Below are 113227 nucleotides of genomic sequence, written 5' to 3'. Positions count from 1 at the left end.
GATATGGTGCTAGCGTCGATAGCACCATGTTGCTGAGGCTGAACATCGCGGACGACCGGCCGCTGCACGAGCAGGTGGCCGGGGCCGTGCGGCGGGCCGTTTCCGAGGGGGAGTGCGCCCCCGGGGACCGGTTGCCGCCCGCGCGGGATCTCGCGCAGGCGCTCGGGGTGAACGCGAACACCGTCCTGCGCGGGCTGCGCGCCCTGCGCGACGAGGGGGTGCTGGAGTTCCGGCGGGGGCGCGGGGTGACCGTGGCCGGCGGGGCCGACACGCGCTCCGCCCTGCTGGAACGGGTACGCGAGCTGGTGGCCGACGGGGCCCGCCTGGGCTACGGCAAGGCCGATCTCGTCGCCATGATCGAGGGGGCGTCGTGAGCGAGGGCGGGGTGCGGGGGGCGGTCGGCTGGGTGGCCGGGGTCGCGGCGGTGCTGGTGGCGCTGCCGCTGGCGGCGAGCGGGCGGCTGCCGGATCGGATGGCCACCCACTGGGGCGGCGGTTCCGGCGCGGCGCCCGACGGGGCCATGCCGTTCTGGGGCGCGATGGCCTTCCCGCTCGCGATGTGGGCCGTATGGGTGCTGGGGGTCGCGGTGTTCGCCGTGACGCGGGCCCGGGCCGCGGCCGTACTGCTGCCCAGCGGTGTGTTCCTGGCCGGTGCGCAGGCCGCGATCGTACGGGCCAACCTGGACCACGAGGACTGGCGGCAGGCCGATCCGGTGGACGGCCGGGTGGTGGCGGCGGTGCTCGCCGCGGCGGTACTGGCGGCTCTGGTCGGCGCGATGATCAGCCGTCAGGGGTCGCTCGGGGCCGTGGCCTCGGCAGCCGGCGGCCCCCGTATGGACATCCCCGCAGGTGAGCGGCTCGTATGGCTCGCTCGGACCTCGAACCCGTGGCTCCGGCTGACCGCCGGCGTGCTGGGAGCCCTCGCGGCCGTCGCCGCGGTCGCCGGGGCGGGCGGGCTGCTCGGGCCGGCGTGGCGGCTGGTCGTGCCGCTCGGCTTCGCCGCTCTCGCGGTGCTCGTCCTCTCCTCCGTACGGGCACGGGTCACCGGGCAGGGGCTGGAGGTCGGCTTCGGGCCTCTCGGGTGGCCCGTACGGCGCTGGGCCGCCGCGGACATCGAGTCGGCCCGCGCCGAACACCGCACGCCCGCCCAGGTCGGCGGCTGGGGCTACCGGTTCAGCGGGCTCGGCACGACGGTGATGCTGCGCGCCGGAGAATGCCTGGTCGTCCGCTCCCGCGGCAAGGACTTCGCGGTGAGCGTCGACGACGCCGCCCGCGGTGCGTCCCTCCTCGACTCCTTCACGAAGATGAGCCGCTCGACGCCTCCGGGATCCTAGGAGGCGCTGCGGACCGAGCCGGCGGCCGCGCGGTGGTGGCTCGGGCGGGTGCCGTACACCCGCTGGAAGGCCACGCTCAGGCCGAAGGCGCTGCGGTAGCCGACCTGCCGGGCGATCGACTCCACCGTGGCCTCGGAGCGCACCAGCAGATCGGCCGCCAAGGCCAGCCGCCAGCCCGTCAGGTACGCCATGGGCGGCTGGCCGACCAGCTCGCCGAAGCGGCGGGCGAGCGTCGCCCGCGATACGCCGGCCTCCTCGGCGAGCGCCGCCACCGTCCACGGCCGCGCGGGCCGGTCGTGGATCAGGCGCAGCGCCGGGCCCGCCACCGGATCGCCGAGCGCCCGGTACCAGCCGGGCGGGTCGGACTCGGGGCAGGTGAACCATTCCCGCAGCGTGGACAGCAGCAGCAGGTCCAGCAGCCGGTCCAGGACCGCCTGCTGGCCGGGGTCGTCCCGGCTGATCTCCAGGGCCGTCAGGTCGAGGATCGGGCCGGGTTCGCCGCCGTAGCGCACCACGAGCACCCGGGGGAGCGCGCTCAGCAGCCGCTCCGAGACCCGGCCGCCGACGTGGTAGCTGCCGGTGAGCAGCACGTTCGGGGCATCGGCGTCCAGGCTGTTCCCGCAGGTGCGCACGCCCAGTACGAGCTCCTCGCTGATCTCCGCGCCGTCGGCCGTCGTGCAGTGGTCGGGGCCGTGCACCACGTACAGCGGCGGCGCCACCGGGCCGTCGTCGGCGGGGCCGGCGGTGTCGGCGATGGTGAACGGCCGGCCCCCCACCACGATGGCCACGTCTCCGCGGTCGAGTGCGACGGGCTCGGCGTCGCCCGAGGACCCCTTCTACCGCGGGCAGCTGCTCGACGGCGAGTTCGTGATGTCGACCGGGGACGGCACCGAGCCGTTCGTCGACGCCGAGGACATCGCCGACGTCGCCGTGGCCGCCCTCACCGAGGAGAGGCACGGCGGGCAGGCCTACGAGCTGACCGGACCGCGGCTGCTGAGCCTGGGCGACGTGGTCGAGGAGATCGCCCGGGCCACCGGCCGGGACATCGCCTACCGCCCCGTCCCGGCGCAGGAGTACGCGGCCTACGCCCTCGGGAAGGGCCTGCCCGAGGACTACGTCGCCCTGCTGAACCTGCTCGACGGCTGGATCGAGGAGCGCCGCTTCGCCACCCTCGCCGACGGCGTGCAGCGGGCACTCGGCCGTGAGCCCCGCGATTTCGCCGACTACGTCCGCCGCACCGCCACGACCGGGGTGTGGCGCTGATGTGGCACTGATGTGGCACTGATCCACAAGGGTGAGGCGCTGGTCTCCACGCGTGCGGCACACATCGGTGTCCGTGGCACCGATCGGTGTCAGTGGGGTGGAGCGTCCGTGAAGAAGGGCTCCAGGGGCTGGTCAGGCCGAGTTACCGCTACGTAAATTACCCGCGGTAACGCTCGTGCCGAGCCAAGGAGAGTGCGCCATGGGAGCCGAGCTGAAGCCGGTCAGGCCCGTCAGGCCCACCGGTCCCGTCAGCCCCGTCCGTTCCGTCGAACCCGTCAAAACCGTGGTCGACGGGGTGGTGCGCGAGGTACGGGTTCCCGCGCTGGTGGGACCGCCGCAGCGGGGATCCCTCGGGGACCTCCCCTTCGACAACGCCCGGGAGGCCCCCGGCGAAGCGGTGCTCGCCCGCAAGGAGCGGGACGGGTCCTGGCGCGACGTCACCGCCGCCGAGTTCGCGGCCGAGGTGCTCGCCGTCGCCAAGGGCCTGATCGCCGAGGGGCTGCGCGAGGGCGACCGGCTGGCGATCATGGCCCGTACGACCTACGAGTGGACCCTGCTCGACTTCGCCGGATGGGCGGCCGGGCTGGTCACCGTACCGATCTACCCCACCTCCTCCGCCCTCCAGGCCCGCTGGATCATCCAGGACTCCGGAGCCGTGGCCTGCGCCGTCGAGGACACGGCGCAGGCCCGGCTCATCAGCAACGAGCGGGCCCACCTGCCCTGGCTGGCGCACCTGTGGGAATTCGACACCGGCGCCGTGGCCCGGCTGATCAAGGCCGGGGAGCGCATCCCCGACGCGCTGGTGCACGCCCGCCGGGACGCCCGCACGCCGGACACCGTCGCCACCCTCATCTACACCTCCGGCACCACCGGGCAGCCCAAGGGATGCGTGATCACCCACGCCAACTTCTTCGCCCAGGTGGACAACGCGGTGGAGCTGCTGCACCCCGTCTTCAAGTCCGTCAGCAAGGACCCGGCCTCCACCCTCCTCTTCCTCCCGCTCAGCCACGTCTTCGGACGGATGGTGGCCATCGGCTGCATGCGGGCCCGCGTCAAGCTCGGACACGCGCCCAGCATCAGCACCGAGGAACTCCTCGCCGACCTCGCCGGCTTCCGGCCGACCTTCCTCCTGGCCATCCCGTACGTACTGGAGAAGGTCTACAACACCGCCCGGGCCACCGCCGAGAGCATGGGCCGGGCCTCCTCCTTCGACCGGGCCGCCCGCATCGCGCAGCGCCTCGGCGAACTGGCGAAGGGCAAGGCCCCCGGGCTCGTGCTGCGCGCCGGCCGTGCCCTGTACGACCCGCTCGTCTACCGGCGGATCCGGGCCGCACTCGGCGGCCGCGTCCGCTACATCCTGAGCGGCGGATCCCCGCTGGGCCGGCGGCTCGCCGCCTTCTACACCGGCGCCGGCATCGAGGTCTTCGAGGGCTACGGACTGACGGAGACCACCGGCGCGAGCACCGTGACCCCGCCGCAGCACCCCCGGCTCGGCACGGTGGGCTGGCCGCTTCCGGGCACGGCCGTACGGATCGCGGACGACGGCGAGGTGCTGCTGGGCGGCGGGCACGTCTTCGCCGGCTACTGGAACAGCGGGCACGCCCTCCCGTACGGGAGCTGGCTGGCCACCGGCGACATCGGGGAGCTCGACGCCGACGGGTACCTCACGATCACCGGCCGCAAGAAGGACCTGATCATCACCTCGGGCGGCAAGAACGTGGCCCCCGCACCCCTGGAGGACTGGCTGCGGGCCCACCCGCTGGTCGGCCAGTGCATGGTGGTCGGCGACAACCGGCCGTACATCACCGCGCTGATCACCCTGGAGCCCGACGGGCTGCAGCACTGGCGCCAGATGCACAAGAAGCAGGGCGTGCCGATGCGCGAGCTGATACGGGACGAGGAACTGCTGGCGGACCTCCAGCGGGCGGTCGACGACGCGAACCGGCTGGTGTCGCGGGCCGAGTCGATCCGCCGCTTCGCCGTCCTGCCCGGCGATTTCACCGAGGCGCGCGGCCACCTGACCCCGTCGATGAAACTCAAGCGCGGCGCGGTCGCCCGCGACTACGCGGACCGCATCGAGGAGCTGTACCGGGCGCCTGGCGGCGGGCCGAGCAGGCGTGGGCCGAGCGCCCCCAGCTAGCCGACGCCCGCGCCGTCCCCCGCCTGGCGCCGGGGTCCGGACCCCGCCCGGCGCCCGTACCGGCCCTCGGGCCGGAGACCCCGCCCGGCGTCGGTGCCGGCGCCCGCCCGGTGCCTGCCCGGCGCCCGGGCAGGACCCCGCCTGGCGTCCGCCACGGCGTCCGTGCCGGTGCGCGCCTGGCGCCCGCGCCGGACCTCGTGACGGGCCCCGCCCGGCGTCCGTGCTGGCGCCCGCCCGGCGCCCGTGCCAGACCTCGTGACGGGCCCCGCCCGGCGTCCGTGCTGGCGCCCGCCCGGTGCCTGCCTGGCGTCCGTGCCGGTTTCCGCGCGGCGCCTGCCCGGCGTCCGTGGCCGGACCTTGCGCTGCGTCCGCCCGGCGGCCGTCGGGCGGGGTGGGGGGAGGCGGTCTAGGGTGGCGGAGGGGCCCGGGGGATCGTCCGAGGAGGGTGCTGTGCGTCGTTCCGCCGCCCCTGCCGTCGTGGGCGCCTGCGCCCTGCTCCTCGCCTCGCTGGTGGCCGCCCCGGCCCCCGGGCCGAAGCCTGCGCCCGCGTCCGCCGGTGACCTCCACGGCCGGCGCATCCGGTGGGGCGAGTGCCCCGAACAGCCCGTCCCCGCCCGGATGCGGTGCGGGACCGTGGACGTACCGCTCGACCACGCCGCCCCGGCCAAAGGCACGGTCGCGGTGGCCCTGGCCCGGATCCCCGCCACCGACCGCGCGCGGCGCCTCGGCTCGCTCCTGCTGAACCTCGGCGGCCCCGGCAGCCCCGGCATCGCGAGTCTGGCCGCCGGCCACGCCGGGATCCTCGCCCGCCTCGGCGAGCGCTACGACCTCATCGCCTTCGACCCCCGCGGGGTCGGCCACAGCGAGCCCGTCTCCTGCGGCGGCTCCCAGCAGACCGGCGAGGAGGCCGCCGCCGACACCGCCGGTCTGCTGGCCGCCCTGCGCGCCGTGGCCGGGCGGTGCGCACTCGCCTCCGGCCCGGTCCTCCCGTACATGGGCACCGTCAACGTCTCCCGCGACATGGACGTGGTGCGCCGGGCCCTCGGGGACCAGAAGCTCAACTTCCTCGGCTTCTCCTACGGGTCCCGGCTCGGAGCCGTGTACGCCGCGCAGTTCCCCCGGAGCACCGGCCGGATGGTCCTCGACGGCGTCGGCACCCTCACCCAACCGCTGGCCGCGCGTGCGCTCGTGGCGGCGCGGGCCCAGCAGCGGGCCCTCGACGGCTTCCTCGCCTGGTGCGCCACCCAGCGGGACTGCGTGCACGGGACGGACCCCCGCACCGCCGAGGAGAAGGTCGCCGCCCTGGTGGCGCGGCTCGACGCGCAGCCTCTGCTCCGCCCCGACGGCTCGTACGGCACCGGGCAGGACGCCGTGGCCGCGATCGCCGCAGCCGTGGACGCGCGGAGCCGGTGGCCCGCGCTCGCCCGGGCGCTGTCCAGGGCAGAGCGGGGCGGGGACCCGGCCGCGCTGCTGCAGCTCGGCGGCCCGACGGGCCCGACGGGCCCGACGGACCCTCGGGACGAGGCCGGGCCGGACGCCGCCGCAGCCCCGGTGCCCGCCGACAACGGCGCGGCCGCCCGGGTCGCCGTGAACTGCGCCGACGACCCCGACCGGTCGGGCGACCGGGCCACCGCGGCCGGCGTCGAGCGGGAACTGGCCGACCTGGAGGGCGAGTTCCGGAGCGCCTCGGAGATCTTCGGGCCGCCGCAGCTGTCGGCCGTGCTCTCCTGCCACGGGCGGCCCGCCGGCACCGACTTCATCCGCCGGATCCGCCACCCGGGCGCCGCGCGGATGCTGCTGGTCGCCGCCCGAGGCGACCCGGCTTCCCCGTACGCGTGGACGCGGGATACCGCCGAGCGGCTGGGCTCGGCGGTGGTCGTGGACCACGGGGGCGACGGGCACACCGGCTACCCGGCCTCGCCCTGCGTACGGGAGTACGTGGACCGCTTCCTGCTCGACGGGCGGCTGCCGCCCGCGACGCGCTCCTGCCCCGCCGGGGAGTGATCCCCCCGACGGGGGCGCGCGGGATCAGCAGTTGGCGTGCGTGGAGCGGCCCGCGAAGCGGTCCGCCAGCCAGTTCCCGGCCGCCAGGGAGTGCGTGATCACGCCGCTGACGTGCTCACCGACCCAGACGGTGTCGAATTCGAGGTTCGCGCCCCGCGCGCACCAGTCGGCGCGCAGCCGGCGGCCCACCCCGTACGGGATCAGCTCGTCGGCGAGCGCGTGGTACTGGTACACCGGCGCGGCCGGCGCGGTCCGCCCGAGCCTGCTCTGGTTCAGCCGGGCCCGCCAGTCCGGCTGGGCCAGCGGGTCGCGCGTGGTCAGGTCGGAGATCCGCTTGAAGGAGCCGGCGATCGCGTCGATCGCCACGCAGTGGTCCTTCATCCCGGCGACCAGCAGCCGGCCCGCCGGGTTGAGGTAGGAGTCCAGCTTCAGCTCGGGGAAGGCCGCGTCCTGTCCGGCGGCCGCCATGAAGATCAGCCCGGCGCCGTAGGAACCGTTGTTGAAGTCGGCCACCTCCAGCAGGTCGCCGGGGACCCCGCCGGTCGCCGTGCCCTTCACCTGGAGCTCCGGGGCGTACGAGCCCTGCAGCTCGGCGGCCCAGCTGCTGGCCTGGCCGCCCTGGGAGTAGCCCATGATGCCGACCGGGCCGTCCGCCGACAGACCCGTCCCGGGCAGCCGCTGGGCGGCGCGCGCCGCGTCGAGGACGGCGTGCCCGGCGGAGGGGCCGACCGTGTAGGTGTGGACGCCCGGCGTGCCGAGGCCCTCGTAGTCGGTGACGACCACGGCCCAGCCGCGGAGGGTGAGCTGCTGGATGAGGTTGGCTTCCATGGCGGTGCCGTGGGGGAGGTTGTTGCTCGGCGCACAGGAGTCGCCGAGGCCGACCGTGCCGACGGCGTACGTGATCAGGGGGCGCGGGCCGGTGCGGCCGTCCTGCGGGACGATGACGGTGCCGGAGACGATGTTCGGGGCGCCGTCGGCGGTGGTCGAGCGGTAGTGGATCTTCCAGGCCTTGGTGTGGGTGGGCTGGCCGGGCAGCGGATGGAAGGCGGACGGGGCGCTGCCGACGATGTCGCCGGGGGCGCCGGGGGCGCCGGTGGCGGAGGCGGTGGCGGCGCCGGCGGTGGGGATCGCGGCCGGGACGGCCGAGACGGCCAGGGCGGTCACGGCGGCGAGGGCGGTGCTGCGGAAACGCATGGGGGGCTCCCAGAGGCTCGTTCCGTGCGGGGATCGGTGAGGTGAAGGTAGTGACCGACCGGTAGGAAGGTCGCTGACCGCGCAGCTCACCTTTCCTGGCCCGGAAACGCACAGGGCCGAGGCCGCCCCGGGAACACCGTGAGGGGTGTTCCCGGGGCGGCCTCGGCCGTTCCCCGCCTGGGGTGCCGTATCAGGCGGCGCGCGCCCCGCGGATGGCGTGCGGCGTCCGCCCGGCGGACTCGGGCCCGCTGCGGGCGGGCCTCATGGGGATGAGGGTGTCGGTGGAGGGGGTCGAGGGGGTGACGGGGGAGGCGCCGATGGCGCTGGGGGCCACTCGTATCGCGCCCACAGCGATGGCGGCCCTGAGGAGAGTGAGGCGGTGGATGGTGGTCATGGGGTTCTCCTTCACGCTGTGGGGAGCGGGGCCCGGCCGGCCGGGATGCGGAGGCCGAGCCTCGTGCCTCCATTGGGCCCCGGTGGCAGCGACCCCGTCACGCCACTCGATCTCGGGACTTGACAGCGGGCCGGGGCCGGGCTGAGAGGCCCGCTGACCCACCTTCCCAGCGTTTGCTAACGTCAATATCGATCGGTTCTTGACGGCATGCTCGGGGGGAGACATCGTGAACGCTGGGCCCGGTATGGGAAGTTCGGCAGGGGCAGGCGGCGCCGCGGCAGATCTCACGGTGGACGGCGGCAAACTCAAAACGCTTGCCGCCGATCTCGACACGATGCAGGAAGTGCTGAAGAAGCAGCTCCTGCGGATGGACGAGATCGTCGACCGCATCGAAGCGCGATGGCGCGGGCCGGCCTCGGAGGTGTACCGGGCCAGGCACCGTGCGGCGGCGGAGGACGCCGTGCACATCAGGGACACCATGAAGCTGCTGGCCAGGGCGGTCCGCCTCAGCAAGGACGGATTCACGGCGCAGGAGCTCGAAACGCTGGACGCGTTCCGGCGGGTCCGGTCCGCCGCGGACGTCCAGGCGGAGACCGACGCCCTGTCCACGCCGAACACGGTGCCCGCGCCGCCGCCCGCGCCGCGCAGCCGCATCGCCGACCTGTGACCGGATCGAACGAGGGGGATTCATGCCGTCCGGCGACGACCACATAACAGCGGACTTCGCGACGCTCCAGGGCATGGCCGGGGATCTCGAGGAGATCCTCAAGACGCTCAACGAGCAGCTGGAACTGCTCTACGGGCGCGTCGAGAAGGTCGTCCTGACCTGGGACGGCGAGGCCCGCCAGACCTTCGTCGACCAGCTCGACAAATGGGACCGGTCCGCACAGGACCTGGAGGCCACCCAGGCCTGGCTGCACGACATCGTCGTGAACGGCCACGTCACCTACGCCGCCGCGCACCGGGCCGTGCTGCGCGGCTGGGGGGCCGCCTGATGGCCGGCACGCCCCCGCCCTCCCCGGCGGCGAACGGTGGATTCGACGTCCAGCCGGTGCACGTCCACCACGCGGCCGACCTGGTGAAGGAAGCCCAGTTCGCGCACGCCGAACGGGCGTTCGTCCTCGTGGACGTCCTGAACAAGTACAACCAGTCCGCCGGCGCCGGCCGGGGCGCGGACGCGTTCGCGGACGCCTACCAGGAAGTGACCGCGAAGTTCCTCGAAGCGTGGGGCCGCAGCGTGGTCAGCGCCGGCGGAGCCGCCGTCGGCCTGAACCACACCGCCAACAGCTACGTCCTGGCGGACTGGGAGGCGAGCGGCCGCAAGGGCGCGCAGCCGGCCCGGCAGCCGGAGCCGGTGGTCATCAACAAGCCTCCGCGCTACGGACCCGTCAACCCCGTCAAGTGGACGGGCACCGGCGAGGACGTCGACTCGTGGTGGATCTCCGGCGTCATCGGCGAGTTCCCGGACTTCCTCGCGGACGTCATCCGGCCCGCCATCGAGGACGGCCTCCGCCTCGGCAAGGTCCACGAGATCACCCCGGGCATCAAGGACGACGAGGTCCGGGACATGGCCAAGGCGTGGAAGAAGCTCGGCTCGGAGGCCGTGAAGGCCTCGGACGAATTCAACACCGCCATCGCCGGGATCACCGACCCGAAGGACAAGGGCGAGTGGCAGGCCGCCATGCGGACCTTCGGCCAGACGATCTGGGGCACCACGGCGTGGGGCCGGCAGATGGACGCGCAGGGGGCCCGAAGCCAGACGGGCCGCCAGTGGCGGACCACCAAGGACCAGCCGCCGTCCGGGCGGCGCCCCATCGTCGACGTCCTGAAGGAGACGGCGGAGAAGGTCGCCGAGATCCTGGAACACGTCTCCGACATCGGTGAGAAGACCAGGAAGTTCACCAGCCAGGCCGGCATCAACGCGGCCAAGGCCACGGCCTCGGACCTCACCGACCTGAGCCTGATGAACCTGACCAGGCTCGCCGTCGGCATGGTCGTCGGCCGGATCGTGCTCCTGTTCCGCAGCCACATGGACAAGGAGGGATGCGACGCGGTCGTCGAGACCTACCACAAGGAGTTCACCGAGGCGGCGGGCAAGCTCAAGGCCCTCGTCCACGAGCTCGACTTCTCGATCAAGAGCGCCCCGACCTACCAGGCGGAGATCGCCCGCGCCCACAGCTTCGGCGGCCGCGCGCTCAACGAGTTCAAGAAGGAACACAGCTGGCAGCTCGCCGGGGAGAGCCAGATCCCGTACATGTACTCGCTGGACCTGGCGACGAACGAGGGGCTGAACGGCGCCCACACCATCGACAAGCACGTCGGCAAGACGGACGAACAGCTCTTGCAGCGGATCAAGGACGAGCAGCGCGCGAACGGAAAGTACGACATCCTCACCTCCTCGTCCTTCCCGGATCTGGAGTCGGCGCAGAAATACACTCAGTACAACGTCCGACAGAACACTTCGGTGATCCAGGACTGGCTCAAGAACCCACCGCCCGCGAAGGACCTGCACATCGGCGTCCCCTCGGTCCCGCTTGAGGGCCCGCTCAACGGGTCTGCCTCGACCGGTCGGACCGTCGTGGCGGACAAGGACACCGGCACGATCGCGCCCGCCCGGGACACCCTCGGCGTGACGTCTCACCTCAAGTACGACCCGAACCTGAATCCGCCGTTCGTCGTCTATACCTCGGCGCCTGAGTAGTGGAACGGATGATGGAACCCCTGACCTCGGAAACCTGGGCGGATGTGATCATGTCCCGCTTCCCGGGCGACACGCGCTTCCATTCGAACCTCGGCTGGAAGGGCGACCACCCGGACTCCTACGAACAGCCCGTGACCGGGATGGACCCGTTCAGCCGGTTCGGCTGGGACGCCGGGCTCATCGCCGTGAACGACGCCGAGGTCGGCGTGTTCTGGGCCTTCGAACCCATCTGACGACAGGAAACTGATGCGGCAAGATCTGAATGCGGAAGCATGGGCCGACGCGCTCAAGCTGTACACGTGGGTCTGCACGTTCGTCGGCGTCGCTCCGCGCGAGCACGACGAGTGGTGGCTCGACGTCGGGGCGGTCATGCGTCTGGAAACACGGGACCCGCGGGGCTGGGAATCCATCGACCCCTACGAGGGCGAGGACGAGCGTCTGGACGATCCGCTGTTCCCGTGGCTGGAGACGCCCTCCACACCTGTGGATGCGGAACGCTACCGGGGGCGGGTGGACGAAATCCCGCGGTCCTCGGTGCGGTCGCTGATCATCCTGCTCGGAGCCGGAACGAGCCGCCTGGACCTCTCCACGTCACCGGGCTGGGAGGAACGCAAGCCGGAGACGGAACGCCGGGCCGATGCGATCCTGTCCCGCTTCCCCGACGGCACCCGCTTCTACACCAACCTCGGCTGGAAGAGCGACCACCCGGACTTCTGCGAACAGCCCTTCCGGACCCATGACCCCTTCAGCCAGTACGACTGGGACGCCGGACTGATCGCCGTGAACGACGACGAAGTCGCCGTGTTCTGGAACTTCCTGTCCACCTGACCACACCGCCGAACCGGGAAGACCACGTGCTCACCAGATCCGCCACATACCCCGACCGGGAAACCGCCCAGTGGGCCGCCCAGCAGGTCGTCACCCGCAACGAGCAGGCCATCCACCGCTGGCTCGCCCAGGGCACCCGCCCCCGGCTCACCATCGAGGCCGCCTGGCCCTCGCGCGAGGAGCCGGTCGGCCGCGTCCTGATCCAGGCCATGGCGTTCGCCGGGCGCGGGGCCGTGGACGTGCGGGCCGCGCGGGTCGTACTGCGGCGCGAGCCGACGAGCCCCCTCGGCTTCGTCGTGCACGGCAACTTCCCGATCTACCTGTAGAGGCACAGGCCCATGTCGATGAAGCCCCTGGAGTTCGACCGCCACTACGGCGAGCTCGACCAGGTGATCAGCGCGTACGCCGGCCTCACCGCCGACGACACCCCCGACCGGCCCGGCCAGGCCCTCACCGCCTACCTGCGCCACACCTGGCACACCCGCCCCTGGGCCCTGGCGGTCGCCGAGCAGCAGCTGCGCACCTACGCCCGGAACCCGCCCGGCCGGCTGCGGCTGCGCCTCGGAGAGTTCTACCCGGTCCCGGACATCGGGCTGCCCGAGGCCGAGATCCAGCAGTGGCTGCTGGTGCTCGCCGACCACATCAGGCAGAGCATCGAGGAAGGCCGGGTCCCGCCCCCGGCGGCGCTGCCCGAGACGCACTGGGAGTGGCACGCCCGCTTCCCGGAACTCGGCCAGTTCCTCGGCGGCTGGTTCTCGCAGGACATGCCCGCGGAGTTCGAAGACCACGAAACAGCCGTCGGCGACTACGCGGACTCGGCCGACCCGACCCTGGTGGCGCGCCTCGTGAGTGAGGTGCGCGAACTGCTCGCCCTCGGCCTGGAGGAGATCGACTACGCGGTCGGCATCGCCGAGCTGGGCATGGAGGTCGACCTGCCGGCCCCCTACGCGCCGAGCGCCTGGCTGGCCGTCGTGGCCGATCAGCTGGCCCGGTTCCGCCCCGAGTACGGCCAGAGGCGGCCCGATCCGGACTCGTCGAACCCATAGACGCCGATGGTCACTGTGCCTTCCTCCCGCATGGGTTCACTGGTCGACGTGCTCGGCCGCGGCCTTCGGGAGCGCGAGCATCACGAGTCCCGCCACGAGGTAGAGCACCGCGGTGACGACGAGGACGATGCTGAGCGCGTGAGCGTAGTCGGCCGGTCCTGGCGCATCAGTCGTCGATCCGGTGACGGCGGCGAAGAAGACCGTTCCGAGAACGGCGATGCCGATGGATCCGCCGATCTGGTTGACGGTGGAGAGGACGCCGCCCGCCGCGCCCGCATTGCGTCCGGGGATACCGGCGAGCACGACGTTGACGAGAATGGGTGCGGCGAGGCCGAGTCCGAGGCCGCCGATGAACAGGCCGAGCGCGAGGAGCCAGAATCCGGGGTCGCTGCCGTCCCTGATGACGGCCAAGAGCACGAGCTGAGATGCCGCGATGGTGAGCGAGCCGGTGATCAGCAGGGCTCTGCCCGCCTTGGCGGCGAGAGCGACGCCGAGTCCTGAGGTGACGATCGAGCCGAGGGCATAGGGCAGGATCACCAAGCCGGTCTCCCACGCGGTCCGGCCGGTGCCGAGCTGGAGGTAGACCGACAGGGTGAGGAAGAACGATCCGATACCGCCAAAGAAGAGCACGGATGCGCTCAGGCCGATGGCGAAAGCGCGGATTCTGAGCAGGGCCGGGTCGAAGACGGGTTCGCCCCCACGGCCGGCGAGGCTGCGCTCGTATGCGAGGAAGATCGCGAGCAGGATGATTCCGGCCGCCAGGAGGGCGTAGCTGCCCGCGGTCCATCCCCATGTCCCGGTCTGGATGATCGGCAGCAGGAGGAGCAGGATGCCCGAGGCCGCCAGTAGGGCACCCGCGAGGTCCAGCCTCGCGGTAGAGGCGGAACGGGACTCCGGCAAGACCCTCGCCCCGACGACGAGGGCGAGGATCGAGATGGGGACGTTGATCCAGAAGATGGTGCGCCACCCCAGATCGAACAGGTCGGCCTCGACGAGGAATCCGCCCAGCAGTGGGCCTGCGACCGAGGCGAGCCCCTGGACGGCCCCGTAGGCGCCGAACGCCTTGGCGCGCTCGGCCGGGGCGAACGATGCTCGGATTACGCCGAACACCTGCGGGACCATGATCCCCGCGGTCAGTCCTTGCGCGGCGCGCATGCCGATGAGCATTCCCGGAGTGACGGCGAGCGCGCAGAGCGCGGAGGTGACCATGAAGCCGACCAGCCCGATCATGAACAGGCGCTTGCGGCCGAACTGGTCACCGAGCCGTCCGCCAGTGATCAGTCCCGCGCCCATGGCGAGGGTGTAGGCGGCGATCGTCCATTGGATCTGAGCGTCGCCGGCTCCCATGTCACGGGCAATCGCAGGGGCCGCGACGGTGACGATCGTCGCGTCGACGAGGTCCATGAAGGAGCTGAACAGCACGACCAGGAGCGCCACGTTCGCGCCTGCGCCGGAGATGGGTGCTGGGGGAGCGTCGGGGGCACGTGTGCCCTCTCGGGATGTCTGTGGAGCGGTCATGCCGGCCAGCGTCACAGTTATAGTTGCCATCGAATGACCGCTTTCCCGGGGGGCGGGATCATGGCTGTGACCTCCGCGCGGACGCTCAGGCTGCTGTCGATCCTCGGTATCGGCGCCACCCTGACCGCCGAGGAGCTCGCCGAAAGGCTCGGAGTCTCCCTTCGGACCGTGCGACGCGACATCGACACGCTCAGAGATCTCGGGTACGAGATCGAGGCCGTGCGCGGGGTGGGCGGAGGCTACCGGCTCGGCCGCGCCACCCGCTTGCCGCCGGTCGTCTTCGACGAGGACCAAGCAGTCGCCGCGGCCGTCGCGCTCCAGACCGTCCCCACGATCCTCTCCGGCATCCGCGAGAACTCGGCACGCGCCCTCGCCACGCTGCAGCAAGCGATGCCCGCCCGCAGCCGCATCCGCACCGAGTCGTTCAGCGTCTCCGCAGCGCGCAACTACTGGGAATTCCCCGCAGCACCCATCGATGCCGAGATCATCCGCGTCATCGGCGGCGCGATCAACCGACAGCACGTCGTTTGCGTGGACTACACCGGCGAGGACGAACCGGCGACGCTCACGCTGGAACCGCACGACCTCGTCGTGTGGGCGGCACGGTGGTACCTCGTCGCGTTCGAACCGGACGCGGACCGATGGCGCGCGATGCGCATCGACCGCCTCGAACCACGCATGCCCACGGGGAGAACCTTCGACCGCCGCGACGTCCCGCACGGCGATCCGGTCGCATTCGTCATGAGCACGCCCGACCGCGGCGACACCCTGGCGGAATGGCCATGTTGCGGGTCGGCGCTCGTCGCACTACCCGCGCCCATTGTCGCCCGGTTCGCCCCCGGCGGGTCGACGGTCGAGCACGACACCGACTCCAGCTGCCGACTCACGCTCGGTGCGTGGTCATGGGCAGGGCTGGCAGGACTGCTCCTGACTTTCGACGCTGACGTCACAGACATCGAACCGGCAGAGCTCAGGCGGGCGCTGCGCTCCCTGCGCACCCGCATCGACGAAGGACTCAGGTGAGCTACGTGAGTTCACGGGGATGCGTCGAGGCTGGGGACTGTTACACGCGTAGGTGACAACACCACGGGTCAAACGACAAGGTCAGTGCGCGCACGGAAGTAGATCTGACGGACGAGCAGTGGGCGGTACTGGAAGCGCTGTTGCCGAGGGGGAAGAAGGCGGGACGGCCGCCGACCTGGAGTCGGCGGCAGCTGATCGACGGCATACGATTCCGCACTCCCTACCCGCCCGACGCGATCCGGTAGGCCCCCGGGGTCGTGCCCGTCCAGCGGCGGAAGGCCCGGTGGAAGGCCGTGTCCTCCGAGAAGCCCAGCCGGGCCGCCAGCTCCGCGATCGGCTCCCCGCTCTCCGCAAGCCCCGCGATCGCCGCGTCCCGCCGCACGTGGTCCTTCAGCTGCTGGAAGGAGGTCCCCTCCTGCTGGAGCCGGCGCCGCAGCGTCGCCGGGGACACCGCGAGCCGCGCCGCCACCTCGCCGAGCGCGGGCAGCCGCGGCGACGCGCGCAGCCGCTGCGTCAGGGTCCGGCGTACCTGCTCGGCGACCGTGGTCCCGTACTCCGGGCGCGACAGCAGGTCGAAGGGGGCACGCCGGAGCATCGCGTCGAGGGCGGCCTCGTCCCGTACGAGCGGCGCCGTCAGCCAGTGCGCGTCGAAGGCGGCGCCCGTACGGTCCGCCCCGAAGCGGACCGGGCAGTCGAAGAGGATCTCGTACTCCTCCTCGTGCGGCGGCGGGGGATAGGCGAAGGCGGTGTACGCGAGCGGGATGCGGCGCCCCACCAGCCAGCTGCTCAGCCGGTGCCAGATCGCGAGCACGCACTCGGTGAGGAAGCGGTCCTCGTCGCGGGCGAAGTCGTTGCGCACGGTGAACCGGGCCTCGCCGTCCACCACTTCGAGCGTGAGCTCCGGCCCGCCGGGGAACAGCCCGTAGAAGGCGGCCGCCCGCTCCGTCGCCGCGCCCAGGTCACGGCAGCCGAGCGAGGCGTGACACATCATCGCGAAGGTGCCGGGACGGCTGGGGACCGGGCTCAGCGCGAGGAACTCGTCCTGCGTGGTCCGGTACAGCGCCCGGAACAGCCGGGCGAACTGCGCGGGCGTGATCCGCGCCCGGTCGTCGCCCAGCAGCAGTGGTGGGATCTGCGCCTCCTGGAGCAGCGGCACGGTGTCGATGCCGCTGCCGCGCGCCCCCGCGAGCAGGGCGCGCACATGGTGCACGGTGATCGTCCGCCTCCCCATGCCTTCGACGGTAGCCCGCCGTGGCGCGGGGCGATACGGACGTGCGCGGACCGGTGAGCGCTCGGGTCAGCAGGGGTGACGCTTCCGGTCATGCCGCGGCGGCCGTGCGGCTGCCTAGCGTCGGGGGTCACCAATTTCCCGGGAGGGCATGCGATGGACGGTCGGCCGAGCACGCTGGCGGTGTTCACCCAGTGGACCGGGGAGCGGTACGGGCCGGAGCCGGCCCTGCGGTTCCGCTCGCCCGACGGCGGGTGGCAGACCCGTACGTACGGGGAACTGGGCGCGGAGGTACGGGCCGTCGGGTGCGCGCTGCTCGGCCTGGGCGTGGCGGCCGGGGAACGGGTCGCCGTACTGGCGGAGACCCGGCCGCAGTGGACGTACACGCACTTCGGGGTGCTGGCGGCGGGCGCGGTCCTCGTACCGGTCTACCCGACGGCGGGCGAGGAGGAGCTCGCCTGGGTCCTGTCGGACTCGGAGGCGGTGGCCGTGGTCTGCGACGACGGGAGGCAGGCGGAACGCGTCGAGGCGCTCCGGGCGAAACTGCCCGCGCTGCGGTCGGTGGTGCTGATGGACGAACTGCCCGCGCTGGAGGGGAGTCCGGAGGCGGACCTGGCCCGCCGGGCGGCGGCGGTGACCCCCGCCGCGGACGCGGCGATCGTCTACACCTCGGGCACGACGGGCCTGCCCAAGGGCTGCCGCCTCACCCACGGGAACCTGGGCGCCATCCAGGACGCCACCGTCCCCCTGATCAAGGGCGGGCCCGGGGACTCGACGTACCTGTACCTGCCCCTCGCGCACATGCTGGCTCAGCTGATCCAGTACACGACCCTGCTGGAGGGCGGGGAGCTGTGCTACTTCGGCGGCAGGATCGAGGACGTGCTCGCGGAGATCGCGGAGGTCGCACCGACCCATCTCCCCTCCGTCCCGCGGCTGTTCGAGAAGCTGCACTCGGTGGTGCTCTCGCTGGCCGAGTCCCGGGAGGGCGGCCGCGCACGCTTCGAGGAGGCGGTGCGGCTGGGCGTACTCGCGGCGGACGGCCGGCTGCAGGAGGAACGGCGGGCGGAGTACGAGGCCGCGGAGAAGTCCCTCTACTCCCTGGTCCGGGGTGCCTTCGGCGGCCGGCTGAAGTGGGCGCTCACCGGCGGCGCCCCCATCGCCCCGGCGACCCTGGACTTCCTGCGGGCCTGCGGGATCACCCTGTTCGAGGGGTACGGGATGACGGAGTCGGGCGGAGTCATCTCCCTCAACCACCCGGAGGCGGTGCGCCACGGAACGGTCGGCCGGCCGATCGCGGGCTGCGAGGTGCGGATCGCGGAGGACGGGGAGGTGCTGGCGCGCGGGGCGATGGTGTTCCCGGGCTACCACGCGAACGAGGCCGCGACGGCGCAGGCGCTGGACGGGGAGGGCTGGCTGCACACCGGCGACCTGGGGGAACTGGACGCCGACGGCTACCTGCGCATCACGGGCCGCAAGAAGGAGCTGATCATCACCTCCGCCGGGAAGAACCTCACCCCGACGGAGGTCGAGTTCGCCGTCCAGCGCTCGCGCTACGTCTCCCGCGCGGTCCTCATCGGCGACCGCCGCCCCTACCCGGTCGCCCTGATCACCCTCGACGCGGACGAGATCACGGCCTGGGCGGCACGCGAGGGCCTCGACCCGGGCCCGGCCCCGTCCACGCACCCGGCGGTCCACGCCCTGATCGAAGCGGCGGTGACCGAAGCCAACGCCACGCTCTCCCGCCCGGCCCGCATCCGCGCCTTCCACATCCTCCCGGAGGACTTCACGACAGCCACGGGCACCCTCACCCCGACCCTGAAACTCCGCCGCGCGGCGGTGGCGGAGCGGTACGCGGAGGTGATCGCGGGCTTGTACGGGGGGTGAGGTGGGCTGCGGTCGGTGCGGTCGGTGCGGTCGGTGCGGTCGGCTGCGGTCGGTGCGGCGGGGGCTTCGGGGGCGGAAGCCAGTGGGGCGGGATCAGAGGGGGTTCGGGGGTTTCCCGTCGGTCTCATCGTCTTCCGTGGCGGGCCGGTCCCTCAAGGGCGCTCCTTCGTCGCGTCGCTGCGCGATGGCCTGCGGCCACCCTTGACCGACCGTCCCGCCACGGAAAATCGAAGACAGCCGGGAAACCCCCGAAAGAACGGGCCGGGCGATCAAGACAGGGACGGGTGTGTCGGTGGCCGGCGGCCCGGTCGGGGGGCGCATCAGATCGCTACGCGGTTTCGCACGTCTCAGCGGCTGCCAGCCGCCTGTGGCCGGACCTACGCCGCCACCCTGAGTACGTGCTTCGGCATGACGGCCCTTCTCATAGCATCGCCCTACATGACCACCGTAGTTGTGACGATCGCTCTGGCCTTTTGCGGATACGCAGCCACCTACCTCAACAGCATGCGTCTGTCACAGCGCCAAGAGCGCCTAGCCCGCTTGAATCGCCAGCTCAGCGACTTCTACGGGCCACTCTTTGCGCTCACCGAGGCGAACAGCCGCATTTTCGTTGCGTTCATGGAACGCAATGCCCGTCCTGACGGCAAGTCGCCCTTCGCGCATGAGATGCCACCGTCCGAGGAGGAGCTCGCCGAGTGGCGCTTGTGGGTCAGGACCGTCTTCCTCCCGAATATCCGGGCCATGCGTGACCTCGTCATCAGACACGCTGACCTCCTGAGCGAGCCAGAGATGCCGCCCATTCTGCTTCAGCTGTGCGCTCACGTGTCCGGCTACGAGATCACAGCCGCCCGTTGGGACCAGGGGAGCTACGACGAGCACCTCTCCATCGTGGCCTTCCCCAGTGAAGAGATGGCCGCATACGCACGGCGCGGGTTCGCTGACCTGAAACAGGAGCAGGGCCGCCTGCTCGGGCGACGACGGACTCGCTGACCATCGCCTTGGGTTCGGGGAACCGGCACTGGTAGGGGTGGCGTCCATCGATACGCAAGATCGACAGCGGATCCGAAGGAGTTCGGCGTGACGGGCACGGCCACGCGGTACCTCTATCTCGTCCGGCACGGCGAAGCGTTGCCGGACGAGAGCGGGCTGACGGAGGACGGCCACCGGCAGGCCACGCTGCTCGGACGCCGGCTCCAGGGCATCCCCCTCACCGCTGTCCATCACGGCCCGCTGGCCCGGGCCGAGCAGACCGCACGCTTGATCGGCGACCAGCTGAAGAACGTTCCTCTGCACTGCTCGGAAGCTGCCGGTGACTACGTCCCCTACATGCCGCAGAGGGAGGAACTCCCCGCAGAATCCGCAGACTTCTACCTCCGCTTCCTCGAAGGCGCCTCCGCCGAGGAGCGGGAGCACGGACCCACGCTGGTCCGCCGGGCGATGGACCTGTTCACCGGTCCGGTGGACGGCGAAGAGGACCGGCACGAACTGGTCGTCACCCACAACTTCCTGGTCGCCTGGCTCGTCCGGGATGCCATGTACGCACCGAAGTGGCGCTGGCTCGGCCTCAACCACGGCAATGCCGCGCTGACGGTCATCCGATACGCACCCGGTCGGCCCGCCTCCGTCCTCTGCTCCAACGACATGCGCCACCTGCCCGCCGAACTGCGCTGGACCGGCTTCCCGCCCGAGTTGCACGTCTGAGTCCACCCGCAACGCCCGTGCCGAAGCGTGCTCGGGTCTGCGGGTGCGAGCTCCAGACAGCGGTCAGTCGCCCTCCTCGAGAAGCACGAGACGGTCGATGGCGGCTTATGTCCGGCCCCGGACGGCCGGCAGCCGCTGAGACGCACGAAACCGCGTAGCGATCTGATGCGCCCCCCGACCGGGCCGCCGGCCACCGACACACCCGTCCCTGTCTTGATCGCCCGGCCCGTTCTTTGGGGGGTTTCCCGGCTGTCTTCGATTTTCCGTGGCGGGACGGTCGGTCAAGGGTGGCCGCAGGCCATCGCGCAGCGACGCGACGAAGGAGCGCCCTTGAGGGACCGTCCCGCCACGGAAGACGATGAGACCGACGGGAAACCCCCGAACCCCCTCTGATCCCGCCCCACTGGCTTCCGCCCCCGAAGCCCCCGCCGCACCGACCGCAGCCGACCCGCGTTACGCCCCGCCCCCTGCGGGTATTGGCCTCCGCGGGAGAGGGGAGGGAGTGCGGTGCGCGCTGCTGCCGTGCGGAGGTTGGGGCAGGGGGCGGCCGGGGCCGGCGTGGTCGTGACGCTCGCGGTGGCCGGGTGGTTGGTGTGGCTGCTACCCGGGCCGCAGATGGCGGCGGTGTTCGGCTTCGGGCCCGTGGACGGGGTCGTCTCGATCCACAAGTGCTACGAGGCCACCGACGCCGAGGGCTATGCGACCGGTACCGACTGCACGGGTTGGTACACCCCCCGGCGGTCCGGGGAGCCGGGGCGCGAGATCGTGCTGGACACGGCCGGCGACGAGTACCGCTTCGGTACCGACGTGGAGGTCAGGACGGCGCGGGGAAAGGCCTACGAGCTCTCGGGGAGCGCCGTATTCAACTTCAGTACCGCCACCGGCCTGCTCCTCGTGCCGTTCCTGACACTGGCGTCCTGGCTGTTCTCCTGCGCGCGCCACGGCAGGGTCGAGGACGGCGAGCTCTACTTCCTCGCGGCCATGGCCGGTCTGCTGGCCGCCATCGTGCTGGGGGCGGTGGCCGGCATGGTGGTCGGGATCGGCACGTTCGTCTTCTGACGGTCGCGGCCCCTCGGCTCGCTCGGGGGCTCGTACGCCGAGCCGTCGGCGATCAACGAGCGCGGCACCGTGATCGGCCGGGCGACGGACGCGAACGGGACGTGGAAGGCCGTCCGCGCCCCGCACGGGAAGAAGCTCAAGGCCCTGCCGTCCCAGGACCTGGGCGCGCGAGCGGTGAGCGTCAACAACTCCGACGTCGTGGTCGCGAACGTCAAGGACCGCTCCCTGCGCTGGAGCGGAACAGGCACCGCCATCACCGAACTCGAACTGCTGCGGGGCAGCGGCCACACCTTCGTCCGGGGCATCAACGACGCGGGAACCAGCATCGGCAACTCCGACGAGCGCGCCGTGACGTGGGACGCGCAGGGGAAGGTCACCGCGCTGCCGACTCCTGGCGGCCTCGACAAGGCCGATCCGGTCGCGATCAACGCGGCCGGAAGCATCGCGGGCAACCTGGCCGACGCGAGGGGCTGGCCGGTCCAGTGGCGGGCGGTCGTCTGGCGGTAGCGGTTGTCGATCCCGCCTGCCGGACCGACCTACTCCGGCAGGCGGGCCGCGGTGATCCCGTCCAGGAACGCGGTCCAGCCGGCGGGGGCCACCGAGAGGTGGGGTCCGGCCGTCACCTTGGAGTCGCGGACGTGGACGGTGCTGGGGCAGGCGGCGACCTCGACGCACTGGCCACCCTCGCCGCCGCTGTGGCTCGACTTCCGCCAGGCGAGCGCCACCTCGACGCACTCGCCTCCCTCGCCGCCGCTGTAGCTGCTCTTGAACCACGCCAAGTCGGTGGTGTTCATCCTGCATCTCCCAGCATCTTCTCGATCAAGGCGAAGGATTCGTCGGGCGCGAGCGCCTGTGCCCGGATGATCCCATAGCGCTCGGCCATGACGCGTACCTGGTCAGGGTCGGTGATCAAGTGCGGTTTGCCGTAGGCCTCGTGGTAGGCGATCTGCTGGCGGCCCTTGGGGTGGAGCAGGGTGAACGAGCCTTCCATCGCCGTGTGCGCACCGCGCCTGTACGGCATGACCTGGAGTTCCACCGTACGCAACTGGCCGATTTGTAGAAAGCGTTGGAGCTGTTCGCGGTGGACTTCCGGGCCACCCACTGTTCGTTCCAGCAAGTTGTGGTCGAGGACGAAGCTGAAGGTGGGGGAGGGCCAGCGTTCGAAGACCTGCTGGCGGTCCAGCCGGTCCCGTACCCGCTTCTCGATCGTCTCCTCGTCCAGGAGCGGGCGGCGCTGGGTGAAGACCTCACGGGCGTGGCGCTCCGTCTGGAGCAAGCCCGGAACGCCCTGGTGTCCGTACGCGTGGAGGGCCTGCGTGACGGCCTCCGCCTCCGCATAACTCCGGAACCAATCCGGATGCCGCGTCCGGGCCCGCTTCAGCGCCTCCTTGACCTCCGGGATCGCCACCAGCAGGACCCCTCGCGCCTGGAGGATCCGGTCCGCGCGTTCCAGGAGGTCCGGCTGCGGGGTGCGGACGCCGCGCTCGATCGCGCCGATGAGGTCCTCGCCGACGTTCAGGCGGGTGGCGAGTTCCTTCTGGAGGAGGCCGGCCGCCTCGCGGAGGGTTTTGATCTGTTTGCCCAGGGCGCGGAACAGGTGGGCCGTGCCGTCCGCCTCCACCGGGCGTTCGGGGCGTTCTTCGCGGTCTGACAGGTCGTTCATCGGCTGAACCGCCCTCATCCGTACGGGCCGTACACGAACAGGCCGACGTCCCTACGGATCACCGTCGTAGCGCCGCCGTCACTGGAAAGCGTAAGGCGCGGTCGCCACGCTCGGTGAGGTGACGACCGAATTGAGTGACATGGCACTGGCCTTCCGGCAGCGGTTCAGTTCGACGCGCCGCGGGGCCCGGCTCGCCCGGCGGCTCGCGCAGGCGCAGCTGGCCTTCTGGGGCGTGCCCTACGGCTGCGCGCTCTCCGACGACGTGGGGCTCGTCGTCGGGGAGCTCGCCGCCAATGCCGTACTGCACGGGCGGGTGCCGGGGCGGGACTTCGAGCTGCTGATGGGGTACGACGGAGGACAGAACGTGAGGGTGGCGGTCAGTGACACCCGGGACGACACGAGGCCGCCGGGGGAGCCGCCGGTGGTCGATCCGTGGTCGGCGGAGGGCGGGCGGGGGCTGCTGGTGGTGCAGGCGCTGGCGCGGGAGTGGGGCGTGGCGCCGAGGGAGCCGGGGAAGACCGTGTGGGCGGACCTGACGGGCACGGGCACGGGTGCCCGGTGACCCGCCTCGGCGCGATGCGACCTACAGGGCGGGAGCGGGGTCGGGGGCGGGGAGGGTGGCGGGGTCGGGGGCCGTGGTGATCGGAGGCCGGGTGGGCGCGGGCTGCGGACGGTGTCTGCCGGGCGGGCGTTCGATCGCGAAGGCCTCGGCTGTTCCCGCGGTCACGTTGCTGTCGACGTAGCCGGAGACGGCGTACACGCAGCTGCTCTTCGTCCGCTTGGGGCACGGTGCCGTGGCCGCCGCCGCGTTGGTGCCGTCCTCCGTCAGGGGCGTCAGGGACAGCCAGGCGTTGGTCTCCGTGCCGTACGCCTCGGCGACCCACCCTGCTGGTGGCGGGGAAGCGCTACGACTCCGTGCTGTTCGGCATGGTGCGTGAGGAATGGCCGGGCGCTGAGGGCCCGGCCTGATCGGCGGGGCGCCGGCCCGGGGCTGGCTCCATGGCCTTCACAACGCCGCCGCCCCGGCCCCCGAACGTCGTGTGCGGGGGCCGGGGCGGCGGTGTGTCCTGCGTGGGCCGGTTGGTCCTACGGGTTGGTGAAGTAGCCGAGGAGGTCGGTGACGACGTGGTTGCCGCCGCCCCAGCTGTTGAAGACGCTGACCTTGCCCGATCCGACCGGGGTGGTCACGTGGTTGGGGACCGTGACGCCGGGGAGCGTGTTGAGGCTGCTGGCGCCCGGGAGCGTGCCGCCGAAGGCGTACGCCGTCAGGAAGCCCGGGCCGGTGGTGTCGGTCGCGGTGACGTTCAGGACCGCGCCCACCGCGTTCGCCGGCAGACCGGAGACCGTCGTCGTGGCACCCGGGGCGAGCTTGCCCGTGGTGCGGGTGTCGGCGAGACGCTTCGGGGCGACCGGCTTGAACAGCGCCTTGCCGTCCTTTCCGTAGTAGCCCACCGCATCCAGCACCAGGTGGGTGGAGCCGGAGTTGGTGAAGAGGGTGATCGTGCCGTCCGGGCCGACCGGCACGATGGCCTGGTTCGACTTGTCCTTGCCCGGCTCCAGGTTCAGGTTGGAGGTGGCGGTCCGCTTCGCCGGGTTGGGGTAGGCGATCACGTGCGCCGCCTCCGTGGAGCCGGTGCCGGTCAGGTTGAAGGCGACGGCGGTGGCGTCGGCGGGGATGCCGCCCACGCCGGCGACCTTGACCGTGCGGGTCTTGCCGCCGGTGAGCGCGCCGCCGCTGGTGCGGGTGTCGAGCAGCCGGGTCGGGGCGAGCGGGCTGAACCGCTGTCCGATGTTGGGCTGGTAGTAGCCCACGAAGTCCACGATGATCGACGCCCGGCCGGAGTTGAGCTGCATCAAGGCCCCGTTGTAGCCGCTTACGGGGACCGTGACCGTGTTGGACGTGGTGGCGCCGGCCCGGACGTTGACGTTCGAGGTCGCGGGACGGTCCTGTCCTTCGGGCCAGACAGTGAGGTGGGTGTCCTCCAGGGCGCCGGTCACGGTCACGTTGACGACGACCGCGGACATGCTGCCCGAGAGCGGGAACTCGGGCCGGTCGAGCCCGATGGGCAACTGCATCGACAGGGGTTCGCCGCCCGGCATCGAGGGGGTGTCGTCGCGGCTGTCGTAGAACCGGAACGGCTCGACCGCGACGTAGCCGGACGCCGCGTAGTCGGCCTTGACCGTGCGGCTGGAGGCGGACGTGGCACCCTGGGAGTCCTGGGCGGTGACGGTCACCGTGTAGTCGCCGGGGGTCCGGTAGGTGTGCGTGAGCCTGGACAGGTCGGAGACGCGCTCGGTGGTGCCGTCGCCGAAGTCCACGTCGACGCGGCTCAGCGGCCACGGCGCCGTGGTGGCCGACGGGTCGACCCGGAAGGTCAGCGGGGAGATGCGCTCGATCGGGTTGTCCGAGGTCGGCAGGACCGACTCGGCGGTGAAGGACGTGGTCAGCGCGCCGGCCGCGGTCACCTTGAGCTGCTGCTCGGCGAAGGCCTTCCTCCCGGCGGCGTTGGATGCGGTCACCTTGACCACGCACGCGCACGGAGAGGCGTAGACGTGCGAGGCGACGGCCTGGGCGGCCTCGCCCTGCCGGGTGACGACCGGGGTGCTCCCGTCGCCGAAGTCCACGCTGTACGACATGCCGGTGGGCCATTGGCTGTTCGACGAGGCCTTCACCTCCACCGTGGTGCCGACCGGGGCCCAGGCCTGGTCGACCGACATGGTGACCGTGCTCAGGTAGTCGTGTGTCTCGCCGGCTCCGCGGTCGAGGAACCCGCCGTCCTTGCCGGTGTTGGCCACGCGGGGGTCGTCGATCGGGCCGAAACCGGCGATGTCCAGGGAGGTCAGCGCGCCCGGCGCCGTCGCGTCGGCGGAGTCGACGAGGGCGGCGTTGACGTCCGCCGGGTTCAGGAGGTCCTGTCCGCCCTGGCCGGTCGCCGCCCGGAACTCCGAGGGGGTCTTGTAGCCGGTGCCCGCCCAGTGGTACGGAGCATCCGTGATCTCGGGCTGGCGGTTGAGGACGTTGTAGTCGGCCCGGGTGCCGGCCGCCGCGCTCTGCGCCACCAGGAGACCGTGGCGCGGTGGGCCGGGCGTCGGGCAGGAGAGCTGGGAGCCCTGGGCGATGATCAGGTTGTTGAACACCGAGGTTCCGGTGGAACCGCCGCTGACCGAGATGCCCGTACCGCAGTAGCTGGTGACGTTGTTGTTGGCGATGGCCGTGCCGGGGGCGTCCACCACGGAGATCGCGGGCCGGGAAAGGCTGTGGCCGACCCTGTTGCGGCTGAGGACCGTGCGCTGGGCGCCGGCTCCGATCTGCGCAGAGATGACGGTGCTCCGGCTGACGCGTACGTCCGCGCTTCCGGCACCGATCACGAGCTCGCGCAGAATCTCGGACGTCTCCACGGTGATGTCGCTGGAACGCTCGACCTTGGCGCCGCTCCGCGTACTGATCCCACGGAACACGAGGTGGGAGGCGCCGTCGATGGTCAAGGCGCCGCCCAGATCCGCCTTCCGGACGCTGCCGGTCTCGGTGGTGAAGGTGATCGGCTTGCCCGGCTGTCCGGAGCGGTCGATCGTGAGGGCTCCGGGGTAGGAGCCCGCCGTGATCCGCACGGTCTGGCCCGGTTCGGCCGCCTTGGCCGCCGACTGGATAGAGCAGAACGGGGTGTTCTGCGTTCCGGTGCCGGTGTCGGAGCAGTTGGCGTTCTCGCCGTTGTTCACGAATAGTTCGGTCGGTGCCTCGGCGGCGGAGACCGCCGGTATGCCGAGGATGGTGACGAGGCCCGCGGTGAGCAGGACCGCCGCACGAGTAGGACGTACCAACAGTTTTCCTTCGAGGACGGCCCGTTCCCCCCGAAGGGCACCAGGCGCATGAGACACAGAGATGCCGCTCATGATCCCTTGTCGGGCAGCCGTTTGTCACCAGGGAATTGAACGTGCTCAACGCTGGTTTCACTCAGGGCTAGCCGGCCCGGGAACACCCGCAACCCCCGCAGCACACCGGAGCCCCGGCCCCCGCACACCGCGGAGGCCGGGGCTCCGGCCGTTCGGCACTCCGATCCGAAATGGCGCCCATCGGGGCAATACGGGCAAGGAGTTGGGGTCTCTGTGCGTTCGGTCATGAGACCGTGGTGAAGCCGAGACGAATGGTGCGTCACATCTGGCGGACGGACGGCGAGTCGGGTTCGAATACCTGATAGACAGTGGATATTCACGGCTAGACCGGCCGTAGACCTTTGACGGCTCCTGGGGGGATCGCCGCACTGTGAAGCCGCTTCACCGTCACCTCGTCAACACCTCGCGCAAGGTCCTGTGCACGGCCGCCCTCGCGGCCAGCCTGACCACCGCCGCGGTCGTGACCAATCCGTCGACCGCCGACGCGGGCGAGTCCGAGCCGACTCCGGACAGCCCGCAGGCCGCCGACCGCGGTGACGCCCGGCTGGACCTGCCCGACATCGTCGCAGACCCGCCGCCCGCCGGCGCGGGCGCGCAGGAGGGGGCCAGCGGGATACCCGCGACCGCCCTCGACGCCTATCACCGTGCCGAGCTCTCGGTGGCGGCCGCACTCCCCGGCTGCAAGCTGCCCTGGCAGCTGCTCGCGGGCATCGGCCGGGTCGAGTCCGTCCACGCCTCCGGCTACGGGCTCAAGGCCGACGGCTACACCGAGAAGCCGATCCGCGGCCCCCGCCTCGACGGCAACGGCTTCGCCGAGATCCGGGACACCGACAAGGGCGAGTGGGACGCGGACACGGTGTACGACCGTGCCGTCGGCCCGCTCCAGTTCATCCCCTCCACCTGGACCACCTGGGGCGCCGACGGCAACGGCGACGCCAAGCGCGACCCGAACAACATCTACGACGCGGCGCTCGGCGCCGGCCTGTACCTGTGCGCGGGTGACCGGGACCTCTCGAACCAGGCCAAGCTCGACGAGGCGATCCTCAGCTACAACCGGTCGCGCGAGTACGTGAACACCGTGCTCGGCTACATGCGGCAGTACCAGAACGGCGGCGCCGCCGAGGTTCCGAACCCGCCGGCCGGGAACTACCCGCCCCAGCAGCCGGGCACCACTCTGCCGACCCCGCGGCAGAATCCGGTCACGCCGACCCCGACGCCCAAGCCGACGCCGACGCCGACGCCGACCCCCACCCCGACGCCCACGCCCACGCCGACCCCGACTCCGACCCCGGAGAAGCCGGCCCCGCACCTGCAGGATCTGACGCCGCTCGACGGGCCCGGCCTGACGGCCGAGGCCGGCGCGGCCTTCACCGTGATCCCGAAGGTCAAGCTGGTCCTGAGCGACGGCAAGCCCGCCGCCGACCGCGAGGTGATCTTCGCGGTCGAGGAGGACACCACCGGCGGCACGCTCTTCGGGGCGGAGAAGTCCCTGGTGATCAAGACGGGCGCCGACGGCATCGCCGCCGCGCCCGGCCTGAAGGCGGGCACCAAGGCGGGCACCTTCAAGCTGCGCGCCTCCGCCTACGACACCACGACCAGGCTCACGGCGAACTTCGAGGGCCGCGTCACGGTGACGGTCGCCGACAAGCTGGCCCGCCCGGAGGGCTCGAAGCCCCTGGAGACGGTCGCCGGTACGAGCCTCACGGGCGTGCAGGTCCTCGCCACGGCCGCCGGGAAGGCCGTCGCGGGTACGGAGGCCGTCGCCGACCTGGTCGTGAAGGACGCGGACGGCAAGTGGGTCCCGGTGGACCCGGCGGCCGCGAAGGGTCCGTACTTCAAGGACGAGGACGGCAAGAAGGTCTTCGGCCGGGTGCTGCCCAAGACGGGCGCCGACGGCAAGATCGTCCTGCCGGAGCTGTTCACCACGGACGTGCCCCCGGGCACGTACTCCCTGCGTCTGACCACCAAGGAGAACGTGACCCTGATCCTGGACATCAAGATCACGGCCCCCACCCCGACCCAGCCCCCGGCCTAGAGCCGAACCGGCCCGCCGCCCCTGGCGGCCCCGGGCCCCGGCCCGTACGGCAGTGGCCCCCGGCACCGTCCCACGGTGCCGGGGGCCCCTGCCGTACCCCGCCCACCGCGCCCCGGGAGGGAAAAGGCAGGAGCCCTGCCGCTCTGCTCGCGCAGAGGGGACAGGGCTCCTTGGGTACTGCATTTCCAACCCGCGATGAGGTTGGCCCAGGCGACTAGGCCGGGGTGACGTTCTCCGCCTGCGGGCCCTTCGGACCCTGCGTGACGTCGAAGTTCACCTGCTGGTTCTCCTCGAGGGAGCGGAAGCCAGCAGCGTTGATCGCGGAGTAGTGGACGAAGACATCCGGGCCGCCGCCGTCCTGGGCGATGAAGCCGAAGCCCTTTTCAGCGTTGAACCACTTCACGGTTCCGGTAGCCATGAGCCCTCCTATGGGCCAAAGGGTCGCCCTGCTCCAGAACCTGCTAAGAAGTCTGAAAACTACAAAAGCCTGCGGGTCACATTCTCCGCAGGCCTCGTACTGCAAGGGAAACCAAACTGCAACTTGCGGTGAGCCTAGCACGCACCCTGCGGCGGAGACCAGAGGGAAAGATCACGTCACCCGGACGTTTGAGACCCGCCCGAAGGCTGACGCGGACACGGGGGCTAGTCTCGCGATGTGGACGTCTACCGCAGCCGGCCCCGCGTCGGCCACATTCAGTTCCTGAACTGCCTTCCCCTCTACTGGGGCCTGGCCAGAACCGGCACGCTGCTGGACCTGGAGCTGACCAAGGACTCCCCCGAGAAGCTCAGTGAGCGCCTCGTCCAGGGGGACCTGGACATGGGCCCGATCACCCTCGTGGAGTTCCTCCGCAACGCCGACCAGCTCGTCGCCTTCCCCGACATCGCGGTCGGCTGCGACGGTCCCGTGATGTCCTGCGTGATCGTCTCGCAGGTCCCGCTGGAGCAGCTCGACGGCGCCCGCGTCGCCCTCGGCTCCACCTCTCGTACGTCCGTACGGCTCGCTCAGCTGCTGCTTTCCGAGCAGTACGGGGTACGGCCCGACTACTACACCTGCCCGCCCGACCTCAGCGTGATGATGCAGGAGGCGGACGCGGCCGTGCTGATCGGCGACGCCGCGCTGCGCGCCTCCCTCCACGACGCACCCCGGCTCGGGCTGACCGTGCACGACCTGGGGCACATGTGGAAGGAGTGGACCGGACTGCCGTTCGTCTTCGCCGTCTGGGCCGCCCGCAAGGACTACCTCGCCCGTGAGCCCGGTGTCGTGCGCGAGGTCCACGAGGCCTTCCTCGCCTCCCGGGACGTCTCCCTGGAGGAGGTCGCCAAGGTCGCCGAGCAGGCGGCCCGCTGGGAGGCCTTCGACGCGGACCTGCTGGAGCGGTACTTCACGACGCTCGACTTCCGTTTCGGCCCCGATCAGCTGGCCGGCGTACGGGAATTCGCACGCCGTACGGGACCCACGACGGGGTATGCCGCGGATGTCGCCGTGGAGCTGCTGAGCTCCGTGGTCCAGGAGTGCTGACCGGGTTAACCGGACGGCAGCCCATTGGGTCGCTCGGACGATTGCGAAGTTTCCCGGGAATTCACGCCTTTTTGCATTTCTCATCGCGGAAGGGAAATGCAAAAGGGTGACCGGGCCCTTCCCCCGCGCCCGCACGGCCTAGGCTGCTGCTCGAACGGGTGGCACAAGGTGCCCGGGACCACGGGGAATTGGGGGACGCGATGCAGCCGCTCGAAGCCGGTGAGCCGCGGACCATCGGCGCGTACCGGCTGCTCGGCCGGCTCGGCGCGGGTGGCATGGGCCGGGTCTACCTGGGGCGCAGCGCGGGCGGCCGGACCGTCGCCGTCAAGATCGTGCACCCGCATTTCGCCGCCGACGAGGAGTTCCGGGCCCGGTTCCGCCGCGAGGTGGAGGCGGCCCGGCGGGTGGGCGGCGAGTGGACCGCTCCGGTGCTGGACGCGGATCCGGAGGCTCCGGTGCCGTGGGTGGCCACGGGGTACGTGGCCGGGCCCTCCCTGGACCGCGCGCTGGCCGCGCACGGGCCGCTCCCCGAGAACTCCGTACGGGCCATCGGCGCGGGTCTGGCCCGCGCCCTGGTGGCCGTGCACGGGCTGGGCCTCGTCCACCGGGACGTGAAGCCGTCGAACGTGATGCTCACCCTCGACGGGCCGCGACTGATCGACTTCGGGATCGCGCGGGCCACGGACGGCACCGCCTCGCTCACCTCCACCGGGGTTTCCGTCGGCTCGCCCGGCTACATGTCGCCCGAGCAGATCCTCGGCAAGGGCATCACCGGGGCGGCCGACGTGTTCTCGCTCGGCGCGGTCCTGGCCTTCGCGGCGACCGGGCAGCCGCCCTTCACCGGGGACAACTCGGCCACCCTCCTCTACAAGGTGGTGCACGAGCCGCCCGAGCTCGGCGCGCTGCCGGCCGGCGAGCTGCGCGAGCTGATCGCGGCCTGCCTGGCCAAGACGGCCGCCGACCGGCCGTCCCCGGAGGCGGTCGCCGCGGCCCTCGCCGGGGCGCTGGGCGCCCCCGGCTGGCTTCCCGCGCCCTTGGTGGAGCAGGCCAGCCGGGCCGCGGTGGCGCTGCTGGACCTCGACGCGGACACCTCCGGGGGCGGGTCCGACGCGTCGGCGGGCCGGGGCTTCGGGGCTCCGTACTCGCCGTACGCGGACGACCCGTCCGGGCCGGTGCCGTTCACGGCCGCCTCGTACGGAGGCCCCGCGGGGGCGGGGAGCTTCGGGCCGCCCGGCCCCGCGTACGGGGGAGCGGGCGCCGGCTCGCCGTACGGCGCCGCGTACGGCGGCTCCGGCTCCGCCGGTACGGGCGGCGGGGTGGCCGGGGCGCCGACCGCGACCACGGACGCCCCCGGTGGATCCGGCCCGTACGCAACCCCCGGCCCGGGAACCGGCGGCGGGGGGCTGCCCGGGCAGCGGACCGGCGCGGAGGGTCCGGGGCGGCAGGTCACCGTCAGGGCGGCCGGCCGCCGGTTCAGCTGCACCCTGGTCCTGGCCGCGGCGGCCGCGCTGGCGGTGCTGTCCGGCGGTCTGTACTGGCTGGACGTCCTGCCGGGCCGGGGCGGCGGACAGCGGGACCTGGCCGGGGACACCCGGCCCTCCACCCCGGCTCCGGCCGCGTCGAGCGTCGCCCCGGGCGCCACCCCCAACGGCACCCCGACCCCGGGCGGGAGCGCCGCCGCCCCCAAGGGGACCCGCCAGGACGTCCCCAAGGAGCTCGTCGGCACCTGGAAGGGCACGGTCACCACCGCCCGCCTCGGCCTCCCCTCGGAGTTCGAGATCACCATCAAGGCCGGCCGCGTCGGTGAGGTCGTCGGCCGGGACAAGTCGGTCCTCGCCGGCCTCGGCACCGACTGCAGCGGTGACTGGAAGCTCTCCTCCGCCACCGACCGCTCGCTCGTCCTGGACACCTCGGGCGGCACCAACCCGGCTCCCGGGGTCTGTTCCAACGGCTCCGCCGACGAACGCTTCACCCTCAACGCCAACGGGACCCTCCACTACAAGTCGGGCGACGTCCCGGCCGGGAACCCCGAGGGCGACCTGACCCGAAGCCCGTGACGGGGCGCGGGAACCCCTGGCGTAGGCTGGATCGGTCCGGACCTTGACACAGACACACCGCCGAAAGGTGACTCACCGGTGACCGACCAGGCCGTTCTCCAGTCTGTCCTCGACCGCGCCGCCGCGGGGGGCCGGATCACCAAGGAAGAGGCGCTCGACCTCTACCGCCACGCGCCGCTGCACGCGCTCGGCCAGGCGGCCGACGCGGTGCGCCGCCGCCGCTACGCCGGTACCGAGCACATCGCGACGTACATCATCGAGCGCAACATCAACTACACGAACGTGTGTGTCACGGCGTGCAAGTTCTGTGCCTTCTACGCGGCCCCCAAGGACGCGAAGAAGGGCTGGTCCCGCGACCTCGACGACATCCTGCGCCGCTGCGCGGAGACCGTCGAGCTCGGCGGCACGCAGATCATGTTCCAGGGCGGGCACCACCCGGACTACGGCGTCGAGTACTACGAGCACCACTTCTCCGCCATCAAGAAGGACTTCCCGCAGCTGGTCATCCACTCCCTCGGCGCGTCCGAGGTCGAGCACATGGCCCGCATCTCGGGCGTCTCGGCGGAGGAGGCCATCCAGCGCATCCACGCGGCCGGCCTCGACTCCTTCGCGGGCGCCGGCGCCGAACTGCTGCCGGAGCGGCCGCGCAAGGCGATCGCCCCGCTCAAGGAGTCCGGCGAGCGCTGGCTGGAGATCATGGAGATCGCCCACAAGCTGGGCGTGGAGTCCACCTCCACCATGCTGATGGGCACCGGCGAGACCAACGCCGAGCGCATCGAGCACATCGCGATGATCCGGGACACGCAGGACCGTACGGGCGGCTTCCGTGCCTTCATCCCGTACACCTACCAGCCCGAGAACAACCACCTCAAGGGCCGCACCCAGGCGACGATCTTCGAGTACCTGCGCATGATCGCGATCGCGCGCCTCTTCCTCGACAACATCGCCCACGTCCAGGGCTCCTGGCTGACCGTCGGCAAGGAAGCGGGCCAGCTCTCGCTGCACTACGGCGCCGACGACCTCGGCTCGATCATGCTGGAGGAGAACGTCGTCTCCTCGGCCGGTGCCAAGCACCGCTCCAACCGCCAGGAGATCATCGACCTGATCCGCAAGGCGGGCCGCACCCCGGCGCAGCGCGCGACGACCTACGAGCACCTGCTGGTGCACGACGACCCGGCGAACGACCCGGTCGACGACCGCGTCGTCTCGCACATCTCCTCCACCGCCATCGAAGGCGGCACGGCGCACCCCGAACTGAAGCTCATCTCCACGAACTGACGCGTCCGAGACGATGCTGACGCTTCACACCGCCGAACTCCTCGTCCCCGGCCCGGGTTCCGCACCGCTGCCCGGCGGTGCGGTCCTCGTCGAGGGCGACCGGATCGCCCGCGTGGGACCGTACGAGGAGCTCGCCGCGGCCCTTCCGCACGCGCGCACCCGCCGCTGGCCCGGGGTGCTCACCCCGGGGCTGCAGGTGCGCGGGGCGGACGAGCTGCTGGAGCGGACGTACTACCCGGACGACCCGTACGAGGTCCCCGAGCTCGGCGCCGACCCGATCAGCGGCGAGGCCGGGCTGGACGCCCTGAAGATGACCGAGGCGCGGTGGGGCAACAGTGCCCGGCGCGGCACGCAGAAGCTCCTCGCGCGAGGGGTGGTCGCGGTGTGCGGCCGCTTCACGATCGCGTCGGTGCGCACGGCGGTGACCCGTTCGGGGCTCCTGATCCTGCCGCCGGCCGCCTACGAGGGGCGGCCCGCCCTGGATCCCCTCGCCGGCCGGGACACCGCCGGTGAGGCCTTCCACGGGCTCCTGGAGCCGGGCGCCGCGGCCCGCTTCGCGGTCTTCGCGGTGGCGGACGAGGCCGAACTGCTGGACCGGGGCGCCACCACCTGCGTGGCCACGGTCATCGGTGGGCGACTGCTGCACCGCCGTCGCTGAGGGAGCCGTCCCCGGCGCGCCGGGTGGCCTCGCGGGCGAGGGCCGCCAGCAGACAGGCCTGCAGGCGGCTGATCCCGCCGAGCTTGGCCCGTATGTTCACGACGTGGAACTTGACCGTGCTGACGGACAGTTGCAGCTCCACGGCGAGTTCCCGGTTGGAGGCCCCGGTGGCCAGGCACAGGAACACGGCCGACTCCTGCTCGGTCAGCTGTGCCTCGGCGGACTGCGCGTCGGCGGGCAGGGCCTCGCCCGTCGTCTGCGGCCCGGCCGGTTCCCCGTACGACTCGTACGAGGGGAACCACGAGGGGACGCTGAAGCTGACGACGCGCACGAATTCCACTCCCCCCGAACCGCCCTCCTGCGGGCGGCTCTCCCCCTTAAGGGACGCGTGGACCAGACAGGTAGGTTCCATTGGCGTCGTACGGCCACGCGTTGGCCTTGCAGCCGTTCAGGCCCTTGATCTGCTGCATCATCGCGGGCGCGGGCTTCCCGGGGGCCGGGCAGCTCTCGTGCTCGCGGCCTATCTCGTGCCCGACCTCGTGGTTGACGATCAGCGCCCGGTACTCCTCCACGGGCCCGTTGAACTGCGGCGAACCCTCCTGCCAGCGCTTGAGGTTGACCACGACGGTGTGGCCGGCACGGCAGTTGGTCTCGCCGATGAGCTCGGGGGTGACCACGTCGCACAGCCGGTCGGTGGTCGTGGGCGTCGCGATCTTGACGGTGAAGTCCACCGGCTGGCCCGCTCCGACGAGCTGGAAGCCGTACGCCGGGTCCCGGGTCCAGCCGCGCGGATCCGAGAGGATCGCCTCGACCGAGCGGGCGGCCGACTCCGGATCGACCCCGCTGCCCTCCTCGACCTCGATCCGCCAGCGCAGCGCGGGACCCTTGCCCTTCGCCGCGCCGCCGGTGGTGGAGCCGGTGAAGACGCCCGGACGGGCGGGCGTCGCGGCGCCCGAAGGCGTGCCCGACGGCTTCTGGGAGGGCGCGGCGGAGGACGGGGACGGCGAGGGGGACTGCTGGCCGCCGTTGGGGACCGGGTTCCCCGCGCCGTCGGCGGACTCCCCGTCCTGCGGCTCGGGCTGGACCGCGGCCCGCCCCCCGGCTGCCGCGGCGCTCTCGTCCTGGGGGACCAGCGCGTACGCGGTCGCCGAGACCGCGACGAGCGCGGCCGAGCCGAGGAGGAGGGTGCGCCGCAGCCGCTTGCGCCGCTCGGCCCGGCGCCTGGCGCGCGGGCCGTTGCGGCGGGAGCGACCGGTGGAATGGCCTGCCGGCATCGTGAAGCCCTTTGCTCGTGGCGGCCGCCACGGATCCGGCCGCTGATCAGCCCCATGATCCATTGGGTGACCGTCACCGGGCCGCACCGCCCCCCAGTCAACGTGCCCCGGACCCCGGGCGGAACTGTCCTTCGGACCAGTTTCCCCCACCCGGCCGGGGGCCCGGCCCGTGCAGGCCGGGGCGGCCGCCGGGGGAGGCGGCACCGGCGGGGGCGTCGCGGCCTGAGAGGATGGGGCCGTACCCGCCGATCCGCATCGCACACCGAGGGGCGAACGCCAGTGACAAGGGCCTCCCTGGACAAGCAGCCGCACGAAGTCGCCTCCATGTTCGACAGGGTCGCGGCGAACTACGACCTGACCAACGACGTGCTCTCCCTCGGCCAGGACAGGGTGTGGCGCAAGGAGGTCGCGAAGGCGGTCGGCGCGCGTCCCGGGCAGAAGGTCCTCGACCTGGCCGCCGGCACCGCGACCTCCTCGCTGCCCTTCGCCGCGACCGGCGCGTACGTGGTCCCCTGCGACTTCTCGCTGGGCATGCTCCAGGAGGGCAAGAAGAAGCACGCCTGGCTGCCGCTGACCGCCGGCGACGCGACGAAGCTGCCGTTCAAGGACGGCGTCTTCGACACCGTGACGATCTCCTTCGGCCTGCGCAACGTCCAGGACACCGACGCCGCCCTGCGCGAGCTGTACCGGGTCACCAAGCCCGGCGGCCAGGTCGTGATCTGCGAGTTCTCGCAGCCCACGTGGGCCCCGTTCCGGACCGTCTACACCGAGTACCTGATGCGCGCGCTGCCGCCGGTGGCCCGCGCCGTGTCGTCCAACCCCGACGCGTACGTCTACCTCGCCGAGTCCATCCGCGAATGGCCCGACCAGCCCGCGCTCGCCGCGCTGCTGCAGAAGGCCGGCTGGTCCAAGGTCGCCTGGCGCAACCTCAGCGGCGGCATCGTCGCGCTGCACCGGGGCACCAAGGACTGACCGCCGTGCCCGACGCCGCCCCCACCGACTACGGGCCCCTGCTGGAGCGGATCGCGGCCGACATCGCCCCGCTGCTGGGCAGTGGCACGCCCGCCGAGTACATCCCGGCCCTCGCCGAGGTGGACCCGCGGCACTTCGGGATGGCCGTCGCCGACCTCGACGGCAACGTCTTCGGGGTGGGCGACTGGCAGGTCCCCTTCTCCGCGCAGTCCATCACCAAGGTCTTCGCGCTCGCCCTGGCCCTGGCCGAGGGCGGCGACAGCCTGTGGGAGCGGGTCGGCCGGGAGCCCTCCGGCAACCCGTTCAACTCGCTCGTACAGCTGGAGTACGAGAACGGCATTCCGCGCAACCCGTTCATCAACGCGGGCGCCCTCGTGGTCACCGACCGGCTCCAGACCCTCACGGGCGACGCGAGCAGCGAACTGCTGGAGTTCCTGCGGCAGGAGAGCCAGAACCCCGCCATAGGCTTCGACGCCGAGGTCGCGGCCTCCGAGCAGGAGCACGGCGACCGCAACGCGGCCGTCGCCCACTTCATGGCCTCGTACGGGAACATCGACAACCCGGTGCCCGCACTGCTGGAGCACTACTTCTGGCAGTGCTCCATCGAGATGACCTGCGCCGACCTGGCCCGCGCCGGACGCTTCCTGGCCCGCCACGGGCTCCGGGCGGACGGCTCGCGGCTGCTGACGCGCAGCGAGGCCAAGCAGATCAACGCGGTGATGCTGACCTGCGGGACGTACGACGCGGCCGGCGAGTTCGCGTACCGCGTCGGCCTGCCGGGCAAGAGCGGCGTCGGCGGCGGCATCGTCGCGGTCGTCCCGGGCCAGTGCGTCCTGGCGGTGTGGAGCCCGGGCCTCGACGCCCGCGGCAACTCGGTCGCGGGCGTGGCCGCCCTCGACCGCTTCACGACCCTGACGGGCCTGTCCGTCTTCTGAAGCGCGGCTTCCCACACGGAGCTCCCCGCCGGCGGGCTGGAATGGCGCAGCCCCGGCTGCACATCCAGCCCCTCCGGCGTTTGAGGAGCGGGGGCTGGGGCGGAGCCCCAGGGCCGGGCGGAGCCCGGTCACTCGCCCCGCAGGGACAGGGCGTAGCGCCGGCCCGGGTTGCCACCCGGCGTGGTGAACTCCTCGGCCAGCTCCATCCCGAGCCGCTCCGCCACCGCCACGGACCGCGCGTTGCGGGCGTCGATCATCGCCACCACGTGCGGGACCCCGGCCACCCGGACCCGGTCCAGCGTGGCCAGCGCAGCGGCGTACGCGTAACCCCGGCCCCACGCCGAGCGGCCCAGCCGCCAGCCGATCTCGATCTCCCCGACCGGCCCCCACTCCTTCTCCCGGGGCCACGGCTGGGCGCCGGTGAAGCCGATCACCGTGCCCTCCCCGTCCAGCAGGGTCCACAGGCAGTAGCCGAGCTGGGCGTCGTGCATGCGCTGGCGCGCGGTGAACTCCTCGTACGCGGACAGTTCCGCGGGACCCCCGAGGAACTCCATGACGTCGGGGTCGGCGAAGACCGCGTGCCAGGCGTGCGCGTCCTCGTCCGTGGGCACGCGGAGCTGTACGGCGGGAAGCGGCCGGGTCGGCGAGGTGGTCATCGGAGGCACCCTTCGGATCGTGATCTCTCTCGCTGCATAGACTGCACATGTCCGGTGCCGTTGGGCACCCTTTATCGAGCCTTCGGGAGACCCCGCAGTGACCGAGCTCCTCTCCGAACACTCCGCGGACGTGATCGTCGTCGGGGCCGGGCCCGCCGGCTCGACCACCGCCTACTACCTCGCCAAGGCCGGATTGGACGTCCTGCTGCTGGAGAAGACGGCGTTCCCGCGCGAGAAGGTCTGCGGTGACGGCCTCACCCCGCGCGCCACCAAGCAGCTGGTGGCCATGGGCATCGACATCTCGGAAGAGGCCGGCTGGCTGCGGAACAAGGGCCTGCGCATCATCGGCGGCGGCCAGCGGCTGCAGCTGGACTGGCCGGAACTCGCCTCTTACCCGGACTACGGACTCGTCCGCAAGCGCGACGACTTCGACGAGACCCTCGCCCGCCAGGCGCAGAAGGCCGGCGCCCGGCTGTACGAGCGCTGCAACGTCGGCGAGCCCGTACGCGACCCGCGCACCGGCCACATCACCGGCGTGCAGGCGAAGCTGGGCGAGGAGAAGACCCCGGTCACCTTCCACGCCCCGCTCGTCGTGGCGGCCGACGGCAACTCCTCCCGGATCTCCCTGGCGATGGGCCTGCACCGGCGCGAGGACCGCCCGATGGGCGTCGCCGTCCGCACGTACTTCACCTCCCCGCGGCACGACGACGACTACCTGGAGTCCTGGCTGGAGCTGTGGGACCGGCGCGGTGCCCAGGACCGGCTGCTGCCCGGCTACGGCTGGATCTTCGGCATGGGCGACGGCACGTCCAACGTCGGCCTCGGCATCCTCAACTCCTCCTCCGCCTTCAAGGAGCTGGACTGGCGCGAGGTCCTCAAGGCGTGGTGCGCCTCGATGCCCGCGGACTGGGGCTACACCCCCGAGAACATGACGCAGCCGATCCGCGGCGCGGCCCTGCCGATGGCCTTCAACCGGCAGCCGCACTACACCAAGGGCCTGCTGCTGGTCGGTGACGCGGGCGGGCTCGTCAACCCGTTCAACGGCGAGGGCATCGCGTACGCCATGGAGTCGGGCCAGATCGCGGCCGACGTCATCGTGCAGGCGCACGCCCGGGCCACCCCGGCCCAGCGCGAGCTGGCGCTGCACAACTACCCGAAGGTGCTCAAGGAGACCTACGGCGGCTACTACACGCTGGGCCGCGCCTTCGTGAAGCTCATCGGCAACCCGAAGGTCATGAAGGTCGCCGCGCAGCGCGGCCTGACCCACCCGGTCCTGATGCGGTTCACGCTGAAGATGCTGGCCAACCTGACCGACCCGACGGGCGGCGACGCGATGGACCGCATCATCAACGGCCTGTCGAAGGTGGCCCCGAAGGCCTGAACCGGGCGGCGGCGCCCGCGCGGGCGCCGCTCGTTCAGTCCTCCGCGGTCGTGGCTTCGGCCGCGGACGCGTACGGGTCCCGGTCGGGGCCGGTGTCCGGGCGGCCGTGGACCGTACGGACGCACCTCGCCAGCAGCACCAGCCCGCACAGCAGCAGCACGCCCGAGGCGATCCAGCCGAGCCCCAGCGTGAGCGGGTGCCCCGGCTTCTGCCAGGGGCGGGCGGTCGTCAGCAGCCAGCCCCCCACGGCGAGCAGGCCGAGCCCGAGCGCGGCCGGGACGGCGGTGGGGTCGCCGGCGCCGTGGGACTCGTACGGCTTCGGGTTCACGGGACCAGCACCTCCGGTGACGGGTCGGCTCTGACGGTCAGGGTGCCGCCGCTATCTTCTCAGGGCCTCGGCCGGTTCCACACGGGCCGCCCGCCAGGCCGGATAGAGCCCGGCCAGCAGCCCGGTGACCAGGCCGACGAGCGGGGCCGCGGCGACGGTGACCGGGTGGATCACCGGGGTCCAGTCCCGGGCGAGGGACACGGCGACCACGGTCAGCTCGCCCAGCGAGGTCCCGACCAGCCCGCCGAGCGCCCCCAGGGCCGCGGACTCGGTGAGGAACTGCGCCGAGACGTGCCGGCCGCGGGCGCCGAGCGCACGGCGCAGCCCGATCTCGCCGGTCCGTTCCAGCACGGCGACGAGCGTGGTGTTGGCGATCCCGACGGCCCCGATGACCAGGCAGATCCCCGCGAGCAGCAGGAAGAGCGCGCTCAGGTCGGACGTGACGCCGGAGCGCAGCGTGCGCGGGTCCGGCGGCGGGACGGCCTTGAGGTACTCGGGATGGTCGGGGCGCAGCGCGAGCGGGGCCAGGTCGGCGACCTGCCGGGCGGCCCCGAGCTCGGTGGCGATCAGCATGCTCGCGGAGCCGGGCGACGGGGGACCCCACAGCTGCTCCGCGGTGGTGCGCGGGACGAGGACCGACATCAGGTGCTCGGGCCGGCGCTCCAGGTCGGCGACGATGCCGCCCACGGTGAAGGGCTCCTGGCCGATGTAGAGGGCGGGCCGGGTGGCCAGGGTGGTGATCCCGAGGCGGGCGGCGAGCCCGCTGCCGATGACCACGACGCGTTCGTGGCCGCGCTCGGCGAAGTCGTCGTAGAGCCGCCCCTGCTGGAGGGTCGGCACGAGGGCGGCGACGGCCCCGGGGGAGGCGGCGACGACGGCCGCGCCGGTGGTGGCCTCGCCGGCGCCGGACGGCAGGGGGCCGACGGAGGTCCGCGAGTCGAGCCGTACCGTCCACATCACCCCGGCGTGCTCGATGCCCGCGACCGCGCGCAGCCGGCGTTCGGCATCGGCGGGGAAGCCGGGACCGGCGAACTCGTCCTGCCGGCTGGCGACGTCCTCGATGCTCACCTCGGTGGCGGTCAGGACGTTGAACCGGCCGTCGATCTGCGAGGAGATGGTGGCGGTGAGGCCGAGCACGGCCACGAAGCTGCCGACGCCGAGGACGGTGCCGAGGGCGGTGAGCGCCGCCCGGCCGGGGCGGCGCAGCATGCCGGCGACGGCCTCGGACAGGGCGTCGCGGACGGACAGCCGGGTCGGTTCGACGGTGCTCACAGGTGCAGCCGCCCGTCGCGGATGGTGACGGTCCGGCGGCCGCGCCGGGCCACTTCGAGGTCGTGCGTGATGACGAGAACGGTCATTCCGGAGCCGTGGAGTTCGTCCAGCAGCCCGAGGACGGAGGCGGCGTTGGCGGAGTCGAGGTTGCCGGTCGGCTCGTCGCACAGCAGCAGCGAGGGCCGCCCGACGAGGGCGCGGGCGATGGCCACGCGCTGCCGCTCACCGCCCGACAGCCGCCCGGGCACGGCGCCGGCCCGGTGCCCGAGACCGACCTGGTCCAAGGCCTCGCGGGCCCGTACGAGGCGCTGGGCGCGCGGAATTCCGGTGTAGAGCATGGCGAGGGTGACGTTCTCCAGGGCGGACCGGTGGGGCAGCAGGTGGAAGGACTGGAAGACGAAGCCGATGCGGCGGCCGCGCAGGGCGGTGCGCTCCCGGTCGGGGAGGGCCGCGGTGTCGATCCCGTCGAGGAGGTACCGGCCGGTGGTGGGGGAGTCGAGCAGCCCGGCGACGTTGAGGAAGGTGGACTTCCCGGAGCCGGAGGGGCCGACGACGGTGATGAACTCGCCGCGCCGGACGAGCAGCTCGCAGGGGTGCAGCGCCTCGACGGGCGGCGGCCCGGGGTAGGTGAGCCCGACCCCACGAAACTCGATCACGGGGACGGCCTCGACGGCGCGCGCCCCGGCCCCGGCCCGGGCATCGGGCGCTTCGGCCCCGACCGCGACCCCGCCCCCGGCTTCGGCCCCGGCCCGGGCCTCGGATGCCTCGGCTCCGGCTCTGGCCTCGGCTCCGGCCCGGGGCCCGGGCGCCTCCGCCCCGACGCCGACCCCGGCCTCGCAAGCTCCGGCTCCGGCTCCGGCCTCGACGGCGGGCGCCCCGGCCCCGGCCTGGGACCCGGGCGTTCGGGCCCCGGCCCCGGCCCCGGGCGTTTCGGCCGGGTCCCCGACCCCGGACTGGGCCCGGCACTGGGCCTCGGCCCCGAACTGGCCTTCGGCCCCGAACTGGACCTCGGATGCCTCGGCTCCGGGCCGGGGCTCGGCCGCCTCGGCGGCGCGGGAGCGTCGGGGCAGGAGCCTCATTCGGTCGTCCCGCGGGTCTCGCGGGTGCCGCGGGGTGCGACCCCGATCACGACTCGGGTGCCGGCCGCGAGGGAGCCCGCCTGGGCCGGGGTGACGGCCACGAAGCCGTCGCCGCTGGTGCCGGTGCGCACCTCGATGCGCCGCTGGGTGCCCTCGGCGGAGACGGCGGTGACGACCGTACGCCCGTCCGCGCCGGCCGACACGGCGGTGACCGGGACCACGAGCGCCTCGCCGTCGGTGGAGGCGGACTCGATGGTCAGCCGGACGTCCTGCCCGGCGAAGCCGGCGGGCAGCGGCTGGTCGGCGCGGACCACCATCCGGTACCCGAGGTCGCCGCCGCCGCCGCTGCCGCCGCCCGTGCCGTCCCCGCCGCCGCCCTTGGAGTTCTGGCCCTGGGCCTGCTGCTGGGGCGGGCCGGCCGGCTGCGCGGCGGACCGCTCGGCGGCGACCGCCGCCACCTTCCCGTGGATGTCGGTGCCGGAGACCTCGGAGGAGACCACCACCGCCATGCCGGGGCGCAGCAGCTGCTTCTTGTCGTCCTTGAGGTAGGCCTCGACGACGAGTTCCCCGGCGGAGAGCGTGAGGACCGGGCCCGAGACGGGGGAGCCCACGCGGGCGCCGACGGAGCTGACGCGGGCCGGGAAGGAGCCCAGGAAGACGGTCTCGGCGGCGGGCAGCATCGGACCGTCGGCGGCCTCGGCGGCCGCCAGCGCGGCCTGCGCCTCCTTGAGGGCCTGTCGCGCCCGCACCAACTCCCGTCCGGAGCCGGAACCCGAGGTCGCCGCGGTGCCGCCCTTGCCGGATCCGGCGCCCGTGGGGCCCGGTCCGGTGGTGGGTCCGCCGCTCGGACCCGCGGAACCGGCGGAGCCATCCGGCCCGGCGGTGGAGCCGGCGCCCTGACCCGCGGAACCGGCGGAGCCCACCGCGTCCTCGACGGCCCACGTCGCCGACCGGACCGCCTCGCGCGCCGACTTGAGCGCGGCGCCGCCGTCGGCGACCGCGGGCAGCGGCTCGTACCCGATGGCCCGGTAGCGGGCGGCGAGCGCGGCCTTCGTACCGGCCCCGAAGACGCCCTTCGGGTCGGAGCCGGTGCCGTGCCCGAGCTCGCGCAGCGCCTGCTGCACCTGTGCGACGTCGTCCCCGGTGGCCCCCGGCTTGAGGTCCCGGTACATCGGCTGGGTGCCGTGCAGGGTGAACACCGGCCGGCCGGAGACCTCGGCGAGCAGCTGCCCCGCCGTGACCGGGTCCCCGGCCTTCGGCGGCAGCTTGGTCACCACGGCCGCCCCCGACCCCGAGCCGTCACCGGAGCGCACCCCCTGCGGGGACACCTCGACGCTCTGGTCGGCGACGACGGAGCCGCGCATCACCAGGGTCTGCGCGAGCACCCGCCGCTCGACCTCCGCGGTCAGGGCCCCCTGCGCGGGCGGCCCGGTCTCCGCGGCCACCTGCGCGGGGGACTTCACCAGGGTGGTGGCCAGCAGCCCCCCGATCGCCATCAGCGCGGCTCCGCCGACGACTCCGAGCACCACGCGCCGCCCCCGCGCGAGCCCGCTGCGGTCGTCCTCCGGGACCTGGGTGTGCTCCACGACGTGATCGAACTCGCTCATCTCGGCGTCCGGCACTTCTTCAACGCGTCCAGGTGGTCGCGCTTGAGCGCGGTCCACTGCTCGGGAGTGCCCTTGGTCTGGTCGATCTCCCCGGTGACCGGGTCCGGGTCCGGGTACCAGGACACGCCCTCGGCCCGCAGGCACGCGGCCTCCTTCTGCGCGGCGGCGAGCGCCTCCGGCTCGGCCGGCCGGGGCTTCGCCGCGGCCGGCAGCATCGACTCGCAGGCCTTGTGCGCCTCCTCGTTCCAGGGCTTCGACTTGTCCTCGCGCGGCGCGCCGTAGTCGGTGTAAACGATGGCCACACCCTGCTTCTTCAAGCAGTCGTGGTAAGCGATTTCCTCGGCCGTGGGCGGCGGACTGTCACTCGCCTTGGGCTCGTCGTCCCCGCCGCCGCATCCCGTCAGCGAAATGCATATGAGGAGCAGTGGAGCGAAATAGCGTGCGTGCACGACGGGAGTTCCCTTGCGGCGGTAGAAGTGGGATCGGCGCGCCCGTGCGAGAAGTGCGAGGAGTGCGCGCCGGGCGATAGTAGGTAGCAGAAAGTGCGCGCACAAGTTCCTGGTCAGTAACCAGACATGACTGTCCATCAGGTGAGAAGGACTTGGTTTTCGGACGCCTTGACCTGTTGAATCCCGGCCGGACGGTGAGTCGTGATCATGGTTGCGGCTCTGCGTCACCATTTCACCTGCAGAGGAGCAGATCATGAACAAGGCATTCCGCGCGCTGACCACGGGCGGCGTCGCCGCCGTATCGATGGGCGCGATTCTCCTGGGTGCGGCCGGACCGGCGGCGGCCATGGGCAAGGACGGAAATCTGGAAGTCCACGAGTTCGGTCTTTTCTACTACCAGAATCAGTCTGGTTGTGTCTTCGACCTGTACGGCGAGGACCTGAACTTCAACGACAACTACTTCAAGAGCGGCTGCACGGGTGCCGGGGCCCTCGTGAACGACAACACCGAGTCCTACAAGAACCGCGACGTCTATGCCTGGAAGGTCGCCACGGACGCGAACATCGACGGCAATGTCGGCGAGATCCCCTCGAACTACTCCGGCAATGCCTCGGCCACGTTCAAGAACAAGATCAGCTCGGCCACCTACACCCTCCACCCCTGATCCGGACGAAGGAGTTCCACGCTATGCGCACCGCCCGGCGCCTCCGTCTCGTCGCCCCGGTCGCTCTGCTGGCCACGATGCTGGCCGGATGTTCCGGCGCCGGCGGTGCGGAGGGCGGCGAACCGGAGCTCGGCCCCGTCGAGTCCAATCCGGCGACGGCCGCGCTGTCCTTCCCGATGGACGCCTACACGGACACCGAAGCCGAGCGGATCCGCATGGGCCAGGTCCAGCAGATGCTGGTCTCCCGGTGCATGGCCCGGTACGGGTTCACGTACGAGGGGGTGAAGGCGGCCGCGCCGTCCGGCGGCGGGGCGGCCGAGGACCGGCACCGGTACCTCTTCGGCCCGGCCGATCCGGCGTACGCGGCGGCCCACGGGTACGACAAGTCCGCGGGGGAGGGAATGCCGGCCAAGCCCCCGGCGCCGCAGCTGAGCGACAGCGCCTACGTCGTGATGAACGGCGAACAGCCGGGCGCCCAGGGCGGCACGGCTCCCGACGCGAACACCGAGGAGGAGGCCGCGCAGCTGGACAGCGGCCTCACCGCGGGCGGGCAGAGGGTACCGGCGGGCGGGTGCGCCCGGGAGGGGTACCGGAAGCTCTACGCCCCGACGAAGGACAGCGTGGACCTGCTCTTCACCTTCGGGCTGGCCTCCGAGGCGCACGAACGGTCCCGGCAGGACTCCCGGGTCGTCGGCATGCTGAAGAACTGGGCGGCATGCATGGACAAATCAGGATACGGCGGGGTCGCCACGCCGTACGAGGTCGTCGAGAAGCTGGGCCTGCAGGACGACAAGGGCGGCGCGAAGGCCGTCACGGCTGCCAAGGCCGATGTCGCGTGCAAGCGCGAGGTGAACCTGGTCGGGATCTGGGCGGCGGTCGAGAAGGCCTACCAGGAGCGTCTCGTCGAGGAGCACGCCGAGACGCTGGCCCTCTACAAGAAGCAGCGCGACGCCCGCTTCAAGCTGGCGGCGAGCCTCGTCTGAGGCGCACGGAAGGGCCGGTGCTCCACCCCCGAGCGGGGGAGCACCGGCCCTTCTGTGCGTTCGTGACGATCCGGAGGATCAGAGGACGCGGACGGCGCCCGTCGGCTTGTCGTAGCTCAGGTTGCGCTCGACGATGCCCGTGCTGGGGTTCTGCGCGCCGACGAACTTGCCGCCGCCGACGTAGATGGCGACGTGGTACGCGCTGCCCTTGGAGCCCCAGTACAGGATGTCGCCCGGCTGAAGGGCGTTCAGGGACACCGAGGTGCCGGCCGAGGACTGCGCCTGGGACATGCGCGGCAGGGAGATGCCGGCCTGGCGGTAGGCGGCCTGGACGAGGCCGGAGCAGTCGAACGAGGACGGGCCGGTGCCGCCCATGACGTACGCCTTGCCGACCTGAGCGCGGGCGAAGTTGACGATCGCGGCGGCGGAGCCGGTGGCCGGGGCGGTGACGGTACCGGTGCCCTGGGAGCTGCCGGAGCCGGATCCGGAGCCGGAGGCCGAGGTGCTGTTGAGGGAAGTACGGGCGGTGGAGCGGGTGGCGCGCTCGGCAGCGGCCTTGCGGTCCGCCTCCTCCTTCTCCTTCTTCTCCTCGTCGGCCTTCTTCTGGGCCTCTTCCTTGGCCTGCTTCGCCTCGGCGGCGGCGCCGGTGCGGGCGCTCTCCTCCTGGGCGGTCAGTTCGCCCTCGACGGCGGCCAGGCGGGTGTTCTCGGCTGCCTTGGTGACGGCGGAGGAGACCTCGGCGGCCAGATCCAGGTTGAGGACCGGCATTTCGAGCGTCGTCTCGGCCACGGGCTCGGACGGGGACGCGCTCGCGGTGCCGGCCATGGCCAGGGTGCTGAGGACGCCACCGGCAACTCCGGCGCGGACCGCGAGCTTCGAGGCGCTACGACGGGGCTTCCGGTGGCTGGGTATGTGAGCGGTGTGGGACATGAGGACAACCGCTATCAGGGCGCCCGGGGTCCCTTCAAGAAACGTGGGTTGCGCCACAGTTGCCCGCGAACGGCGCTAACCGGGCGCGTCCGGCTCCTTATTGACGCCGTAACGGGCGAAACGGACAGGCCTTCACAAGGCTGTGATCATGGGGTTTCCGTAATAAGTCCGAATTGATCCACGACCTACCATCCCGCCGCACAGATGGCCAAGCCCTCTTTCGGAAGCGCAGATTCAGAGTGGCGCAGGTCACAGGAGCGTCACGCCATGCGGACGCTGTGCCCCGTCCGTGACCTTCCTGTGAAGAGGCCGGGGGGTTCGTGAACGGATGCACGCGCTCGGCGCGCTCCTCGACCCCTCGTCTGCCCCCGCGTCCACCTCCGTACACACCGGCTCCCCCGACCGGGCGACGCCGATCCCTTTATCACCCAGACGCCCTTGGTGCCAATTTGCCTGCACGGGCCACCATTTGATAGTGCCGTGCGCCTTCTACCTGCGGTAACGAGGTCGGATGTCACCTTTGGTGATCATGTGGATGCTTCACGTATGAAGATCACCACTCATTGGGCTTCATGATCGTTCGTCAGGTGGTGGAGATCACAAACTCGGTGTTGCAACCCGTGTCGCAGATCACAGACGGGCGGGCATAAGATGCGCACCAGTCCGGCTTGTGAACTGCCTCACATGCAAGCGCTCGATCAAAGCGCGATCTTCGCGAGGCGGTGCACGCGGTGCCGGCGGCGGTCCAACGGTCAAGGACGACTGGAAGGAGCGAGGAGCGTGAATGCGTACGCGCCCATCCTCGTGCTCGGCGCCCTCGGCGCAGGGTTTGCGATCTTCTCCGTGGTCATGGCCACGCTGATCGGCCCAAAACGGTACAACCGGGCGAAGCTCGAAGCCTACGAGTGCGGCATCGAGCCGACACCGATGCCGGCCGGCGGCGGCCGCTTCCCCATCAAGTACTACCTGACGGCGATGCTCTTCATCGTCTTCGACATCGAGGTTGTCTTCCTCTACCCCTGGGCCGTCACCTTCGACTCCCTGGGGATCTTCGGGCTCGTCGAGATGCTGCTCTTCGTGCTCACCGTCTTCGTCGCCTACGCCTACGTGTGGCGCCGCGGCGGCCTGGAATGGGACTGAGGGGCTGAATTTTCCATGGGACTGGAAGAGAAGCTGCCGAGCGGCTTCCTGCTGACCACCGTCGAACAGGCCGCGGGCTGGGTGCGCAAGTCGTCCGTCTTCCCGGCGACCTTCGGCCTGGCCTGCTGCGCCATCGAGATGATGACCACCGGAGCGGGCCGGTACGACCTGGCCCGCTTCGGCATGGAGGTCTTCCGCGGCTCCCCGCGCCAGGCCGACCTGATGATCGTGGCCGGCCGGGTCAGCCAGAAGATGGCGCCGGTGCTGCGGCAGGTGTACGACCAGATGCCCGCTCCCAAGTGGGTGATCTCCATGGGGGTCTGCGCCTCTTCGGGCGGCATGTTCAACAACTACGCGATCGTCCAGGGCGTCGACCACATCGTCCCGGTGGACATCTACCTGCCCGGCTGCCCGCCCCGCCCCGAGATGCTGATGGACGCGATCCTCAAGCTCCACCAGAAGATCCAGGGCGGAAAGCTCGGCGTGAACCGGGAACAGGCGGCACGTGAGGCGGAGGAGGCGGCCCTCAAGGCCCTCCCCACCATCGAGATGAAGGGGCTGCTCCGGTGAGCGAGACCCAAGAGCCGGAGAACGGCACCACGGGCGAGAACGGCGGCAACGGCAGCAACGTGCCTGCGCCGCGCGACCAGGGCCCCGAGGTCATCGGCGTCCGCAAGGGCATGTTCGGCGCCAGGAACGGCGGCGACACCAGCGGCTACGGCGGCCTGGTGCGGACGATCGCCCTCCCGGGCCCGTCCGCCCGGCCCTACGGCTCGTATTTCGACGAGGTCGTGGACGAGCTGGAGGGCGCCTTGGAGGAGCAGGACCTGCTCCCCGCGAACGCGATCGAGAAGGTGGTCGTGGATCGGGGAGAGCTCACTCTCCACATCGCCCGCGAGCACCTCGTCCGGGTCGCGCGCACCCTGCGCGACGACCCCGCCCTGCGCTTCGAACTCTGCACCGGCGTCTCCGGGGTCCACTTCCCCGACACTGCGCCGATCCATGACGTGGGCCGCGAGCTGCACGCCGTCTACCACCTGCGCTCGCTCACCCACGGCCGGATCGTGCGGCTGGAGGTGTCCGTCCCGGACAGCGACCCGCACGTCCCGTCGCTCGTCTCCGTCTACCCGACCAACGACTGGCACGAGCGCGAGACGTACGACTTCTTCGGCCTGGTCTTCGACGGGCACCCGGCCCTCACCCGGATCATGATGCCGGACGACTGGCAGGGCTTCCCGCAGCGCAAGGACTACCCGCTCGGCGGCATCCCCATCGAGTACAAGGGCGCCCAGATCCCGGCTCCCGACCAGCGGAGGTCGTACAGCTGATGTCCACTTCGAATCACGCCGCCGACCACGCTTCCGCGCGCGAGACGACCGAAGGCACCGTCTACACCGTCACCGGCGGCGACTGGGACGAGATCGTCCAGTCCGCGGCCAGGGCCGACGACGAGCGGATCGTCGTCAACATGGGCCCCCAGCACCCGTCCACCCACGGGGTGCTCCGCCTGATCCTGGAGATCGACGGCGAGACGGTCACCGAGGCCCGCTGCGGCATCGGCTACCTGCACACCGGCATCGAGAAGAACCTCGAATACCGGAACTGGACGCAGGGCACGACCTTCGTGACGCGCATGGACTACCTCACGCCGTTCTTCAACGAGACGGCGTACTGCCTCGGCGTCGAGAAGCTGCTCGGCATCACCGACCAGATCCCGGACCGCGCCACCGTCATCCGCGTCCTGCTGATGGAGCTCAACCGGCTCTCCTCCCACCTGGTGTGCATCGCCACCGGCGGCATGGAGCTGGGCGCGACCACGATCATGATCTACGGCTTCCGCGACCGCGAGCTGATCCTCGACATCTTCGAGCTGATCACCGGACTGCGCATGAACCACGCGTTCGTCCGCCCCGGCGGCCTCGCGCAGGACCTGCCCCCGGGCGCCGTCGACCAGCTGCGCGAGTTCGTCAAGACGATGAAGAAGAACCTGCCGGAGTACGACAAGCTCGCCACCGGCAACCCCATCTTCAAGGCCCGCATGCAGGACGTCGGCTACCTCGACCTCACCGGCTGCATGGCGCTCGGCGCCACCGGCCCGATCCTGCGCTCCGCCGGCCTGCCGCACGACCTGCGCAAGTCCGAGCCGTACTGCGGGTACGAGAACTACGAGTTCGACGTGCCGACCACCGAGAGCTGCGACTCCTACGGGCGGTTCCTGATCCGCCTGGAGGAGATGCGCCAGTCGCTGCGGATCGTCGAGCAGTGCCTGGAGCGCCTGGAGCCGGGCCCGGTGATGGTCGCCGACAAGAAGATCGCGTGGCCGGCGCAGCTGGCGATGGGCCCGGACGGCCTCGGCAACTCCCTCGACCACATCAGGAACATCATGGGCACCTCCATGGAGGCCCTCATCCACCACTTCAAGCTGGTGACCGAGGGCTTCCGGGTCCCGGCCGGGCAGGCGTACGCGGCCGTCGAATCGCCCAAGGGCGAGCTCGGCGTGCACGTCGTCTCCGACGGCGGCACCCGCCCCTACCGGGTCCACTTCCGCGACCCGTCCTTCACCAACCTGCAGGCCATGGCCGCGATGTGCGAGGGCGGCCAGGTCGCCGACGTCATCGTCGCCGTCGCCTCCATCGACCCCGTGATGGGAGGCGTCGACCGATGACCGCCAGTCCTCAGAACCAAGGGGTCTCGCTGGGCATGCCCCAGCTGCCGGCCCCCGACTTTCCGGCGGAGGTACGCGAGCGCCTCGAAGCGGACGCGAAGGAGGTCATCGCCCGCTACCCCGACAGCCGGTCCGCGCTGCTGCCGCTGCTGCACCTGTGCCAGGCCCAGGAGGGCCACGTCTCGCGCACCGGAGTCCGCTTCTGCGCCGAGGTGCTGGGCCTGACCACCGCCGAGGTCACGGCCGTCGCGACCTTCTACACGATGTACCGGCGGAGGCCCTCCGGCGACTACCAGGTCGGCGTGTGCACGAACACGCTGTGCGCGGTGATGGGCGGCGACGCCATCTTCGAGGAACTCAAGGAGCACCTCGGGGTCGGCAACAACGAGACCACCCCCGACGGCAAGGTCACCCTCGAACACATCGAGTGCAACGCGGCCTGCGACTTCGCCCCCGTGGTGATGGTCAACTGGGAGTTCTTCGACAACCAGACCCCCCAATCGGCCAAGGCCCTGGTGGACGACCTGCTGGCCGGCCGCGAGGTCTCGCCGACCCGGGGCGCGCCGCTGTGCACGTACAAGGAGACCGCCCGGATCCTGGCCGGGTTCCCGGACGAGCGCGAGGGCGCGGTCGAGGCGACCGGCGGCGCCGGTCCCGCCTCCCTGATCGGGCTGCGCATCGCCCGCGGCGAGTCCCCGCACGCCTCGATCGTTCACCCGCGCACCGAGGCGCGCGGCGAGACCCGTGGCGACACCACCACCGAGGGAGGGGAGGGATGACCGTGTCCTCCGAACTGAGCAATGGGGGCAGCACCTCCCGGCCGGAGGCCGGCGGAGGCACGAGCCCGGAGAAGCTCCTCGCGCCCGTGCTGTCGGCCTTCTGGGACGAGCCGCAGTCGTGGACGCTGGAGACCTACCGGCGCCACGAGGGCTACGAGGGCCTGCGCAAGGCACTCGCGATGACCCCGGACGACCTCATCGCCTACGTGAAGGACTCGGGTCTGCGCGGACGCGGCGGCGCGGGCTTCCCCACCGGAATGAAGTGGCAGTTCATCCCGCAGGGCGACGGAAAGCCGCACTACCTCGTCGTGAACGCGGACGAGTCGGAGCCGGGAACCTGCAAGGACATCCCCCTCCTCTTCGCCAACCCGCACTCCCTCATCGAGGGAATGATCATCGCGTGCTACGCGATCCGCTCGCAGCACGCCTTCATCTACCTGCGCGGCGAGGTGGTGCCGGTCCTGCGGCGCCTGCACGAGGCGGTGCGCGAGGCGTACGAGGCCGGTTACCTCGGGAAGGCTGCAGATAGGGAGAAGAGCGGCCTGGGGAGCGGGCTCGACCTCGACATCACGGTGCACGCGGGAGCGGGCGCGTACATCTGCGGCGAGGAGACGGCGCTGCTCGACTCCCTCGAAGGCCGGCGCGGTCAGCCCCGGCTGCGTCCCCCCTTCCCTGCCGTCGAGGGGCTCTACGCGTGCCCCACCGTCGTGAACAACGTCGAGTCCATCGCCTCGGTTCCCGCGATCCTGAACAAGGGCAAGGACTGGTTCAAGTCGATGGGGACCGAGAAGTCCCCCGGCTTCACGCTGTATTCGCTCTCCGGGCACGTCGCCGGCCCCGGCCAGTACGAGGCCCCGCTCGGCATCACCCTGCGCCAGCTGCTCGACATGAGCGGCGGCATGCGGCCCGGGCACCGGCTGAAATTCTGGACCCCGGGCGGCTCCTCCACCCCGATGTTCACCGACGAGCACCTCGACGTCCCGCTCGACTACGAGGGCGTCGGCGCGGCCGGCTCGATGCTCGGCACCAAGGCGCTCCAGTGCTTCGACGAGACGACCTGCGTGGTGCGGGCCGTGACCCGGTGGACGGAGTTCTACGCCCACGAGTCCTGCGGCAAGTGCACCCCGTGCCGCGAAGGCACGTACTGGCTGGTCCAGCTGTTGCGCGACATCGAGGCCGGCAAGGGCGTCATGTCCGACCTCGACAAGCTGAACGACATCGCCGACAACATCAACGGCAAGTCCTTCTGCGCGCTCGGTGACGGCGCGGCCAGCCCGATCTTCTCCTCGCTCAAGTACTTCCGCGAGGAGTACGAGCAGCACATCACGGGCAAGGGCTGCCCCTTCGACCCCAGGAAGTCGACCCTCTGGGCCGACACGGAGGTGAACGCATGACCGTCACCACTACGGCCGCCTCCGGAGGGGACGCGGCCGTTCCGCCCGAGGATCTGGTGTCGCTGACCATCGACGGGGCCGAACTGTCCGTGCCCAAGGGCACCCTCGTCATCCGGGCCGCCGAACAGCTCGGCATCGAGATCCCCCGGTTCTGCGACCACCCCCTCCTCTCCCCGGCCGGCGCCTGCCGCCAGTGCATCGTCGAGGTCGAGGGCCAGCGCAAGCCGATGGCCTCCTGCACCATCACCTGCACCGACGGCATGGTCGTCAAGACCCAGCTGACCTCCGAGGTCGCCGACAAGGCCCAGCGCGGGGTGATGGAGCTGCTGCTCATCAACCACCCGCTGGACTGCCCGGTCTGCGACAAGGGCGGCGAGTGCCCGCTGCAGAACCAGGCGATGTCGCACGGCAACGCCGATTCGCGGTTCGAGGGCAGGAAGCGCACCTACGAGAAGCCGGTCCCGATCTCCACGCAGGTGCTGCTGGACCGCGAGCGCTGCGTGCTGTGCGCCCGCTGCACCCGCTTCTCCAACGAGATCGCCGGCGACCCGATGATCGAGCTGCTGGAGCGCGGCGCGCTGCAGCAGGTCGGCACCGGCGAGGGCGACCCCTTCGAGTCGTACTTCTCCGGCAACACCATCCAGATCTGCCCGGTCGGCGCCCTCACCTCGGCCGCGTACCGGTTCCGCTCCCGCCCCTTCGACCTCGTCTCCTCCCCGAGCGTGTGCGAGCACTGCGCGGGCGGCTGCGCGACCCGTACCGACCACCGCCGCGGCAAGGTGCTGCGCCGCCTCGCCGCGGAGGACCCCGAGGTCAACGAGGAGTGGATCTGCGACAAGGGCCGCTTCGGGTTCCGCTACGCGCAGCGCCCGGACCGGCTCACCACCCCGCTGGTGCGCGGCGCCGACGGGGTCCTCGCCCCCGCGAGCTGGCCCGAGGCCCTGGAGGCCGCGGCCAACGGGCTCGCCGCCGCGCGCGGCCGGGCCGGCGTCCTCACCGGCGGCCGGCTCACCGTCGAGGACGCCTACGCGTACGCCAAGTTCGCCCGGGTGGTGCTCGACACCAACGACATCGACTTCCGGGCCCGCGTGCACAGCGCGGAGGAGGCCGAGTTCCTGGCCGCCACCGTCGCCGGCACCGGCAAGGACCTCGACGGCAAGGGCGTCACCTACGCCTCGCTGGAGGCGGCGCCCGCGGTGCTGCTCGTCGGCATCGAGGCGGAGGAGGAGGCCCCCGGCGTCTTCCTGCGGCTGCGCAAGGCCCACCGCAAGCACAAGCAGCGGACCTTCGCCCTCGCCCCCTTCGCCACCCGCGGCCTGGAGAAGACGGGCGGCACCCTGCTGGCCGCCGCCCCCGGCACCGAGCCCGAGTGGCTCGACGCGCTGGCCTCCCGGACCGGCCTGGAGGCCGGCGGGGCCGTCGCCGCCGACGCGCTGCGCGAGCCCGGCGCCGTCATCGTGGTCGGTGAGCGGCTCGCCGGGGTGCCCGGCGCGCTGACCGCCGCCGTACGGGCCGCCGCGGCGACCGGGGCGAAGCTGGTGTGGATCCCGCGCCGGGCCGGTGAGCGGGCCGCCGTCGAGGCGGGCGCGCTGCCGTCCCTGCTGCCGGGCGGCCGTCCGGCCACCGACCCGCGGGCCCGCGACGAGGTCGCCACCGCCTGGGGCCTGGACGAACTCCCGCACCGCTACGGCCGCGACACCGGCCAGATCGTCGAAGCCGCGGCCTCCCGCGAGCTCTCGGCCCTGCTGGTCGCGGGGGTCGAGGTGAGCGACCTGCCGGATCCGGTCCGCGCGCGGATCGCCCTCCAGGAGGCCTTCGTGGTCTCCCTGGAACTGCGGCCCAGCGAGGTCACCGCCCACGCGGACGTGGTCCTTCCGGTCGCCGCGGTGGCCGAGAAGGCGGGCGCGTTCATCAACTGGGAGGGCAGGGTCCGCCCGTTCGAGGCGGCGCTCAAGCCCGACCAGATGACCCGCCGGCTCGCCCCGGCCGACGCCCGCGTGCTCCACATGCTGGCCGACGCCGCCGACCGGCCGATCGCGCTGCCCGACGTGCACGCCGTACGCCGGGAGCTCGATGCGCTCGGCCCGTGGGCCGGGGAGCGCGCCGCCGAACAGTCCGCCGACACCGCGGCGCTGCCCCGCCCGGGCATCGGCGAGGCGGTCCTCGCGGGCCACCGGCTCCTCCTCGACCTGGGCCGCCTCCAGGAGGGCGACGAGGCCCTGGCCGGCACCCGCCACGAGGCGAGCGCCCGGCTGTCGGCCGCCACGGCCGCCGAGACGGGCGTCAAGGACGGCGACGCCCTCGCGGTCACCGGACCGGCCGGCTCCGTGGAACTCCCGCTCCGGATCACCGAGATGCCCGACCGCGTGGTCTGGCTCCCGCTGAACTCCACCGGCTCCGGCGTCCTCGCCGACGCCGGCGCCCGCCCGGGCAGCCTCGTACGCATCGGCCCGGCGACCCCGGCCGGCACCGGCGACACCACTGCGGAGGTGGACGCGTGAACGCGGTACACGGTGACTTCGTACAACTGGCCGCCGAGGACCTGTCCCTGTTCGGCCGCGACGTCTGGTGGCTGGTCGTCATCAAGGCGGTGTTCTGCTTCGCCTTCCTGATGGTGACCGTGCTCTTCTCCATCGTGTGGGAGCGCAAGGTCGTCGCCTGGATGCAGCTGCGCATCGGCCCCAACCGGCACGGGCCCTGGGGCATGCTCCAGTCGCTCGCCGACGGCGTGAAGCTGATGCTCAAGGAAGACCTGATCGTCAAGCGCGCCGACAAGGTGGTCTACGTCCTGGCCCCGATCATCGCGGCGATCCCGGCCTTCATGGCCATCGCGGTGATCCCCTTCGGGCCCGCGGACGACCAGATCTCCATCTTCGGCCAGCGCACCACGATGCAGCTGACCGACCTGCCCATCGCGATGCTCTACATCCTCGCGGTTGCCTCGGTCGGCATCTACGGCATCGTGCTGGCGGGCTGGTCCTCCGGCTCCACGTACCCGCTGCTCGGCGGACTGCGCTCCTGCGCGCAGATGATCTCCTACGAGATCGCGATGGGCGCGGCCTTCGCCTCGGTCTTCCTCTACTCCGGGTCGATGTCGACCTCGGCGATCGTCGACGCGCAGGAGGACCGCTGGTTCATCGTCCTGCTGCCGGTGTCCTTCATCATCTACGTCATCACGATGGTCGGCGAGACGAACCGCGCCCCCTTCGACATGCCGGAGTCCGAGGGCGACCTGGTCGGCGGCTTCAACACCGAGTACTCGTCCATCAAGTTCGCGCTGTTCATGCTGGCCGAGTACGTCAACATGGTCACCGTCTCGGCGGTTTCGGTCACCCTCTTCCTGGGCGGCTGGCGGGCCCCGTACCCGATCAGCGCCTTCTGGGAGGGCGCGAACCACGGCTGGTGGCCGATGCTCTGGTTCGTCCTCAAGGTGCAGCTGCTGCTGTTCTTCTTCATCTGGCTGCGCGGCACGCTGCCGCGCGTGCGCTACGACCAGCTGATGAAGCTCGGCTGGAAGGTGCTCATCCCGGTCTCCGTGGTCTGGCTGATGCTGGTCGCGACCGTCCGGGCGCTGCGCAACGAGGCGTACGACTTCAGCGAGATCGTCCTCTACGTCGGCGGTGGAGTCGTGGCGATCCTGCTGCTCTCCTTCGTCGCGGACATCTTCCGCGACAAGCGCGAGAAGGCGCAGGCCGCCGAGGCCGTCGACGACGCCGTGCCCTTCGACCCGCTGGCGGGCGGATTCCCCGTACCGCCCAAGCCCGGCCAGCACTTGGCACCCGTACCGCGCAGGCGGCCTCGCAGCGAGCGGGAGCTGATTGTCAGTGGCGGGGCGAATACTGAGAGTGACCGAGAGGAGGCTTGAGAGATGTCCGACGACGACAAGTGGCAGAACCCGGTGGCGGGCTTCGGCGTGACCTTCAAGGCCATGTTCAAGAAGCGCCTCACCGAGCAGTACCCGGAGCAGCAGAAGACGACCGCCCCGCGCTTCCACGGACGGCATCAGCTCAACCGGCACCCCGACGGTCTGGAGAAGTGCATCGGGTGCGAGCTGTGCGCCTGGGCCTGTCCCGCCGACGCCATCTACGTGGAGGGCGCGGACAACACCGAGGAGGAGCGCTACTCCCCGGGCGAGCGGTACGGCGCCGTCTACCAGATCAACTACGCCCGCTGCATCCTGTGCGGGCTGTGCGTCGAGGCGTGCCCGACGAGGGCGCTCACCATGACGAACGAGTTCGAACTGGCCGATGCCAGCCGTGAGTCGCTCATCTACACCAAGGAGCAGCTGCTCGCCGGCCTCACCGAGGGCATGGTCGAGGCTCCGCACGCGATGTACCCCGGCACGGAGGACACCGACTACTACCGCGGGCAGGTGACGGGGGCCGCCCCGGGCACGGTCCGGCAGGTCGCGGTCACCAAGGGCGAGAAGCCCGAGGACGAGTCGGTGGACGCCCAGCGGGCCGAGGAGGTGCAGGCGTGAGCACCATCGCGGCAAGCCTCACCTCCACCGGCGAGGCCGTGCAGTTCTGGATCCTCGGCACGGTCGCCGTCATCGGCGCCCTGGCCACGATCCTGATGAAGAAGGCCGTGCACAGCGCCCTCAGCCTGGCCGGGACGATGATCATCCTGGCGGTCTTCTACCTCGCCAACGGGGCGTACTTCCTGGGCGTCGTCCAGGTCATCGTCTACACCGGCGCGATCATGATGCTCTTCCTCTTCGTGGTCATGCTCGTCGGCGTCACCGCCGCCGACTCCCTGAAGGAGACCATCAAGGGGCAGCGCTGGCTGGCCGCCCTGTGCGGGCTCGGCTTCGGCATCCTGCTGATCGCCGGCATCGGCAACGCCAAGCTCACCCACTTCAACGGGCTCGGCAGGATCAACTCCGGCGGACACGTCGAGGGCCTGGCGCAGCTGATCTTCACCAAGTACGTCTTCGCCTTCGAGATCACCGGCGCGCTGCTGATCACCGCGGCCGTCGGCGCGATGGTGCTCACCCACCGCGAGCGCACCGAACGGGCCGCCACCCAGCGCGAGCTCGCCGAGAAGCGCGTCCGCGCGGGCGTGCAGCTCCCGCCGCTGCCCGCGCCCGGCGTCTACGCCCGGCACAACGCGGTGGACGTCGCCGGCCTCCTGCCGGACGGCACCCCGTCCGAGCTGACGGTCAACAAGACGCTGCGCGGCCGCGGCCAGATCCGCGACGTGTCGAGCGAGGCGCTGAACGACCTGAAGGCACTGGAGCAGGCGTCGGCGGAGCGCCTCGGCCGCGAGGAGGCGTCCAAGTGAATCCGGTCAACTACCTGTACCTGGCGGCCCTGCTGTTCACCATCGGCGCGACCGGCGTGCTGATCCGCAAGAACGCGATCGTGCTGTTCATGTGCGTCGAGCTGATGCTCAACGCCTGCAACCTCGCCTTCGTCGCCTTCTCCCGGATGCACGGCAACCTCGACGGCCAGATCATCGCGTTCTTCACGATGGTCGTCGCCGCTGCGGAGGTCGTGGTCGGCCTGGCGATCATCGTGTCGCTGTTCCGTACCCGCCACTCGGCCTCGGTCGACGACGCCAGCCTGATGAAGCTGTAAGGGGTCGCTGTGGAGAACCTGATTGCGCTGCTGATCGCGGCGCCCCTGCTCGGAGCGGTGGTGCTGCTGTGCGGCGGCCGGCGCCTCGACAAGACCGGTCACTGGATCGGCACCGTGCTGGCGGCCGTCTCCTTCGGGATCGGCGCCGTGCTGTTCGCCGACATGCTGTCGCGCAGTGCCGATGACCGGACCCTGTCCCAGCGCCTTTACACCTGGATCCCCGTCGAGGGCTTCCAGGCGGACATGGCCTTCCAGCTGGACCAGCTGTCGATGACCTTCGTCCTGCTGATCTCCGGGGTGGGCACGCTCATCCACGTGTACTCGATCGGGTACATGGAGCACGACGAGCGCCGCCGCCGCTTCTTCGGCTACCTCAACCTGTTCGTCGCGGCCATGCTGCTGCTGGTCCTCGCCGACAACTACCTGCTGCTGTACTTCGGCTGGGAGGGCGTGGGCCTCGCCTCGTACCTCCTGATCGGCTTCTGGCAGCACAAGCCCAGCGCGGCCACCGCCGCGAAGAAGGCCTTCCTCGTCAACCGCGTCGGCGACATGGGCCTGTCGATCGCGATCATGCTGATGTTCACCACCTTCGGGACCTTCGCCTTCGCGCCGGTGTTCGGCGCGGTGGGGGAGACTTCCGAGGGCACGCTCACGGCGATCGGCCTGATGCTGCTGCTGGCCGCCTGCGGCAAGTCGGCGCAGGTCCCGCTGCAGTCCTGGCTCGGTGACGCGATGGAGGGCCCGACCCCGGTCTCGGCCCTGATCCACGCCGCCACCATGGTGACCGCCGGCGTGTACCTGATCGTCCGCTCGGCCGCCGTCTTCAACGGGGCGCCGGACGCGCAGCTCGTGGTCACCGTCGTGGGCGCGGTCACGCTGCTCTTCGGTGCGATCGTCGGTTGCGCGAAGGACGACATCAAGAAGGCCCTGGCGGGCTCGACGATGTCGCAGATCGGCTACATGATCCTCGCCGCGGGCCTCGGCCCGATCGGCTACGTCTTCGCGATCATGCACCTGGTGACGCACGGCTTCTTCAAGGCAGGGCTCTTCCTCGGCGCGGGTTCCGTGATGCACGGGATGAACGACGAGGTGGACATGCGCAAGTACGGGGCCCTGCGGAAGTACATGCCGGTCACCTTCGTGACCTTCGGACTCGGGTACCTGGCCATCATCGGCTTCCCGGGCCTGTCGGGCTTCTTCTCCAAGGACATGATCATCGAGGCGGCCTTCGCGAAGGGCGGCACCGAGGGCTGGATCCTCGGCGGAGTCACCCTGCTGGGCGCGGGCATCACCGCCTTCTACATGACCCGCGTCATGCTCCTCACCTTCTTCGGCGAGAAGCGCTGGCAGCCCGACGCCGAAGGACATCCGCCGCACCCGCACGAGTCGCCGAAGTCGATGACGATCCCGATGGTCATCCTGGCGTTCGGCTCGGTCTTCGCCGGCGGCTTCTTCGAGATCGGCGACCGGTTCCTGAACTGGCTGGAGCCCGTCACCGGTTACGCGCACGGCCACCCGCCGGTCAGCGCCACGACGGTGACCGCGGCCACCGTGGTCGTCCTGGTCGTCGGCGTCGCCATCGCCTGGGGGATGTACGGCCGCAGGCCCGTCCCGGTCCTCGCCCCGCGCGGCTCGCTCCTCACCCGGGCGGCCCGGCGGGACCTGTACCAGGACGACTTCAACCACGTCGTGCTGGTGCGCGGCGGGGAGCACCTGACCCGCTCGCTCGTGTACGTCGACCACAGCCTCGTCGACGGGGTGGTCAACGGGACGGCCGCCTCGGTCGGCGGGCTCTCGGGCCGCCTGCGCAAGCTGCAGAACGGCTACGCCCGCAGCTACGCGGTCTCGATGTTCGGGGGAACGGTGGTCCTGATCGCCGCGACCCTGCTGATGAGGGCGGTGTGAAATGAGTTTCCCGCTTCTGACGGTGACGGCCGCGGTCCCCGCGGTCGGCGCGATCCTGACGGCGGCCGTCCCGGCCGCCCGCAGGACCGCCGCCAAGTGGCTCGCGCTGCTCTTCTCGCTGGCGACCCTGGTCCTGGCCGTGCTCGTCGCGGTCCGCTTCGACCCCGGTGGAGACCGCTACCAGCTCACCGAATCCCGCCCGTGGATCGCCGACTTCGGCGTCCGGTACGAGCTGGGCGTGGACGGGATCGGGGTGGTGCTCATCGGGCTCACCGCGCTGCTGATCCCCTTCGTGATCGCGGCCGGCTGGCACGACGCCGACCCGCTGGAGACCAAGAGCTCCCGGTGGCGGCCGACCCAGGGCTTCTTCGCCCTGATCCTGCTGGTCGAGGCGATGGTGATCATCTCCTTCGAGGCCACCGACATCTTCCTCTTCTACATCTTCTTCGAAGCCATGCTCATCCCGATGTACTTCCTCATCGGCGGCTTCGGGGACCGGGCGCACTCCGGTTCCGACGAGAATGCGGCCGCGCAGCGCTCGTACGCGGCGGTCAAGTTCCTCCTCTACAACCTGGTCGGCGGCCTGATCATGCTGGCCGCCGTCATCGGGCTGTACGTGGTCGCCGGGAACTTCTCGCTCCAGGAGATCACCGCCGCCCGCGCCGCGGGCACGCTCGACATGGCGACCAACACCGAGCGGCTCCTCTTCCTCGGCTTCTTCTTCGCCTTCGCGGTGAAGGCCCCGCTGTGGCCGCTGCACACCTGGCTGCCGAACGCGATGGGCGAGTCCACCGCCCCGGTCGCCGTCCTGATCACCGCGGTCGTCGACAAGGTCGGCACCTTCGCGATGCTCCGCTTCTGCCTCGGGCTCTTCCCGGACGCCAGCAAGTGGGCCACACCGGTGATCCTGGTCCTGGCCCTGATCAGCATCGTCTACGGCGCGCTGGTCGCGGTCGGCCAGCGGGACATCAAGCGGCTGGTCGCCTACGCCTCGATCTCGCACTTCGGCTTCATCATCCTGGGCATCTTCGCGATGACCTCCCAGGGCCAGTCCGGCGCCACCCTCTACATGGTCAACCACGGCCTGTCGACGGCGGCGCTGATGCTGGTGGCCGGCTTCCTGATCTCGCGCCGCGGCTCGCGGCTCATCGCCGACTACGGCGGCGTCCAGAAGGTGGCCCCGGTCCTCGCCGGAACCTTCCTGATCGGCGGCCTGGCCACCCTCTCGCTGCCGGGCCTCGCGCCCTTCGTCAGTGAATTCCTGGTCCTGGTCGGCACGTTCGCCCGGTACCCGGTCGTCGGCATCATCGCCACCATCGGCATCGTGCTCGCCGCGCTCTACACGCTGGTGCTCTACCAGCGCACGATGACCGGCCCCGTGAAGGAGGAGGTCCGCACGATGCCGGACCTGCGCCTGCGGGAGCTGCTGGTGGTCGCCCCGCTGATCGCGCTGCTGATCGGGCTGGGCGTCTACCCGAAGGTGCTCACCGACATCGTCAACCCGGCGGTGGAGCACACCATGTCGGACGTGAAGCAGACGGACCCGAAGCCCGAAGTGGCCGTCGAAGCCAAGAACGGGGAGGCGGCGAAGTGAGCACAGTGACTTCCGCCCACAGCCTGTGGACGCTTGCGGCCGAGGCGCCGGTCGACCGGATCCCGGCACCGACCATCGAGTACGCACAGCTCGCGCCCACGCTGATCGTGGTGGGCGCGGCGGTCCTCGGGATCCTCGTGGAGGCCTTCGTGCCCCGCAAGTCCCGGTACTACGTGCAGGTGTTCCTCGCCGTCGCGGCGCTGGCCTCGGCCTTCGCGGCGGTCGTCGGCCTCGCGGCCGGCGGGTACGGCTCGACGAAGGCGCACATCGCCGCGATGGGCGCCATCGCCGTGGACGGCCCGGCGCTGTTCCTGCAGGGCACCATCCTGCTGGCCTCGGTCGTCGCGATCTTCACCTTCGCCGAGCGGCGCCTCGACCCGGCCGCGCACGGCAACCGGGTGGACTCCTTCGCCGCCCAGGCGGCGTCCGTACCGGGCAGCGAGAGCGAGAAGGCCGCCGTCAAGGCGGGCTTCACCACCACCGAGGTCTTCCCGCTGGCCCTGTTCGCGATCGCCGGAATGCTGATCTTCCCGGCGGCCAACGACCTGCTGACGCTCTTCATCGCGCTGGAGGTCTTCTCCCTCCCGCTGTACCTGCTCTGCGCCGTCGCCCGCCGCCAGCGGCTGATGTCGCAGGAGGCCGCGGTGAAGTACTTCCTGCTGGGCGCCTTCTCCTCCGCCTTCCTCCTCTTCGGCATCGCGCTGCTCTACGGCTACGCGGGCTCGGTCTCGTACGCGGTGATCGCCGACGTGGTCGACGGCACGGTCACGAAGATCGACCCGGCGCTGGCCTCCACCATGGGCAACGACGCGCTGCTGCTGACCGGCGGCGCGCTGATCCTGATGGGCCTGCTCTTCAAGGTCGGCGCGGTCCCCTTCCACATGTGGACCCCGGACGTTTACCAGGGCGCCCCGACCCCGGTCACCGGCTTCATGGCGGCGGCGACGAAGGTGGCCGCCTTCGGCGCGCTGCTGCGCCTGCTCTACGTGGTCCTCCCGGGCCTGCGGTGGGACTGGCGGCCGGTGATGTGGGGGGTGGCCATCGTCACGATGCTGGCGGGCGCGGTGGTCGCCGTGACGCAGACGGACGTCAAGCGGCTGCTGGCGTACTCCTCGATCGCGCACGCGGGCTTCATCCTGGCCGGCGTGATCGCGACCTCGGCGGAGGGCGTCCAGGCGGTCCTCTTCTACCTGGGCGCGTACTCCTTCGTGACGATCGGCGCCTTCGCCGTGGTCACGCTGGTGCGCGACGCGGGCGGCGAGGCGACGCACCTGTCCAAGTGGGCGGGGCTGGGCCGACGTTCGCCACTGACGGCGGCCGTCTTCGCGGTGTTCCTGCTGGCCTTCGCCGGCATCCCGCTGACGTCGGGCTTCACGGGCAAGTTCGCCGTGTTCACGGCGGCGGCCGAGGGCGGCGCGGGAGCGCTGGTCGTGGTCGGCGTCATCTCGTCCGCGATCGCCGCGTTCTTCTACATCCGGGTGATCGTCCTGATGTTCTTCAGCGAGCCGAAGGCCGACGGCCCGACGGTGGCGGTGCCCTCGCCGCTGACGATGACCACCATCGCGGTGGGCGTCGCGGTCACCGTGGTCCTGGGCGTGGCCCCGCAGTACTTCCTGGACCTGGCGGGGCAGGCGAGCACCTTCGTCCGCTGACCGGTTCGCCGTACGGCACAGGGCCCGGCCCCCTCGGGGAGCCGGGCCCTTAGTCGTGTGCGGGTCTACTCCGGTAGCCCCTTCGGCTTGATGGTGGTGAGGTCCAGGTCGATGGGGAAGGGGACCACGACCTTCAGCCGGTCGTGGAAGATGCCGGTTGCGACGTAGACACGCGTGGCCGGTTCGAGTTCGAACACATAGACGACTGCACGGTCGTTCTTGTTCTCGACCCGCCAGTAGTGGGGGATCCCTGCCCGGGCGTACTTGGCCGGCTTGGTCTCGCGGTCCCGGCCGATCGATTCAGGAGAGACGACCTCGATGGCCAGCCGGACGGACGCGGCGGGGATCCGTGTCTGTTGCTCGGGGCCCCGGGCCAGTTCCTCATCGACGACGAGGACGTCCGGCTCGGGCCGGTTCAGTCGGTCGATGTCGATGGTGAACTCTCTCATCACTTCGAGTCCGTCCGGAACCAGTGATTCGAGTTGCCATTCGAAGAATCGCAGGGCTCGCATGTGGAAACGGGTTTGCGGACTCACGAAGATCAGGCTCCCGTCGATCAGCTCCGTGTGCGGAGGCAGGTTGGGAAGCCGGTCAAGGTCGTCGGCCGTCCACCCGCCCGCGGGCGGGACGGGCCAGCGCGGGGCGGGCTCCTGCTCGGGGGTCTCGGGATCGACGCTCATCGGTAGTGCTCCCATGCCACGGAGTCTCGCGAGTCCGACCAGCGTATCCCCCGGGATTCCCGGAGAAGCCGCTCTTATGGGTAAGTCATATGCCCATGGCACTTGACCGTATCGGCGGGTGCGGCTAGTGGCCGTGCGTGTGGGCGGCGGGCTTGCCCGGGGTGGGGGCCTTCTTCGGGCAGGTCAGGGCCGGGTTCCAGTTGTGGAAGCGGCCCGCCGGGTTCTTTTTGTACGCCCACATGTGCAGGTCGTAGTGCTTGGGCATGCCCGCCCAGTGGCCCGGCATCGGCCCGTCGAAGGGCAGCCCGAACATGCTCGGACGGTCGTCGGCGGTCTTCAGGTCCTGGTCGCGGTCGGTGGACATCCACTCCACGGTCTCGAGCCTGCGGCGGCCGTTGCGGTCCTTCTCCCTGCTGTAGAGGAGCGCGGTCGGCCTGGCGGGGTCCTTCGAACCCCAGTTGGCCTGCTTGACGTAGTGGTAGTTCATGGCGCCCACCCCGAACGGGTTGGTCATGCACTCCTCGCCGTGGGGGACGTACCCGTCCTTGAGGGCCTCCCGCTCGTCCGCGTACCTGGCCGTCGCCGCGATCGCGGTCGCCATGTCCCGCATGGCCTTGGCGTTGCGCGGGTCGGGGGCGGGCCCCTCGACCGCCTGGGCCGGAGCCACCGCGGCCAGGCCGAGCGACACGGCGGCCGCACAGGCGAGGACGGTCTGCAGACTGCGTACGTACATGGCGGGGGGCTCCTCGCGGTGGGGGTACGGGGTACGGGTTCCCGCTTCCATTCGTCCGTCCACCATCCCGGCCCGTCCCGCCCGCCGCACGCGGCGCGCCTCCGAACGGGGCCCCGCCGCCCCTCAGGCGCGGGCCGCGTACGCGCGGACGTCCGCGTCCGGGTCCGTGACCGCCGTGGCGAGCGCGGTCCGGGCCTCCGCGGTGTCCCGGTGGGCCAGCAGGGACAGCACCACCGCCTTGCGGACGTCCGCATTGGCATCGGCCAAGGCCTTGGTCAGAGCCGGCACCGCCGTTTCCGGGGCGGCCGCCGACAGCCCGGCCGCCGCCCCGGCCCGGACCTGCCAGGCCGCGTCGCCCAGGGCCGCCACCGCGGTCCGGGCGTACCCGGCAGGGCAGCCGACCGAGGCCAGCGCGCCCAGCGCCGCACCCCGCACCAGCGGGTCGGCGTCCGCGAGCAGCGGGTCCAGCGGAGCCGGCGCCGGATCGCGCACCGCGGCCAGCCCCTTGGCCACCGCCACCCGGACCTCGCGGGCCGGATCCGCCGCGGCCGTGGCCAGCGCAGGGACCGCGTCCACCGAGACCAGCGCCCGCACCGCGTGGATGCGCACCTCCGTGTCGGCATCGGCCAGCGAGGCGGCGTACAGCTCCGCATCGCCCAGCCGCAGCGCCCGCAGGGCTTCGAGCGCGGCCGAGCGCACCACCGCGTCGGGCACGGCCAGCGCGGCGCGCAGCCCGGCCGCCAGCTCCGGCCCGCCCGGCAGCACCTCCACGAGCTCGCGCAGCGCGGCCGCGGCGGTCGCCCGTACGGCGGGAGCGGCGTCGGCCAGGCGTGCGGCCAGCGCGGGCCCGGCGCCGGCCGGCACGGTCTCGCCGAGCGCGGCCACGGCGGCGGCCCGTACCGCCGGATCGGGGTCGGCCAGGTAGGGCGTGAGCGCGGCCAGGTCGGGCGACTCCTCGGCCAGGGCGAGCAGTTCCAGGATCCGGGGCGAGGACGCGGAGCCGCGCGAGGGCGCGGGTGCCGCGTCCGGGACCGGGGAGGCCTGCGCGCGGGCCGCCGGAGCCGCCTCACGGGGTCCCGCCGTGGCCACCGGGACCAGGTCGACCTCCCCCAGGTCCCGCGAGGGGCCGCCGGCCGGGGCGAACCCGTCGACCGGCACCAGGTACGGCTCCACCGGCCGGGCCGTGAACTCCATCGCCCCCGAGGCCGACTTGCGCAGGTCCAGGTGGTGGAGCCAGCCGGTGTCGTCGCGCTCCGGGTGGTCGAGCCGCTCGTGGTAGAGGCCCCAGCGGGACTCCGTACGGGCCAGCGAGGAACGGGCCGCCATCTCCGCGCAGTCGCGGATGAAGGACACCTCCGCGCACCGCATCAGCTCGTGCGCGGTGGTCGCGCCCATCTCCGCGATCTCGCCGGTCATCCGGTCGAAGGCGGCCACGGCGAGCGAGAGCTTCGCGCCCGTCTTCGGCGGGGCCACGTAGTCGTTCACGAACCGCCGCAGCTTGTACTCCACCTGGGGCTGCGGCGGGCCCTGCGGGTTGCGCAGCGGCCGGTAGATCAGCTCGTGGGCCGCCGCCACCTGTGGGGCCGGCAACTCGCCCTCGTACGCCGCGTACCCGGCCGCGTCCGAGCCCGCCAGGTCACCGAAGACGAACGCCCCGATCATGTAGTTGTGCGGTACGGAGGCCAGGTCCCCGGCCGCGTACAGCCGGGGCACGGTGGTGCGGGCGTGGTCGTCGACGCGGACGCCCGACGCCGAGTGGCCCCCGCACAGCCCGATCTCCGAGATGTGCATCTCGATGTCGTGCGTGCGGTAGTCGTGGCCGCGGCCCGCGTGGAAGGTGCCGCGCGTCGGCCGCTCGGTGGTGTGCAGGATCGATTCCAGCGAGGCCACCGACTCCTCCGGGAGGTGGCTGAGCTTCAGGTACACCGGGCCGCGGTCCGAGGCGAGTTCGGCCGCGAACTCCGCCATCATCTGGCCCGACCAGTAGTCGGAGTCCACGAACCGCTCGCCGTGCCGGTTGACCTGGTAGCCGCCGAAGGGGTTCGCGACGTACGCGCACGCCGGACCGTTGTAGTCCTTGATCAGCGGGTTGATCTGGAAGCACTCGATCCCCGTCAGCGCGGCGCCCGCGTGGTAGGCCATGGCGTAGCCGTCGCCCGCGTTGGTCGGGTTCTCGTAGGTGCCGTAGAGGTATCCGGAGGCCGGCAGGCCGAGGCGTCCGCACGGGCCGGTCGCCAGGATCACCGCCCCCGCGCGCACCGTCACGAAGGCACCCGTCCGTGTGTTGAAGCCGACCGCGCCGATCGCCCGGCCGTCCTCGGGCGAGGTGAGGACCCGCACCGGCATCACCCGGTTCTCGATCCGGATCCGCTCCCGCATCTCGCGGCGCCGCAGCTGCCGGTAGAGGACCTTCTTGACGTCCTTGCCCTCGGGCATGGGCAGCACGTACGAGCCCGAGCGGTGGACCTGGCGCACCGCGTACTCGCCGTGCTCGTCCTTCTCGAACTTCACCCCGTACGACTCCAAGCGCTGCACCATCGCGAACCCGCGGGTGGCGGTCTGGCGGACCGTGGACTGGTCGACGATTCCGTCGTTGGCGCGGGTGATCTCGGCGACGTAGTCGTCGGGCTCGGCGCGGCCGGGGACGACGGCGTTGTTGACCCCGTCCATGCCCATGGCGAGGGCGCCGGAGTGGCGTACGTGGGCCTTCTCCAGCAGCAGGACGCGGGCCCCGTGCTCGGCGGCGGTCAGCGCCGCCATCGTGCCGGCGGTGCCGCCGCCGATGACGAGGACGTCGCAGGAGAGTTCCTCGGCGTCGCCGATCGCGGGGATGTCCACGGTGCTGCCTTTCAGAGAGAGTCGATGATCTGCTGCCGCAGGGCGGCGTGCGTCGCCGCGCGGCCGCGGTCGCGGGGGTGCGGTACGGAGACCACCTCACCGGCGCCGAGCAGGGCGACGCGGTCCCCGACGAAGAGGGCCTCGTCCACGTCGTGGGTGACGAAGACGACGGTCGCGCCGGTGCCGGCCAGGACGTCCACGAGGAGGTCCTGCATCTCGGCCCGGGTCTGCGCGTCGAGCGCGCCGAACGGCTCGTCCATCAGGACGGCGCGCGGGCGCGCGGCGAGGGCGCGGGCCAGCTGCACGCGCTGGCGCTGGCCGCCGGAGAGCTGGTGCGGGAGCCGGTGGGCGTGGCCGCCGAGACCCACGCGCTCCAGCCACTCCTCGGCAACCCGCCGCCGCTCCGGCCGTGACAGCCGACCGGGCCCGTCGGCGCGGGAGCGCCTGATGGCGAGGGGGAGTTCGACGTTGGCGCGGACCGTGCGCCAGGGGAGCAGGGCGTCGTCCTGGAAGACCAGGGCGCGGTCGGCGTCCGGACCGGTCAGCGGCCGCCCGTCCTGCTCGACCGTGCCGCCCAACGGGGGCAGCAGGCCGGCCAGGGTGCGCAGCAGCGTGGACTTCCCGCATCCGGACGGGCCCACCACGGCCAGCACCTCCCCGGCTTCGACCGTCAGGTCGACCCCGTCGAGCACCACGTGCCCGCGGTGGCCGAGCCGCACCCCGCGCAGGGCGAGGGTGGCGCCGGGTTTTTGGGTGGCGCCGGGCTTCTCGGTGGTCAGGGTGGTCACTTCTGCGTCCCTCCGGTGGTCGTGCCCTGCGGGGCTGTTCGCCTGGCCGCCCTTTCACCGTTTCCGGGGGCGGGGGCGGGGGCGGGGGCGGGGGACGAGGAGACGGCGGAACGGGGGAGCCAGGACGTCAGGCGGCGGCCCGTGTGCTCCACGGCCGTGGACGTCAGCCAGCCCAGTGCGCCGATGGTGACCATGCCGACGAAGACGCCGGGGTAGTCGACCACCGTGTAGTCCTGCCAGGTGCGGTAGCCGACCCCGTACTCGCCGGAGATCATCTCGGCCGAGATCACGCAGATCCACGACACCCCGATGCCGACCGACAGGCCCCCGAAGATGCCCGGCAGGGCCCCCGGCAGGACCACGGAGAACAGCACCCGCGCCCGCCCGCCGCCCATCGTCAGGACCGCCTCCTCCCACACCGGGGCCAGCGCCCGCACCGCGTGCCGCGTCGAGACCAGCACCGGGAAGAAGGCGGCCGCGCAGGTGATGAAGACGATCCCCTGCTCGTTGGACGGGAACATCAGGATCGCCACCGGCACCAGCGCGATGGCCGGGACCGGACGCAGGACCTCCAGCAGCGGGCCCACCACGTCGGCAGCGATCCGGGACCGGGCGACCGCCGTGCCCACCACCACGCCCAGGACGGCGGCGAGCGCGAAGCCCGTCACGATGCGGCGCAGGCTGGAGGCCAGGTCCTGCCAGTAGGGCGCGGTCCCGGCCCGCTCCGCGAACGTCGAGGCGATCTCGCCCACCGTCGGGAACTGCTCGAAACGCAGCCACAGGTTCACGTCGAGCGAGGTCAGCCCCTGCCACAGCAGGAGCGCCGCCCCGAGCGAGGCCGCCCGCAGCAGCCAGCGGCCGCCCGTCATGACGCCAGGGCCCCGGCCTCGGCGAAGCTCAGGATCCGCGCCCCGGACCCCTGGTGCTGGTCGACGTACGACTTCGCGCCCGCCGGCGTGACGAAGGCCCGCAGCTCCGGCCCCTCGGCCACCCACACCGCCTTGTCCGCGAACCACAGCGTGCCGGTCACCGCGTCCGGCACGTACGCCGCCCGGACGTCCGCGCCGCGCGCGGCCTTCAGCAGCTCGCGCGGGGAGTCGAAGGACTGCGTACGGGTCTGGCCCTTCACCCACAGCTCGGACTTGGGGGCCGACGCCTTCGGGTACTCCGGCGTGCCGCCCGCCGCCCGCTTCAGCGGCTCGGGGTCCACGAAGGCGTCCACGTCCACGTCGCCGACCAGCTTGCCGGCCTGCAGCACCGGCACGTCCTGCTTCAGCGCGTCGATCAGCTCCGGGCGCAGCGCCGGGTCGAAGGTGGCGATGCCGTTCGCGCCGTTATAGAGGTACACCACCTCCGCCGGCAGGCCGGTCTCCTCGGCCACCGACTCGGCGGCCGCCACCGGCTCCGCGCGCAGGTGGTCGGTGGCCTTGCGCTGCGCCCGCAGGAAGTCGTCCAGGACGCCCGGCCGTTCCTTTGCGAACTTCTCGCGCACGGTGACCCCGTGGAAGGTCGGCAGGTTCAGCTCGGCGCCGTCGTAGAGGGCCTTCGCCCGCCCCTCGTACGCGAGCTGCCCCGGCCACGCCACGAACTGCGACAGGGCGTCCGCGCTGCCCGCCTGGAGGGCCGAAGCCCCCACGCTGGGCTGCTGGTTGAGCTTCTGGATGCCGCTCTCCGGGTCGATCCCGGCGCGCTGCAGGGCCCGTACGAGGGTTCCGTCGGCGGCGGAGCCCACGCTCGTCGACACCTTCTTGCCGCGCAGGTCGGCGAGGGACTCCAGCTTCGAATCCGGCGCGGTGACCACGGTGTTGAGGCCGCCGCGCAGGTTGTAGCCGGTGACGGAGACGAGGTGGGTGGGCTGCTTCAGCTCCTTGCCCCGCGCCGCGTTGATGAGGAGCGGGAAATCGCCCATCGAGCCGATGTCGATCTTCCCGGCGGTCATCTGGGCGGTGATCGGGGCGCCGGTGGCGTAGTCCTGCCAGTCCACCTTGTACGTGACGCCGTCCTGCTTGCTGCGCGCGGCGAGCTCCTGCTCGAAGTAGCCGAGGGAGCGCAGCAGGGTGCCGGCGGTGACGGTGTTGATGGTCTTGGACTGGTAGCCGACGGTCACGGTGACCGTCCCGGAGCCGGACGCCCCGGAGGCGTCGCCGCCGCAGGCCGTGGCGAGCGGGGCGAGGAGCAGGACGAGCGCGGGCGCGAGAGCCTTCGTACGCATGGAGGTGGGGCCTTTCACCGGAGCAGGTAGGGCATGTTGACGGTGACCGCGCCGGTGGGACAGCGGGCGGCGCACGGGCCGCAGTACCAGCACTCGTCCACGTGCATGTAGGCCTTGCCGTTGTCCTCGCGGATCGCGAGCGAGTCGAGCGGGCACATGTCGACGCAGAGGGTGCAGCCGTCGATGCACAGGGACTCGTCGATGGTCACGGGCACGTCGCCGCGCTGGGGGACCACAGGCATGGCTGTCTCCAGGGAAGGGGGTGGGGCGGAGGCTCAGAGGGAGCGGCGCAGCAGGCCGCTCATGGTGATCCGGTCGCCGCGGAAGCGGATGAACTCCAGGTCCACGGGCCGGCCGTCGCGCAGGTGGGTGAGCCGTTCCAGCATCAGGACGGCGGCCCCGCGCGGGGCCTGCAGGACGGCGGCGGAGTGCGCGTCGGCGTTGACGGCCTCGAGGGTGATCTCGGCGTGGCCGAGCGGCTGCCCGGTCAGCTGTTCCAGGAGCCGGAAGACGTCCGTGTTCTCCAGGTCGCAGCCCAGCAGCTCGGCTCCGATGTCCATCGGCACGTAGGTGAGGTCGAGGGAGAGCGGCAGTCCGTTCAGGCGCCGCAGCCGTTCGATGTAGAGCACGTCGGCGTGCTCGGGCAGGCCGAGGCGCCCGGCGACGGGGGCGGGGGCGCGCACGGGCCCGACCGTGCGGACCTCGTTGGTCACCCGGCCGTGCTCGTGCAGGGTCTCGGCCAGGCCCTGCAGGCGGTCCAGGCCGTGCGGGTACTTCTCACAGACGACGACCGTGCCGACACCCGGCCGGCGCTCCACCAACCGCTCACCGCGCAGCAGGTCGAGGGCCTGGCGGACGGTGTTGCGGCCGGCGCCGTAGTCGGCGGCGAGGGCGCCCTCCAGGGGGAGGACCCCGTCGGGGTAGCCGCCCGCCAGGATCTGGTGGCGGAGCAGGTCGGCGAGCTGTCGCGCCTGGTCCGCGCGCAGCCGCCGGCGGCGCGCGGCGGCGACCGGGACGGTGTGCGTGGCGGTGCGTTCGACTGGCATGGCAGGGAACGTACCGGGGGCCCGGAGGCGGTGGTGTTGCTGCAGTGTTGCGCCACCTGACGGCGCATTCACAAGGCTCTGAGCTGCGGTTTCGGCGGGGTGGCGGAAAGATCCGCCACCCCGCCGACCGACGGGTGGACTAGAGCTGTCCCACGATGCGGCCGGTGACCTCGCCGAGGCCGACGCGCGTACCGTCCGGGCCCGGCGCCCAGGCGGTGAGGGTGACGGTGTCCCCGTCCTCCAGGAAGGTGCGCTTGCCGTCGGCGAGCTCGATCGCGTCCCGGCCGTTCCAGGTCAGCTCCAGCAGCGAGCCGCGCTGGCCGGTCTCGGGGCCGCTGACGGTGCCGGAGCCGTACACGTCGCCGGTGCGCAGGGAGGCGCCGTTGACGGTCATGTGCGCGAGCTGCTGGGCGGCGGTCCAGTACATCGACGCGAACGGCGGCTGCGCCACCTCCTGCCCGTTGATGGAGACGGTGATGTGCAGGTCGAAGCCGCCGGGGCGGTCGAGCTCGGCGTCGTCCAGGTACGGCAGGAGCGGGAAGTCCCGGGCCGGCGGGGTGACGCGGGCCGCGTCCAGGGCCTCCAGCGGGGTGACCCAGGCGGAGACGGAGGTGGCGAAGGACTTGCCGAGGAAGGGGCCCAGCGGCACGTACTCCCAGGCCTGGATGTCGCGCGCGGACCAGTCGTTCAGCAGGAACAGCCCGAAGACGTGGTCCTCGAAGTCGGCCAGCGGCACCGGGCGGCCCAGCTCGGAGGGCGTGCCGACGACGAAGCCGACCTCCGCCTCGATGTCGAGCTTGACGGACGGGCCGAAGACGGGCGCCGGGTCGGTGGGCGCCTTGCGCTGCCCCGAGGGCCGTACGACGTCGGTCCCGGAGACCACGATCGTGCCGGAGCGGCCGTGGTAACCGATCGGCAGGTGCTTCCAGTTGGGCGTCAGCGCGTCGCCGTCCGGGCGGAAGATCCGGCCGACGTTGGTGGCGTGGTGCTCGCTCGCGTAGAAGTCGACGTAGTCGGCGACCTCGTACGGCAGGTGCAGCGTGACCTCGTCGAGCGGCAGCAGGTGCGGCTCGACCGTGGCGCGGTGGCCGGGGTCGGTCACCCAGGCGGTCAGCGCGCGGCGCACGTCGCGCCAGGCGGTGCGCCCGGCGGCCAGCAGCGGGTCGAGGGAGGACTGCCCGAGCAGCCCGGCGTACGGGGAACCGAGCGCGGCGGCGGCCGCCCCCGCGTCGAGCACGTGCCCGCCGATCCGCACGCCGATCCGGCGGCGGTCCTCCGCGGAGGTCGAGAAGACGCCGTACGGGAGGTTGTGCGGCCCGAACGGGTCGCCCTCGGGGAGATCGAGGGGGCTCTGCTGGGGCATGGGGTGCTGCCTCGCTTTCGACGCGGTCCGGGGGTGTCCCGGGAGCTGGTTGACACGTTACGTGGCTGACGGGACGTGTGGGAGGCCGGATTCGGGCTCTATTTGTAGGACTTGTCCAAAGGGGTCCGTATCCTTGGCGCCGTGACTTCCGCCCCGCCTCCGGCCCTTCCCTATGTCTTGATCGCCACTGACCTGGACGGGACTCTGCTGCGCGCCGGGGACACCGTCTCGGCCCGCTCGTACAAGGCCCTCGCGACGGCCCGCGCGGCCGGCGCCCGGCACATCATCGTCACCGGCCGCCCGGTCCCACAGGTCCGACACGTCCTGGACGGCCTCGGCTACACGGGGCTCGCGGTGTGCGGGCAGGGCGCGCAGGTGTACGACGCGGCGTGCGGGCGCCTGCTGCACTCCGTCTCCATGGACCGGGAACTGGCCGAGGTGGCCCTCGGCAAGATCGAGGCGGAGATCGGCGAGGTCTACGCGGCGGTCAACCAGGAGGGGGTGGACGCGGAGATGCTGATAGGGCCGGGCTACCGGATGTGGCACCCGCACCTGCCGACGGTGCCGGTGCCGCGGCGGTCGGACCTGTGGTCCGCCCCGATCAACAAGGTGCTGCTCCAGCACCCGGAACTGGACGACGACGAGCTGACGCGGGTGGCGCGAGCAGTGGTCGGGGACCTCGTGAACGTCACGATGGCGGGGGAGCACACGGTGGAACTCCAGCCGCCGGGCATCGACAAGGCGAGCGGGCTCGCGCGCGCGGCGGAAGTCCTGGGGGCGTCCCCGACCGGGACGATCGCCTTCGGGGACATGCCGAACGACGTCCCGATGTTCGCGTGGGCCGCGCACGGGGTGGCCATGGCCAATTCCCACCACGAACTGGTTGCGGTGGCCGACGAGATCACCCTGTCGAACGAGGACGACGGCATCGCGGTGGTCCTGGAGCGCCTGTACGGCTGACCGCCGGTTCCGGGGGCTCCGCCCCCGCGCCTCGGGTCTTTCAGCCTCGCCGGCGTTTGAGGCGCGGGGTCCGGGGCGGAGCCCCGGGGCCGCCCGCCAGGGCGGTTGGACCCGCTCAGCCCGCCGCACGAGGCAGACGGCGTTCCCACGTGCGGTGGAAGACCACCTCGCCCCCCTCCCGGCACACCACCTCGTTCGACGTCACGAAGCCGCCCTCGTCGCACGAGATCTCCGACCGGGTCTCCACCCGCGCGTCCCAGCCCAGTTCGGGCCGGTGGAGCCGGATCCGCCACTGCGAGCGGGCCCGCGCGGACAGCGCGTCGGCGTCCTGGATCTCGTACACCTCCTCCGCGTCCTCGCTGCACTCCAGGCCGTCCGGGTACACCCGCGTGCCCCCGTACCGCGGGTCCACCTCCAGCCGCCACGTCCCGCGCGCGACGTCCCGCACGACCACTCGCTCCCGGCGCGGCTCGTCCAGCGTCGCCGGGAAGGCGACCCCCAGCGGCGGCGCCTGCTCCGGCGGCTCGAAGACGATCCCGCCGTCCGCCGCGGAGCCCGCCCGCACCGGGAGGGTCAGCGCGCTGCCCGCCGGGTCCAGGGTCCAGCCGGCCTCGGACCCGGCCCGCGGCCAGATCCACGGCCAGTACGCGGAGGACACGGCGAGCCGGATCCGGTGCCCGGGCGGGAAGGCGTGGCCGATGCCGTTCAGCTCGAAGGTGACGTCCTCGTACGAGCCCACCGGCCACGGCACGGCCCGGTCCCGGCCCTGGCGGGCCGACAGGTTCAGGGCGCCCCGCGTGACCAGTGTCGACGTGCCGTCCGGGGCGACGTCGCACAGCCGGGCCACCACCTGCCCGTACGGCACGTCGAGCCGCAGCCGCAGGGTGACCGAGGGCCGGCCCAGGATCTCCACCGGCTCCCCGCCCCCCACCGGGAACTCGAAGCAGGCCGACTTCGCGTCCTCCTCCCGCTGGTCCGGCGGCAGGTCGGCGTCGTTGCCGAAGGGGAAGAAGCGTCCGGCGTCCATCCCGGTGTGCTGCGGGGAGGCGACCGCCACCGGCGCGCCCTGGAACACGTACGGGACGGGGATCACGGACGGCGAGGGCCAGGCCCTCTCGCCGACCCAGCGGCCCGGGAGCTCCTCGGACACCGTCGCCGGCGGGTGCGAGTCGCTGATCCAGGCGCGCAGCAGCGGCTCGTCCATCACCCCGTTGTCCGTGCCCCTCAGCCAGTGGTCCCACCAGCGCAGGGTCTCCTGGAGGAAGCCGATCGCCGGTCCGGGCGGCAGCCCGCGGTCCGGGTACTGGTGCGACCAGGGCCCGATCAGGCCCCGTACGCGCCCGGACGGCAGGTGCTCGACCAGCCGCAGCACGGTGTCCCGGTACGGGTCGTGCCAGCCGCCCACCGCGAGCACCGCGGCGCCGATCGCCGCGTAGTCCTCGCAGACGCTGCCGTGACGCCAGTAGGCGTCGCGGGTCTGGTGCGAGAGCCAGGTGTGGATCAGCGGCTCGACCGCCTCCAGCCGGTCCAGCCACTGCTGCCGCCAGCCGTCGCCGGTGAACAGCGGGTCCGGCGGCCGGGAGGCGAAGGCCAGCATGGTCGCCGCCCACGCGTGCATGTCCACGGCCAGCACCGAGCCGCCCATGTAGTGCACGTCGTTGTCGTACCGGTCGTCCGTCGAGCAGACGGTGACGACCGCCTTCAGCGCCTCGGGGGCCAGGGCGGCGATCTGGAGGGAGTTGAAGCCGCCCCAGGAGATCCCGAACATCCCCACCGACCCCGTGCACCACGGCTGCGCCGCCAGCCACTCCACCACCGCGACCCCGTCGGCCAGCTCGCGGGCGTCGTACTCGTCGCCGGGGCGGCCTCCGCTGCAGCCGTGGCCGCGCACGTCCACCCGTACCGAGGCGTAGCCGTGGCCCGCGTACCAGGGATGGCGCTGCCAGTCGCGCGGCGCGGTCCAGTCGGTGAGCCGGTACGGGAGGTACTCCAGCAGCGCCGGAACCGGCTCGTCCGTCACCGGGCGCCAGATGCGCGCGTACAGCTCCACGCCGTCGGCCATCGGGATCCGGACATCCTCGTGGGTGGTCTCGTACGGGAACGCGGTACGGATGATCATGTGTGAACCACCTCAATGGACCTCAGTGGACGGGGTGCATCGTGCGCCGCAGCCACGGAGCCAGCGCGAACACGGCCAGGCCCGCCGCCACCGCGACGGCGCCGTTGAGGCCGAAGTACACAGGGTTCGACACCTGGCCGTAGACCTTGACCACCTGGGCCATCGCGGCGGGTGCCAGCGCGTACTCGGCGGAGTGCTTGCGTCCGGCCAGGTGGCGGCGGCCGAGCACGTACTGGACCAGGCCCGCGGTCATGTCGATGGCGGCGGCGGAGAAGCCCCAGTGCCAGCCCTTGTGCTCGCCGAGCCAGCCGGTGATCAGCGGTCCGGCGAAGGCGCCGATGTTGATGGCCATGTAGTAGAGGGCGAAGCCGGCGTCGCGCCGGTCGTCGTCCGTCCGGTAGAGCTTGCCGACCATGGTGGCCACGTTGGGCTTGAGCAGGCCGGTGCCCGCGCTGATCAGGCCGAGTCCCGCCCAGGTCATGGCGGCGGTCGGCACGGCCATCGCGTAGTGGCCGCAGGCGATCAGGATGCCGCCCCAGAGCACGGCCCGGTACGAACCGAGGATGCGGTCGGCGAGCCATCCGCCGGCGACGGAGACGAGGTAGACCATGGTCCCGTAGGCCGCCGAGACGGAGGCCGCGGTGCCAGGGCTCATCCCCAGGCCGCCCCCGGCCACCGTGTCCGCGAAGTAGAGGACGAGGATCGCCTGCATGCCGAGGAAGGAGAAGCGCTCCCAGACCTCCAGGCCGGAGAGCGTGGCGAGGCCCCGCGGGTGGCCGAGGAAGGCGTGGTCGTCGCGGGGCGGCGGCTGGTCGTCCGCCGGATCCGCGGGCTCGTCCCTGTCGGTCGCAGTTCTGGACAAAACGTATGCTCCGATTGTTTCGGCTCCTTCAGAACATACCGGTGTGTATCGGACAGTGCTCGGGTGGTGGCCGGGAAGGCGCTCTCGGTGATCGAAAACAGACCCGATACGCTGGCTTGAGTGATGGCAGCGACACATCGACAATCCATGTGATCGTCAGCGTGATCGTCAGCAGACAGGAGTACCCCTCGTGACCGTCGTCGGGCCGTTCGGACTGAGCGTGCGGGACCAGGCTCTTGAGACCGATGTCCAGGCCGGACTGGCCGCCGTCGAGGCGGGTCTGCTGGAAGCCACCAAGAGCGAAGTCCCCTTCATCACCGAGGCCGCACAGCACCTGGTCCGGGCCGGAGGCAAGCGGTTCCGGCCGCTGCTGGTGATGCTCGCGTCCCGTTTCGGGGATCCCTACGCACCCGGAATCGTTCCGTCCGCCGTGGTGGTCGAGCTCACGCACCTGGCGACGCTCTACCACGACGACGTCATGGACGAGGCGGACGTGCGCCGCGGCGTGGAGAGCGCCAACGCCCGCTGGGGCAACTCGGTCGCCGTACTGACGGGCGACTTCCTCTTCGCCCGCGCCTCGCACATACTGGCCGACCTCGGGCCCGAGGCCGTACGCATCCAGGCCGAGGCGTTCGAACGGCTGGTGACGGGTCAGATCCTGGAGACGGCCGGTCCGCGCGACGGCCGCGACCCCGTCGCCCACTACCTCGACGTCATCGCCGGCAAGACCGGCTCGCTGATCGCCGTCTCCGGCCGTTTCGGCGCGCTCATGGCCGGCGCCGACGAGTCGGTCGTCGACATCCTCACCCAGTACGGCGAGCGGCTCGGCACCGCCTTCCAGCTCGCCGACGACGTCCTCGACATCGCCTCCGACGCGCACGAGTCCGGCAAGACCCCGGGCACCGACCTGCGCGAGGGCATTCCGACGCTGCCCGTGCTGCGGCTGCGCGAGATGGCCGAGCGGGACGGGCGTCCCGAGGACCTGGAACTCGTACGCCTCCTGGACGGCGACCTGACGGACGACGCCCGTCACGCCGAGGTGCTGACCCGGCTGCGGGCGCACCCCGCCCTGGAGCAGGCCCGCCGCGACACCGTCCGGTACGCGGAGGATGCGCGGGCCACGCTCGCGCCGCTGCCCGAGTGCTTCGCGAAGTCGGCGCTCGAAGAGCTCTGCGACGCCGTGGTGCACCGCGCCGGCTAGCCCCTCGGGCACCCGCAGTATCGGAACGGGCCCTTCCGCCCCGGCGACCCCTACGGGTCCGGGCAGGAGGGCCCGTCCCGTGTCATCCCACGGTCGTACGCGCAGTTGCGTCCGGGGGCTGACGCCCCCGAGCCGGTGATTTGGTCAGATGGAGTCATCAACCCCACCAGATCGGGTGAGCGCGGCGACACGGCGGGCGCCGCCGTCGACACAAGAGGGCAGGGCACTGACATGGCAGCGAACACGAAGACTTCTCGCAAGGTCGCCCGGTACGCCGTACCGGTGGCGGTGGCGGGTGTTGCCGCGGCGACCGTGGCGATGGTCCCGGCTTTCGCCAACGCCGGCGGGCCCGACCTGCCGAAGGTGACGGCACAGCAGCTCATCGAGAAGGTCGCAGCCTCCGAGGTGGAGCAGCTGTCGGGTACGGCCAAGATCAGCACCGACCTGGGCCTCCCGAAGATCGCGACCGGGCTGCTCGGCGGCGGTGGGGTCGCCGGCGGCTCCGCCAACCCGGAGGACAAGGTCGCGCAGCTGGCGAGCGGCACGCACACCTTCCGCGTCGCGGCCGACGGCCCGGACCGCCAGAAGCTCACGTTCCTGGACGGCAAGGACGAGTACAGCCTCATCCACAACGGCGACGACGTCTGGGGCTACGACTCCAAGTCGAACGAGGTCTTCCACGAGAAGAACCCGCAGGGGGGCAAGGACGCGGGCAAGGACCACAAGACGGCCGACCGGATGGGCGCCTCCCCCCAGAAGATCGCCGAGGAGATCCTGAAGGCCGCCGGAACGACCACCGACGTCAGCGTCGGCGATACCGCGCAGGTGGCCGGCCGCAACGCCTACCAGCTGGTGCTCAAGCCCAAGCAGAGCGGCTCCACGGTCGGCTCGGTCCAGATCGCGGTCGACGCCAAGAACGGCGTGCCGCTGCGCGTGCAGCTGCTCTCCGCCCAGGGCGGCAAGCCGATCGTGGACGCCGGCTTCAGCAAGGTGGACTTCGCCAAGCCGGCCGCCGACACCTTCACCTTCACCGCGCCCAAGGGCGCCAAGGTGACCGAGGGCGTGGACGGCTCGGGCAAGGGGGACAAGGACCAGTCCTTCAAGGCGCTGGAGTCCTTCCCGGGCCTGGACGGGCTGCTGGGAGGTCCGAACGGCCAGGGCGACGTGAAGGTGCTCGGCGAGGGCTGGGCGACCATCGCGCGGATCGACTCGGGCGCCGGCAAGGGCCTGAAGGAGCTGGAGAACGACAAGAACGCCCCGAAGGAGGCCAAGCAGTTCCTCGACTCCCTCGGGGACAAGGTCACCGGGAAGTTCGGTGAGGGCCGGGTCCTGTCGACCCGCCTGGTCAACGCCCTGGTCACCGACGACGGCAAGGTCTACGTCGGCGCGGTCACCAAGGACGCGCTGGTGAAGGCGGCCGACGCCAACAAGTAGTCACCCCGCACGAGAGCGCCGCAAGGGTGGGCCGGGACTGTGTCCCTGCCCACCCTTGCGGCATTCCGGCTGTCCGTACAGCACACCCGCTGTACGGTGTTGGACATGTCGAGACACGTCACCATCCGCCTGGACGAGGACTTCCACGAACGCCTGAAGGCACGTGCGGCGGCCCTGGGGACGACGGTCACCGCGCTGATCACCGAGGTCACCGAACGCGAACTCGACGAGGACCGGAAGAACTTCCTGTCCGGCATAGAGGAGTTCGCCGACCACTGGGGCTACTTCCAGGAGCGGTTCGGGCATTGAAGATCACCATGGAGTGGGCCTGGACCGCTCTGGCCCACCATCTTCCGTCCGACCCCGCCGTGTGGGACCCCTCCGGGGTGGCCGCCGCGGTCGCCCGCCACCAGAACGACCTCGTCCTGGTGCCAGAACAGCCCGCCCCGGACACCGCGTGGCGGGCCGCCGCGTTTCTGCACACCCTCGCGGTGTGCCCGGCGCTGGAATCCCCGATGAACGAGTTCTACGCGGCCGCCGCGACCCGTTCGTACCTGCGCGTGGCCGGGGCCAGGCAGCTGCCCTCGCCGGAGGAGCTCGGCGACCTCGTGGAGGCGGCGAAGCTGGGCCGCGCGGACATCGCGGCCGTCGCCGAGGAGCTGCGCGCCCGGATCCAGGAACCGCTTGCGGCCTCGCTGCAGGGCCGCGCCGAGGACGCGTAGCTCCGGCGCGATCCGACCGGATCGCGCCGGAGCCTTGGGGCCTCGACCGGCAGGTGCTAGAAGGTGATCTTCCAGCTGTTGATGTAGCCGACGTCCTGCGCGGCCGCGTCCTTGACCCGGAGGTTCCAGACCCCGTTCGCCACCTCGCTGGAGGCGTTGACGGTGTACGACTGCACGAGGTTGTCGGCGCTGCCGCCGGCGCGGTTGTGCAGGTTGTAGACCGTGCCGTCCGGGGCGACCAGGTCGACCACCAGGTCACCGCGGTAGGTGTGGACGATGTTCACGTCCACCTTGGTGGTGGCCGGGGCGTTGCCCGCGACACCCGAGACCGTGATCGGCGAGTTGACCGCGGCGGCGGGGGAGTCGGGGATGTTCACGTCCGTCGTGCTCTCGAAGGACTGGCCCGGCGGGACCGGGGTGCCCGCCCCGAGGTTCCAGATCGCGTAGGCGACGGCGTCGGCATTGCGGTCCAGGGCGGTGTCGTTGATGTTCGCCGTGCTGTCGCAGGAGGAGTGGTAGCAGCGGTCGAAGGCCTGACCGGCCGTGCCGCCCCACTTCTGGGCCTGCGCCGAGGACTTCGTGTTGCTGGCGCCGGTGAACAGACCGCCGACGGGGATGCCCGCGTTCTTGAACGAGGCGTGGTCGGAGCGGCCGTCGCCCTCGGTCTCGATCTCGGTGGGCACGCCGAGGCCCGCGTAGTAGTTCTTGAAGGTCTGCTCGATGGTCGGGTCGTCGTCGTAGACGAAGTAGCCCGGGTTCGGGGACCCGATCATGTCGAAGTTCAGGTAGCCGGAGAACTTCGCGCGCTCGGCGGTCGGCAGGTTGTTGACGTAGTACTTCGAGCCGACCAGACCCAGCTCCTCCGCGCCCCACCAGCCGAAGCGCAGGTGCTTGGTGGGCTGGAGGCCGGCCCGGGAGACCGCGAGGGCCGTCTCCAGGACGGCCGCACTGCCCGAGCCGTTGTCGTTGATGCCCGCGCCCGAGGTCACGGAGTCGAGGTGCGCGCCCGCCATCAGCACGGAGTTGGGGTCGCCGCCCGGCCAGTCGGCGATCAGGTTGTAGCCGGTGGCGCCGCTGGAGGTGAAGGTCTGCAGCGTGGTCGTGAAGCCGGCCGCGTCGAGCTTGGCCTTCACGTAGTCGATCGAGGCCTTGTAGCCGGCCCTGCCGTGGGCGCGGTTGCCGCCGTTGTTCGCGGCGATCGTGGAGAGCTGCGACAGGTGGGCCTTGACGTTGGCCAGCGGGATGTCGGGCGGGGTAGGCGCCGCGGTGACCGCCGTGGGGGCGGCGAGGGCGGCGGGGGCGGTGGAGGCGATCAGGCCCGCGACCGCGAGGGCGGTCACGGCAGCGAGGCGCCGGGAGACGGACAGGCTCATGTGGGGGCTCCGGGATTCCGCGGGGATATGACGGAACGAGCGGGATAGAGCAGGTGAGCGTTAGTGCGTCAGTGCGAGCCTGATGTTCAGCGAGAGTATGACTGTCCGTCAAGACCATAATTCGGTCAGGGCAGTTCGGAAAACGGACGATCCCCGGTACGGGTGCCCTGTACCGGGGATCGTGGGTGTGGAGCGTTTGCTGGTGTGTGCCTGCCGGCAGGCCCGTTACGCCGGCTCGCGGGCGGGTGCCGCCACGACGGCCGGGGCCACCGCGAGGGCCGCCCGGGACCGCCGTGCCGTGCGCAGCGCGTCCCAGGTCAGGAGGGCGAGCGCGGCCCACACCAGGGAGAATCCGGCCCAGCGCTCGGGCGGCATGGCCTCGTGGAAGTACAGGACGCCCAGCCCGAACTGGAAGACGGGGGCCATGTACTGGAGCAGCCCCAGGGTGGACAGCGGGACGCGGATGGCGGCCGCCCCGAAGAACACCAGCGGGATCGCGGTGACCAGCCCGGTCGCGGCCAGCAGGAGCGCGTGCCCGACGCCCTGCGAGGTGAAGGTGGACCGGCCCTGCGAGCCCAGCCACAGCAGGTAGCCCAGGGCCGGCAGGAACAGCATGGCGGTCTCGGCGGCCAGTGACTCCAGCCCGCCCATGTTGAGCTTCTTCTTGATCAGCCCGTACGTCGCGAAGGAGCAGGCCAGGACCAGGGAGATCCACGGCGGCCGGCCGTAGCCGATGGCGAGCACGAGGACGGCGGCGAAGCTGATGCCGACCGCCACCCACTGCACGCGGCGCAGCCGCTCGCCCAGTACGAGCACGCCCATCGCGATGCTGACCAGCGGGTTGATGAAGTAGCCGAGGCTCGATTCGACGACATGGCCGTTGTTGACCGACCAGATGTAGAGGCCCCAGTTCACGCTGATCACCGACGCGGCCAGCGCGGTCAGGCCGAGCTTGCGCGGCTGGCGCAGCAGCTCCCGGATCCAGCCCCAGCGGCGTACCGCGAGCAGCGCCAGTCCGACCACGGCCAGGGACCACGTCATGCGGTGGGCGAGGATCTCAACGGCTCCCGCGGGCATCAGGAGCGGCCAGAAGAGGGGGACCAGCCCCCACATCCCGTATGCGCCGAATCCGTAGAGCAAACCCGTGCGCTGCTCGTTCTCCGCCTTCACGGGGCCTCCTGTACGACTTCCAGCCAACTTCACGACCGTAGCGCCGTGCGGCCCGGATGTCATGCCCGTTATCGCGAGATACTCATGACATCCTCCGGGGCTTGCGTGGACGGTCCCGTGCTGCGCCCGCCGAGGGCCGGGCGCGGGGTCAGACCAGTGCGGCACCGATCGCCTCGGCCACCGGGGTCGTCGGCCGTCCGATCAGCCGGGCCAGGTCACCGCTGGTGCCCGCGAGCCGGCCGCGTGCGATCGCCGCGTCCGCGTCGACGAGGATCGCGGCGAAGGGCTCGGGGACGCCGGCGCCGGTCAGGATCGCCAGGTGCTCGCCGGCCGGGACCTCCTTGTACGCGATCTCCCGGCCCGTCTGCGCGGACAGCGCCGCCGCGTACTCCGTGAAGCTCCAGGCGGTGTCGCCGGAGAGCTCGTAGACCCGGTTCAGATGGCCCTCACCGGTGAGCACCTCGGCCGCGGCGGCCGCGTAGTCGGCCCGCGCCGCCGAGGCGACCCGGCCCTCGCCCGCACTGGCCACGACCGCTCCGTGCTCCAGGGCGGCGGACAGGTTGCGCGTGTAGTTCTCGTGGTACCAGCCGTTGCGCAGGAAGGTGTACGGGACTCCGGAGCCGAGGATGGCCTGCTCGGTGCCCTTGTGGTCGAGGGCGATGTCGAAGTCCGCCTCGGGGCCGCCGAGGATGCCGGTGTAGGCGAACTGCGCCACGCCCGCCGCCCGCGCGGCCTCCAGTACGGCGGTGTGCTGCTCCACGCGCCGCCCGACCTCGTTGCCCGAGATCAGCAGGACCCGGTCGCCGGCCCGGAAGGCCCCGGCCAGGGCTTCGGCGTCGTCGTAGTCGGCGACACGGACCTCGACGCCGCGCTCCGCCAGGTCGGCGGCCCTCTCCTTGTCGCGGACGACGACGGCGACCTGCTCGGCGGGGAGACGGTTCAGCAGCTCCCCGACGACGAGACGGCCGAGGGCTCCGGTGGCAGCGGTGACGACGATGCTCATGATGGCTTCTTCCCGTGGGGTGGCGCTGGGCAGTAACACCACCCTACGGGAAGCGCTAACTTTTCGAAAGTGCTTTCCGTGGGATCGTGTACGGGGCGCGGGCGGGACATGCCGAAGCCCGGATCTCCTGGAAGATCCGGGCTTCGTGCGGCTCCGTACGGCCATGTCCGCGGCCGTGTCCGCGTCGGTGTCCGCGTCGTCCGGGTCAGCCGACGACGGTCCAGGTGTCGTTGCCGGTCAGCAGCGCACCCAGGTCGCCCTTGCCGCTGCGGTCGATCGCCGTGTCGAGCTGGTCGGCCATGAGCGTGTCGTAGACGGGCCGCTCGACGCTGCGGAAGACCCCGATGGGGGTGTGGTGCAGGGTGTCGGGGTCTGCCAGACGGGAGAGCGCGAACGCGGTGGTGGCGCTGGCGGTCTTCGCGTCGTGGACCAGGATCTGCGACTCGTTGGCCGGGGTGACGTCGACGACCTCCAGGTCGCCGGTGGCCGGGTTGCGCACGACGCCCTTCGCGTCGTCCGCCCCGAAGCGGATCGGCCGGCCGTCCTCCAGCCGGATCACGGCCTCCAGCGCCTGGTCCCTGTCCTTGAGGACCTCGAAGGCGCCGTCGTTGAAGATGTTGCAGTTCTGGTAGATCTCGACGAGCGCCGTGCCCTGGTGGTCGGCCGCCGCGCGCAGCACCTCGGTGAGGTGCTTGCGGTCGGAGTCGACGGTACGGGCGACGAAGGATGCCTCGGCGCCGATCGCCAGCGACACCGGGTTGAAGGGCGAGTCCAGCGAGCCCATCGGCGTGGACTTGGTGATCTTGCCGACCTCGGACGTGGGGGAGTACTGCCCCTTGGTCAGCCCGTAGATCCGGTTGTTGAACAGCAGGATCTTGAGGTTGACGTTGCGCCGCAGGGCGTGGATCAGGTGGTTGCCGCCGATGGAGAGCGCGTCGCCGTCGCCCGTGACGACCCAGACGGACAGGTCGCGGCGGGAGGTGGCGAGGCCGGTGGCGATGGCGGGCGCACGGCCGTGGATGGAGTGCATCCCGTACGTGTTCATGTAGTACGGGAAGCGGGAGGAGCAGCCGATGCCCGAGACGAAGACGATGTTCTCCTTCGCCAGCCCCAGTTCGGGCATGAAGCCCTGAACGGCGGCGAGCACGGCGTAGTCACCGCAGCCCGGGCACCAGCGGACCTCCTGGTCCGACTTGAAGTCCTTCATCGACTGCTTGGACTCGGACTTGGGCACCAGCGAAAGCAGTGTGCGGGACCCTTCGGTCACGGTCACCTCAGTCATTGATGGCCTCCTCGAGAACCTTGGCGAGCTGCTCCGCCTTGAACGGCATTCCGTTGACCTGGGTGTACGACTGGGCGTCGACCAGGTATTTCGCCCGGACCAGGGTGGCGAGCTGCCCGAGGTTCATCTCCGGCACCACTACCTTCTCGTAACGCTCCAGGACCTCGCCGAGATTCCTGGGGAAGGGGTTCAGGTGGCGCAGGTGGGCCTGGGCGACGGGGAGTCCGGCGTTCCGCAGCCGGCGGACGGCCGCGGTGATGGGGCCGTAGGTGGAACCCCAGCCGAGGACCAGGGTGGTGGCTCCGTCCGGGTCGTCGATGTCCAGGTCCGGTACCCGGATCCCGTCGATCTTGGCCTGGCGGGTGCGGACCATGAGGTCGTGGTTGGCGGGATCGTAGGAGATGTTGCCGGTGCCGTCCTGCTTCTCGATGCCGCCGATGCGGTGTTCGAGGCCGGGCGTGCCGGGGACGGCCCACGGCCGGGCGAGCGTCTCCGGATCCCTCTTGTACGGCCAGAAGACCTCGGTGCCGTCGGCGAGGGTGTGGTTCGCGCCGGTGGCGAACTTGACCTTCAGGTCGGGCAGGTCCGTGATCTCCGGGATCCGCCAGGGCTCGGACCCGTTGGCGAGGTAGCCGTCGGAGAGCAGGAAGACCGGAGTCCGGTAGGCGAGCGCGATCCGGGCCGCGTCGAGGGCGGCGTCGAAGCAGTCCGCGGGGGTCCGCGGGGCCACGATCGGCACGGGCGCCTCGCCGTTGCGGCCGAACATGGCCTGGAGGAGGTCCGCCTGCTCCGTCTTCGTCGGCAGGCCGGTGGAGGGGCCGCCGCGCTGGATGTCCACGATCAGCAGCGGCAGCTCCAGCGACACCGCGAGACCGATCGTCTCCGACTTGAGCGCCACGCCGGGCCCGGAGGTGGTGGTCACCCCGAGCGCCCCGCCGAAGGCCGCGCCGAGGGCCGCGCCGATGCCGGCGATCTCGTCCTCGGCCTGGAAGGTCCGCACGCCGAAGTTCTTGTGCTTCGAGAGCTCGTGCAGGATGTCCGAGGCCGGGGTGATCGGGTAGGAGCCCAGGTAGAGGGGCAGGTCGGCCTGCTGGCTCGCGGCGATGAGGCCGTAGGAGAGGGCCAGGTTCCCCGAGATGTTGCGGTAGGTGCCGGTGGGGAAGGCGCGGGTGGCGGGGGCGACCTCGTAGGAGACCGCGAAGTCCTCCGTCGTCTCCCCGAAGTTCCAGCCGGCCCGGAAGGCGACGATGTTCGCCTCGGCGATCTCCGGCTTCTTCGCGAACTTCTGCCGCAGGAACTTCTCGGTTCCCTCGGTGGGCCGGTGGTACATCCACGACAGCAGGCCCAGCGCGAACATGTTCTTGCTGCGCTCGGCCTCCTTGCGGGAGAGCCCGAAGTCCTTCAGCGCCTCGACCGTCAGGGTGGTCAGCGGTACCGGGTGGAGGTTGTACGCGTCCAGGGAGCCGTCTTCCAGCGGCGAGGTCTCGTAGCCGACCTTGGCCATGGGGCGCTTGGTGAACTCGTCCGTGTTGACGATGATGTCCGCGCCGCGCGGCACGTCCGCGATGTTCGCCTTCAGCGCCGCCGGATTCATCGCCACCAGCACGTTCGGGGCGTCGCCCGGCGTGAGGATGTCGTGGTCGGCGAAGTGGAGCTGGAAGGAGGAGACGCCCGGGAGGGTTCCGGCGGGGGCGCGGATCTCGGCTGGGAAGTTCGGCAGCGTCGACAGGTCGTTCCCGAACGACGCCGTCTCCGAGGTGAACCGGTCACCGGTGAGCTGCATACCGTCACCGGAGTCACCCGCGAACCGGATGATCACACGATCGAGACGGCGTACTTCCTTGCTGCCCGGGCTCGCCGGAGTGCGTTGTCCACCGACAACCGCACCCCCAGCCCCGTCGGCCTGCTCGGCTGGGCTGCTGACCTGGCTGGTCACTGAACTGGACCTCCTTCGAGGCGTGAGCACCCCCAGACCCACCCTACGTCGGTAGGGATCAGGCTCCCCGGAGGCGACCACATTCTGGACCGTAGGACCGCCCCTTGAGACGGCCCGACCGGTATGCCGTATCTGACAGATTGTCAGTCGATCAAGATCTCAGATAGGTGAGAACGGCCAGTACACGCCGGTGATCCCCGTCACTCGGCGAGAGGCCCAGCTTCATGAAGATGTTGCTGACGTGCTTTTCCACGGCTCCGTCGCTCACGACCAGCTGTTTCGCCACCGCGGAATTGGTACGCCCCTCGGCCATCAGCCCGAGCACCTCGCGCTCGCGCGGGGTCAGCCCCGCCAGGACGTCCTGCTTCCGGCTGCGGCCGAGCAGCTGGGCGACGACCTCGGGGTCCAGGGCCGTACCGCCCCGCGCCACCCGCACCACCGCGTCCAGGAACTCCCGCACCTCGGCCACCCGGTCCTTGAGCAGGTACCCCACCCCGGTGCTCGACCCGGCCAGCAGTTCGGTGGCGTACTGCTCCTCCACGTACTGCGACAACACGAGCACGCCTATCCCGGGGTACTCCCGGCGCAGCCGTACGGCCGCCCGTACGCCCTCGTCGGTGTGGGTCGGCGGCATCCGCACGTCGGCCACCACCACATCCGGCAGCGCGCCCTCGGCCGCCAGGTCCGCGATCGTCTTGAGCAGGGCCTCCGCGTCCCCGACGCCCGCCACGACGTCATGCCCCCGGTCGGTCAGCAGCCGGGTCAGGCCCTCGCGCAGCAGCACTGAATCCTCGGCGATGACCACCCGCACCCTGTCTTCCACGATTTTGCAGCTCCCGCGTCCACTCGTTTCCCGCACTACACGACTCAGCCAAGCATCCCAGCCTTAAGTCCTGGTGAAGGCAGAGCCGGGACAACACGTGGGCGTCCGGGGGCAGTTTTCACGAACCGGAAGGTCACATGCCGCACCCATCCCACCCCCGCCGGCGCGCTCTTTCAGCCTCGCCGGCGTTTGAGGCGTGGGGGTCCCCCCGGACGGAGTCTGGGGGAGGGTCCGGGGCGGCACCGCAGGAAGCGGCGCGCAGCGGACACGCGAACGGGACCCCCACCCACCCGGACGGGAGTCCCGCTGACCAGCAAAGAGAAGGGGGCCCGGGGGCCTGGGGCCGGCTTCAGCCCCGGTCACGCCACGGCAGCTCCGCAGTGACCGTAGTCCCGACACCCGCGGGTGAATCCACCACCAGCACCCCATCCACCGCATCCAGCCGCCCGGTCAACCCCGCCAACCCGCTCCCCCCGCCGGAGGCCCCCGCTCCGCCCCGCCCGTCGTCCGCGACCTGGATCAGCAGCCGCTCCCCGGACTTCCACACGTCCACGGAGGCCGACCGGGCCACCGCGTGCTTGCTGATGTTCTGCAGCAGCTCCGAGACCGTGAAGTACGCGATCCCCTCGATCGCCTCCGCCGGGCGGGCCGGGAGGTCCACGGCCACCCGTACCGGCACCGTGCACCGCGCGGCCACCGCCGACAGCGCCGCGTCCAGCCCCCGGTCCGTCAGCACGGCCGGATGGATCCCGCGGGCCAGGTCGCGCAGCTCCTGCAGCGCGATCTTCACCTCGCCGTGCGCCTCGTCCACCATGCGGGCCGCGGCCTGCGGATCCTCGGCGAGCTTCTCCTTCGCCAGCCCCAGGTCCATGGCGAGCGACACCAGCCGGGCCTGCGCCCCGTCGTGCAGATCGCGCTCGATGCGCCGCAGGTCGGCGGCGGCGGTGTCCACCACCACGCCCCGGTCGGACTCCAGCTCGGTGACGCGGCTGTCCAGACGGGAGCGCCCGAGCAGCCCGCCGACCATGACCCGGTCGACGGTGGTCAGGGCCCGGATCACCCACGGAGTGGTGAGGGTGATCGCCAGTCCGACGAGGCAGCCGAGGGCGATCTCCACGGGCTTGTCGAGGAAGAAGGAGTAGTCGCCGTTCTCGAAGAGCAGCAGTCCGGGCTGGTCGGAATAGGTCGGGAGGACCCAGAACCAGAGCGGGTACAGCAGGAGGGCCCAACCCGACGCCCAGAACGTCAGTGCCAGGCAGAACCCGAACACCGCCCACGGGAAGTGGATCACGGAGTACAGCACGTGCCGCCAGGCGCTCCCGCTCTTGAGCAGCGCGCCCATGGCGGCGAGGGGCCCGGCCTTCTTGGCCCGGATCGGCGCGGGGCCGGCGATGTCCGCCCCGAGCAGTGCGCGCACCCGGGCCCGCTCCACCGCGCCGAACCCGCGGCACATGGCGAGCACGCCGGCGAGGACCGGCACGCCGAGGAAGGTGACGAGCAGACCGGCGCCGAGGCTCACACCGGTGATGGCGAGCGAGAAGTACAGCGTGCTCAGCGGCAGCCCGATCAGGAGGTACCCGAACTCCCGCCAGGTCCGCCCCTCGACCGGAGCCCGCAGCACCGCGCCGACACCACCGCCCGTGCCCTTGCCGTTGTCCATGATCCCGACCCACCCTTCCGGTCCTCCGTTACACCCCCACCCTGCCGCCCCGCCCCACCCCCGAACCATCCAGCGAGTCGGCCTCTCGACCGGGGGGTTAACCCCACTACCCACGGCCCCGCGCGCGGGCGTTCGACGCGCGGGGCCCGGGGCCGCGCCCATCCCAGCCCCGCCGGCGTTTGAGGCGCGGGGTTCGGGGCGGAGCCCCGGTCTTTCAGCCTCGCCGGCGTTTGAGGCGCGGGGGTCCCCCCGGACGGGGTCTGGGGGAGGGTCTGGGGCGGCGCCCCAGGAAGCGCCGCCGCGGCGGACACGCGAACGGGACCCCCGCCCACCCGGACGGGAGTCCCGCTCACCAGCAAAAAGAAGGGGGGCCGGGGGCCCGAAAGCCTCAGCCCCGGTCACGCCACGGCAGCTCCGCAGTGACCGTAGTCCCGACACCCGCGGGCGAATCCACCACCAGCACCCCATCCACCGCGCCCAACCGCTCCGCCAGCCCCGCCAACCCGCTCCCCCCGCCGGAGGCATCCGCTCCGCCCCGCCCGTCGTCCGACACCCGTATCAGCAGCCGCGCCCCCGCCCGCCACACCTCCACGCTCGCGCCCCGCGCACCCGGCCCCGCGTGCTTGCTCACGTTCTGCAGCAGCTCGGACACCACGAAGTACGCGATCCCCTCGATCGCCTCCGCCGGCCGCGCCTGCGGCAGGTCCACCGCCACCTTCACCGGCACCACGCACCGCGACGCCACCGACGACAGCGCCGCGTCCAGCCCCCGGTCCGTCAGCACGGCCGGATGGATCCCGCGGGCCAGGTCCCGCAGTTCCTGGAGCGCCAGCTTCACCTCCCCGTGGGCCTCGTCGACCATCGCCGCCGCGCCCTCCGGGTCCTCCAGCAGCTTCTCCTTCGCCAGGCCCAGCCCCATCGCCAGCGCCACCAGCCGCGCCTGCGCCCCGTCGTGCAGGTCCCGCTCGATGCGCCGCAGGTCGGCCGCCGCGGTGTCGACGACCACGCCGCGGTCGGATTCCAGCTCCGCGATCCGCCGCTCCAGGTCGTCGGAGGGCGACAGCAGCCCCCGTACCATCGCCCGGTCCGCGTTCGCGAGCAGCCGCGCCAGGTACGGCAGCACCGGCCACAGCACGAACAGGCCGGTCAGGGCTACCGTGAAGGTGAGTACGCCCCACGGCAGCCGGATCAGCTGGTACAGCACGGTCCGCCAGCCCACGGGGTCCTTGATGCTCGTCCACAACCAGGGAAAGAATCCGCCGGACCGCTTCGGACCGGGGATCGGGGTCGGCTCGTCCACCCGTACGCCCAGCAGCGCGCGGGCGCGTGCCCGGTCCAGCCGTCCCATTTGCCGAGACAGATAGAGACCGCATGCGAGCAGGGGAATTCCGATCGCGGTCACGGAAAGACCGCCGGTGACCGAAACCATGACAACCGCGTAGACAAATCCGACGATCGCCAACGGCAGGTTGGTCAGCAGATAGGCGATCTCCTTCCACGTCACGGCGCCGAAGGCGGCGCGTACGGGGGGAGGCCGATCGTTGTCGGGGATGGCATGGCTCGTGGTCATGGGCCACAGCCTGTCAAGAGCGGCCCGCCGATGCCATGGGGTGTCCGGGGTGCTGTGAAGGGGGGATAACCCCACCCTGTGTGAGGCAGGCCCTAGACTCCCGTCCGTACCAGATCGTCGACAGTGACCGAGGAGCGAGGAACGGACGTGCCCGAACCAACGGTATCGACCGTAACCGTGCTCGCGGCGGACTACTTCCGGAGTTATTCGGTCGTCGGTCTGCTGGCCGCCCTCGGTGTGCTCTTCGTGGCCGTGGCCTTCGGCGCCGGCCGCCTGCTGAGGCCCGTGGTCCCGACCCACGAGAAGCTGCTGACCTACGAGTGCGGCGTGGACCCGGTCGGCGAGGGCTGGGCGCACACCCAGGTCCGCTACTACGTCTACGCCTTCCTCTACGTCATCTTCGCCGTCGACTCGATCTTCCTGTTCCCGTGGGCGACGGTGTTCGCCGCCGCCGGTTACGGCGCCACGACGCTGGTGGAGATGTTCATCTTCCTGGGCTTCCTGGCCGTCGGCCTGCTCTATGCGTACAAGAAGGGCGTCCTCGAATGGACGTGACACCTCAGCCGGAGCTGCTCCCGGAGCCCAAGCGCCTGGGAGTCCTCTCCCGCCTGGCCCCGGAACCCATGAAGGTGGTCCTGAACTGGGGCCGCCGGTACAGCCTGTGGGTCTTCAACTTCGGTCTGGCCTGCTGTGCGATCGAGTTCATCGCCGCGTCCATGGCCCGGCACGACTTCATCCGCCTCGGCGTGATCCCCTTCGCGCCGGGGCCGCGCCAGGCCGACCTCATGATCGTCTCGGGCACCGTCACGGACAAGATGGCCCCGGCCGTGAAGCGGCTCTACGAGCAGATGCCGGAGCCGAAGTACGTCATCTCCTTCGGCGCCTGCTCCAACTGCGGCGGCCCGTACTGGGACTCGTACTCGGTGACGAAGGGCGTCGACCAGATCATCCCCGTCGACGTCTACGTGCCGGGCTGCCCGCCGCGCCCCGAGGCCCTCCTCCAGGGCATCCTCAAGCTCCAGGAGAAGATCGCCCGCGAGTCGCTGGCCGACCGCTACGCGGCCGGGCCGTCCGTCTCCCAGCTCACCAGCGGCCTGGTCACGGCCCCGCCGGCCCCCGGGAGCGGTGCGTGAACCTCTACGACTCCCTCCCCGACGCGGCGCCGACGGTCTTCGGAGCCGAGGCCGTCGCCGAGTTCTCGTACGACGTCCTCACGGTGGACGTGCCCGTCGGCAGCTGGATCGCCGCCCTCGAAATCGCCCGCGACAAGCTGGGCTGCACGTACTTCGACTGGCTGAGCGCGGTCGACGAGCCCGGCACCGGCTTCCGGATCTGCGCGCACGTCGTCTCGCTGGAGAACCACCGCGTACGGCGTCTCCTGCTGCGCACGACCGTCCCGCACAGCGCCCCCTCCCTGCCGTCGGCGGTCGCCGTCTACGCGGGAGCGGAATGGCACGAGCGCGAGACGTACGAGATGTTCGGGATCGTCTTCACCGACCACCCGCACCTCGTCCACCTCCTCCTCCCGGAGAACTTCGAAGGACACCCGCTGCGCAAGGACTTCGTCCTGGCCGCGCGGGTCGCCAAGGCCTGGCCCGGCGCCAAGGAACCGGGCGAGGCCCACGATCCGGACGCGCCGAAGCGCCGTCAGATGCTTCCGCCGGGCGTCCCGGACCCCAACGACTGGGGCCCGATGAAGGGCCAGCTCCCGCCGGCCCCCGCCCGTACCCCCCGGACCCCCCGCGCCGCCGGCGCGGCGGGCGCCGCCGCCCGCACCCCGCGCGAGGGCGCCCCGGTCCGCCGCACCCGCTCGGTCACCGAAGGCTCGGCCACCCAGCCCCCGACGCCCCCGGACGCCGAAGCCCCGGCCCGCCCGCCGCGCCGCACCCGCTCGGTATCGGAAGGCTCGGCCAGCCAGGCCGCGCCGACCGCGCCGGCCACTCCGGCCACTCCGGCCACGCCGATCGCTGAGGCCCCGGCCCCCGGTACCCCCTCCGCACCGGAGGGCTCGGCGAGCCAGGCCGCTTCCGCGAGCCCGGCCGCTGAAGGTCCTGCCCGCCCGCCGCGGCGCACCCGCAGCGCGAGCGACGGTTCCGCGAGCCAGGCCCCGTCCGCCCCGGAGCCGGGGGAGACCCCGGCGGCCGAGGCCTCCGAGGCCCGTCCGCCCCGCCGTACCCGCTCGGCGACGGACGGCTCGGCGAGCCAGACCCCGGACGCGCCGCAGCCCGCACCCCGCCGGGTCGCGCCCCGCAGCGCGGACGCCCCCTGGCACGACCCGAAGCCCGCCTTCGACGAGCAACCGTCACCCAAGGCCGACACCACGGAGCCGGAGCCGGCCGCGGCGAAGCCTGAAACCACGGGCGGGCAGGCCGAGACCCCGCCGCCCGCGCCGGAGGCCGAGGCAGACGCCCCCGACACCCACCCCACCACCGACAAGGGAGGCGACGCGTGAACGACGTCCTCGACGTCGCCCTGCGGCTGATCGTCGTGTTCGCCGTCTTCCTCGTGCTCCCGCTCGTCGTCGGGCAGACCGAGCACAAGGTGATGGCCCACATGCAGGGCCGCCTCGGCCCCATGTACGCCGGCGGCTTCCACGGCTGGGCCCAGCTCGTCGCCGACGGCGTGAAGTTCGCGCAGAAGGAAGACATCGTCCCGGCCAACGCCGACCGACGCATCTTCCAGCTGGCCCCCGCCGTCGCCCTGCTGCCGTACCTCCTCGTCCTCCTCGCCATCCCCATCGGGCCGGGCGAGGGAGCGGTCGGCCAGGTCATCGACGCGGGCCTGTTCTTCGTGCTCGCCGTCATGGGCGTCGGAGTCCTCGGCTCCCTCATGGCCGGCTGGGCCTCCGCGAACAAGTTCTCCCTGCTCGGCGGCCTGCGCACCGCCGCCCAGCTGCTCGCCTACGAGCTCCCCATGCTGCTCGCCGCCGCCTCCGTCGCGATGGCCGCCGGGACGGTCTCCCTCCCCGGGATCGTCGAGAGCTTCGAGTGGTGGTGGCTGCCCTGGCAGATCGTCGGCGCGCTCGTCTTCTTCACCGCCGGCCTCGCCGAACTGCAGCGGCCCCCCTTCGACATGCCCGTCGCCGACTCCGAGATCATCTTCGGCGCGTACACCGAGTACACCGGCCTGCGCTTCGCGCTGTTCCTCCTCGCCGAGTACGCCGGCATCGTCGTCCTCTGCGCCCTCACCACCGTCCTCTTCCTCGGCGGCTGGCAGGGCCCCTTCGGCGCCGACGGCCTCGGCTGGGTCTGGACCCTGCTCAAGACCGGAATCCTCGCCTTCGTCGTGATCTGGCTCCGCGTGAGCTATCCGCGCCTGCGCGAGGACCAGCTCCAGAAGCTCGCCTGGACCACGCTCATCCCGCTCGCGCTCGCCCAGATCGCGCTCACCGGCATCGTGAAGGTGGCGATGAACTGATGCCCATCCCCGGATCCGGCCTCGCCAAGGGCCTGGCTGTCACGCTGCGCACGATGACGAAGCGCTCGCACACGGCCCAGTACCCCGAGGTCCAGCCCGAACTCCCGCCCCGCTCCCGAGGGGTCATCGGCCTGTTCGAGGAGAACTGCACGGTCTGCATGCTCTGCGCCCGTGAGTGCCCCGACTGGTGCATCTACATCGACTCCCACAAGGAGACGGTCCCCGCGTCCACCCCCGGTGGGCGCGAGCGCAGCCGCAACGTCCTCGACCGCTTCGCCATCGACTTCTCCCTCTGCATGTACTGCGGCATCTGCATCGAGGTGTGCCCCTTCGACGCCCTCTTCTGGTCGCCGGAGTTCGAGTACGCGGAGACCGACATCCACGAGCTGACCCACGAGCGCGACAAGCTCCGCGAGTGGATGTGGACCGTCCCGGCCCCGCCCGCGCTGGACCCGGCCGCCGAGGAGCCCAAGGAGATCGCCGCCGCCCGCAAGGCAGTGGAGAAGGCCGAAGCAGCGGCTGCCGCTGCCGCAGCCGCCGCGGCAGCCGAATCCGCCGCAGCGGGGGAAGGCGGAACCGAACCCCCGACCACCCCGACCCCGGAGGGAGACGCGTGACCCCCGCCGCCACCCTGGCCGCGGCCCAAGCCGCCGCCGGGCCCGGTTTCCTCTCCCCGAGCGGCGTCGAGATCGCCTTCGTGCTCGTCGGACTCGCCACCCTCGGCGCGGCCCTCGTCACGGTCACCACCCGGCAACTGGTGCACGCCGCCCTCTGGCTGGTCGTCGCACTCGGCGGCATCGCCGTCGAGTACCTGCTGCTGACCGCCGAGTTCATCGCCTGGGTCCAGGTCCTCATCTACCTCGGATCCGTGGTCGTCCTCCTCCTCTTCGGGCTGATGCTCACCAAGGCGCCCATCGGCCGCTCCCCGGACGCGGACTCCGGCAACCGCTGGATCGCCCTCGGCGTCGCCACCGTCGCCGCCGTGGCACTGGTCTGGGTCGTCGTCGATGCCTTCCGCACGACCTGGATCGACCTCGACGGGCCGGTCCAGGGCTCCACGAAGGTCTCGGGCGAGATCCTCTTCCAGCACTGGGTGCTGCCCTTCGAGGCGCTCTCCGTCCTCCTCCTCGCGGCCCTGATCGGCGCCATCGTGCTCTCCCGCAGGAACAGTCCCGCCGAAGACGGCGTCACCAGTGACAAGGGGCAGCGCTGATGCACCTCGCCTACCCCGCGGTCCTCGCGGCGCTGCTCTTCTGCACGGGCCTGTACGGCGTACTCGCCCGCCGCAACGCCATCCTGGTGCTGATGTCCGTCGAGCTGATGCTCAACGCGGTCAACCTCAACCTGGTGGCCTTCGACGTCTGGCTGCGCGACGCCCTGCACGCCGGCCAGGCCCTCACCCTCTTCACCATCGCCATCGCCGCCGCCGAGATCGGCATCGGCCTCGCGATCGTGCTGATGGTCTACCGCAACCGCGGCACCTCCGACGTCGACCGGCTGCGCGACACCGCCGAAGGCCACGAGCCCGCCCCGAACACCCCGAACCACCAGAGCGAGGTCACCGCGTGAGCACCACGACCCTCGCCGTGCTCGTCCCGCTGCTCCCCTTCCTGGGCGCGGTGGCGGGACTGCTCTTCGGCCGCACCGCCCCCGGGTTCGTCCGGCCGCTCGCGATCCTGCCGACGCTCGGCGCCGCCGTACTGGCCGTGATCGTCGCCGTCCGCCAGGGCGGCGGACCGGCGATCAGCACCGCGACCGAGCTGACCCCGACCGGCTCGGTGCCGATCGACCTCTCGCTCTACCTGGACGGCTTCGCCGTGCTGGTCGCCGTCCTGGTCGGACTCGTCGCCACCTGCGTACAGCTCTACTCGACGGCGTACCTCCGTGAAGACCCGCGCTACCCGTCGTATGCCGCTCTCGTCTCACTGTTCACCTCCGCCATGCTGCTCGTCGTCTACTCCGGCGACCTGATGGTGCTGCTGGTCGGCTGGGAGGTCATGGGCATCTGCTCGTACTTCCTGGTGGGTCACTACTGGGAGACCGAGGCGGCCCGCTCCGCCTCCCTGAAGGCCTTCCTCGTCACCAAGCTCGGTGACGTCCCCTTCCTGATCGGCCTGTTCGCACTCGCCGCCGACGCCGGCTCCTTCCAGATCACGAAGATCCTGGGCACCGTCGCCGCCGGCGGACTCGACCACCCGACGCTGATCGCGCTGCTCCTGCTCGCCGGAGTCGCGGGCAAGTCCGCGCAGTTCCCGCTGCACACCTGGCTCCCCGACGCCATGGCGGGTCCCACCCCGGTCTCCGCCCTGATCCACGCCGCGACGATGGTCGCCGCCGGTGTCTACTTCATCGCCCGCCTCCTCCCCGTCTTCGCGGCCTCCCGCGCCGCACTGGTGGTCATGGCCGTCATGGCGGCCGTCACGATGATCGGCTCCGCCCTCGCCGCCCTCGCCCAGGACGACATCAAGCGGGTGCTCGCCTACTCCACGATCGGGCAGCTCGGCTACATGACCGGCGCCCTCGCCGTCGGCGACCGCGGCGCCGCGATCTTCCACCTCCTGTCCCACGGCGTCTTCAAGGCACTCCTCTTCCTCGGCGCCGGCGTGATCATCCACGCCGCCGGTACGAACTCCCTGGCCGCCATGTCCCGGATGGACGGCCTGACCAAGCGCATCCCCGATGCCTTCTGGACGATGACGATCGCGCTGCTCGCGCTCGCCGCGATCCCGCCCTTCGCCGGCTTCTTCTCCAAGGAAGCCGTCCTCGTCGCCGCCGAGCAGACCGCCACCGGCCACTCGGACTTCGCCCCCAGCAGCGCCGGCTGGCTGGTGCTGGTCGCCGGCGTGCTGACCGCCCTGCTCACCGCCGCCTACGCCACCCGGCTGTGGCTGATGGCCTTCCGCGGCCGGGGCGCAGCCGCCCCCGACCACGGCAAGGAGCCCGTCGCCATGACCGGCGTGCTGTGGCTGCTCGCGATCCCGTCGATCGGCTTCGGCCTCGCGGCGGGCCCCATCGCCGACTGGTTCGACGGCGAGGAGCTCACCCCGACCCTGGTCACCTCGGTCCTCGGCACGGGCGCCGCGGTCATCGGCGTGATGCTCACCTACGCCCTCTGGCAGCGCGCCGCGGCCCGGCCGGCCACGGCCCCCGCCCCGGCCGGTGCCGGCACCGGAGCGGGCTCCCCGCAGCCCGCCGCCGTGGCCGCCGCCGCATCCGCGGCCACCGCCGCCGCCGAGTCCGCGGCCGAGACCCCCGAGGTCGCCGAGGTGGCCCACGACCACCCCACCGTCCCGGCCGGACCCGCCCCCGACCCCGGTCGCGCGCTCCTGGGCCCGCTGCACCGCCACGCCGCCGACGGCTTCCACCTCGACGCCGTCTACGACCGGCTCTTCGTCCGCCCCGTCCGGGCGGCGGCAAGCCTCGTCCGCTTCCTCGACCGCGAGGTCGTGGACACGTACGTCCGCGGCGCGGGCGCCGGCCCCCGGCTGCTCGGCAGCCTCGTACGCCGTGCCCAGACCGGCAACGTGCAGAGCTACCTGAGCGCCCTGCTCGCCGGCGCCGTGGTCCTGGCGATCGCCACCGCCGTCCTCGCCAACGTCAACGCCGGATCGTGAGCCGTGAGTCAGCCGTGATTGATATCAGCCCGTCCGTGATGCAGTTCCTTCTGGCGTTCATCGTGGCCGCACCGCTCCTCGGCGCCGCCGCGGCCCTCCTGCCGGCCCCGCCCGGCCTCAAGGGCAAGAGCCCCGAACAGGCCGTGCTCCGCCACGGCGTGACCGTGACCGGCGTGATCCTCGCCGCGGCCATCGCCCTCACCCTGGGCTTCGACCACGACGCCCCGTCCCGCTTCCAGGCGACGACGGACATCAGCTGGATCCCGGCGCTCGACGTCCGGATCCACCTCGGTGTCGACGGCATTTCGCTCCCCCTCCTCCTGATGACCGCGCTGCTGTTCTTCCTCTGCGCGCTCTACAGCTACTTCAAGCTCCCCGCAGGCCCCTCCCCGAAGGCCTTCGTCGCGCTGCTCCTCGTGCTCGAGTCCGGCACCCTCGCGACCTTCGCCGTCCTCGACCTGCTGCTCTTCTTCCTCGCCTTCGAGATGGTCCTCATCCCGATGTACTTCCTCATCGCCCGCTGGGGCGGTGCCCAGCGGCAGGCAGCCGCCTGGAAGTTCATCCTCTACACGCTGCTCGGATCCGTCGTCATGCTGCTCGGTCTGCTGCTGATCGGACTGAAGAGCGGCACATTCGACATGGTGGCACTCGCCACTGACAACGGCCGCGAACTGACCCGCACCACCCAGCTGCTGGCCGTCCTGGCCATCGGCACCGGCCTCGCCGTGAAGACCCCGATGTGGCCGCTGCACAGCTGGCTCCCGGACGCGCACACCGCCGCGCCCACCGTTGGATCCGTCCTGCTGGCCGGCGTCCTGCTCAAGATGGGCACGTACGGGTTCGTCCGCATCCTGCTCCCCGTCACCCCCGACGGCATGACCACCTTCGCCCCCTACCTGGGCGCCTTCGCCGCCGTCGGCATCGTCTACGGATCGCTCGCCTGCCTCGCGCTGGCCCGCAAGGGGAACAAGGGCGACCTCAAGCGCCTCATCGCGTACTCCTCCGTCGGACACATGGGCTTCGTCCTCCTCGGCATCGCGTCCATGACCCCCACCGGAGTCAACGGCGCGCTCTTCGCCAACATCGCCCACGGCCTGATCACCGGCCTCCTCTTCTTCCTGGTCGGCGCCCTTAAGGACCGCTACGGCACCGCCGACCTCGACACCCTCGCCGGGGCCACCGGCGCCGCCCTCTACGGCCGCGCCCCCCGCATGGGCGCCTTCCTCGCCTTCGCCGCCGTCGCCTCCCTCGGTCTGCCGGGCCTGGCCGGCTTCTGGGGCGAGATGCTGGCCCTCTTCGGCGCCTTCGACCCCGCCGAGGGCCTGTCCCGCCCCGCCTTCCTCACCTTCATGGCCATCGGCGCGTTCGGCACCCTGCTCACCGCCGCCTACCTGCTGATCGTCGTGCGGCGCGTCTGCATGGGAGACCCCAAGGAAGGCCCCGAGCTCGCCGTCGCCGACATCCAGCGCTACGAGTTCGCCGCCTGGACCCCCCTCGTCGCCCTCACCGTCCTCGCCGGCCTATGGCCCGCGGTCCTCCTCGGCCTCACCGACCCGGCCGTCCAGAAGCTCCTCGCAGGAGGCAACTCATGACGGCCCTGACGGTCCTCTCCGCCGAGACCCCCAGCCTGGTCCAGTCCGTCGACTGGCTCGCCATCGCGCCCGTGGTGATCACCGCCGCCGTCGGCCTGTTCGTCCTCGTCGCCGACCTCTTCGTGTCCGAGCGCCACAAGCCGCTCCTCGGCTGGGTCTCGGTCGCCGGCCTGGCCGCCGCCACGGTCACCCTGCTGCCGCTGCGCGCCGGCGACCGCACGACCTTCTGCCTCACCAACGACCCGGCGGCCTGCAGCTACGCCGCCGACCACTTCGCGCTCGTCATCCAGTTCCTGGTGCTGGCCGGAGCCCTGGTCACCGCCCTGCTGTCGGTCACCGCCGTCCGCGACACGCGCATGCCCGCCGGCGAGTACTGGTTCCTGCTGCTCTCCTCCGCCGCCGGCGCGGCCCTGCTGCCCGCATCCCGCGACCTCGCCACCCTGATCGTCGCCCTCGAAGTCGCCTCGCTGCCCGCCTTCGCCCTCGTCGGCATGCGCCGCGGCGACCGGCTCTCCTCCGAGGCCGCCCTCAAGTTCTTCCTGTCCTCCGTCACCGCCACCGCCGTGTCGCTGATGGGCGTCAGCTTCGTCTACGCCGCCACCGGCTCCCTGCACCTCACCCAGATCGCCGACCGCCTCGAGGACGTCCCCGGGCAGCTCGACACGCTCGCCATGGCAGGCGTCGCGCTCACCCTCGTCGGCTTCGCCTTCAAGACCGCGGCCGTCCCCTTCCACTTCTGGGTCCCCGACACCTACGTCGGCGCCCCGCTGCCCATCGCCGGCTACCTCTCCGTGATCGGCAAGGCCGTCGGCTTCACCGGCCTCATCCTCGTCACGGTGATCGCCTTCCCGGCGTACTCCGACATCTGGGGTCCGGCCCTGGCCGTCCTCGCCGCGCTCACCATGACCGTGGGCAACGCCGGTGCACTGCGCCAGTCCGCCGACCGCCCGAACAGCGCCGTACGGCTGCTCGCCTGGTCCTCGGTCGGCCAGGCCGGCTACCTGCTGGTCCCGATCGCCGCGGCCGCGTACTCCGGCCGCGACCAGATCGGCTCCACCGTCGCCTACGCCCTCATGTACGCCGCCGTGAACCTCGGCGCCTTCGCCGTGGCCGCCCTCGTCGCCCGTACGAAGCCGCTCCACCGGATCAGCGACTACCGCGGCCTGTACGCCGAGCGTCCGCTGGCCGCCCTCTCGCTTGCCTTCTTCCTGCTCTGCCTGGCGGGCCTGCCGCCGGGCATCATCGGGCTCTTCGCCAAGGTCACCGTCTTCCGGTCCGCGGTCGACGCGGGACTGGGCTGGCTCGCCGTGGTCATGGCGGTCAACGTCGTCATCGCCCTGTACTACTACCTGCGGTGGACCGCGCTCCTCTTCCGCGGGCCGGAGGTCGCCGAGGGCGCCGCGGGCACCGAGGGCGCGCACACCCGTACGAAGGCCCCCTGGCCCGTGACGGCGGCCATCGTCGTCACCGCGATCACCGCGGTCGTCCTCTCAGGCGCCCCGCAGCTGGTCCTGCGCGTCGCGTCGGGCAGCCTCTTCGCGCAGTAGCCCGCACGAGGCGGCACCCGCCCTCACCCGTACGGAGCAACGCCCGCCGCGGCCCCGCCGCCCCCGGGAAGGGGCGGCGGCGGGCGGCCGCCGCCGTGCGCCCTGGGAACCAGACGCCCTCACCTCGCGTTGACCAGGAAGGGAGGGTCCACTGGACCGTAGACCCTCAGACCCATGACGGGGCTCCCCCTGCCGCACCATTTGGAGGGCGTACCGTGCACCGCCGGCACAACGGGCTCAAGACCGCCGTACTCCTCGGCGGGATGTCCGCACTCATCATCCTCATCGGAAGCTTCTTCGGGCGGGGCGGCCTGATCGTCGCCGTGGTCATCGCCCTCGGGACGAACGCCTACGCGTACTGGAACAGCGACAAGCTGGCTCTACGCGCGATGCGCGCCCGCCCCGTCAGCGAGTTCGAGGCCCCCCAGCTCTACCGCATGGTGCGCGAGCTCTCCACGTCCGCGCGCCAGCCCATGCCACGCCTCTACATCTCGCCCACCGAGGCCCCCAACGCCTTCGCCACCGGCCGCAACCCGCGCAACGCCGCGGTCTGCTGCACGGAGGGCATCCTGCGCATCCTCGACGAACGCGAGCTGCGCGGGGTCATCGGCCACGAGCTCAGCCACGTCTACAACCGCGACATCCTGATCTCGTCGGTCGCCGGCGCCCTCGCCTCGGTGATCATGTTCCTGGTGAACTTCGCCTGGCTGATTCCGGTCGGCCGGTCGAACGACGACGAGGGCCCCGGCCTCTTCGGCATGCTGCTGATCATGATCCTGGGCCCGCTGGCCGCCTCCGTGATCCAGCTGGCCATCAGCCGCTCGCGCGAGTACGAGGCCGACGCGTCCGGCGCCCAGCTCACCGGGGACCCGCTCGCCCTGGCCAGCGCCCTGCGCAAACTCGACGCGGGCACCAAGCAGCTCCCGCTGCCTGCGGAGCCCCGGCTGGAGACGGCGAGCCACATGATGATCGCCAACCCGTTCCGTCCTGGTGAAGGCCTTTCTAAGATGTTCTCCACACACCCTCCGATGGCCGAGCGCATCGCCCGGCTCGAACAGATGGCAGGCCGCCCCCAATGAAGACAATCCTGAACGTCATCTGGCTCGTCCTGAGCGGCGTCTGGCTGTTCCTGGGGTACCTCCTCGCGGGCGTGCTGCTCTGCATCACCATCATCGGCATCCCCTTCGGCATCGCCGCCTTCCGCATCGCGGTCTACGCCCTCTGGCCCTTCGGCTACACCACGGTCGAGCGCCACGACGCGGGCGCCGCCTCCTGCATCGGCAACGTCCTGTGGCTGGTCCTGGCCGGCTGGTGGCTGGCCCTGAGCCACATCGTCACGGGCATCGCCCTCTGCATCACGCTCATCGGCATCCCGTTCGGCATCGCCAACTTCAAGATGGTCCCGCTCGCCCTGCTCCCCCTGGGCCGCGAAATCGTCCCGACGGACGCCCCGTTCGCCTCCCGCTGACGGAGTTGTCCACAGGCCGGGCGGGTTGTCGGTGGGGTGCGTCACCATGAACGCATGAACGAGACCGAGCAGTTGCTGGAGCAAGTCGCAGACCGCGTACGCAACTCCGCGCGCGGGCACGGAGGGCCGCTGCCCGCGCCGCTGGGCAGCGGGGAGATCGCCCGGGCCGAGGGCATACTCGGCTTCGCCCTGCCGCCGCTGCTCAGCGCGCTCTACACCCGTATCGGCGACGGCGGATTCGGACCCGAATGCGGGCTGCTCTCCCTGCGTCAGACCGTCCAGAGCTATGAGGCGCACCGCGCCTCCGGATGGCGCTGGCCCGAGGGCGTGCTGCCGATAGCCGACTTCGGCTGCACCATGTACGCCTGCGTGGACTGCCGCTCCGAGACCGCCCAAGTACTGCTCTTCGACCCGAGCCTCGGGGAGCCGGACCTCGCCTGGTCCATCGACACCCCGAGCCTGGCCGGCTGGCTGCGCGGCTGGCTCGACGGCACCGCCTGGTTCTGCGAGGAGTCGGAGCTGGGGGAGGAGCGCGACCTGGAGCTGGCGCCCTGGGCCGAATTCAGATCCCGGATCTGAGCCGGCTCCGCACCCCGTAGGCCAGCGCGCCGAGTGCCAGCACCACCGCCCCCGCGACCACCGACGCGAGGGGCAGCGCGCAGGCCAGCACCACACAGCCGGACAGCCCGACCGCTGCCACGGTCCGCCCCTTGACACCTGAATCGAGTGTCCACGCGGAGGCGTTCGCGATCGCGTAATAGGCGAGCACTCCGAAGGAGGAGAAGCCGATCGCGCCCCGCACATCGGCGATGGCCGCGAGCACCGCCACGACCGCACCCACTGCCAGCTCCGCATGGTGCGGCACCTGATGCCGGGGATGTACGGCGGCCAGCGCGCGCGGAAGATGACCGTCCCGGGCCATCGCCAGCACGGTCCGTGACACCCCGAGCACGAGGGCCAGCAGCGAGCCCAGCGCGGCCAGGGCCGCGCCCACCCGTACGACCGGGGCCAGTTCGGGCCGCCCGGCCGCCCGGACCGCGTCGGCGAGCGGGGCCGCCGCCCGCGCCAGCCCGTCGGCGCCGAGCACCGACAGCGCCGCCACCGCCACCGCGGCGTACACCAGCAGCGCGATCCCCAGCGCGAGCGGCACCGCCCGCGGGATCGTCCGTTCCGGGTCGCGCACCTCCTCGCCCAGGGTGGTGATCCGGGCGTAGCCCGCGAAGGCGAAGAACAGCAGACCGGCACCCTGCAACAGCCCGGCGGCGTCCCAGTCCGAACCGCCCAGCCGCCCCGCTCCGGCCGCGCCGGAGGACAGGCACACCACGACCACCCCGGCCAGCACCGCCAGTACCACCGCCACGATCAGCCGGGCGATCCGGGCGGACTTCTGAACACCGCCGTAGCTCGCGGAGGTCAGCGCCACCACCGCCGCGACGGCCACGGCATGCTGCTGCCCGGGCCAGACGTACGCGCCCACGGTGAGGGCCATCGCCGCGCAGGACGCGGTCTTGCCGATCACGAACCCCCAGCCCGCCAGATGGCCCCAGAAGGGCCCGAGCCGCTCGCGCCCGTAGACGTAGGTGCCGCCCGAGGCCGGGTAGCGGGCCGCGAGCCGCGCCGAGGAGTGCGCATTGCAGTAGGCCACGAGCGCCGCCAGGGCGAGCGCGGCGAGCAGCGCCTCGCCCGCGGCCCGCGCCGCCGGGGCGAGGGCCGCGAAGATACCGGCGCCGACCATCGCGCCGAGCCCGACGACGACGGCGTCGGAGACACCCAGGGTGCGCTTCAGCTGATGGTCCACGGGCGGAGGGTAGCCCGGCTAGATGACGCCCTCCCGGCCGGGGAGCGGCGCCCGCATCCGCTCCCAGCCCTCGAGGGCGGTCAGGCAAGCGTGGTCGAGGTGGCGCAGCCCGCTCAGATCGAGCCGTACCGGCTGCCCGTGCGGCAACGCGTCCAGCGCGTCGAGCAGTTTGGGCAGCCGCAGGAAGCTGGCGTTCCCCACGATCCGCACGGACAGCCCCTCCTCCTCCCACACCTCCTCGATGTGCACGTGGGAGGTCTCCCAGGCCGCCTTGGCGACGGCGAGCCCCAGCCCGACCAGCACCCCCTCGAAGAGGTTGGTCACCACGATCGCGGAGGCCGTGGCCAGCAGCACCACCGCCTCGCCCCGATGCGTCCGCCACAGCGCGGCCACCGCCTTGGCCGGCAGCAGTTTCCAGCCCGCGTGCAGCAGCACCCCGGCCAGCGCGGCGAGCGGGACGATCTCCAGCACCCGGGGGAACGCCACCGCGAACAGCAGCAGCCAGCCGCCGTGCATCACCCTGGCCGCCCGCGTGCGCGCGCCGGCCTCCACATTGGCCGCGCTGCGCACGATCACGGCGGTCATCGGCAGCGCCCCGAGGAGCCCGCACACGCTGTTGCCGACACCCTGCGCGATGAGCTCCCGGTCGTACTCCGTCCTCGGCCCGTCGTGCATGCGGTCCACGGCGGCGGCACTGAACAGCGTCTCGGCGGAAGCGATCAGCGCCAGTGCGACCACGGTCCCGGCCGCTCCGACGGAGGCCAGCACGTCGAAATCGCCCCAGCCGGGCGGGGACACGGCCGCCAGCACGCCCGTCACCCGCACCTTCTCGACGGGCAGTCGCAGCAGGGCGGCCGCGACGGTGGCGGCGGCCACCCCGACGAGCGCCCCGGGCACGATCCGCAACCGGGCGGGCACCCGGCGCCAGGCGACCATGGCGGCGATCGTCCCCACCCCGAGCAGCACCGCGACCCAGTCGGCCCGAGCCCCGAGCTCGTGCACACCGCCCAGCTTCGCCAGGGTCTGCCCCGGAGCCTCCACGCTGCCCAGGGCGTACAACTGCCCGGAGATCAGGACCAGCCCGATCCCGGCCAGCATCCCGTGGACGACGGCCACCGAGATCGCCCGGAACCACCGCCCGAGCCGCAGCACCCCCATGCCCAGCTGCAGGACCCCCGCGGCCAGCACCAGCACCCCGAGGGCGGGCAGGCCGTACGTCTGCACCGCCTCGTAGACGAGCACGGTGAGCCCGGCCGCGGGCCCGCTCACCTGCAGCGAGCTCCCGCGGAACCATCCGGTGACCAGCCCCCCGACCACCCCGGTGACGATCCCCAGCTCGGCTGGCACCCCGGAGGCGACCGCCACCCCCACACACAGCGGCAACGCGACCAGCGCGACGACGACGGACGCCCCGAAGTCATCCCGAAACGTGCCGGCCCCAGACATGCGAGAACCCCCTGCCGCGCGGTGATGCGATGCCCTCAGCCTGGTGGGCGCACTCACCGCGGCCCAAGTACCCACAGGAGTCCACGGTGGCGCGTGCGCCGCACACGCCCCGCACACACCCCCGCACCCCCGCACACGCCGCGGCCCGGCGGTCGGTGAGGACCGCCGGGCCGGCGTGGTGGCAGGTCTCGGACCTGGGTCAGCGGTAGTTCACGAACTGGATCGCGAAGTCCAGGTCCTTGCCCTTGAGCAGCGCCTGGACCTCCTGCAGGTCGTCACGGCTCTTGGAGCTGACGCGCAGCTCCTCGCCCTGGACCTGGGCCTTGACGCCCTTGGGACCCTCGTCCCGGATGATCTTCGCGACCTTCTTGGCGTTCTCCTGGGAGATGCCCTCCTCGATCGTGGCGAAGATCTTGTACTCCTTGCCGGACAGCTGGGGCTCGCCGGCGTCCAGCGCCTTGAGCGAGATCCCGCGCTTGACCAGCTTGGTCTCGAAGACGTCGAGGACGGCCTTCACACGCTCCTCGGAGTTCGCCTCCATGAGGATCTTCTCGCCGGACCAGGCGATCGTGGCGCCGGTGCCCTTGAAGTCGTAGCGCTGCGAGAGCTCCTTGGCGGCCTGGTTGAGGGCGTTGTCGACCTCCTGCCGCTCGACCTTCGAGACGATGTCGAAACTGGAGTCGGCCATGTGCTGTGGCTCCTTGAAGTCGGTTGTGATCGCCCCGGAGGGCGCGGCCGGACATGCCCGGCCCGCTCCGCAAAGCCTAGCCACCGCGCCCACCCGCAACGCTGATCAATCCGGTGGCGAAGCACCCCCGGTCATCAGGTATCGTTTACGTCGTTGCCAGGGAGCGCCGCCGCAAGGTGGAAAAAATGGCAGCAAATCTTGGCGGTGTGCCCGAGTGGCCAAAGGGAGCAGACTGTAAATCTGCCGGCTCAGCCTACCCAGGTTCGAACCCTGGCGCCGCCACGCGAAAGAAGCCCCTCTGATCTGCGGAAACGCAGATCAGAGGGGCTTCCTCGTTAACGCCGGGACCACGGGGCTACGGCCGCGCCGGCTTCAGCGCCGTGGTGGGGGCCTCAGGAGCAGCCTGCGACCGTGCCGGCGCAGTTCGCGGGCAGGTTCTTGACGATCTTGCTCTCCTTGAGGGTCACGACCGCGCCGGCCTGGTTGTTGATGCCGCCGCCGACGCCCGCGGCGCGGTTCTCCGCCACCGTCGTGTGCTCCAGGGTCAGCTGCGTGGCGTCGCCGCCCGCCTCCTCCGCGTTGTTGATGCCGCCGCCGTCGCGCCCGGCCGAGTTCGACTCGACCTTGGTCTTCTTCAGCGTCGCGGTGCCGGCGTTGTTGACGGCGCCGCCGTCGTTGCCCGCCTTGTTGTTGGCGAGGGCGGACTGCTGGATCTCCAGGGACCCGCCCGCGGCGTTGTTGACGGCCCCGCCGTTGAGACCGGCCCAGTTCTCGATGAGCTTGCTGTGCTTGATGGTCGCGGTGCCCAGGTTGTTGATGGCGCCGCCACTGCCGTCACGGGCCTCGTTGTTCGTGATGAGGGTGTGCTCGACGGTCAGCGTGCCCTCGTTCTGGATGCCGCCGCCATTCTCGTCCGCCGTGTTGCCGGCGACGGTGCTCTTGGTGAGCGTGAGGGTGCCGTTCGCGCTGTTGCTGAGGCCGCCGCCGTCCCCGGGGTCGTCCGTGGGGGACGTGGCCACGTTGGTCAGGATCTCGGTGTCGACGAGGGTGACGTCGCCGCCCTCGTTGGAGATGCCGCCGCCGTTCCCGCCGGCCTGGTTGCCGGCGACCTTGCTGTCCTCCAGGCGCAGGGTGCCCGCGTTGGCGATGCCGGCGCCGTTGCCCTCGGTACGGCCACCGGTCACGGTGAGGCCCTTGAGGGTGAGGGTGCCGCCCTCGTCGACCTGGAGGAGGCGGAAGAGGGGGTTGCCGCCGCTGACCGAGCGGATCAGGGTCGAGTTGTGGCCGACGAGCGCGACGTTCCCGGTGATGGCCGGCAGGGCAATGCCCGAATCGCCGAAGTCGTCCTCGAAGCGGTACGCACAGTCCTTGGCCAGGTTGATCGTGCCGCCCGCGGCATTCGTATTCGCCTGCTCGACGGCGGTGATGAGCGCGGCGACGTCGCCACAGGCGATGCTCACCTTGTTCGGCGCCTGCGCCATGGCCGGCGAGGCCGCCATGCACATGCCCACGCTTGCCGCCACGGCACATCCAGCGAGTACGAGACGATTCTTCATCGATGCCCTTCCTCTCGGTTACAAGCCGGGCAGCCCTCCTGCTCCTCTCCCTGCACGTGGAGAGGAGGAGAAAACCGATCATGGAGCCCGGCAAGACGTACGAGTGGTATCGCTCGCGTCGGGTCATCTCCCGCACCCTGACGGGGACGCTCTGAGATTGCATTCGAATGGCGGTCGCCCGTTCGTCCCCCGGCCCTGCGCAGCAAGGCCCCGCCCCGCGCCAATTCCGCGGGGCGGGACGCCGAGGTCGCCGACCCACACGTCATCTCTGTCGGCCCCGGGTGCGGCGGAAACGGCTCCCGCCCTCGAATTGCTCCGGTCAGATGAACTACTCACCTGCCTGGGTCACAGCCTCGGCCCTGCCAGCGCCCCCGCCGCGTCGGCAGCAGGTCGGATGGGCGGCGCGTGAAGAACTCACAGGGCCACAGGGCAACCGATGGCCCACGCACCCTCCCATCGCACTCCCGCGGCAGCCCTCGGCGTCGGCGGGTAAGGAAGCCATGAACCTGAAGCATCAGACGGCGACGATTCAACGGCCCCGGGGGCGTTCCCGGGTTCTGCTCGCCTCCATCGCCGCGGCCGCGGCCTTGACCGGCCAGCTGATCGCGGTGGCACCGACCGCGTCCGCGGACGAACCCAAGCCGTCGGACCAGCACAACGCCAAGGTGACCGAGCCCAAGAAGCACGGCCACGGAGACCTCAAGAAGCTCCCCGAGGTCCTCCACGGTCTGCGGCAGTTCACCTCGGACAACACCTTCACGCCGCCCGAGGGCGTCACCTCGGTGTTCGTCCAGGCGTGGGGCGCCGGCGGTGGCGGCGGCGGTGGCGGCGGCTCCGCCCGCAGCAACGGGAACGGGAACGGGCCCGGCGGCAACCCCGGTGGCGGTAACCCCGGTGGCGGTAACCCCGGTGGCGGCAACCCCGGTGGCGGCAACCCGACCGCGGACGGAGACGGCGCCGCCGCCGAAGCCCCGCGCAACAACACCGGCGGCACCGGCGGTGGCGGCGGTGGCGGCGGCTTCACCTGGTGCGTCATCCCGGTCGTTCCCGGAACGGACTACGGGGTGGACGTCGGCACCGGCGGCGCCAACGGCCTCGGCGGCGCACCGGGCGTGAACGGCACCGACGGCGGCGCGGGCACCACCACGTCCCTGACCGTGGCCTCCACCGCCACCGTGCTCCTCACCGCCACCGGCGGCACCGGAGGCGGGGGCGGCACCGCCGCGGACCGCGGTCCCGGCGACCCCGGCACGCCCGGCCAGGGCGGCAGCGGATGGTGCTCCTCGGGCGGCGTCAACGTGTCCGGCGACCCGGGCAGAGCCGACGGCACCGGCGGCGGCACCGCCGACGGCATCGTCGAGCTCCCGGCAGGTGCCGCAGAAGGTGGCGACGGCGGCCGCGGCGGCGGCGCCACCCGGGCCATCGGCCACTCCGGCTCCCGCGGCAAGGACGGCGGCGACGGGTACGCGGTCATCTACTGGTAACCCCACCCGCTCACCGCACACCGGCCAGAAGCCCGTCCCCCGCCCGACGACCAGGGCCGGGCGGGCTTCTCGCCATGGCCCGACGGCGAAAAACACCGGGCGGCGGCACCACGGCTGCGGCATGCTGACCGTGTGACCCACATCAGCAGCCGAAAGGCCCGTGCCGCGTAAGGCACCTTCGCAGGTCAGGATGGACCTGCCCGCCAGAACGCCCCGGTCGGCCGAGCGCGGCGCCGTTCCAGGGGTCTCCTCGTCCACGCTCGCCGCGATAGCCCGCGTCGAACGCCGCCGGTACTGGCACGGCATGACGCACAGCGCCGTGAACCACTGGCGCCGGACCGTGTACCAGCGGGGACCGTGGATCATCTACCCCCGCCTGGACGAAGACCTCGGGTGCTGTGACTCGCTGCTCTACTGCCGCGGCTCACTGGAGACCGTCTGCCTGCTCCTCCCGCCGCGCGCCCGGCGCGAGTTGCGTGCGGTGCTCGCGCCGCTCGACGCGCGGTTCCTCGCCCGTACCCTCAACGATCCGTACGCCGCCCCTGACGATCCCTGGTGGGGGCGGCGCCTGGGGAGGCCATGACGGCCGCCCGCCGGGCCCGGGGCCCACCGTCGGCCCATCGACCGCATCGTCGCGGGCTCCTGTTCGTTCACCCGGAGTGAAATGGACAACTGATACACGGGGGAAGGTCGGCGGCGGGGTGCTCGTCGCCCTGCTCGGCGCGGGGATTCCGGCTCTGATGGGAGCGGCCCTGCACACGGACGTGGGGGATCCGTACCAGGAGACCCGGCTGTACTTCGGCACCGAACGAGCCGACGGCCGGGGCCCCGTCGAGGAGCGGGAGTTCATGCGGTTCCTCGACGCGGAGATCACCCCCGCCTTCCCCGAGGGACTGACCCTCCACGACGGGTACGGCCAGTGGCGGGGCAAGGACGGCAAGACCGTCCGCGAGACCTCGTACGAGGTGGTCCTGCTGTACCCCGAGAAGGAGGCTGACGAGCGCAGCACGCGCATCGAACGGATCCGGCAGGCCTACGAGGACCGGTACCAGCAGGATTCGGTCGCGCGGTCCGACGACAAGGTCAACGCCGGGTTCTGAGCCACCGTCCGAACCACCTCCGAACTACCTCCTCACCACCTCCGAACCACCGCCCGGGTGGCCGTCGGGGCGGCCTCAGTTGCCCGCCACGTCCTTGACGGCCACCTGGACCGGGGTCGAACCGGAGACCAGCTCCAGCGTCAGGCCGGCCGTCGCCGGGGTCTCGACCAGCTCGGCCAGCACCGCCGCCACGTCGTCGCGCGGAACGGCCCCACGGCCCGTCTGCGCCTCCAGGCGGACCTGACCCGTCCCGGCGTCGTCGATCAGCGAGCCGGGGCGCAGGACCGTCCACTCCAGGCCCAGCCGGGTGCGCACGTGGTCGTCGGCCTCGCCCTTCGCCCGCAGATAGGCGTCGAAGACCTCGTCACCGCCGTGGTGCGCGTCCGCGCCCATCGAAGAGACCATCAGGAAGCGCCGCACACGGGCCCGTTCGGCCGCATCGGAGAACAGCACCGCCGCGCCCCGGTCCACGGTGTCCTTGCGCCCGATGCCGCTGCCGGGGCCCGCGCCCGCCGCGAACACCGCCACGTCCGCGCCCTGCAGGATCCCGGCCACGTGCTCCACCGAGGCCGACTCCAGGTCGCAGAGCACCGGCTCGGCCCCCGCCTCCCTGAGGTCGTCGCCCTGTGCCGGGTCGCGGATGATGCCCGCGACCTCGTACCCGCGCGCGGCGAGCAGGCGCTCCAGCCGCAGCGCGATCTGACCGTGTCCACCCGCGATGACGATGCGCATGTCCCGACCGTACGACGAGCCGGGCGCCCACGCCCGCGAACGCACGGCGAACTTCAGGGACCGGGCTCCGTACGGCCCTGCCGGGGCAGGTCGAGCGCCACCGCGACCGCCGAGTCGCAGTACTCCCGTACGGCACTCGTACGGGCTACCACCCGCCCGCGGTGGATCACGATCCGGCTGTACGCGAGGGACAGCACGCCCGCGATCCGGTCCCCGCGTACGGCGAGCAGCTCCGCCGGGAAACCGGCCTCCACCCGCACCTCCGGCAGGCCCATGGCCTCGCGGGCGCAGGCGCTGACGGAGTCGTAGGCCTCGCCCGCCCGGAGGCCGCCCTGGGAGGCCAGCAGGTACGCGGCCTCCAGCGGATCGCCCCGGCCGACCGGGTTACCGGCGTCCCGCAGGGCCCCGCTGCCGGCCGCGACCCGGACGCCGGCGGCCCGCAGCAGGCGTACGGGCGCGGTGCGCAGGCCGCGGCGCTCCAGGGCCGCGCAGTCGCCCTGGGGCAGGCAGGTCACCCGTACGCCGGCCGCCGCCAGCTGGTCGGCGGCGCGGGCCGCCGCGTCCAGGGGGAGCCGGGACAGACCCCCGCAGGGGCCGATGGTCACCCCGGGGCGCAGCCCGCCGGCCATCGCCGCGAGCCGGGAGAGGCGGCCGGGATCGTCACCGTCCGTGTGCAGATCCACGGGGCAGCCGTGCTCGGCGGCGAGTTCCAGGACGGCTTCGAGGAAGCCCGTCGGGTCCGGGTCCAGGTCCGGGCAGCCGCCGATCACGGAGGCGCCCATCTTGACCGCGTCCCGGAGCATGGCGAGCCCGTCCGCGCCGGCCACCCCGGTCAGCAACCGGGGGACGGCCACGGCGGTGAGGTCGGTGAGCCCGCGCAGGGAGCGCCGGGCCTGGAGCACGGCCTCCATCGGGCCGAGCCCGTGCACATCGCCGATGCGTACGTGGGAACGCACGGCGGTGGCGCCGTGGCCGAGCTGGAGCAGGGCCGCCTCGGTGGCCCGGCGCTGGACCTCGTCCGGCGTGTAGGAGACGGGCCCCTCGCCGTCGGCGGTCAGCGCGGTGTCCCCGTGGGCGTGCGGCTCGGCGGGGGCGGGGAGCAGCAGGTAGCCGCCCAGGTCGACCCGGGAGAGCGCGGGGGCGGGGAGGCTGCCCGCGGTGCCGACGGCCTGGATCCGGCCGCCGCTGAGGCGGACGTCGACGGTCCGGCCGTCGGTGAGGCGGGCCCCGGCGAGCAGCAGGGTGGTGGCCTCGGCTGCGGCCGCGTTGCCGTTGCCACTACGGGGGGACTGGAACGGCTGCTGCGGCTGGCTGTCGGACATCGCGCTCCTGCGGTGGCTCGGGCGGTTCCTGGG

General features: G+C 71.8%; 108 protein-coding genes, 1 tRNA gene and 1 pseudogene. 66 read left to right on the top strand and 44 right to left on the bottom strand.

Annotated features, from left to right (window positions below; translation table 11 throughout):
* The first annotated feature begins 26 nt into the window (after nt 1–26).
* Nucleotides 27–374: a GntR family transcriptional regulator gene (locus RIU97_RS17155; protein WP_404957685.1), complete on the top strand. Its 348-nt coding sequence runs from the start codon at nt 27–29 to the stop codon at nt 372–374.
* A complete protein-coding gene (locus tag RIU97_RS17150; protein WP_404957683.1) occupies nt 371–1333 on the top strand; it encodes a DUF1648 domain-containing protein in 963 nt (320 codons plus the stop codon). Before RIU97_RS17155 ends, RIU97_RS17150 begins: the two co-directional genes overlap by 4 nt.
* Here RIU97_RS17150 and RIU97_RS17145 read toward each other — a convergent pair.
* Nucleotides 1330–2121, bottom strand: coding sequence for an AraC family transcriptional regulator (locus RIU97_RS17145; protein ID WP_404957681.1), 792 nt, complete (start codon nt 2119–2121; stop codon nt 1330–1332). The genes RIU97_RS17150 and RIU97_RS17145 overlap by 4 nt on opposite strands.
* On the opposite strand from RIU97_RS17145, the gene RIU97_RS17140 reads away from it, so the two are divergent.
* The 3 genes from RIU97_RS17140 to RIU97_RS17130 all read left to right on the top strand — a co-directional run bounded on the left by RIU97_RS17140 (nt 2114) and on the right by RIU97_RS17130 (nt 6740).
* Nucleotides 2114–2596 (top strand): hypothetical protein, encoded by a 483-nt coding sequence (locus tag RIU97_RS17140; protein ID WP_404957679.1) that lies wholly within the window; start codon nt 2114–2116, stop codon nt 2594–2596. The two genes, RIU97_RS17145 and RIU97_RS17140, sit on opposite strands and share 8 nt — an antisense overlap.
* A 199-nt stretch (nt 2597–2795) precedes the next feature.
* On the top strand, nt 2796–4736 hold the full coding sequence (locus tag RIU97_RS17135; RefSeq protein ID WP_404957677.1) for an AMP-dependent synthetase/ligase: 1941 nt from the start codon (nt 2796–2798) through the stop codon (nt 4734–4736).
* Between the two features lie 450 nt (nt 4737–5186).
* Nucleotides 5187–6740 carry an alpha/beta hydrolase gene (locus RIU97_RS17130; RefSeq protein ID WP_404957675.1) on the top strand — a complete coding sequence of 518 codons (1554 nt, stop codon included), beginning with the start codon at nt 5187–5189 and terminating at the stop codon, nt 6738–6740.
* Between the two features lie 24 nt (nt 6741–6764).
* Here RIU97_RS17130 and RIU97_RS17125 read toward each other — a convergent pair whose 3' ends face one another.
* Together RIU97_RS17125 and RIU97_RS17120 are read right to left on the bottom strand one after the other, a co-directional pair.
* Nucleotides 6765–7934: a lipase family protein gene (locus RIU97_RS17125; RefSeq protein ID WP_404957673.1), complete on the bottom strand. Its 1170-nt coding sequence runs from the start codon at nt 7932–7934 to the stop codon at nt 6765–6767.
* Nucleotides 7935–8124: 190 nt separating this feature from the next.
* The gene (locus RIU97_RS17120; protein WP_404957671.1) at nt 8125–8328 is read right to left on the bottom strand and encodes a hypothetical protein; all 204 of its coding nucleotides are present in this window, start codon (nt 8326–8328) and stop codon (nt 8125–8127) included.
* Nucleotides 8329–8572: 244 nt separating this feature from the next.
* On the opposite strand from RIU97_RS17120, the gene RIU97_RS17115 reads away from it, so the two are divergent.
* Genes RIU97_RS17115 through RIU97_RS17085 form a run of 7 tightly spaced genes read left to right on the top strand, consistent with a single transcriptional unit; the run spans nt 8573 to nt 12903 of the window.
* Entirely contained in the window at nt 8573–8995 is a 423-nt protein-coding gene (locus tag RIU97_RS17115; RefSeq protein WP_404957669.1) for a WXG100 family type VII secretion target, read from the top strand.
* A gap of 22 nt (nt 8996–9017) precedes the next feature.
* The gene (locus RIU97_RS17110) at nt 9018–9323 is read left to right on the top strand and encodes a WXG100 family type VII secretion target (protein WP_404957667.1); all 306 of its coding nucleotides are present in this window, start codon (nt 9018–9020) and stop codon (nt 9321–9323) included.
* Entirely contained in the window at nt 9323–11029 is a 1707-nt protein-coding gene (locus RIU97_RS17105; RefSeq protein ID WP_404957665.1) for an RNase A-like domain-containing protein, read from the top strand. The genes RIU97_RS17110 and RIU97_RS17105 overlap by 1 nt, the downstream gene beginning before the upstream one ends.
* A gap of 8 nt (nt 11030–11037) precedes the next feature.
* A complete protein-coding gene (locus tag RIU97_RS17100; protein WP_404957663.1) occupies nt 11038–11262 on the top strand; it encodes a hypothetical protein in 225 nt (74 codons plus the stop codon).
* Nucleotides 11263–11275: 13 nt separating this feature from the next.
* Nucleotides 11276–11857, top strand: coding sequence for a hypothetical protein (locus tag RIU97_RS17095; RefSeq protein WP_404957661.1), 582 nt, complete (start codon nt 11276–11278; stop codon nt 11855–11857).
* Nucleotides 11858–11883: 26 nt separating this feature from the next.
* Nucleotides 11884–12183 (top strand): RNase A-like domain-containing protein, encoded by a 300-nt coding sequence (locus RIU97_RS17090; protein WP_404957659.1) that lies wholly within the window; start codon nt 11884–11886, stop codon nt 12181–12183.
* A gap of 12 nt (nt 12184–12195) precedes the next feature.
* On the top strand, nt 12196–12903 hold the full coding sequence (locus tag RIU97_RS17085) for a contact-dependent growth inhibition system immunity protein (protein ID WP_404957657.1): 708 nt from the start codon (nt 12196–12198) through the stop codon (nt 12901–12903).
* Nucleotides 12904–12939: 36 nt separating this feature from the next.
* On the opposite strand, the gene RIU97_RS17080 is transcribed toward RIU97_RS17085, so the two are convergent.
* Nucleotides 12940–14340, bottom strand: a complete 1401-nt coding sequence (locus tag RIU97_RS17080) for an MFS transporter (protein ID WP_404957655.1) — start codon at nt 14338–14340, stop codon at nt 12940–12942.
* A gap of 141 nt (nt 14341–14481) precedes the next feature.
* Here RIU97_RS17080 and RIU97_RS17075 point away from each other — a divergent pair, with 141 nt between their 5' ends.
* The gene (locus RIU97_RS17075) at nt 14482–15444 is read left to right on the top strand and encodes a helix-turn-helix transcriptional regulator (RefSeq protein WP_404957653.1); all 963 of its coding nucleotides are present in this window, start codon (nt 14482–14484) and stop codon (nt 15442–15444) included.
* 104 nt (nt 15445–15548) lie between these two features.
* Nucleotides 15549–15689 carry a transposase gene (locus RIU97_RS17070; protein ID WP_404962865.1) on the top strand — a complete coding sequence of 47 codons (141 nt, stop codon included), beginning with the start codon at nt 15549–15551 and terminating at the stop codon, nt 15687–15689.
* Here the strand turns inward: RIU97_RS17070 and RIU97_RS17065 are convergent.
* On the bottom strand, nt 15665–16675 hold the full coding sequence (locus tag RIU97_RS17065; RefSeq protein WP_404957651.1) for an AraC family transcriptional regulator: 1011 nt from the start codon (nt 16673–16675) through the stop codon (nt 15665–15667). The genes RIU97_RS17070 and RIU97_RS17065 overlap by 25 nt on opposite strands.
* A gap of 153 nt (nt 16676–16828) precedes the next feature.
* Between RIU97_RS17065 and RIU97_RS17060 the strand changes: the two genes are divergently transcribed.
* The 5 genes from RIU97_RS17060 to RIU97_RS17040 all read left to right on the top strand — a co-directional run bounded on the left by RIU97_RS17060 (nt 16829) and on the right by RIU97_RS17040 (nt 21823).
* Complete coding sequence (locus tag RIU97_RS17060; RefSeq protein ID WP_404957649.1) at nt 16829–18556, top strand: AMP-dependent synthetase/ligase; 1728 nt, start codon at nt 16829–16831, stop codon at nt 18554–18556.
* Between the two features lie 438 nt (nt 18557–18994).
* The gene (locus RIU97_RS17055) at nt 18995–19546 is read left to right on the top strand and encodes a hypothetical protein (RefSeq protein WP_404957646.1); all 552 of its coding nucleotides are present in this window, start codon (nt 18995–18997) and stop codon (nt 19544–19546) included.
* An 87-nt stretch (nt 19547–19633) separates the two neighbouring features.
* Complete coding sequence (locus tag RIU97_RS17050; RefSeq protein WP_404957644.1) at nt 19634–20257, top strand: histidine phosphatase family protein; 624 nt, start codon at nt 19634–19636, stop codon at nt 20255–20257.
* 507 nt (nt 20258–20764) lie between these two features.
* Nucleotides 20765–21316 (top strand): hypothetical protein, encoded by a 552-nt coding sequence (locus RIU97_RS17045; protein WP_404957642.1) that lies wholly within the window; start codon nt 20765–20767, stop codon nt 21314–21316.
* A 69-nt stretch (nt 21317–21385) separates the two neighbouring features.
* Complete coding sequence (locus tag RIU97_RS17040; protein ID WP_404957640.1) at nt 21386–21823, top strand: hypothetical protein; 438 nt, start codon at nt 21386–21388, stop codon at nt 21821–21823.
* A gap of 29 nt (nt 21824–21852) precedes the next feature.
* Here the strand turns inward: RIU97_RS17040 and RIU97_RS17035 are convergent, their stop codons facing one another.
* Nucleotides 21853–22110: a DUF397 domain-containing protein gene (locus RIU97_RS17035; protein WP_404957638.1), complete on the bottom strand. Its 258-nt coding sequence runs from the start codon at nt 22108–22110 to the stop codon at nt 21853–21855.
* Nucleotides 22107–22979: a Scr1 family TA system antitoxin-like transcriptional regulator gene (locus tag RIU97_RS17030; protein WP_404957636.1), complete on the bottom strand. Its 873-nt coding sequence runs from the start codon at nt 22977–22979 to the stop codon at nt 22107–22109. Before RIU97_RS17030 ends, RIU97_RS17035 begins: the two co-directional genes overlap by 4 nt.
* A 139-nt stretch (nt 22980–23118) precedes the next feature.
* Between RIU97_RS17030 and RIU97_RS17025 the strand changes: the two genes are divergently transcribed.
* Nucleotides 23119–23541 (top strand): ATP-binding protein, encoded by a 423-nt coding sequence (locus tag RIU97_RS17025; protein WP_404962864.1) that lies wholly within the window; start codon nt 23119–23121, stop codon nt 23539–23541.
* A 21-nt stretch (nt 23542–23562) separates the two neighbouring features.
* On the opposite strand, the gene RIU97_RS17020 is transcribed toward RIU97_RS17025, so the two are convergent.
* Together RIU97_RS17020 and RIU97_RS17015 are read right to left on the bottom strand one after the other, a co-directional pair.
* A complete protein-coding gene (locus RIU97_RS17020) occupies nt 23563–23739 on the bottom strand; it encodes a hypothetical protein (RefSeq protein ID WP_404957634.1) in 177 nt (58 codons plus the stop codon).
* Between the two features lie 326 nt (nt 23740–24065).
* A complete protein-coding gene (locus RIU97_RS17015) occupies nt 24066–26798 on the bottom strand; it encodes a PKD domain-containing protein (RefSeq protein ID WP_404957632.1) in 2733 nt (910 codons plus the stop codon).
* Nucleotides 26799–27240: 442 nt separating this feature from the next.
* On the opposite strand from RIU97_RS17015, the gene RIU97_RS17010 reads away from it, so the two are divergent.
* Nucleotides 27241–28905 carry a lytic transglycosylase domain-containing protein gene (locus tag RIU97_RS17010; RefSeq protein WP_404957629.1) on the top strand — a complete coding sequence of 555 codons (1665 nt, stop codon included), beginning with the start codon at nt 27241–27243 and terminating at the stop codon, nt 28903–28905.
* 214 nt (nt 28906–29119) lie between these two features.
* Here the strand turns inward: RIU97_RS17010 and RIU97_RS17005 are convergent, their stop codons facing one another.
* A complete protein-coding gene (locus tag RIU97_RS17005; RefSeq protein WP_250977180.1) occupies nt 29120–29323 on the bottom strand; it encodes a cold-shock protein in 204 nt (67 codons plus the stop codon).
* 237 nt (nt 29324–29560) lie between these two features.
* On the opposite strand from RIU97_RS17005, the gene RIU97_RS17000 reads away from it, so the two are divergent.
* The 4 genes from RIU97_RS17000 to RIU97_RS16985 all read left to right on the top strand — a co-directional run bounded on the left by RIU97_RS17000 (nt 29561) and on the right by RIU97_RS16985 (nt 34417).
* Entirely contained in the window at nt 29561–30424 is an 864-nt protein-coding gene (locus RIU97_RS17000; protein ID WP_319727705.1) for a menaquinone biosynthesis protein, read from the top strand.
* A 200-nt stretch (nt 30425–30624) separates the two neighbouring features.
* A complete protein-coding gene (locus RIU97_RS16995) occupies nt 30625–32481 on the top strand; it encodes a serine/threonine-protein kinase (RefSeq protein WP_404957626.1) in 1857 nt (618 codons plus the stop codon).
* A 78-nt stretch (nt 32482–32559) separates the two neighbouring features.
* Entirely contained in the window at nt 32560–33759 is a 1200-nt protein-coding gene (gene mqnC, locus RIU97_RS16990; protein WP_404957624.1) for a cyclic dehypoxanthinyl futalosine synthase, read from the top strand.
* A gap of 13 nt (nt 33760–33772) precedes the next feature.
* Entirely contained in the window at nt 33773–34417 is a 645-nt protein-coding gene (locus RIU97_RS16985; protein ID WP_404957621.1) for an imidazolonepropionase-like domain-containing protein, read from the top strand.
* Here the strand turns inward: RIU97_RS16985 and RIU97_RS16980 are convergent.
* Nucleotides 34383–34748 (bottom strand): response regulator transcription factor, encoded by a 366-nt coding sequence (locus RIU97_RS16980; protein WP_404957619.1) that lies wholly within the window; start codon nt 34746–34748, stop codon nt 34383–34385. The two genes, RIU97_RS16985 and RIU97_RS16980, sit on opposite strands and share 35 nt — an antisense overlap.
* Nucleotides 34749–34794: 46 nt before the next feature.
* Nucleotides 34795–35691, bottom strand: a complete 897-nt coding sequence (locus tag RIU97_RS16975) for a DUF3152 domain-containing protein (protein ID WP_404957617.1) — start codon at nt 35689–35691, stop codon at nt 34795–34797.
* Between the two features lie 279 nt (nt 35692–35970).
* Between RIU97_RS16975 and RIU97_RS16970 the strand changes: the two genes are divergently transcribed.
* Together RIU97_RS16970 and RIU97_RS16965 are read left to right on the top strand one after the other, a co-directional pair.
* A complete protein-coding gene (locus tag RIU97_RS16970; RefSeq protein ID WP_404957615.1) occupies nt 35971–36663 on the top strand; it encodes a demethylmenaquinone methyltransferase in 693 nt (230 codons plus the stop codon).
* Between the two features lie 38 nt (nt 36664–36701).
* Nucleotides 36702–37598: a glutaminase gene (locus tag RIU97_RS16965; RefSeq protein ID WP_404962863.1), complete on the top strand. Its 897-nt coding sequence runs from the start codon at nt 36702–36704 to the stop codon at nt 37596–37598.
* A gap of 128 nt (nt 37599–37726) precedes the next feature.
* Here RIU97_RS16965 and RIU97_RS16960 read toward each other — a convergent pair whose 3' ends face one another.
* Complete coding sequence (locus tag RIU97_RS16960; RefSeq protein ID WP_404957613.1) at nt 37727–38254, bottom strand: GNAT family N-acetyltransferase; 528 nt, start codon at nt 38252–38254, stop codon at nt 37727–37729.
* A gap of 97 nt (nt 38255–38351) precedes the next feature.
* Between RIU97_RS16960 and RIU97_RS16955 the strand changes: the two genes are divergently transcribed.
* The gene (locus tag RIU97_RS16955) at nt 38352–39635 is read left to right on the top strand and encodes a geranylgeranyl reductase family protein (RefSeq protein WP_404957611.1); all 1284 of its coding nucleotides are present in this window, start codon (nt 38352–38354) and stop codon (nt 39633–39635) included.
* Nucleotides 39636–39669: 34 nt separating this feature from the next.
* Here RIU97_RS16955 and RIU97_RS16950 read toward each other — a convergent pair whose 3' ends face one another.
* From RIU97_RS16950 to RIU97_RS16930, 5 genes are all read right to left on the bottom strand, one after another.
* Nucleotides 39670–39963: a hypothetical protein gene (locus RIU97_RS16950; RefSeq protein WP_404957609.1), complete on the bottom strand. Its 294-nt coding sequence runs from the start codon at nt 39961–39963 to the stop codon at nt 39670–39672.
* A 51-nt stretch (nt 39964–40014) separates the two neighbouring features.
* The gene (locus tag RIU97_RS16945; protein WP_404957607.1) at nt 40015–41235 is read right to left on the bottom strand and encodes an ABC transporter permease; all 1221 of its coding nucleotides are present in this window, start codon (nt 41233–41235) and stop codon (nt 40015–40017) included.
* A complete protein-coding gene (locus RIU97_RS16940) occupies nt 41232–41891 on the bottom strand; it encodes an ABC transporter ATP-binding protein (RefSeq protein ID WP_404962862.1) in 660 nt (219 codons plus the stop codon). Before RIU97_RS16940 ends, RIU97_RS16945 begins: the two co-directional genes overlap by 4 nt.
* A 419-nt stretch (nt 41892–42310) precedes the next feature.
* Nucleotides 42311–43921 carry a peptidoglycan-binding protein gene (locus tag RIU97_RS16935; RefSeq protein ID WP_404957605.1) on the bottom strand — a complete coding sequence of 537 codons (1611 nt, stop codon included), beginning with the start codon at nt 43919–43921 and terminating at the stop codon, nt 42311–42313.
* Nucleotides 43918–44238: a hypothetical protein gene (locus tag RIU97_RS16930; protein ID WP_404957603.1), complete on the bottom strand. Its 321-nt coding sequence runs from the start codon at nt 44236–44238 to the stop codon at nt 43918–43920. Before RIU97_RS16930 ends, RIU97_RS16935 begins: the two co-directional genes overlap by 4 nt.
* 385 nt (nt 44239–44623) lie before the next feature.
* On the opposite strand from RIU97_RS16930, the gene RIU97_RS16925 reads away from it, so the two are divergent.
* A complete protein-coding gene (locus RIU97_RS16925; RefSeq protein ID WP_361753740.1) occupies nt 44624–45034 on the top strand; it encodes a hypothetical protein in 411 nt (136 codons plus the stop codon).
* A gap of 23 nt (nt 45035–45057) precedes the next feature.
* The gene (locus RIU97_RS16920) at nt 45058–46017 is read left to right on the top strand and encodes a hypothetical protein (protein ID WP_404957601.1); all 960 of its coding nucleotides are present in this window, start codon (nt 45058–45060) and stop codon (nt 46015–46017) included.
* 78 nt (nt 46018–46095) lie between these two features.
* Here RIU97_RS16920 and RIU97_RS16915 read toward each other — a convergent pair whose 3' ends face one another.
* On the bottom strand, nt 46096–46947 hold the full coding sequence (locus RIU97_RS16915) for a C40 family peptidase (RefSeq protein ID WP_404957599.1): 852 nt from the start codon (nt 46945–46947) through the stop codon (nt 46096–46098).
* Nucleotides 46948–47727: 780 nt separating this feature from the next.
* On the opposite strand from RIU97_RS16915, the gene RIU97_RS16910 reads away from it, so the two are divergent.
* The 14 genes from RIU97_RS16910 to nuoN are packed head-to-tail and all read left to right on the top strand — an operon-like array spanning nt 47728 to nt 63655.
* On the top strand, nt 47728–48087 hold the full coding sequence (locus RIU97_RS16910) for an NADH-quinone oxidoreductase subunit A (RefSeq protein WP_030010013.1): 360 nt from the start codon (nt 47728–47730) through the stop codon (nt 48085–48087).
* A 15-nt stretch (nt 48088–48102) separates the two neighbouring features.
* Nucleotides 48103–48657 carry an NADH-quinone oxidoreductase subunit B family protein gene (locus tag RIU97_RS16905; protein ID WP_361753734.1) on the top strand — a complete coding sequence of 185 codons (555 nt, stop codon included), beginning with the start codon at nt 48103–48105 and terminating at the stop codon, nt 48655–48657.
* The gene (locus tag RIU97_RS16900; protein WP_404957596.1) at nt 48654–49415 is read left to right on the top strand and encodes an NADH-quinone oxidoreductase subunit C; all 762 of its coding nucleotides are present in this window, start codon (nt 48654–48656) and stop codon (nt 49413–49415) included. Before RIU97_RS16905 ends, RIU97_RS16900 begins: the two co-directional genes overlap by 4 nt.
* The gene (locus RIU97_RS16895) at nt 49415–50752 is read left to right on the top strand and encodes an NADH-quinone oxidoreductase subunit D (protein WP_404957594.1); all 1338 of its coding nucleotides are present in this window, start codon (nt 49415–49417) and stop codon (nt 50750–50752) included. Before RIU97_RS16900 ends, RIU97_RS16895 begins: the two co-directional genes overlap by 1 nt.
* Entirely contained in the window at nt 50749–51531 is a 783-nt protein-coding gene (gene nuoE / locus RIU97_RS16890; RefSeq protein ID WP_404957592.1) for an NADH-quinone oxidoreductase subunit NuoE, read from the top strand. The genes RIU97_RS16895 and nuoE overlap by 4 nt, the downstream gene beginning before the upstream one ends.
* Nucleotides 51528–52925, top strand: coding sequence for an NADH-quinone oxidoreductase subunit NuoF (gene nuoF / locus RIU97_RS16885; protein ID WP_361753726.1), 1398 nt, complete (start codon nt 51528–51530; stop codon nt 52923–52925). Before nuoE ends, nuoF begins: the two co-directional genes overlap by 4 nt.
* Nucleotides 52922–55426, top strand: coding sequence for an NADH-quinone oxidoreductase subunit G (locus RIU97_RS16880; protein ID WP_404957589.1), 2505 nt, complete (start codon nt 52922–52924; stop codon nt 55424–55426). The genes nuoF and RIU97_RS16880 overlap by 4 nt, the downstream gene beginning before the upstream one ends.
* On the top strand, nt 55423–56790 hold the full coding sequence (nuoH, locus tag RIU97_RS16875) for an NADH-quinone oxidoreductase subunit NuoH (protein WP_404957587.1): 1368 nt from the start codon (nt 55423–55425) through the stop codon (nt 56788–56790). Before RIU97_RS16880 ends, nuoH begins: the two co-directional genes overlap by 4 nt.
* A 3-nt stretch (nt 56791–56793) precedes the next feature.
* A complete protein-coding gene (gene nuoI, locus RIU97_RS16870; RefSeq protein ID WP_404957585.1) occupies nt 56794–57405 on the top strand; it encodes an NADH-quinone oxidoreductase subunit NuoI in 612 nt (203 codons plus the stop codon).
* Nucleotides 57402–58208, top strand: coding sequence for an NADH-quinone oxidoreductase subunit J (locus RIU97_RS16865; RefSeq protein ID WP_404957583.1), 807 nt, complete (start codon nt 57402–57404; stop codon nt 58206–58208). Before nuoI ends, RIU97_RS16865 begins: the two co-directional genes overlap by 4 nt.
* Nucleotides 58205–58504, top strand: coding sequence for an NADH-quinone oxidoreductase subunit NuoK (nuoK, locus tag RIU97_RS16860; protein ID WP_030653455.1), 300 nt, complete (start codon nt 58205–58207; stop codon nt 58502–58504). The genes RIU97_RS16865 and nuoK (RIU97_RS16860) overlap by 4 nt, the downstream gene beginning before the upstream one ends.
* Before the next feature lie 9 nt (nt 58505–58513).
* A complete protein-coding gene (gene nuoL / locus RIU97_RS16855) occupies nt 58514–60409 on the top strand; it encodes an NADH-quinone oxidoreductase subunit L (RefSeq protein WP_404957581.1) in 1896 nt (631 codons plus the stop codon).
* 1 nt (nt 60410) lies between these two features.
* Complete coding sequence (locus RIU97_RS16850) at nt 60411–62003, top strand: NADH-quinone oxidoreductase subunit M (protein WP_404957578.1); 1593 nt, start codon at nt 60411–60413, stop codon at nt 62001–62003.
* A 5-nt stretch (nt 62004–62008) separates the two neighbouring features.
* On the top strand, nt 62009–63655 hold the full coding sequence (gene nuoN / locus RIU97_RS16845) for an NADH-quinone oxidoreductase subunit NuoN (protein ID WP_404962861.1): 1647 nt from the start codon (nt 62009–62011) through the stop codon (nt 63653–63655).
* 65 nt (nt 63656–63720) lie between these two features.
* On the opposite strand, the gene RIU97_RS16840 is transcribed toward nuoN, so the two are convergent.
* From RIU97_RS16840 to fahA, 9 genes are all read right to left on the bottom strand, one after another.
* Entirely contained in the window at nt 63721–64335 is a 615-nt protein-coding gene (locus tag RIU97_RS16840) for a Uma2 family endonuclease (RefSeq protein ID WP_404957576.1), read from the bottom strand.
* A 124-nt stretch (nt 64336–64459) separates the two neighbouring features.
* Entirely contained in the window at nt 64460–65068 is a 609-nt protein-coding gene (locus tag RIU97_RS16835) for a hypothetical protein (protein WP_404957574.1), read from the bottom strand.
* 123 nt (nt 65069–65191) lie between these two features.
* Nucleotides 65192–67906: a fumarate reductase/succinate dehydrogenase flavoprotein subunit gene (locus tag RIU97_RS16830; protein WP_404957572.1), complete on the bottom strand. Its 2715-nt coding sequence runs from the start codon at nt 67904–67906 to the stop codon at nt 65192–65194.
* An 11-nt stretch (nt 67907–67917) separates the two neighbouring features.
* Nucleotides 67918–68685, bottom strand: a complete 768-nt coding sequence (locus tag RIU97_RS16825) for an ABC transporter ATP-binding protein (protein WP_404962860.1) — start codon at nt 68683–68685, stop codon at nt 67918–67920.
* Nucleotides 68686–68690: 5 nt separating this feature from the next.
* Nucleotides 68691–69563, bottom strand: a complete 873-nt coding sequence (locus RIU97_RS16820) for an ABC transporter permease (protein WP_404957570.1) — start codon at nt 69561–69563, stop codon at nt 68691–68693.
* On the bottom strand, nt 69560–70906 hold the full coding sequence (locus RIU97_RS16815) for an ABC transporter substrate-binding protein (protein WP_404957568.1): 1347 nt from the start codon (nt 70904–70906) through the stop codon (nt 69560–69562). Before RIU97_RS16815 ends, RIU97_RS16820 begins: the two co-directional genes overlap by 4 nt.
* Nucleotides 70907–70920: 14 nt before the next feature.
* Nucleotides 70921–71148: a ferredoxin family protein gene (locus RIU97_RS16810; protein WP_030011381.1), complete on the bottom strand. Its 228-nt coding sequence runs from the start codon at nt 71146–71148 to the stop codon at nt 70921–70923.
* Nucleotides 71149–71181: 33 nt separating this feature from the next.
* A complete protein-coding gene (locus RIU97_RS16805; protein ID WP_404957565.1) occupies nt 71182–71952 on the bottom strand; it encodes a GntR family transcriptional regulator in 771 nt (256 codons plus the stop codon).
* 139 nt (nt 71953–72091) lie between these two features.
* Complete coding sequence (gene fahA / locus RIU97_RS16800) at nt 72092–73315, bottom strand: fumarylacetoacetase (protein ID WP_404957563.1); 1224 nt, start codon at nt 73313–73315, stop codon at nt 72092–72094.
* Between the two features lie 141 nt (nt 73316–73456).
* On the opposite strand from fahA, the gene RIU97_RS16795 reads away from it, so the two are divergent.
* Complete coding sequence (locus RIU97_RS16795; protein WP_404957560.1) at nt 73457–74275, top strand: HAD family hydrolase; 819 nt, start codon at nt 73457–73459, stop codon at nt 74273–74275.
* Between the two features lie 115 nt (nt 74276–74390).
* On the opposite strand, the gene RIU97_RS16790 is transcribed toward RIU97_RS16795, so the two are convergent.
* Nucleotides 74391–76394 (bottom strand): CocE/NonD family hydrolase, encoded by a 2004-nt coding sequence (locus tag RIU97_RS16790; protein WP_404957558.1) that lies wholly within the window; start codon nt 76392–76394, stop codon nt 74391–74393.
* Nucleotides 76395–76443: 49 nt separating this feature from the next.
* Nucleotides 76444–77256: pseudogene (locus tag RIU97_RS16785) on the bottom strand (peptide MFS transporter); the annotation flags it as partial.
* A gap of 190 nt (nt 77257–77446) precedes the next feature.
* On the opposite strand from RIU97_RS16785, the gene RIU97_RS16780 reads away from it, so the two are divergent.
* From RIU97_RS16780 to RIU97_RS16765, 4 genes are all read left to right on the top strand, one after another.
* On the top strand, nt 77447–78457 hold the full coding sequence (locus tag RIU97_RS16780; RefSeq protein ID WP_404957556.1) for a polyprenyl synthetase family protein: 1011 nt from the start codon (nt 77447–77449) through the stop codon (nt 78455–78457).
* A 231-nt stretch (nt 78458–78688) separates the two neighbouring features.
* A complete protein-coding gene (locus tag RIU97_RS16775) occupies nt 78689–79891 on the top strand; it encodes a LolA family protein (protein ID WP_404957554.1) in 1203 nt (400 codons plus the stop codon).
* 105 nt (nt 79892–79996) lie between these two features.
* Entirely contained in the window at nt 79997–80200 is a 204-nt protein-coding gene (locus RIU97_RS16770) for a hypothetical protein (RefSeq protein WP_319722220.1), read from the top strand.
* Nucleotides 80197–80613: a hypothetical protein gene (locus tag RIU97_RS16765; RefSeq protein WP_404957552.1), complete on the top strand. Its 417-nt coding sequence runs from the start codon at nt 80197–80199 to the stop codon at nt 80611–80613. The genes RIU97_RS16770 and RIU97_RS16765 overlap by 4 nt, the downstream gene beginning before the upstream one ends.
* A gap of 56 nt (nt 80614–80669) precedes the next feature.
* On the opposite strand, the gene RIU97_RS16760 is transcribed toward RIU97_RS16765, so the two are convergent.
* From RIU97_RS16760 to RIU97_RS16725, 8 genes are all read right to left on the bottom strand, one after another.
* On the bottom strand, nt 80670–81986 hold the full coding sequence (locus RIU97_RS16760; protein ID WP_404957550.1) for a M28 family metallopeptidase: 1317 nt from the start codon (nt 81984–81986) through the stop codon (nt 80670–80672).
* Nucleotides 81987–82211: 225 nt separating this feature from the next.
* Nucleotides 82212–83156, bottom strand: a complete 945-nt coding sequence (rarD, locus tag RIU97_RS16755) for an EamA family transporter RarD (protein ID WP_404957548.1) — start codon at nt 83154–83156, stop codon at nt 82212–82214.
* Nucleotides 83157–83304: 148 nt separating this feature from the next.
* Nucleotides 83305–84159 carry an SDR family oxidoreductase gene (locus RIU97_RS16750; RefSeq protein ID WP_404957546.1) on the bottom strand — a complete coding sequence of 285 codons (855 nt, stop codon included), beginning with the start codon at nt 84157–84159 and terminating at the stop codon, nt 83305–83307.
* Nucleotides 84160–84364: 205 nt separating this feature from the next.
* Entirely contained in the window at nt 84365–85441 is a 1077-nt protein-coding gene (locus RIU97_RS16745) for a 2-oxoacid:ferredoxin oxidoreductase subunit beta (protein WP_404957544.1), read from the bottom strand.
* Complete coding sequence (locus tag RIU97_RS16740) at nt 85434–87377, bottom strand: 2-oxoacid:acceptor oxidoreductase subunit alpha (RefSeq protein WP_404957542.1); 1944 nt, start codon at nt 87375–87377, stop codon at nt 85434–85436. The genes RIU97_RS16745 and RIU97_RS16740 overlap by 8 nt, the downstream gene beginning before the upstream one ends.
* Before the next feature lie 151 nt (nt 87378–87528).
* Nucleotides 87529–88188, bottom strand: coding sequence for a LuxR C-terminal-related transcriptional regulator (locus RIU97_RS16735; RefSeq protein ID WP_404962859.1), 660 nt, complete (start codon nt 88186–88188; stop codon nt 87529–87531).
* A 361-nt stretch (nt 88189–88549) separates the two neighbouring features.
* Nucleotides 88550–89860, bottom strand: a complete 1311-nt coding sequence (locus tag RIU97_RS16730; RefSeq protein ID WP_404957540.1) for a sensor histidine kinase — start codon at nt 89858–89860, stop codon at nt 88550–88552.
* A gap of 388 nt (nt 89861–90248) precedes the next feature.
* The gene (locus RIU97_RS16725) at nt 90249–91430 is read right to left on the bottom strand and encodes a sensor histidine kinase (protein WP_404957538.1); all 1182 of its coding nucleotides are present in this window, start codon (nt 91428–91430) and stop codon (nt 90249–90251) included.
* 147 nt (nt 91431–91577) lie between these two features.
* On the opposite strand from RIU97_RS16725, the gene RIU97_RS16720 reads away from it, so the two are divergent.
* The 13 genes from RIU97_RS16720 (at nt 91578) to RIU97_RS16660 (ending at nt 103647) form a co-directional block, all read left to right on the top strand.
* Nucleotides 91578–91985, top strand: a complete 408-nt coding sequence (locus RIU97_RS16720; protein ID WP_030710243.1) for an NADH-quinone oxidoreductase subunit A — start codon at nt 91578–91580, stop codon at nt 91983–91985.
* Nucleotides 91976–92563, top strand: a complete 588-nt coding sequence (locus RIU97_RS16715) for an NADH-quinone oxidoreductase subunit B family protein (protein WP_361753679.1) — start codon at nt 91976–91978, stop codon at nt 92561–92563. The genes RIU97_RS16720 and RIU97_RS16715 overlap by 10 nt, the downstream gene beginning before the upstream one ends.
* Nucleotides 92560–93882: an NADH-quinone oxidoreductase subunit C gene (locus tag RIU97_RS16710; protein WP_404957535.1), complete on the top strand. Its 1323-nt coding sequence runs from the start codon at nt 92560–92562 to the stop codon at nt 93880–93882. The genes RIU97_RS16715 and RIU97_RS16710 overlap by 4 nt, the downstream gene beginning before the upstream one ends.
* The gene (locus RIU97_RS16705; protein WP_404957533.1) at nt 93879–94847 is read left to right on the top strand and encodes an NADH-quinone oxidoreductase subunit H; all 969 of its coding nucleotides are present in this window, start codon (nt 93879–93881) and stop codon (nt 94845–94847) included. The genes RIU97_RS16710 and RIU97_RS16705 overlap by 4 nt, the downstream gene beginning before the upstream one ends.
* Entirely contained in the window at nt 94844–95464 is a 621-nt protein-coding gene (locus RIU97_RS16700) for a NuoI/complex I 23 kDa subunit family protein (protein WP_404962858.1), read from the top strand. Before RIU97_RS16705 ends, RIU97_RS16700 begins: the two co-directional genes overlap by 4 nt.
* A complete protein-coding gene (locus RIU97_RS16695) occupies nt 95461–96060 on the top strand; it encodes an NADH-quinone oxidoreductase subunit J (RefSeq protein ID WP_404957531.1) in 600 nt (199 codons plus the stop codon). Before RIU97_RS16700 ends, RIU97_RS16695 begins: the two co-directional genes overlap by 4 nt.
* Entirely contained in the window at nt 96060–96416 is a 357-nt protein-coding gene (gene nuoK, locus RIU97_RS16690; RefSeq protein WP_361753671.1) for an NADH-quinone oxidoreductase subunit NuoK, read from the top strand. The genes RIU97_RS16695 and nuoK (RIU97_RS16690) overlap by 1 nt, the downstream gene beginning before the upstream one ends.
* A complete protein-coding gene (locus tag RIU97_RS16685) occupies nt 96413–98461 on the top strand; it encodes an NADH-quinone oxidoreductase subunit L (RefSeq protein WP_404957528.1) in 2049 nt (682 codons plus the stop codon). The genes nuoK (RIU97_RS16690) and RIU97_RS16685 overlap by 4 nt, the downstream gene beginning before the upstream one ends.
* A gap of 38 nt (nt 98462–98499) precedes the next feature.
* Nucleotides 98500–100053, top strand: coding sequence for a NuoM family protein (locus tag RIU97_RS16680; RefSeq protein WP_404957526.1), 1554 nt, complete (start codon nt 98500–98502; stop codon nt 100051–100053).
* The gene (locus RIU97_RS16675; protein ID WP_404957524.1) at nt 100050–101600 is read left to right on the top strand and encodes an NADH-quinone oxidoreductase subunit N; all 1551 of its coding nucleotides are present in this window, start codon (nt 100050–100052) and stop codon (nt 101598–101600) included. Before RIU97_RS16680 ends, RIU97_RS16675 begins: the two co-directional genes overlap by 4 nt.
* Before the next feature lie 215 nt (nt 101601–101815).
* On the top strand, nt 101816–102679 hold the full coding sequence (htpX, locus tag RIU97_RS16670) for a zinc metalloprotease HtpX (RefSeq protein ID WP_361753665.1): 864 nt from the start codon (nt 101816–101818) through the stop codon (nt 102677–102679).
* Nucleotides 102676–103068: a YccF domain-containing protein gene (locus RIU97_RS16665; RefSeq protein WP_404957521.1), complete on the top strand. Its 393-nt coding sequence runs from the start codon at nt 102676–102678 to the stop codon at nt 103066–103068. Before htpX ends, RIU97_RS16665 begins: the two co-directional genes overlap by 4 nt.
* Before the next feature lie 54 nt (nt 103069–103122).
* Nucleotides 103123–103647, top strand: coding sequence for an SMI1/KNR4 family protein (locus tag RIU97_RS16660; protein ID WP_404957519.1), 525 nt, complete (start codon nt 103123–103125; stop codon nt 103645–103647).
* Here the strand turns inward: RIU97_RS16660 and RIU97_RS16655 are convergent.
* The 3 genes from RIU97_RS16655 to RIU97_RS16645 all read right to left on the bottom strand — a co-directional run bounded on the left by RIU97_RS16655 (nt 103631) and on the right by RIU97_RS16645 (nt 107000).
* Nucleotides 103631–104866 carry an APC family permease gene (locus RIU97_RS16655; protein WP_404957517.1) on the bottom strand — a complete coding sequence of 412 codons (1236 nt, stop codon included), beginning with the start codon at nt 104864–104866 and terminating at the stop codon, nt 103631–103633. The two genes, RIU97_RS16660 and RIU97_RS16655, sit on opposite strands and share 17 nt — an antisense overlap.
* Nucleotides 104867–104884: 18 nt before the next feature.
* On the bottom strand, nt 104885–106312 hold the full coding sequence (locus tag RIU97_RS16650; RefSeq protein WP_404957515.1) for a SulP family inorganic anion transporter: 1428 nt from the start codon (nt 106310–106312) through the stop codon (nt 104885–104887).
* 199 nt (nt 106313–106511) lie between these two features.
* A complete protein-coding gene (locus tag RIU97_RS16645) occupies nt 106512–107000 on the bottom strand; it encodes a YajQ family cyclic di-GMP-binding protein (protein WP_030009008.1) in 489 nt (162 codons plus the stop codon).
* A gap of 200 nt (nt 107001–107200) precedes the next feature.
* Here RIU97_RS16645 and RIU97_RS16640 point away from each other — a divergent pair.
* Nucleotides 107201–107282, top strand: a tRNA-Tyr gene (locus tag RIU97_RS16640).
* 110 nt (nt 107283–107392) lie between these two features.
* Here the strand turns inward: RIU97_RS16640 and RIU97_RS16635 are convergent.
* Nucleotides 107393–108523 (bottom strand): hypothetical protein, encoded by a 1131-nt coding sequence (locus RIU97_RS16635; RefSeq protein ID WP_404957512.1) that lies wholly within the window; start codon nt 108521–108523, stop codon nt 107393–107395.
* Nucleotides 108524–109056: 533 nt separating this feature from the next.
* Between RIU97_RS16635 and RIU97_RS16630 the strand changes: the two genes are divergently transcribed.
* The 3 genes from RIU97_RS16630 (at nt 109057) to RIU97_RS16620 (ending at nt 111140) form a co-directional block, all read left to right on the top strand.
* Complete coding sequence (locus tag RIU97_RS16630; protein WP_404957510.1) at nt 109057–110040, top strand: hypothetical protein; 984 nt, start codon at nt 109057–109059, stop codon at nt 110038–110040.
* Between the two features lie 190 nt (nt 110041–110230).
* A complete protein-coding gene (locus RIU97_RS16625) occupies nt 110231–110623 on the top strand; it encodes a hypothetical protein (protein ID WP_404957508.1) in 393 nt (130 codons plus the stop codon).
* A 118-nt stretch (nt 110624–110741) separates the two neighbouring features.
* Entirely contained in the window at nt 110742–111140 is a 399-nt protein-coding gene (locus RIU97_RS16620) for a DUF3574 domain-containing protein (RefSeq protein ID WP_404957506.1), read from the top strand.
* A gap of 75 nt (nt 111141–111215) precedes the next feature.
* Here RIU97_RS16620 and RIU97_RS16615 read toward each other — a convergent pair whose 3' ends face one another.
* Together RIU97_RS16615 and RIU97_RS16610 are read right to left on the bottom strand one after the other, a co-directional pair.
* Nucleotides 111216–111872, bottom strand: a complete 657-nt coding sequence (locus tag RIU97_RS16615; RefSeq protein WP_404957504.1) for an SDR family oxidoreductase — start codon at nt 111870–111872, stop codon at nt 111216–111218.
* A gap of 53 nt (nt 111873–111925) precedes the next feature.
* Entirely contained in the window at nt 111926–113194 is a 1269-nt protein-coding gene (locus RIU97_RS16610; protein WP_404957502.1) for an amidohydrolase family protein, read from the bottom strand.
* Nucleotides 113195–113227 lie beyond the last annotated feature (33 nt).

The organism is Streptomyces sp. 147326, from assembly GCF_045000215.1.
GTDB lineage: Bacteria > Actinomycetota > Actinomycetes > Streptomycetales > Streptomycetaceae > Streptomyces.
Note: the sequence above shows the minus strand (reverse complement) of the source record. Positions and strands in the feature narration are given on the sequence as shown.

What these genes read in the sequence shown, in the direction of transcription:
- RIU97_RS17155 (WP_404957685.1), top strand. Translation starts at nt 27, where the DNA reads ATGTTGCTGAGGCTGAACATCGCGGACGACCGGCCGCTGCACGAGCAG.
- RIU97_RS17140 (WP_404957679.1), top strand. Translation starts at nt 2,114, where the DNA reads ATGGCCACGTCTCCGCGGTCGAGTGCGACGGGCTCGGCGTCGCCCGAG.
- RIU97_RS17135 (WP_404957677.1), top strand. Translation starts at nt 2,796, where the DNA reads ATGGGAGCCGAGCTGAAGCCGGTCAGGCCCGTCAGGCCCACCGGTCCC.
- RIU97_RS17125 (WP_404957673.1), bottom strand. Translation starts at nt 7,934, where the DNA reads ATGCGTTTCCGCAGCACCGCCCTCGCCGCCGTGACCGCCCTGGCCGTC.
- RIU97_RS17120 (WP_404957671.1), bottom strand. Translation starts at nt 8,328, where the DNA reads ATGACCACCATCCACCGCCTCACTCTCCTCAGGGCCGCCATCGCTGTG.
- RIU97_RS17115 (WP_404957669.1), top strand. Translation starts at nt 8,573, where the DNA reads ATGGGAAGTTCGGCAGGGGCAGGCGGCGCCGCGGCAGATCTCACGGTG.
- RIU97_RS17110 (WP_404957667.1), top strand. Translation starts at nt 9,018, where the DNA reads ATGCCGTCCGGCGACGACCACATAACAGCGGACTTCGCGACGCTCCAG.
- RIU97_RS17105 (WP_404957665.1), top strand. Translation starts at nt 9,323, where the DNA reads ATGGCCGGCACGCCCCCGCCCTCCCCGGCGGCGAACGGTGGATTCGAC.
- RIU97_RS17100 (WP_404957663.1), top strand. Translation starts at nt 11,038, where the DNA reads ATGATGGAACCCCTGACCTCGGAAACCTGGGCGGATGTGATCATGTCC.
- RIU97_RS17095 (WP_404957661.1), top strand. Translation starts at nt 11,276, where the DNA reads ATGCGGCAAGATCTGAATGCGGAAGCATGGGCCGACGCGCTCAAGCTG.
- RIU97_RS17085 (WP_404957657.1), top strand. Translation starts at nt 12,196, where the DNA reads ATGTCGATGAAGCCCCTGGAGTTCGACCGCCACTACGGCGAGCTCGAC.
- RIU97_RS17075 (WP_404957653.1), top strand. Translation starts at nt 14,482, where the DNA reads ATGGCTGTGACCTCCGCGCGGACGCTCAGGCTGCTGTCGATCCTCGGT.
- RIU97_RS17065 (WP_404957651.1), bottom strand. Translation starts at nt 16,675, where the DNA reads ATGGGGAGGCGGACGATCACCGTGCACCATGTGCGCGCCCTGCTCGCG.
- RIU97_RS17060 (WP_404957649.1), top strand. Translation starts at nt 16,829, where the DNA reads ATGGACGGTCGGCCGAGCACGCTGGCGGTGTTCACCCAGTGGACCGGG.
- RIU97_RS17055 (WP_404957646.1), top strand. Translation starts at nt 18,995, where the DNA reads ATGACCACCGTAGTTGTGACGATCGCTCTGGCCTTTTGCGGATACGCA.
- RIU97_RS17035 (WP_404957638.1), bottom strand. Translation starts at nt 22,110, where the DNA reads ATGAACACCACCGACTTGGCGTGGTTCAAGAGCAGCTACAGCGGCGGC.
- RIU97_RS17030 (WP_404957636.1), bottom strand. Translation starts at nt 22,979, where the DNA reads ATGAACGACCTGTCAGACCGCGAAGAACGCCCCGAACGCCCGGTGGAG.
- RIU97_RS17025 (WP_404962864.1), top strand. Translation starts at nt 23,119, where the DNA reads ATGGCACTGGCCTTCCGGCAGCGGTTCAGTTCGACGCGCCGCGGGGCC.
- RIU97_RS17005 (WP_250977180.1), bottom strand. Translation starts at nt 29,323, where the DNA reads ATGGCTACCGGAACCGTGAAGTGGTTCAACGCTGAAAAGGGCTTCGGC.
- RIU97_RS16995 (WP_404957626.1), top strand. Translation starts at nt 30,625, where the DNA reads ATGCAGCCGCTCGAAGCCGGTGAGCCGCGGACCATCGGCGCGTACCGG.
- RIU97_RS16985 (WP_404957621.1), top strand. Translation starts at nt 33,773, where the DNA reads ATGCTGACGCTTCACACCGCCGAACTCCTCGTCCCCGGCCCGGGTTCC.
- RIU97_RS16975 (WP_404957617.1), bottom strand. Translation starts at nt 35,691, where the DNA reads ATGCCGGCAGGCCATTCCACCGGTCGCTCCCGCCGCAACGGCCCGCGC.
- RIU97_RS16960 (WP_404957613.1), bottom strand. Translation starts at nt 38,254, where the DNA reads ATGACCACCTCGCCGACCCGGCCGCTTCCCGCCGTACAGCTCCGCGTG.
- RIU97_RS16935 (WP_404957605.1), bottom strand. Translation starts at nt 43,921, where the DNA reads ATGAGCGAGTTCGATCACGTCGTGGAGCACACCCAGGTCCCGGAGGAC.
- RIU97_RS16925 (WP_361753740.1), top strand. Translation starts at nt 44,624, where the DNA reads ATGAACAAGGCATTCCGCGCGCTGACCACGGGCGGCGTCGCCGCCGTA.
- RIU97_RS16920 (WP_404957601.1), top strand. Translation starts at nt 45,058, where the DNA reads ATGCGCACCGCCCGGCGCCTCCGTCTCGTCGCCCCGGTCGCTCTGCTG.
- RIU97_RS16915 (WP_404957599.1), bottom strand. Translation starts at nt 46,947, where the DNA reads ATGTCCCACACCGCTCACATACCCAGCCACCGGAAGCCCCGTCGTAGC.
- RIU97_RS16905 (WP_361753734.1), top strand. Translation starts at nt 48,103, where the DNA reads ATGGGACTGGAAGAGAAGCTGCCGAGCGGCTTCCTGCTGACCACCGTC.
- RIU97_RS16895 (WP_404957594.1), top strand. Translation starts at nt 49,415, where the DNA reads ATGTCCACTTCGAATCACGCCGCCGACCACGCTTCCGCGCGCGAGACG.
- nuoE (WP_404957592.1), top strand. Translation starts at nt 50,749, where the DNA reads ATGACCGCCAGTCCTCAGAACCAAGGGGTCTCGCTGGGCATGCCCCAG.
- nuoF (WP_361753726.1), top strand. Translation starts at nt 51,528, where the DNA reads ATGACCGTGTCCTCCGAACTGAGCAATGGGGGCAGCACCTCCCGGCCG.
- RIU97_RS16880 (WP_404957589.1), top strand. Translation starts at nt 52,922, where the DNA reads ATGACCGTCACCACTACGGCCGCCTCCGGAGGGGACGCGGCCGTTCCG.
- nuoI (WP_404957585.1), top strand. Translation starts at nt 56,794, where the DNA reads ATGTCCGACGACGACAAGTGGCAGAACCCGGTGGCGGGCTTCGGCGTG.
- RIU97_RS16850 (WP_404957578.1), top strand. Translation starts at nt 60,411, where the DNA reads ATGAGTTTCCCGCTTCTGACGGTGACGGCCGCGGTCCCCGCGGTCGGC.
- RIU97_RS16840 (WP_404957576.1), bottom strand. Translation starts at nt 64,335, where the DNA reads ATGAGCGTCGATCCCGAGACCCCCGAGCAGGAGCCCGCCCCGCGCTGG.
- RIU97_RS16835 (WP_404957574.1), bottom strand. Translation starts at nt 65,068, where the DNA reads ATGTACGTACGCAGTCTGCAGACCGTCCTCGCCTGTGCGGCCGCCGTG.
- RIU97_RS16820 (WP_404957570.1), bottom strand. Translation starts at nt 69,563, where the DNA reads ATGACGGGCGGCCGCTGGCTGCTGCGGGCGGCCTCGCTCGGGGCGGCG.
- RIU97_RS16815 (WP_404957568.1), bottom strand. Translation starts at nt 70,906, where the DNA reads ATGCGTACGAAGGCTCTCGCGCCCGCGCTCGTCCTGCTCCTCGCCCCG.
- RIU97_RS16810 (WP_030011381.1), bottom strand. Translation starts at nt 71,148, where the DNA reads ATGCCTGTGGTCCCCCAGCGCGGCGACGTGCCCGTGACCATCGACGAG.
- RIU97_RS16805 (WP_404957565.1), bottom strand. Translation starts at nt 71,952, where the DNA reads ATGCCAGTCGAACGCACCGCCACGCACACCGTCCCGGTCGCCGCCGCG.
- fahA (WP_404957563.1), bottom strand. Translation starts at nt 73,315, where the DNA reads ATGCCCCAGCAGAGCCCCCTCGATCTCCCCGAGGGCGACCCGTTCGGG.
- RIU97_RS16790 (WP_404957558.1), bottom strand. Translation starts at nt 76,394, where the DNA reads ATGATCATCCGTACCGCGTTCCCGTACGAGACCACCCACGAGGATGTC.
- RIU97_RS16775 (WP_404957554.1), top strand. Translation starts at nt 78,689, where the DNA reads ATGGCAGCGAACACGAAGACTTCTCGCAAGGTCGCCCGGTACGCCGTA.
- RIU97_RS16770 (WP_319722220.1), top strand. Translation starts at nt 79,997, where the DNA reads ATGTCGAGACACGTCACCATCCGCCTGGACGAGGACTTCCACGAACGC.
- RIU97_RS16760 (WP_404957550.1), bottom strand. Translation starts at nt 81,986, where the DNA reads ATGAGCCTGTCCGTCTCCCGGCGCCTCGCTGCCGTGACCGCCCTCGCG.
- RIU97_RS16750 (WP_404957546.1), bottom strand. Translation starts at nt 84,159, where the DNA reads ATGAGCATCGTCGTCACCGCTGCCACCGGAGCCCTCGGCCGTCTCGTC.
- RIU97_RS16745 (WP_404957544.1), bottom strand. Translation starts at nt 85,441, where the DNA reads ATGACTGAGGTGACCGTGACCGAAGGGTCCCGCACACTGCTTTCGCTG.
- RIU97_RS16730 (WP_404957540.1), bottom strand. Translation starts at nt 89,860, where the DNA reads ATGGACAACGGCAAGGGCACGGGCGGTGGTGTCGGCGCGGTGCTGCGG.
- RIU97_RS16725 (WP_404957538.1), bottom strand. Translation starts at nt 91,430, where the DNA reads ATGACCACGAGCCATGCCATCCCCGACAACGATCGGCCTCCCCCCGTA.
- RIU97_RS16715 (WP_361753679.1), top strand. Translation starts at nt 91,976, where the DNA reads ATGGACGTGACACCTCAGCCGGAGCTGCTCCCGGAGCCCAAGCGCCTG.
- nuoK (WP_361753671.1), top strand. Translation starts at nt 96,060, where the DNA reads ATGCACCTCGCCTACCCCGCGGTCCTCGCGGCGCTGCTCTTCTGCACG.
- RIU97_RS16680 (WP_404957526.1), top strand. Translation starts at nt 98,500, where the DNA reads ATGCAGTTCCTTCTGGCGTTCATCGTGGCCGCACCGCTCCTCGGCGCC.
- RIU97_RS16675 (WP_404957524.1), top strand. Translation starts at nt 100,050, where the DNA reads ATGACGGCCCTGACGGTCCTCTCCGCCGAGACCCCCAGCCTGGTCCAG.
- RIU97_RS16665 (WP_404957521.1), top strand. Translation starts at nt 102,676, where the DNA reads ATGAAGACAATCCTGAACGTCATCTGGCTCGTCCTGAGCGGCGTCTGG.
- RIU97_RS16660 (WP_404957519.1), top strand. Translation starts at nt 103,123, where the DNA reads ATGAACGAGACCGAGCAGTTGCTGGAGCAAGTCGCAGACCGCGTACGC.
- RIU97_RS16650 (WP_404957515.1), bottom strand. Translation starts at nt 106,312, where the DNA reads ATGTCTGGGGCCGGCACGTTTCGGGATGACTTCGGGGCGTCCGTCGTC.
- RIU97_RS16645 (WP_030009008.1), bottom strand. Translation starts at nt 107,000, where the DNA reads ATGGCCGACTCCAGTTTCGACATCGTCTCGAAGGTCGAGCGGCAGGAG.
- RIU97_RS16630 (WP_404957510.1), top strand. Translation starts at nt 109,057, where the DNA reads ATGAACCTGAAGCATCAGACGGCGACGATTCAACGGCCCCGGGGGCGT.
- RIU97_RS16625 (WP_404957508.1), top strand. Translation starts at nt 110,231, where the DNA reads ATGGACCTGCCCGCCAGAACGCCCCGGTCGGCCGAGCGCGGCGCCGTT.
- RIU97_RS16615 (WP_404957504.1), bottom strand. Translation starts at nt 111,872, where the DNA reads ATGCGCATCGTCATCGCGGGTGGACACGGTCAGATCGCGCTGCGGCTG.
- RIU97_RS16610 (WP_404957502.1), bottom strand. Translation starts at nt 113,194, where the DNA reads ATGTCCGACAGCCAGCCGCAGCAGCCGTTCCAGTCCCCCCGTAGTGGC.